Origin of the sequence: Amycolatopsis sp. NPDC101161 (assembly GCF_044768185.1) — a bacterium.
Lineage (GTDB): Bacteria > Actinomycetota > Actinomycetes > Mycobacteriales > Pseudonocardiaceae > Amycolatopsis.
This window is the reverse complement of record NZ_JBIWPI010000002.1, coordinates 473,252-585,948: the sequence shown is the minus strand read 5'-3', so window position 1 is coordinate 585,948 and position 112,697 is coordinate 473,252. Positions and strand designations below refer to the sequence as shown.

Annotated in this window: 109 protein-coding genes and 1 tRNA gene; 55 read left to right on the top strand and 55 right to left on the bottom strand. The window is 69.6% G+C overall.

Translation table 11 applies throughout. The annotated features are described in order from the left end of the window. Positions 1-154: 154 nt before the first annotated feature. The 3 genes from ACIRSS_RS13890 to ACIRSS_RS13880 all read left to right on the top strand — a co-directional run bounded on the left by ACIRSS_RS13890 (position 155) and on the right by ACIRSS_RS13880 (position 3,310). A complete protein-coding gene (locus tag ACIRSS_RS13890) occupies positions 155-1,465 on the top strand; it encodes a bifunctional o-acetylhomoserine/o-acetylserine sulfhydrylase (RefSeq protein ID WP_400894449.1) in 1,311 nt (436 codons plus the stop codon). Then, positions 1,462-2,568, top strand: coding sequence for a homoserine O-acetyltransferase (locus ACIRSS_RS13885; RefSeq protein WP_400894447.1), 1,107 nt, complete (start codon positions 1,462-1,464; stop codon positions 2,566-2,568). The genes ACIRSS_RS13890 and ACIRSS_RS13885 overlap by 4 nt, the downstream gene beginning before the upstream one ends. A gap of 76 nt (positions 2,569-2,644) precedes the next feature. Continuing rightward, a complete protein-coding gene (locus tag ACIRSS_RS13880) occupies positions 2,645-3,310 on the top strand; it encodes a DUF2306 domain-containing protein (RefSeq protein ID WP_400894445.1) in 666 nt (221 codons plus the stop codon). On the opposite strand, the gene ACIRSS_RS13875 is transcribed toward ACIRSS_RS13880, so the two are convergent. Further along, positions 3,238-3,456 carry a hypothetical protein gene (locus tag ACIRSS_RS13875; RefSeq protein WP_400894443.1) on the bottom strand — a complete coding sequence of 73 codons (219 nt, stop codon included), beginning with the start codon at positions 3,454-3,456 and terminating at the stop codon, positions 3,238-3,240. The two genes, ACIRSS_RS13880 and ACIRSS_RS13875, sit on opposite strands and share 73 nt — an antisense overlap. Positions 3,457-3,469: 13 nt before the next feature. Beyond that, positions 3,470-4,348: a diiron oxygenase gene (locus ACIRSS_RS13870; RefSeq protein WP_400894441.1), complete on the bottom strand. Its 879-nt coding sequence runs from the start codon at positions 4,346-4,348 to the stop codon at positions 3,470-3,472. 69 nt (positions 4,349-4,417) lie between these two features. On the opposite strand from ACIRSS_RS13870, the gene ACIRSS_RS13865 reads away from it, so the two are divergent. After that, the gene (locus tag ACIRSS_RS13865; protein ID WP_400894439.1) at positions 4,418-5,044 is read left to right on the top strand and encodes a TetR/AcrR family transcriptional regulator; all 627 of its coding nucleotides are present in this window, start codon (positions 4,418-4,420) and stop codon (positions 5,042-5,044) included. 1 nt (position 5,045) lies between these two features. Here the strand turns inward: ACIRSS_RS13865 and ACIRSS_RS13860 are convergent, their stop codons facing one another. After that, positions 5,046-5,786 carry an SDR family oxidoreductase gene (locus ACIRSS_RS13860; RefSeq protein ID WP_400894437.1) on the bottom strand — a complete coding sequence of 247 codons (741 nt, stop codon included), beginning with the start codon at positions 5,784-5,786 and terminating at the stop codon, positions 5,046-5,048. A gap of 74 nt (positions 5,787-5,860) precedes the next feature. On the opposite strand from ACIRSS_RS13860, the gene ACIRSS_RS13855 reads away from it, so the two are divergent. Continuing rightward, a complete protein-coding gene (locus ACIRSS_RS13855) occupies positions 5,861-6,418 on the top strand; it encodes a TetR/AcrR family transcriptional regulator (RefSeq protein ID WP_400894435.1) in 558 nt (185 codons plus the stop codon). Here the strand turns inward: ACIRSS_RS13855 and ACIRSS_RS13850 are convergent. Then, positions 6,415-6,915 (bottom strand): hypothetical protein, encoded by a 501-nt coding sequence (locus ACIRSS_RS13850; protein WP_086670478.1) that lies wholly within the window; start codon positions 6,913-6,915, stop codon positions 6,415-6,417. The genes ACIRSS_RS13855 and ACIRSS_RS13850 overlap by 4 nt on opposite strands. A gap of 46 nt (positions 6,916-6,961) precedes the next feature. Then, a complete protein-coding gene (locus tag ACIRSS_RS13845) occupies positions 6,962-7,552 on the bottom strand; it encodes a TetR/AcrR family transcriptional regulator (RefSeq protein ID WP_400894433.1) in 591 nt (196 codons plus the stop codon). Positions 7,553-7,895: 343 nt separating this feature from the next. Here ACIRSS_RS13845 and ACIRSS_RS13840 point away from each other — a divergent pair, with 343 nt between their 5' ends. From ACIRSS_RS13840 to ACIRSS_RS13825, 4 genes are all read left to right on the top strand, one after another. Continuing rightward, a complete protein-coding gene (locus tag ACIRSS_RS13840; protein WP_400894431.1) occupies positions 7,896-8,666 on the top strand; it encodes an SGNH/GDSL hydrolase family protein in 771 nt (256 codons plus the stop codon). 148 nt (positions 8,667-8,814) lie between these two features. Next, positions 8,815-10,428: a carboxyl transferase domain-containing protein gene (locus ACIRSS_RS13835; protein ID WP_400894429.1), complete on the top strand. Its 1,614-nt coding sequence runs from the start codon at positions 8,815-8,817 to the stop codon at positions 10,426-10,428. Between the two features lie 2 nt (positions 10,429-10,430). Then, positions 10,431-12,416, top strand: coding sequence for an acetyl-CoA carboxylase biotin carboxylase subunit (locus tag ACIRSS_RS13830; protein WP_400894427.1), 1,986 nt, complete (start codon positions 10,431-10,433; stop codon positions 12,414-12,416). Further along, positions 12,413-13,567, top strand: coding sequence for an acyl-CoA dehydrogenase family protein (locus tag ACIRSS_RS13825; RefSeq protein WP_400894425.1), 1,155 nt, complete (start codon positions 12,413-12,415; stop codon positions 13,565-13,567). The genes ACIRSS_RS13830 and ACIRSS_RS13825 overlap by 4 nt, the downstream gene beginning before the upstream one ends. 42 nt (positions 13,568-13,609) lie before the next feature. Here the strand turns inward: ACIRSS_RS13825 and ACIRSS_RS13820 are convergent, their stop codons facing one another. The 3 genes from ACIRSS_RS13820 to ACIRSS_RS13810 are packed head-to-tail and all read right to left on the bottom strand — an operon-like array spanning position 13,610 to position 15,897. Beyond that, positions 13,610-15,001 carry a hypothetical protein gene (locus tag ACIRSS_RS13820; RefSeq protein WP_400894423.1) on the bottom strand — a complete coding sequence of 464 codons (1,392 nt, stop codon included), beginning with the start codon at positions 14,999-15,001 and terminating at the stop codon, positions 13,610-13,612. Further along, positions 14,998-15,333 carry a hypothetical protein gene (locus tag ACIRSS_RS13815; RefSeq protein ID WP_400894421.1) on the bottom strand — a complete coding sequence of 112 codons (336 nt, stop codon included), beginning with the start codon at positions 15,331-15,333 and terminating at the stop codon, positions 14,998-15,000. Before ACIRSS_RS13815 ends, ACIRSS_RS13820 begins: the two co-directional genes overlap by 4 nt. A gap of 15 nt (positions 15,334-15,348) precedes the next feature. Continuing rightward, a complete protein-coding gene (locus ACIRSS_RS13810; RefSeq protein ID WP_400894419.1) occupies positions 15,349-15,897 on the bottom strand; it encodes a YbaB/EbfC family nucleoid-associated protein in 549 nt (182 codons plus the stop codon). A gap of 159 nt (positions 15,898-16,056) precedes the next feature. On the opposite strand from ACIRSS_RS13810, the gene ACIRSS_RS13805 reads away from it, so the two are divergent. From ACIRSS_RS13805 to ACIRSS_RS13795, 3 genes are all read left to right on the top strand, one after another. Next, on the top strand, positions 16,057-16,569 hold the full coding sequence (locus tag ACIRSS_RS13805; protein ID WP_400894417.1) for a GNAT family N-acetyltransferase: 513 nt from the start codon (positions 16,057-16,059) through the stop codon (positions 16,567-16,569). Between the two features lie 59 nt (positions 16,570-16,628). Beyond that, positions 16,629-17,474 carry an SDR family oxidoreductase gene (locus ACIRSS_RS13800; protein ID WP_400894415.1) on the top strand — a complete coding sequence of 282 codons (846 nt, stop codon included), beginning with the start codon at positions 16,629-16,631 and terminating at the stop codon, positions 17,472-17,474. Positions 17,475-17,586: 112 nt separating this feature from the next. Further along, entirely contained in the window at positions 17,587-18,648 is a 1,062-nt protein-coding gene (locus ACIRSS_RS13795; protein ID WP_400894413.1) for an alpha/beta fold hydrolase, read from the top strand. Here ACIRSS_RS13795 and ACIRSS_RS13790 read toward each other — a convergent pair. Both ACIRSS_RS13790 and ACIRSS_RS13785 read right to left on the bottom strand, forming a co-directional pair. After that, positions 18,637-19,506 (bottom strand): N-acetylmuramoyl-L-alanine amidase, encoded by an 870-nt coding sequence (locus tag ACIRSS_RS13790; RefSeq protein ID WP_400894411.1) that lies wholly within the window; start codon positions 19,504-19,506, stop codon positions 18,637-18,639. The two genes, ACIRSS_RS13795 and ACIRSS_RS13790, sit on opposite strands and share 12 nt — an antisense overlap. A 2-nt stretch (positions 19,507-19,508) precedes the next feature. Next, positions 19,509-19,712, bottom strand: a complete 204-nt coding sequence (locus tag ACIRSS_RS13785) for a hypothetical protein (protein ID WP_400894409.1) — start codon at positions 19,710-19,712, stop codon at positions 19,509-19,511. A gap of 711 nt (positions 19,713-20,423) precedes the next feature. On the opposite strand from ACIRSS_RS13785, the gene ACIRSS_RS13780 reads away from it, so the two are divergent. Beyond that, a complete protein-coding gene (locus ACIRSS_RS13780) occupies positions 20,424-22,316 on the top strand; it encodes a hypothetical protein (protein WP_400894407.1) in 1,893 nt (630 codons plus the stop codon). Between the two features lie 132 nt (positions 22,317-22,448). Next, a complete protein-coding gene (locus ACIRSS_RS13775) occupies positions 22,449-23,060 on the top strand; it encodes a hypothetical protein (protein ID WP_400894405.1) in 612 nt (203 codons plus the stop codon). Here ACIRSS_RS13775 and ACIRSS_RS13770 read toward each other — a convergent pair. After that, positions 23,037-23,507 carry an NUDIX hydrolase gene (locus ACIRSS_RS13770; RefSeq protein ID WP_400894403.1) on the bottom strand — a complete coding sequence of 157 codons (471 nt, stop codon included), beginning with the start codon at positions 23,505-23,507 and terminating at the stop codon, positions 23,037-23,039. The two genes, ACIRSS_RS13775 and ACIRSS_RS13770, sit on opposite strands and share 24 nt — an antisense overlap. 8 nt (positions 23,508-23,515) lie before the next feature. Continuing rightward, positions 23,516-24,259, bottom strand: a complete 744-nt coding sequence (locus ACIRSS_RS13765; RefSeq protein WP_400894401.1) for a DUF5919 domain-containing protein — start codon at positions 24,257-24,259, stop codon at positions 23,516-23,518. Positions 24,260-24,495: 236 nt separating this feature from the next. Here ACIRSS_RS13765 and ACIRSS_RS13760 point away from each other — a divergent pair, with 236 nt between their 5' ends. The 9 genes from ACIRSS_RS13760 to ACIRSS_RS13720 all read left to right on the top strand — a co-directional run bounded on the left by ACIRSS_RS13760 (position 24,496) and on the right by ACIRSS_RS13720 (position 31,254). Beyond that, a complete protein-coding gene (locus tag ACIRSS_RS13760; RefSeq protein ID WP_103342138.1) occupies positions 24,496-24,720 on the top strand; it encodes a hypothetical protein in 225 nt (74 codons plus the stop codon). A 22-nt stretch (positions 24,721-24,742) separates the two neighbouring features. Beyond that, positions 24,743-25,189, top strand: a complete 447-nt coding sequence (locus ACIRSS_RS13755; protein ID WP_400894399.1) for a hypothetical protein — start codon at positions 24,743-24,745, stop codon at positions 25,187-25,189. A gap of 246 nt (positions 25,190-25,435) precedes the next feature. Then, positions 25,436-25,702 carry a hypothetical protein gene (locus ACIRSS_RS13750; RefSeq protein WP_400894397.1) on the top strand — a complete coding sequence of 89 codons (267 nt, stop codon included), beginning with the start codon at positions 25,436-25,438 and terminating at the stop codon, positions 25,700-25,702. Further along, positions 25,689-25,934, top strand: coding sequence for an AMED_5909 family protein (locus ACIRSS_RS13745; RefSeq protein ID WP_400894395.1), 246 nt, complete (start codon positions 25,689-25,691; stop codon positions 25,932-25,934). Before ACIRSS_RS13750 ends, ACIRSS_RS13745 begins: the two co-directional genes overlap by 14 nt. Before the next feature lie 335 nt (positions 25,935-26,269). Then, entirely contained in the window at positions 26,270-27,823 is a 1,554-nt protein-coding gene (locus ACIRSS_RS13740) for an FtsK/SpoIIIE domain-containing protein (protein WP_400894393.1), read from the top strand. Then, complete coding sequence (locus ACIRSS_RS13735; RefSeq protein WP_400894391.1) at positions 27,820-28,206, top strand: hypothetical protein; 387 nt, start codon at positions 27,820-27,822, stop codon at positions 28,204-28,206. The genes ACIRSS_RS13740 and ACIRSS_RS13735 overlap by 4 nt, the downstream gene beginning before the upstream one ends. Then, positions 28,206-29,801, top strand: coding sequence for a replication initiator (locus ACIRSS_RS13730; protein WP_400894389.1), 1,596 nt, complete (start codon positions 28,206-28,208; stop codon positions 29,799-29,801). The genes ACIRSS_RS13735 and ACIRSS_RS13730 overlap by 1 nt, the downstream gene beginning before the upstream one ends. Positions 29,802-29,815: 14 nt before the next feature. Further along, positions 29,816-30,004 (top strand): helix-turn-helix transcriptional regulator, encoded by a 189-nt coding sequence (locus tag ACIRSS_RS13725; protein ID WP_400894387.1) that lies wholly within the window; start codon positions 29,816-29,818, stop codon positions 30,002-30,004. Beyond that, positions 30,004-31,254 (top strand): tyrosine-type recombinase/integrase, encoded by a 1,251-nt coding sequence (locus tag ACIRSS_RS13720; RefSeq protein WP_400894385.1) that lies wholly within the window; start codon positions 30,004-30,006, stop codon positions 31,252-31,254. Before ACIRSS_RS13725 ends, ACIRSS_RS13720 begins: the two co-directional genes overlap by 1 nt. Before the next feature lie 92 nt (positions 31,255-31,346). Here ACIRSS_RS13720 and ACIRSS_RS13715 read toward each other — a convergent pair whose 3' ends face one another. The 3 genes from ACIRSS_RS13715 to ACIRSS_RS13705 all read right to left on the bottom strand — a co-directional run bounded on the left by ACIRSS_RS13715 (position 31,347) and on the right by ACIRSS_RS13705 (position 35,168). Continuing rightward, positions 31,347-32,552 carry an acyl-CoA dehydrogenase family protein gene (locus ACIRSS_RS13715; protein WP_400894383.1) on the bottom strand — a complete coding sequence of 402 codons (1,206 nt, stop codon included), beginning with the start codon at positions 32,550-32,552 and terminating at the stop codon, positions 31,347-31,349. A gap of 15 nt (positions 32,553-32,567) precedes the next feature. Next, on the bottom strand, positions 32,568-33,863 hold the full coding sequence (locus tag ACIRSS_RS13710; protein WP_400897452.1) for an acyl-CoA dehydrogenase family protein: 1,296 nt from the start codon (positions 33,861-33,863) through the stop codon (positions 32,568-32,570). A 99-nt stretch (positions 33,864-33,962) separates the two neighbouring features. Next, positions 33,963-35,168, bottom strand: a complete 1,206-nt coding sequence (locus ACIRSS_RS13705) for a low temperature requirement protein A (protein ID WP_400894381.1) — start codon at positions 35,166-35,168, stop codon at positions 33,963-33,965. Between the two features lie 154 nt (positions 35,169-35,322). On the opposite strand from ACIRSS_RS13705, the gene ACIRSS_RS13700 reads away from it, so the two are divergent. The 4 genes from ACIRSS_RS13700 (at position 35,323) to fxsT (ending at position 43,066) form a co-directional block, all read left to right on the top strand. Continuing rightward, positions 35,323-36,189 (top strand): hypothetical protein, encoded by an 867-nt coding sequence (locus ACIRSS_RS13700; protein WP_400894379.1) that lies wholly within the window; start codon positions 35,323-35,325, stop codon positions 36,187-36,189. Positions 36,190-36,287: 98 nt separating this feature from the next. Next, the gene (locus ACIRSS_RS13695) at positions 36,288-37,814 is read left to right on the top strand and encodes a hypothetical protein (RefSeq protein ID WP_400894377.1); all 1,527 of its coding nucleotides are present in this window, start codon (positions 36,288-36,290) and stop codon (positions 37,812-37,814) included. After that, positions 37,792-38,856, top strand: a complete 1,065-nt coding sequence (locus ACIRSS_RS13690) for an AAA family ATPase (RefSeq protein ID WP_400894375.1) — start codon at positions 37,792-37,794, stop codon at positions 38,854-38,856. Before ACIRSS_RS13695 ends, ACIRSS_RS13690 begins: the two co-directional genes overlap by 23 nt. 1 nt (position 38,857) lies before the next feature. After that, positions 38,858-43,066: an FxSxx-COOH system tetratricopeptide repeat protein gene (gene fxsT / locus ACIRSS_RS13685; RefSeq protein ID WP_400894373.1), complete on the top strand. Its 4,209-nt coding sequence runs from the start codon at positions 38,858-38,860 to the stop codon at positions 43,064-43,066. A 4-nt stretch (positions 43,067-43,070) separates the two neighbouring features. Here the strand turns inward: fxsT and ACIRSS_RS13680 are convergent, their stop codons facing one another. Both ACIRSS_RS13680 and ACIRSS_RS13675 read right to left on the bottom strand, forming a co-directional pair. Beyond that, a complete protein-coding gene (locus tag ACIRSS_RS13680) occupies positions 43,071-44,885 on the bottom strand; it encodes an HEXXH motif domain-containing protein (RefSeq protein ID WP_400894371.1) in 1,815 nt (604 codons plus the stop codon). A 466-nt stretch (positions 44,886-45,351) separates the two neighbouring features. Then, on the bottom strand, positions 45,352-46,554 hold the full coding sequence (locus ACIRSS_RS13675) for a TetR/AcrR family transcriptional regulator (RefSeq protein WP_400894369.1): 1,203 nt from the start codon (positions 46,552-46,554) through the stop codon (positions 45,352-45,354). A 149-nt stretch (positions 46,555-46,703) separates the two neighbouring features. On the opposite strand from ACIRSS_RS13675, the gene ACIRSS_RS13670 reads away from it, so the two are divergent. Together ACIRSS_RS13670 and ACIRSS_RS13665 are read left to right on the top strand one after the other, a co-directional pair. Continuing rightward, positions 46,704-47,915, top strand: a complete 1,212-nt coding sequence (locus tag ACIRSS_RS13670) for an acetyl-CoA C-acetyltransferase (protein WP_400894367.1) — start codon at positions 46,704-46,706, stop codon at positions 47,913-47,915. Positions 47,916-47,923: 8 nt separating this feature from the next. Beyond that, positions 47,924-50,095, top strand: a complete 2,172-nt coding sequence (locus ACIRSS_RS13665; RefSeq protein ID WP_400894365.1) for a 3-hydroxyacyl-CoA dehydrogenase NAD-binding domain-containing protein — start codon at positions 47,924-47,926, stop codon at positions 50,093-50,095. A 53-nt stretch (positions 50,096-50,148) separates the two neighbouring features. On the opposite strand, the gene ACIRSS_RS13660 is transcribed toward ACIRSS_RS13665, so the two are convergent. Beyond that, positions 50,149-50,454, bottom strand: a complete 306-nt coding sequence (locus ACIRSS_RS13660) for an antibiotic biosynthesis monooxygenase family protein (protein WP_400894363.1) — start codon at positions 50,452-50,454, stop codon at positions 50,149-50,151. Continuing rightward, a complete protein-coding gene (locus ACIRSS_RS13655; protein WP_400894361.1) occupies positions 50,451-50,951 on the bottom strand; it encodes a flavin reductase family protein in 501 nt (166 codons plus the stop codon). Before ACIRSS_RS13655 ends, ACIRSS_RS13660 begins: the two co-directional genes overlap by 4 nt. 143 nt (positions 50,952-51,094) lie before the next feature. Between ACIRSS_RS13655 and ACIRSS_RS13650 the strand changes: the two genes are divergently transcribed. Then, positions 51,095-53,428: a GH92 family glycosyl hydrolase gene (locus ACIRSS_RS13650; protein WP_400894359.1), complete on the top strand. Its 2,334-nt coding sequence runs from the start codon at positions 51,095-51,097 to the stop codon at positions 53,426-53,428. Here the strand turns inward: ACIRSS_RS13650 and ACIRSS_RS13645 are convergent. The 3 genes from ACIRSS_RS13645 to ACIRSS_RS13635 form a co-directional block, all read right to left on the bottom strand. Beyond that, positions 53,425-55,476 (bottom strand): MMPL family transporter, encoded by a 2,052-nt coding sequence (locus ACIRSS_RS13645; RefSeq protein WP_400894357.1) that lies wholly within the window; start codon positions 55,474-55,476, stop codon positions 53,425-53,427. The genes ACIRSS_RS13650 and ACIRSS_RS13645 overlap by 4 nt on opposite strands. A gap of 113 nt (positions 55,477-55,589) precedes the next feature. Further along, positions 55,590-56,255: a response regulator gene (locus ACIRSS_RS13640; protein ID WP_400894355.1), complete on the bottom strand. Its 666-nt coding sequence runs from the start codon at positions 56,253-56,255 to the stop codon at positions 55,590-55,592. Between the two features lie 7 nt (positions 56,256-56,262). Beyond that, positions 56,263-57,330, bottom strand: a complete 1,068-nt coding sequence (locus ACIRSS_RS13635; RefSeq protein ID WP_400894353.1) for a sensor histidine kinase — start codon at positions 57,328-57,330, stop codon at positions 56,263-56,265. Between the two features lie 79 nt (positions 57,331-57,409). On the opposite strand from ACIRSS_RS13635, the gene ACIRSS_RS13630 reads away from it, so the two are divergent. Both ACIRSS_RS13630 and ACIRSS_RS13625 read left to right on the top strand, forming a co-directional pair. After that, positions 57,410-57,868, top strand: coding sequence for a DUF3761 domain-containing protein (locus ACIRSS_RS13630; protein WP_400894351.1), 459 nt, complete (start codon positions 57,410-57,412; stop codon positions 57,866-57,868). 85 nt (positions 57,869-57,953) lie between these two features. Beyond that, positions 57,954-59,369: an MFS transporter gene (locus tag ACIRSS_RS13625; RefSeq protein ID WP_400894349.1), complete on the top strand. Its 1,416-nt coding sequence runs from the start codon at positions 57,954-57,956 to the stop codon at positions 59,367-59,369. 11 nt (positions 59,370-59,380) lie between these two features. Here ACIRSS_RS13625 and ACIRSS_RS13620 read toward each other — a convergent pair whose 3' ends face one another. From ACIRSS_RS13620 to ACIRSS_RS13595, 6 genes are all read right to left on the bottom strand, one after another. Next, on the bottom strand, positions 59,381-60,187 hold the full coding sequence (locus ACIRSS_RS13620; protein WP_400894347.1) for an SAM-dependent methyltransferase: 807 nt from the start codon (positions 60,185-60,187) through the stop codon (positions 59,381-59,383). A gap of 78 nt (positions 60,188-60,265) precedes the next feature. Further along, a complete protein-coding gene (locus tag ACIRSS_RS13615) occupies positions 60,266-61,069 on the bottom strand; it encodes an SAM-dependent methyltransferase (protein WP_400894345.1) in 804 nt (267 codons plus the stop codon). A gap of 43 nt (positions 61,070-61,112) precedes the next feature. Further along, positions 61,113-61,913, bottom strand: a complete 801-nt coding sequence (locus ACIRSS_RS13610) for an SAM-dependent methyltransferase (protein WP_400894343.1) — start codon at positions 61,911-61,913, stop codon at positions 61,113-61,115. A gap of 43 nt (positions 61,914-61,956) precedes the next feature. Beyond that, positions 61,957-63,510, bottom strand: coding sequence for an acetolactate synthase large subunit (locus ACIRSS_RS13605; RefSeq protein ID WP_400897450.1), 1,554 nt, complete (start codon positions 63,508-63,510; stop codon positions 61,957-61,959). Positions 63,511-63,515: 5 nt separating this feature from the next. Beyond that, entirely contained in the window at positions 63,516-64,901 is a 1,386-nt protein-coding gene (locus ACIRSS_RS13600) for an FAD-binding oxidoreductase (protein WP_400894341.1), read from the bottom strand. Positions 64,902-65,041: 140 nt separating this feature from the next. Next, complete coding sequence (locus tag ACIRSS_RS13595) at positions 65,042-65,800, bottom strand: PE-PPE domain-containing protein (RefSeq protein ID WP_400894339.1); 759 nt, start codon at positions 65,798-65,800, stop codon at positions 65,042-65,044. A 155-nt stretch (positions 65,801-65,955) separates the two neighbouring features. Here ACIRSS_RS13595 and ACIRSS_RS13590 point away from each other — a divergent pair, with 155 nt between their 5' ends. Next, complete coding sequence (locus tag ACIRSS_RS13590) at positions 65,956-66,777, top strand: aldo/keto reductase (RefSeq protein WP_400894337.1); 822 nt, start codon at positions 65,956-65,958, stop codon at positions 66,775-66,777. Positions 66,778-67,315: 538 nt separating this feature from the next. On the opposite strand, the gene ACIRSS_RS13585 is transcribed toward ACIRSS_RS13590, so the two are convergent. Beyond that, complete coding sequence (locus ACIRSS_RS13585) at positions 67,316-67,813, bottom strand: DUF3830 family protein (RefSeq protein ID WP_400894335.1); 498 nt, start codon at positions 67,811-67,813, stop codon at positions 67,316-67,318. Positions 67,814-67,815: 2 nt separating this feature from the next. Beyond that, entirely contained in the window at positions 67,816-69,072 is a 1,257-nt protein-coding gene (locus tag ACIRSS_RS13580) for an aspartate aminotransferase family protein (RefSeq protein WP_400894333.1), read from the bottom strand. Positions 69,073-69,164: 92 nt separating this feature from the next. On the opposite strand from ACIRSS_RS13580, the gene ACIRSS_RS13575 reads away from it, so the two are divergent. From ACIRSS_RS13575 to ACIRSS_RS13565, 3 genes are read left to right on the top strand one after another with little or no spacing between them, the layout of a single operon-like run. Then, entirely contained in the window at positions 69,165-70,628 is a 1,464-nt protein-coding gene (locus ACIRSS_RS13575) for an NAD-dependent succinate-semialdehyde dehydrogenase (protein ID WP_400894331.1), read from the top strand. Beyond that, positions 70,625-71,683, top strand: a complete 1,059-nt coding sequence (locus ACIRSS_RS13570; RefSeq protein WP_400894329.1) for a tartrate dehydrogenase — start codon at positions 70,625-70,627, stop codon at positions 71,681-71,683. Before ACIRSS_RS13575 ends, ACIRSS_RS13570 begins: the two co-directional genes overlap by 4 nt. A 60-nt stretch (positions 71,684-71,743) precedes the next feature. Continuing rightward, positions 71,744-72,208: a DUF4262 domain-containing protein gene (locus tag ACIRSS_RS13565; protein ID WP_400894327.1), complete on the top strand. Its 465-nt coding sequence runs from the start codon at positions 71,744-71,746 to the stop codon at positions 72,206-72,208. A 181-nt stretch (positions 72,209-72,389) separates the two neighbouring features. Here the strand turns inward: ACIRSS_RS13565 and ACIRSS_RS13560 are convergent, their stop codons facing one another. Genes ACIRSS_RS13560 through ACIRSS_RS13550 form a run of 3 tightly spaced genes read right to left on the bottom strand, consistent with a single transcriptional unit; the run spans position 72,390 to position 74,657 of the window. Beyond that, entirely contained in the window at positions 72,390-73,109 is a 720-nt protein-coding gene (locus tag ACIRSS_RS13560) for a GntR family transcriptional regulator (protein WP_400894325.1), read from the bottom strand. A 1-nt stretch (position 73,110) separates the two neighbouring features. Beyond that, positions 73,111-73,857 carry a maleate cis-trans isomerase gene (locus ACIRSS_RS13555; RefSeq protein ID WP_400894323.1) on the bottom strand — a complete coding sequence of 249 codons (747 nt, stop codon included), beginning with the start codon at positions 73,855-73,857 and terminating at the stop codon, positions 73,111-73,113. A 59-nt stretch (positions 73,858-73,916) separates the two neighbouring features. Next, positions 73,917-74,657, bottom strand: a complete 741-nt coding sequence (locus ACIRSS_RS13550) for an Asp/Glu/hydantoin racemase (RefSeq protein WP_400894321.1) — start codon at positions 74,655-74,657, stop codon at positions 73,917-73,919. Between the two features lie 104 nt (positions 74,658-74,761). On the opposite strand from ACIRSS_RS13550, the gene ACIRSS_RS13545 reads away from it, so the two are divergent. The 3 genes from ACIRSS_RS13545 to ACIRSS_RS13535 are packed head-to-tail and all read left to right on the top strand — an operon-like array spanning position 74,762 to position 77,479. After that, positions 74,762-75,760, top strand: a complete 999-nt coding sequence (locus ACIRSS_RS13545; RefSeq protein WP_400894319.1) for a D-2-hydroxyacid dehydrogenase — start codon at positions 74,762-74,764, stop codon at positions 75,758-75,760. Next, the gene (locus ACIRSS_RS13540) at positions 75,757-77,139 is read left to right on the top strand and encodes an amidase (protein ID WP_400894317.1); all 1,383 of its coding nucleotides are present in this window, start codon (positions 75,757-75,759) and stop codon (positions 77,137-77,139) included. The genes ACIRSS_RS13545 and ACIRSS_RS13540 overlap by 4 nt, the downstream gene beginning before the upstream one ends. A 58-nt stretch (positions 77,140-77,197) precedes the next feature. Further along, a complete protein-coding gene (locus tag ACIRSS_RS13535) occupies positions 77,198-77,479 on the top strand; it encodes a hypothetical protein (RefSeq protein WP_400894315.1) in 282 nt (93 codons plus the stop codon). Here the strand turns inward: ACIRSS_RS13535 and ACIRSS_RS13530 are convergent. Both ACIRSS_RS13530 and ACIRSS_RS13525 read right to left on the bottom strand, forming a co-directional pair. Continuing rightward, the gene (locus tag ACIRSS_RS13530) at positions 77,466-78,689 is read right to left on the bottom strand and encodes an MFS transporter (protein ID WP_400894313.1); all 1,224 of its coding nucleotides are present in this window, start codon (positions 78,687-78,689) and stop codon (positions 77,466-77,468) included. The genes ACIRSS_RS13535 and ACIRSS_RS13530 overlap by 14 nt on opposite strands. Before the next feature lie 63 nt (positions 78,690-78,752). After that, complete coding sequence (locus ACIRSS_RS13525) at positions 78,753-79,277, bottom strand: helix-turn-helix domain-containing protein (RefSeq protein WP_400894311.1); 525 nt, start codon at positions 79,275-79,277, stop codon at positions 78,753-78,755. A 102-nt stretch (positions 79,278-79,379) separates the two neighbouring features. On the opposite strand from ACIRSS_RS13525, the gene ACIRSS_RS13520 reads away from it, so the two are divergent. Next, complete coding sequence (locus ACIRSS_RS13520) at positions 79,380-80,324, top strand: aldo/keto reductase (RefSeq protein WP_400894309.1); 945 nt, start codon at positions 79,380-79,382, stop codon at positions 80,322-80,324. Here the strand turns inward: ACIRSS_RS13520 and pqqB are convergent. The 6 genes from pqqB to ACIRSS_RS13490 form a co-directional block, all read right to left on the bottom strand. Then, the gene (gene pqqB / locus ACIRSS_RS13515) at positions 80,321-81,139 is read right to left on the bottom strand and encodes a pyrroloquinoline quinone biosynthesis protein PqqB (RefSeq protein ID WP_400894307.1); all 819 of its coding nucleotides are present in this window, start codon (positions 81,137-81,139) and stop codon (positions 80,321-80,323) included. The genes ACIRSS_RS13520 and pqqB overlap by 4 nt on opposite strands. Continuing rightward, entirely contained in the window at positions 81,136-82,200 is a 1,065-nt protein-coding gene (gene pqqE, locus ACIRSS_RS13510; protein WP_400894305.1) for a pyrroloquinoline quinone biosynthesis protein PqqE, read from the bottom strand. The genes pqqB and pqqE overlap by 4 nt, the downstream gene beginning before the upstream one ends. Beyond that, a complete protein-coding gene (gene pqqD, locus ACIRSS_RS13505) occupies positions 82,191-82,457 on the bottom strand; it encodes a pyrroloquinoline quinone biosynthesis peptide chaperone PqqD (RefSeq protein WP_400894303.1) in 267 nt (88 codons plus the stop codon). The genes pqqE and pqqD overlap by 10 nt, the downstream gene beginning before the upstream one ends. Further along, positions 82,454-83,143 (bottom strand): pyrroloquinoline-quinone synthase PqqC, encoded by a 690-nt coding sequence (gene pqqC / locus ACIRSS_RS13500; RefSeq protein WP_400894301.1) that lies wholly within the window; start codon positions 83,141-83,143, stop codon positions 82,454-82,456. Before pqqC ends, pqqD begins: the two co-directional genes overlap by 4 nt. Before the next feature lie 3 nt (positions 83,144-83,146). Next, positions 83,147-83,269 (bottom strand): pyrroloquinoline quinone precursor peptide PqqA, encoded by a 123-nt coding sequence (gene pqqA / locus ACIRSS_RS13495; protein WP_400894299.1) that lies wholly within the window; start codon positions 83,267-83,269, stop codon positions 83,147-83,149. Between the two features lie 82 nt (positions 83,270-83,351). Further along, complete coding sequence (locus ACIRSS_RS13490) at positions 83,352-84,716, bottom strand: wax ester/triacylglycerol synthase family O-acyltransferase (RefSeq protein ID WP_400894297.1); 1,365 nt, start codon at positions 84,714-84,716, stop codon at positions 83,352-83,354. A gap of 80 nt (positions 84,717-84,796) precedes the next feature. On the opposite strand from ACIRSS_RS13490, the gene ACIRSS_RS13485 reads away from it, so the two are divergent. The 8 genes from ACIRSS_RS13485 (at position 84,797) to ACIRSS_RS13450 (ending at position 95,673) form a co-directional block, all read left to right on the top strand. Further along, entirely contained in the window at positions 84,797-85,975 is a 1,179-nt protein-coding gene (locus ACIRSS_RS13485; protein WP_400894295.1) for an NAD(P)/FAD-dependent oxidoreductase, read from the top strand. 44 nt (positions 85,976-86,019) lie between these two features. Then, positions 86,020-87,642: a thiamine pyrophosphate-binding protein gene (locus ACIRSS_RS13480; protein ID WP_400894293.1), complete on the top strand. Its 1,623-nt coding sequence runs from the start codon at positions 86,020-86,022 to the stop codon at positions 87,640-87,642. Beyond that, positions 87,639-89,660, top strand: coding sequence for a hydantoinase/oxoprolinase family protein (locus ACIRSS_RS13475; protein WP_400894291.1), 2,022 nt, complete (start codon positions 87,639-87,641; stop codon positions 89,658-89,660). Before ACIRSS_RS13480 ends, ACIRSS_RS13475 begins: the two co-directional genes overlap by 4 nt. After that, a complete protein-coding gene (locus ACIRSS_RS13470; RefSeq protein ID WP_400894289.1) occupies positions 89,657-91,357 on the top strand; it encodes a hydantoinase B/oxoprolinase family protein in 1,701 nt (566 codons plus the stop codon). The genes ACIRSS_RS13475 and ACIRSS_RS13470 overlap by 4 nt, the downstream gene beginning before the upstream one ends. A gap of 1 nt (position 91,358) precedes the next feature. After that, positions 91,359-92,144 carry an SDR family NAD(P)-dependent oxidoreductase gene (locus tag ACIRSS_RS13465; RefSeq protein WP_400894287.1) on the top strand — a complete coding sequence of 262 codons (786 nt, stop codon included), beginning with the start codon at positions 91,359-91,361 and terminating at the stop codon, positions 92,142-92,144. A gap of 4 nt (positions 92,145-92,148) precedes the next feature. After that, positions 92,149-92,835, top strand: a complete 687-nt coding sequence (locus tag ACIRSS_RS13460; RefSeq protein ID WP_400894285.1) for a GntR family transcriptional regulator — start codon at positions 92,149-92,151, stop codon at positions 92,833-92,835. A gap of 45 nt (positions 92,836-92,880) precedes the next feature. Further along, complete coding sequence (locus tag ACIRSS_RS13455; RefSeq protein ID WP_400894283.1) at positions 92,881-94,083, top strand: CaiB/BaiF CoA transferase family protein; 1,203 nt, start codon at positions 92,881-92,883, stop codon at positions 94,081-94,083. A 321-nt stretch (positions 94,084-94,404) separates the two neighbouring features. Then, positions 94,405-95,673, top strand: coding sequence for an aspartate aminotransferase family protein (locus tag ACIRSS_RS13450; protein ID WP_400894281.1), 1,269 nt, complete (start codon positions 94,405-94,407; stop codon positions 95,671-95,673). Between the two features lie 60 nt (positions 95,674-95,733). Here the strand turns inward: ACIRSS_RS13450 and ACIRSS_RS13445 are convergent, their stop codons facing one another. From ACIRSS_RS13445 to ACIRSS_RS13415, 7 genes are all read right to left on the bottom strand, one after another. Then, a complete protein-coding gene (locus tag ACIRSS_RS13445; RefSeq protein ID WP_400894280.1) occupies positions 95,734-96,171 on the bottom strand; it encodes a VOC family protein in 438 nt (145 codons plus the stop codon). Next, positions 96,150-96,347 carry a hypothetical protein gene (locus tag ACIRSS_RS13440; protein ID WP_004561810.1) on the bottom strand — a complete coding sequence of 66 codons (198 nt, stop codon included), beginning with the start codon at positions 96,345-96,347 and terminating at the stop codon, positions 96,150-96,152. The genes ACIRSS_RS13445 and ACIRSS_RS13440 overlap by 22 nt, the downstream gene beginning before the upstream one ends. Before the next feature lie 119 nt (positions 96,348-96,466). Next, positions 96,467-96,970: a GNAT family N-acetyltransferase gene (locus ACIRSS_RS13435; protein ID WP_400894278.1), complete on the bottom strand. Its 504-nt coding sequence runs from the start codon at positions 96,968-96,970 to the stop codon at positions 96,467-96,469. Positions 96,971-97,001: 31 nt separating this feature from the next. Continuing rightward, a complete protein-coding gene (locus ACIRSS_RS13430; protein ID WP_400897448.1) occupies positions 97,002-97,790 on the bottom strand; it encodes an IclR family transcriptional regulator in 789 nt (262 codons plus the stop codon). A 120-nt stretch (positions 97,791-97,910) separates the two neighbouring features. Next, the gene (locus ACIRSS_RS13425) at positions 97,911-98,603 is read right to left on the bottom strand and encodes a family 16 glycoside hydrolase (RefSeq protein ID WP_400894276.1); all 693 of its coding nucleotides are present in this window, start codon (positions 98,601-98,603) and stop codon (positions 97,911-97,913) included. Between the two features lie 74 nt (positions 98,604-98,677). After that, positions 98,678-100,138: a PH domain-containing protein gene (locus ACIRSS_RS13420; protein ID WP_400897446.1), complete on the bottom strand. Its 1,461-nt coding sequence runs from the start codon at positions 100,136-100,138 to the stop codon at positions 98,678-98,680. A 98-nt stretch (positions 100,139-100,236) separates the two neighbouring features. After that, a complete protein-coding gene (locus tag ACIRSS_RS13415) occupies positions 100,237-100,749 on the bottom strand; it encodes a PH domain-containing protein (RefSeq protein WP_400894274.1) in 513 nt (170 codons plus the stop codon). Positions 100,750-100,922: 173 nt separating this feature from the next. Here ACIRSS_RS13415 and ACIRSS_RS13410 point away from each other — a divergent pair, with 173 nt between their 5' ends. From ACIRSS_RS13410 to ACIRSS_RS13400, 3 genes are all read left to right on the top strand, one after another. Then, complete coding sequence (locus tag ACIRSS_RS13410) at positions 100,923-101,840, top strand: proteasome assembly chaperone family protein (protein ID WP_400894272.1); 918 nt, start codon at positions 100,923-100,925, stop codon at positions 101,838-101,840. Next, positions 101,840-102,577 (top strand): class I SAM-dependent methyltransferase, encoded by a 738-nt coding sequence (locus ACIRSS_RS13405; protein WP_400894270.1) that lies wholly within the window; start codon positions 101,840-101,842, stop codon positions 102,575-102,577. The genes ACIRSS_RS13410 and ACIRSS_RS13405 overlap by 1 nt, the downstream gene beginning before the upstream one ends. A 171-nt stretch (positions 102,578-102,748) precedes the next feature. Continuing rightward, complete coding sequence (locus ACIRSS_RS13400; RefSeq protein ID WP_400897444.1) at positions 102,749-103,462, top strand: class I SAM-dependent methyltransferase; 714 nt, start codon at positions 102,749-102,751, stop codon at positions 103,460-103,462. On the opposite strand, the gene ACIRSS_RS13395 is transcribed toward ACIRSS_RS13400, so the two are convergent. The 3 genes from ACIRSS_RS13395 to ACIRSS_RS13385 form a co-directional block, all read right to left on the bottom strand. Continuing rightward, a complete protein-coding gene (locus ACIRSS_RS13395) occupies positions 103,449-103,799 on the bottom strand; it encodes a YciI family protein (protein WP_400894269.1) in 351 nt (116 codons plus the stop codon). The genes ACIRSS_RS13400 and ACIRSS_RS13395 overlap by 14 nt on opposite strands. Positions 103,800-103,821: 22 nt before the next feature. Next, the gene (locus ACIRSS_RS13390; protein ID WP_400894267.1) at positions 103,822-104,808 is read right to left on the bottom strand and encodes an MCE family protein; all 987 of its coding nucleotides are present in this window, start codon (positions 104,806-104,808) and stop codon (positions 103,822-103,824) included. Positions 104,809-104,878: 70 nt separating this feature from the next. Beyond that, on the bottom strand, positions 104,879-106,069 hold the full coding sequence (locus ACIRSS_RS13385; RefSeq protein ID WP_400894265.1) for an FAD-dependent monooxygenase: 1,191 nt from the start codon (positions 106,067-106,069) through the stop codon (positions 104,879-104,881). A 114-nt stretch (positions 106,070-106,183) separates the two neighbouring features. Between ACIRSS_RS13385 and ACIRSS_RS13380 the strand changes: the two genes are divergently transcribed. Continuing rightward, positions 106,184-106,846 carry a TetR/AcrR family transcriptional regulator gene (locus ACIRSS_RS13380; protein ID WP_400894263.1) on the top strand — a complete coding sequence of 221 codons (663 nt, stop codon included), beginning with the start codon at positions 106,184-106,186 and terminating at the stop codon, positions 106,844-106,846. Here ACIRSS_RS13380 and ACIRSS_RS13375 read toward each other — a convergent pair. Continuing rightward, entirely contained in the window at positions 106,843-107,118 is a 276-nt protein-coding gene (locus ACIRSS_RS13375) for a YggT family protein (protein WP_400894261.1), read from the bottom strand. The genes ACIRSS_RS13380 and ACIRSS_RS13375 overlap by 4 nt on opposite strands. 62 nt (positions 107,119-107,180) lie before the next feature. Next, the gene (locus ACIRSS_RS13370) at positions 107,181-108,080 is read right to left on the bottom strand and encodes an MBL fold metallo-hydrolase (protein WP_400894259.1); all 900 of its coding nucleotides are present in this window, start codon (positions 108,078-108,080) and stop codon (positions 107,181-107,183) included. An 86-nt stretch (positions 108,081-108,166) separates the two neighbouring features. On the opposite strand from ACIRSS_RS13370, the gene ACIRSS_RS13365 reads away from it, so the two are divergent. Together ACIRSS_RS13365 and ACIRSS_RS13360 are read left to right on the top strand one after the other, a co-directional pair. Further along, on the top strand, positions 108,167-109,036 hold the full coding sequence (locus tag ACIRSS_RS13365) for an AraC family transcriptional regulator (RefSeq protein ID WP_400894257.1): 870 nt from the start codon (positions 108,167-108,169) through the stop codon (positions 109,034-109,036). A 106-nt stretch (positions 109,037-109,142) separates the two neighbouring features. Beyond that, the gene (locus ACIRSS_RS13360) at positions 109,143-110,342 is read left to right on the top strand and encodes an Ig-like domain-containing protein (RefSeq protein WP_400897442.1); all 1,200 of its coding nucleotides are present in this window, start codon (positions 109,143-109,145) and stop codon (positions 110,340-110,342) included. A 117-nt stretch (positions 110,343-110,459) separates the two neighbouring features. On the opposite strand, the gene ACIRSS_RS13355 is transcribed toward ACIRSS_RS13360, so the two are convergent. Then, positions 110,460-110,532 (bottom strand) — tRNA-Arg (locus ACIRSS_RS13355). 149 nt (positions 110,533-110,681) lie between these two features. Between ACIRSS_RS13355 and ACIRSS_RS13350 the strand changes: the two genes are divergently transcribed. Beyond that, the gene (locus tag ACIRSS_RS13350; RefSeq protein WP_400894255.1) at positions 110,682-111,782 is read left to right on the top strand and encodes an epoxide hydrolase family protein; all 1,101 of its coding nucleotides are present in this window, start codon (positions 110,682-110,684) and stop codon (positions 111,780-111,782) included. Here ACIRSS_RS13350 and ACIRSS_RS13345 read toward each other — a convergent pair. Further along, complete coding sequence (locus ACIRSS_RS13345) at positions 111,779-112,603, bottom strand: SDR family oxidoreductase (protein ID WP_400894253.1); 825 nt, start codon at positions 112,601-112,603, stop codon at positions 111,779-111,781. The genes ACIRSS_RS13350 and ACIRSS_RS13345 overlap by 4 nt on opposite strands. Between the last annotated feature and the right edge of the window lie 94 nt (positions 112,604-112,697).

Below are 112,697 nucleotides of genomic sequence, written 5' to 3'. Positions count from 1 at the left end.
CCCTGTCTGTGAATCTCCCTGTGCAAATATCTTAGACACAAAGAGATTGGCTTGACAAGGAGACCGTTCTCCCAGGACGTGGGAACGGTTGGGTACTCCGTTCGGCCGAAGTAGCTTCGAACCACCAGACCCCTTGACCCGCAAGGAGAAACCGATGAGCGCGGACGACACCTCGGCGTGGTCCTTCGAGACCAGGCAGATCCACGCGGGCGCCGCGCCGGATCCGGCCACGGGCGCGCGGGCGACGCCGATCTACCAGACGACGTCGTACGTCTTCCGCGACAGCCAGCACGGCGCCGACCTGTTCAGCCTCGCCGAGCCCGGCAACATCTACACGCGGATCATGAACCCGACGCAGGACGTGCTGGAGCAGCGCGTCGCCTCGCTCGAAGGCGGTGTCGCGGCGCTGGCGTTCGCCTCCGGCTCGGCCGCGACCACCGCGGCGATCCTCAACCTCGCGGGCGCGGGTGACCACTTCGTCTCGAGCCAGTCGCTCTACGGCGGCACCTACAACCTCTTCCACTACACGCTGCCGAAGCTCGGCATCGAGGTCACGTTCATCGACGACCAGGACGACCTCGAGCAGTGGCGGGCCGCCGTCCGGCCGAACACGAAGTTCTTCTTCGCCGAGACGCTCGCCAACCCGGGCAGCAACGTCCTCGACATCCGCGGCGTCGCCGACACCGCGCACGAGGCCGGCGTCCCGCTCCTGGTCGACAACACCATCCCGACGCCTTACCTCGTAAGGCCGATCGAGCACGGCGCCGACGTCGTCATCCACTCGGCCACCAAGTACCTCGGCGGACACGGCACGACGATCGCCGGCGTCCTGGTCGACGGCGGCACGTTCGACTTCGGCAAGGCCCCGGGGCGCTTCCCGGGCTTCAATGAGCCCGACCCCAGCTACCACGGCCTGAAGTACTGGGAAGCGCTCGGCCCGGGCGCGTTCGCGGCGAAGGCGCGCGTGCAGCTCCTGCGTGACACGGGTGCGGCGATCGCGCCGCTCAACAGCTTCCTGATCCTGCAGGGCATCGAAACGCTGTCGCTGCGCATCGAGCGGCACGTGCAGAACGCGCAGGCGCTCGCGGAGTGGCTCGAACAGCGTGACGAGGTCGATACGGTGTATTACGCGGGACTGCCGTCCAGCCCGTACCACGCGGCGGCGCAGAAGTACCTGCCGCGCGGCGCGGGCGCGGTCCTGGCGTTCGACCTGCGCGGCGGCGTCGAGGCGGGGCGCAAGTTCGTCGACGGCACCGAGCTGCACAGCCAGCTGGTGAACCTCGGCGACGTCCGCAGCCTGATCGTGCACCCGGCGTCGACCACGCACAGCCAGCTCGCGCCGCAGGAACAGCTCGCCAGCGGCGTCACGCCGGGCCTGGTCCGGATCGCCGTCGGACTGGAAGGGATCGAGGACCTCAAGGCCGACCTGGAGGCCGGATTCCGGGCGGCCAAGGCGGAACTGTGACCGTTACCGGTGCCTGGCGGGTCGGGGACCCGCCGGGCCGCCGGCGGTTCGTCACCGGCTCCGGCGCGCTCGCGCTGGAGGCCGGTGGTGTGCTGCCCGAGTTAACGATCGCTTACGAGACCTGGGGGACGCTGAACTCGGACGCGTCCAACGCGGTTCTCGTCGAACACGCGCTGACCGGCGACAGTCACGCGGCCGGGCCCCGGGAACCGGGACACCCGAGCGCGGGCTGGTGGGACGGGCTGATCGGACCCGGGAAGGCCTTGGACACCGGCGAGTTCTTCGTCGTGGTCCCGAACGTGCTCGGCGGGTGCCAGGGCTCGACCGGGCCCTCGTCGGACTTCGACGGCAAGCCGTGGGGCAGCCGGTTCCCGGTCGTGACCGTCCGGGACCAAGTGGCTTCCGAAGCCGTGCTGGCGGACGCGCTGGGCATCGAGCGCTGGGCGGCCGTCGTCGGCGGGTCGATGGGCGGGATGCGCGCGCTGGAGTGGGCGGTGACGCTGCCCGCGCGCGTGGCGTCGGTGTTGGTGCTGGCGTCGACGGCGCGGGCGTCGGCCGAGCAGATCGCGTGGGCGGCTCCGCAGCTGCACGCGATCCGGTCGGACCCGCACTTCCACGGCGGCGACTACTACTCGTCGCCCGAGGGACCGCACGCCGGGCTGGGTATCGCGCGGCGGATCGCGCACGTCACCTACCGCAGCGAGCCGGAGCTGGCCCGGCGGTTCGGCCGGGCGTACCAGGGCGACGAGGACCCGTTGCGGGGCGGGCGGTTCGCCGTCGAGTCCTATTTGGACCACCACGCGGACAAGCTGGCCGCGCGGTTCGACGCGAACAGCTACCTGGTGCTGACGGAGTCGATGAACACCCACGACGTCGGCCGCGGCCGCGGCGGCGTGGCGGCGGCGCTGGGCCGGGTGACGGCCCGGACGGTGATCGGGGGAGTGGACAGCGACCGGCTCTACCCGCTGTACCAGTCGGCGGAGATCGCCGCGGGCATCCCCGGCGCGCCGGAACCGTCGGTGGTGTCGTCGCCGTACGGCCACGACTCGTTCCTCATCGAGACGGGCCAGATCTCGGCGCTGGTGAAGGCGTTGCTGGGTTAGTACGTTCCCCGACGTACGGCGACAAGCCGTTCCCGGACGGACGACCGGGCCCGCGTCGCCGCGGGATCGTGGCGCCATGCGGAAAACCTGGCTGGTGTTCGCCGTCGCGACCGGGTTCGGCGCGGTGCTCGTATACCCGTACCTGAGTCTCGACATCGCCGACAGCCGGCTCGACGTGCGCGACGGCGTCCAGTATTCGGTCCTGGTGGTGCACATCTTCACGGCCACCGTGGCGCTCGTGCTCGGTCCGCTGCAGTTCGTGCCGAAGGTGCGGGCACGCAAGCGGCTGCACCGGACGTTCGGCCGGGTCTACCTCCTGGCCGGGGTAGTGCCGTCGGCGCTGGCCGCGATCCCGGTCGCCGTCTGGTCCGGACGCCCGCTCACGCAGGTCAGCCTGACCGCCGCGGCGGTCCTGTGGCTGGTCACCGGCGGCCTCGCGTACCGCGCGGCGAGGCGGCGCGACTTCGCCGCCCACCGGACGTGGATGCTGCGGAACTACGCGCTGACGTTCCTCGCCGTCACCTCACGCGTGCTCGTGCCGGTACTGCTGCTGGCCCAGGCCCCGCTCGGCGGCGTCGACCCGGCGAGCGCGACCGCGCTGATCCCCGTCGGGCAGACGCTGGGCTGGGTCGTCAACCTGGTCGTCGTCGAGGTCCTGCTCCGGCGCGGTCAGCGCCCGGCGACGCGTTCGCCCAGGCGCACCAAGCGGTTCGCCACTCGCCGCGACGCGCCCGCCGCGTAGTCGCCGAGGCGTTCGGCGGCGCGGTCGGACAGTTTCTCGACCCGCCACGCGACGTCGTCCGCGCGGTCGCCCGCTTCGTCGCCGGCGGTGGTGATCCGGTCGGCGAGCCGGCCGGTGCCCGCGGCGAGCAGATCCTTGAGTGCCATGGCTTCCCCTCCGCTAGAGCATTCCGGCGCGGCGCCACAGCACCGCGCTCGGGCCGCCGATCAGGTCGTTCTCCCGCAGGAACCGGACGAGCTTGCGGGCCCCGAAAGCGAGGGTCTCCCGCCGGTGCGGGCTGGTCCGCGCGGCGGCCACCGCGACGCCGGGGTCGATCCCCGCGCGCAGGTACTGCCGCGGCCGGGAAAGCAGGCGGGACATCAGCAGCGCGCCGACGGCGACGACGATCCGCGCGAACTCCTTGCGCCACCAGGGCGCGTCCGCGAGTTCCCGGACCAGGTCGTCACGCGCGTACCGGACGTGCCGGGCCTCTTCGGTGACGTGGATGCGCATCACCGCGCGGACCACCGGCTGCACGGACTCGTCGTCGAGGTGCTCGCGCTGCAGCGCGTCGAAGATCTCTTCGCCGATCAGCGTCGCCACCCACATCGCCGGGCCGTGCAGGATCACCGGGAGCGCCTGCGCGGACAGCTGCAGCCAGCGGTTGTTGCGGTACGGCCGGCCGCCGACGCGCTCGATCAGCGTCGCGAACATCGTGGAGTGCCGGCACTCGTCGGCGACCTCGGTCAGCGCGTAGTGCACGTGCCGGGTCGTCGGGTCCTGGCGGTAGGACGCGCGCAGCAGCATCTGCATGAGGATCAGCTCGAACCAGATCCCGACGCTGACGGTGTTCACCAGCTCCTGGCGCGACAGCTCGATCCGCTGCGCGCGGCTCAGCGTGTCCCACACCGGCGTGCCGTACAGGGAGACGAGCTTTTCGGGGATGAAGAACTGGTCGTCGTTCAGCGGCGCGGCCCAGTGGACGTCGACGCCGGGGTCGTAGGAGAGCCGGGCGCTCGAGCGGAGCAGCCGTTCCGCGGTGGCTTCGCGATCACCCATCCGTGCCTCCCTGTGTCGTTTAACACTAGAACGCATGAAACAATCTCCGTCAAGATGTAAAGTCCGCTCATGCGCGATCTCCTGAAGCACGCGCTCGAAGCCGAACTGCCCGGCGACGAGACCGCGGAACGGATCATGGGCGCGGCGCTCACCCAGGCCGAGGACTTCGGGCTGCGCCGGTTCACCGTGGACGACGTCGCGCGCCGCGTCGGCCTTTCGCGGGTGACGATCTACCGCTACTTCCCGAAGAAGGACCAGCTGCTGGGCGCGCTGATCCAGCGGGAGATGAAACGGTTCCTGACGAAGGTCGACGCCGTCGTCGAGGCGCAGGCGACCCCGGAGGAGAAGCTCATCGAGGGGTTGAGCTTCTCCCTGGGGTACCTGCGCGGGCACCGGCTGCTCAACCGCCTGCTGCGCACCGAGCCGGAGCTGATCCTCCCGCACCTGACGGTCCAGGCGGGCGGCCTGTTCGCGGCGGCCCGGTCGCGGATCGCGGCGCACTTCCACGCGGAGATCGCGGCGGGCCGGCTCAGCCTGCCCGCCGGCGACGTCGACGGGATGGCCGAGCTGCTGATCCGGATCGTCGTGTCGCTGGTGCTGACGCCGGAGACGGTCCTGCCGGTCGACGACGACGCCCAGCGCCGCCGGCTGGCCGAGCTGTACCTGGCGCCGATCGTCCGTTCGCTGCGTCCTTGACTCAGCCCTGCCGGGTCGGCCGGATCGTGAGGTCGCCGATCTCGACGTCGTCGGGCTGCTCGATGGCGAACGCGATGGCCCGCGCGACGGCGTCGGGGCTGATGCCGAGCGTCGCCATCGCCTGCTGGGCCTGCTCGCGCTGCGCGGGGTCCTCGACGTAGTCGACGAGCTCGGTGCGCACGTACCCCGGCGAGATCGACGTCGTGCGCAGGACACCGTCGGTGGACTCCTGGCGCAGCGCCTCCAGCAGCGTCCGCACGGCGTTCTTGGTCCCCGCGTAGACGGCCTGGGTGGGGACGATCTTCAGCCCCGACGTCGAGACGGTCGTGACGAAGTGCCCGCGGCCCTGCTTTTGGAACACCGGGAGCGCGGCGGCGATGCCGTGCAGGACGCCGCGGAGGTTGACGTCGATCATCGCGTCCCAGGCGTCGACGTCGAGGTCCGCGATCGGCGCGATCCGGGCGACGCCGGCGTTGCCCACCAGGACGTCGAGGCGTCCGAACCGGTCGACGGCTCGCGCGACGAGCCGCTCGAGATCGGCGCGCCGGGTGACGTCGACGTCCAGCACCTCGACGCGGCCGCCGTCGTCGCGGATCTTTTCCGCGAGCGCTTCCAGCCGGTCGGTGCGCCGGGCGCCGAGCATCACCGCCGCCCCGCGGCCGGCGAGTTCCCGCGCGGTCGCTTCGCCGATCCCGCTGCTCGCGCCGGTGATCGCGACGACCTTGTCCAGTCCGTTCGTCATGGGGTCCTCCGTTAAACTGACAACTGTCCGGTTAATCTTACCGGACACTTGTCCATTTATGCGAGGAGAGTGCTGTGGCCGGTCGTGAGCGCCGTTCGGACGCCGTCGCCAACCGCGACCGGATCGTCGAGGCCGCGCGGGCGGAGCTGAGCGAGTCCAACGGCGCGGCCGACGACCTGAAGCTGCACCGGGTCGCCAAGGCCGCGGGCGTCGGGCAGGGCACGCTCTACCGGCACTTCCCGACGCGCGAGCACCTGCTGGCGGAGGTGTACCGGGCCGAGCTGACCCAGCTCGTCGACACCGTCGCGCCCTTGCTGGCGAAGCACTCGCCGCTGGACGCGCTGTCCCGCTGGCTGGACCGGCTGGTCGAGTACGCGCGCGTCAAACGCGGCGTCATGGCGGCGATCGAGGTGCCGGCGTGGCAGGACCTCTACTCCGGCCAGCACCACCGGCTCGACGAAGCGCTCGAAACGCTGCTGGACCAGGGAAAGGCCGTCGGGGAGATCCGCGCCGGAGTCGACGCCGCCGACGTCATCCGGCTGCTCGGAGCGCTTTCGCGGATCCCGGAGGCCGAGTGGGACGAGCGGGCACCCCGGATCGTGGCGGTGATCGTCGACGGCATCCGCGCCTAGTCGGAGACGGCTTCCGAGATCCAGGGGGCCACCGGCAGGTCGCGGTCGAGGCATTCGACCGACAGCCGGATCGTCCAGCGCAAGGCCTGCAGCACCAGGCTGTCCACCTCGTCGGGCGCCGCGTTGGCGAGGGCGATCTCGACCTGCTCCTGCGCGGCCTCGGTGTTGCCGTGGACCTCCGCCAGCAGCGTCCGGACCGCGGTCCGCACCGGCGGGTCGGCCTGGTCGATCGAGACCTCTTCGCCGTCCTCGTCGAAGACCTGGACCTTCACCGGGGCGCTGCCACCGTCGCCGAGGGTGGAGACCATCGCGCTGCACTCGCCGAACAGCAGCAGCATCAACGCCTTCGTCTCGTCCGCGCGGGCCTGCGGTTCGACGGCCGTCGGCGCGACCTCGACGAGGGCTTCGGCGTCGTCTCCGAGACTCAACGCCGTCAGCGCGCGCTGAGCCTTCTCGACGAGCTCCTGCTCGTTCCAGTCCGCATCCACGTGCCCCATCAAACACCAGCGACGGCGGTCGTGGGGATACCTTGATCCGGGTCGGTCATCCGACCGCGCGGAGCGCACCCAGCGCGAGCCGGGCGAGCAGTTCGGCGAGCTCCGAGTCACCGAGATGGCGGTTGTACGGCGTCGAGTTGATCAGTCCGAACACGGCGTGTGCCGCCGACCGCGCCTGCCGTTCTCCCAGCTCCGGCACGGCTTCCCGGATCGCGCGGACCCACACCTCGACGTACTGGCGCTGCAGCGCGCGGACCTGCTTGCGGTCGGCGTCGGTGAGGTTTGCGAGGTTGCGCTCCTGAACGGTGATCAACGCCGGGTGGTTGAGCGCGAAGCCGACGTGGAACGCCACCAGGCCGGCCAGCGTGTCGTCCGGCGTGCCGGGCCGGGCCGCCCACGTGGTGCCGCCGTCGAGCAGGTAGCGGCTGATCGAGTTCAGCATCTCGCCGAGGATCGCGTCCTTGCTGCGGAAGTGCCGGTAGAGGGCGGGCCCGGAGATCCCGACGGCGGCGCCGATGTCGTCGATGCCCACGCCGTGGAACCCGTGGTGGGCGAACAGCTCGGCGGCCGCGGCCAGGATCTGTTCGCGCCTGTTGGCCTTCTCGCCGTTCACGAGAGGAGTGGGGTTGGCCGGCATCCGGTCATAGTAGAGCGGCAGGTTAGCGAGCGCTAACACCGAGTGGCGCCCGCCTCGCTTCGGGACGTCCGGGTGTGCGGCCGGACGGTGCGGTCACCGGCCCGGGTGAACCTCGCCGCGTGTCGCGGATGTCCGCCCTGTCCGTCCCGCTGTTCCGGCGAAACTCCCTGTTAGCGAGCGCTAACCGTGTTCCCGTCTTCCGGCGTGGGCCGAGTGGGTTACTTACAGGTAACTAGGGGTTCCTTGTGGGGCTTCCACCTGCTGTGATTTTCAGGTCGGTTCTGTCACAAAGGAGTGGCCCATGGGGGTTCCGATCCGTCTTTCGCGACGGTTTGTCCAGAGGTTGAGCACGGCTCTCGGGGCCGTCGTCCTGTCCACTCTCGGCGTCACGGGCCTCGCCCACGCCGCCGGGACCGTCTACGCCGCGCTCGGCGACTCCTACTCCTCGGGAGTCGGGGCCGGCAGCTACGGCAGTTCCGGGAGTTGCTACCGCAGCTCCAACGCCTACGGTCAGCTCTGGGCGAACGCCCACAGCGGCACGTCGTTCACCTTCCTCGCCTGCTCGGGTGCGAAGACCGGCGACGTCATCAACCAGGCCAACTCCATCCCCTCCAACGCGACCCTGGTCACGGTCACCGTGGGCGGCAACGACGCCGGCTTCAGCGACGTGATCCAGACCTGCACCCTCGGCAGCGACTCGGACTGCGTCAACCGCGTCAACACCGCGAAGACCTACGTCAACAACACCCTGCCGCCGTTGCTGACGAACACCTACAACGCGATCAAGGCCAAGGCGCCGGGCGCTCGCCTCGTCGTCCTGTCCTACCCGCGCTTCTACACCGTGCCCGGCTCCTGCTGGGTCGGGCTCAGCGACACCAAGCGGACCGCGATCAACTCCGGCGCGGACACCCTCGCCTCGGTGATCCAGTCCCGCGCGGCGTCGGCGGGCGCGACGTTCGTGGACGTGCGGCCGTCGTTCGTCGGGCACAACATCTGCTCGTCGGCCGACGACTACCTGCACAGCCTCACCTGGCCGGTCATCGAGTCCTACCACCCGACGGTGGCCGGGCAGTCGGGCGGCTACTACGCCCCGCTGCGCGGCGCCATCGGCTGACGCACCTCCCGCGGTACGGAGGCCACCCCGGTTCGCCGGGGTGGCCTTTCCACATTCCGGCGCTGCCGCATTCCGGCGACTGGACACCCACGTTAGCGGTCGCTAACATCGAGGCGGAGGTTAACGACCGCTAACTTCGAGGGAGCCCATGGACACGCCGGCACTGGGGACTTCGGCTGCCCCGGACAGCGAGGCCTACGCCCGCAACGCCACATCCCACGCGGAGCTGGTCGAAGACCTCCGCAAACGGTTATCCGCCGCCCGTCTCGGCGGACCGGAGAAGTCGCGCGCGCGGCACCTCGAACGCGGCAAGCTGCTGCCGCGCGACCGCGTCGACACGCTGCTGGACCCGGGTTCGCCGTTCCTGGAGCTCTCGCCGCTGGCCGCGAACGGGCTGTACGACGACGAGGCGCCGTCCGCGGGCATCATCACCGGGATCGGGCGCGTGTCCGGGCGCGAGTGCGTGATCGTCGCCAACGACGCCACCGTCAAGGGCGGCACGTACTACCCGATGACGGTGAAGAAGCACCTGCGCGCCCAGGAGGTCGCGCTGCACAACAACCTGCCGTGCGTCTACCTGGTGGACTCCGGCGGCGCGTTCCTGCCCAGGCAGGACGAAGTCTTCCCGGATCGTGAACACTTCGGCCGGATCTTCTACAACCAGGCGACGATGTCCGCGCGCGGCATCCCGCAGATCGCCGCGGTGCTCGGGTCGTGCACCGCCGGCGGCGCGTACGTCCCGGCGATGAGCGACGAAGCCGTGATCGTCCGGAACCAGGGCACGATCTTCCTCGGCGGCCCCCCGCTGGTGAAGGCCGCGACGGGCGAGGTCGTCACGGCGGAGGAGCTCGGCGGCGGCGACGTCCACTCCCGCCAGTCCGGCGTCACCGACCACCTGGCCGACGACGACGCGCACGCGCTGCGGATCGTCCGGCAGATCGTCTCGACGCTCGGACCGCGCACGCCGCGCCCGTGGGACGTGCTGCCGACCGAAGCGCCGGCGGTCGACCCCGCGGAGCTGTACGGCGTGGTGCCGACCGACCCGCGCACCCCTTACGACGTAAGGGAGGTGATCGCGCGGATCGTCGACGGCAGCCGGTTCGGCGAGTTCAAGAAGGAGTACGGCGCCACGCTGGTCACCGGCTTCGCGCGGATCCACGGCCACCCGGTGGGGATCGTCGCGAACAACGGCGTGCTGTTCGCCGAGTCCGCGATGAAGGGCGCGCACTTCATCGAGCTGTGCGACAAGCGCTCGATCCCGCTGCTGTTCCTGCAGAACATCACCGGCTTCATGGTCGGGCGCGCGTACGAGGCCGGCGGCATCGCGAAGCACGGCGCGAAGATGGTCACCGCGGTGGCCTGCGCGCGAGTGCCGAAGTTAACGGTCGTTATCGGCGGCTCGTTCGGTGCCGGCAACTACTCGATGTGCGGCCGGGCGTACTCGCCGCGGTTCCTGTGGATGTGGCCGAACGCGCGGATCTCGGTGATGGGTGGTGAACAGGCGGCGTCGGTGCTCTCGACCGTCCGCCGCGACTCGATCGAAGCCCGCGGCGGCGAGTGGTCCGCCGAGGATGAAGAGGCGTTCAAGGACCCGATCCGCGAGCAGTACGAGGCGCAGGGCAGCCCGTACTACTCGACGGCGCGGCTGTGGGACGACGGCGTGATCGACCCGGCGGACACCCGCACGGTGCTCGGCCTCGCGCTCTCGACCGCGGCCAACGCGCCCCTGTCCGATGTCAACTACGGCGTCTTCCGGATGTGATGATGTTCGACTCAGTACTGGTCGCGAACCGCGGCGAGATCGCGGTCCGGGTCATCCGCACGCTGCGGGCGCTCGGCATCCGCGCGGTCGCGGTGTACAGCGACGCGGACGCCGAAGCCCGGCACGTCCGCGAGGCGGACACCGCCGTCCGCATCGGTCCCGCCGAAGCCGTTCGCAGCTACCTTTCGATCCCGGCCATCGTGGATGCCGCCGTGTCGTCGGGGGCGCAGGCCGTGCACCCGGGTTACGGCTTCCTGGCGGAGAACGCCGAGTTCGCGCGCGCCTGCGAGGCCGCCGGGCTCGTGTTCATCGGCCCGCCGGTCGCCGCGATCGACGCGATGGGCGACAAGATCCGCGCCAAGGCGACGGTGTCGAAGGCCGGCGTCCCGGTCGTGCCCGGTGCGTCCGATGTGGACATTCCCGAAGGCGGGTTCGCCGAAGCCGCCGCGAAGGTCGGCTACCCGTTGCTGCTCAAGCCGTCCGCCGGCGGTGGGGGCAAGGGCATGCGGCTCGTGCACGCGCCCGAGGAGCTGGACGCCGCGATCGAGTCGGCCCGGCGCGAGGCCAAGGGGTCGTTCGGGGACGACACGCTGCTGATGGAGCGGTTCGTCACGACGCCGCGGCACATCGAGATCCAGGTCATGGCCGACAAGCACGGCAACGTGATCCACCTCGGCGAGCGCGAGTGCAGCCTGCAGCGGCGGCACCAGAAGATCATCGAGGAAGCGCCGTCGGTCCTGCTGGACGAGGCGACTCGCGAAAAGATGGGCTCGGCCGCGGCCGAAGCCGCGCGCTCGGTCGGGTACGTCGGCGCCGGCACCGTCGAGTTCATCATGTCCGCGAAGAACCCCGACGAGTTCTTCTTCATGGAGATGAACACGCGCCTGCAGGTCGAGCACCCGGTCACCGAGCTGGTCACCGGCCTCGACCTCGTCGAGTGGCAGGTCCGGGTCGCCGCGGGGGAACACCTTTCCGTCGCGCAGGAAGACGTCGTCCTCAATGGACACGCGGTCGAGGCGCGCGTGTACGCCGAGGACCCGGCGCGCGGGTTCATCCCGACGGGCGGAACTGTGCTGGCGGTGCACGAGCCGGCCGGCGACGGCGTCCGCGTCGACTCGTGGATGACGCGCGGCGCGGTCATCGGCTCGAACTACGACCCGATGCTGGCCAAGGTCATCGCGTGGGGCCCGGACCGCGCGGCCGCGCTGCACCGGCTCGACCGCGCGCTGGCCGACACGGCGCTGCTGGGCGTCGGCACCAACACGGCGTTCCTGCGCGGGCTGCTGGCCGACGACGACGTCCGCGCGGGCCGGCTCGACACCGAGCTGGTCGACCGGCGGCTGTCCGAACTGGTCTCGTCGGACGTGCCCGCGGAGTTCTTCGTCGCGGCCGCGCTGGACCGGTTCCTGGAACTGCAGCCTTCGGGGTCCATTGTGGACCCGTGGGACGTGCCGGACGGCTGGCGGATGGGCGGCTCCGGCGGCGTCGTGTTCCGGCTGAAGTCCGGCGCCGCGCACGCCGTGGTCCGCGTGCAGGGCACGCCGGCGGCCGCTGTTGTCCAGGTCGACGACGCCGAGCCAGCCGAGGTCTCGGCGCGGCGTGACGGCGACGTCCTGGAGATCCGGCACGCCGGCGGGTTCGACCGGTACCGCCAGGCCTGCGGTCCCGATCGGACGGTCTGGCTCGCCCGTGACGGACTGAGCTTTCCCTTCGGGGAGCAGGAATTCGTGCTCTCGTCCCGCGGCGAGGCCGCCGGGGCCGGGCCGGTCACCAGCCCGATGCCGGGCACGGTGCTCGTCGTGAAGGTCGCGGCCGGTGACGTCGTGAAGGCCGGCACGCCGTTGCTGGTCGTCGAAGCGATGAAGATGGAGCACACGGTCACCGCGCCGATCGACGGCGTCGTCAGCGAACTCCCAGTCCGGGCAGGCCAACAGGTCGCGCTGGACGAAACCCTTGCCGTAGTGACGCCCCAAGAGGAGCAGCAGTGATCGACTTCCGCCTGGACGAGGAGTACGAGGCCCTCCGCAAGACCGTCGAGGACTTCGCGCACGCCGAAGTCGCGCCGGTGATCGGTGAGCTGTACGAGAAGGAAGAGTTCCCGTACGCCATCGTCGCGAAGATGGCGGAGATGGGCCTGTTCGGCCTGCCGTTCCCCGAGGAGTTCGGCGGCATGGGCGGCGACTACTTCGCGCTGTGCCTGGCGCTGGAGGAGCTCGCGCGGGTCGACTCGTCGGTCGCGATCACCCTCGAAGCCGGCGTTTCGCTCGGCGCGATGCCGATCTTCCGCTTCGGATCCCAGGAGCAGAAGGAAAAGTGGCTGCCTTCGCTGTGCGAGGGCACGGCGCTGGGCGGCTTCGGGTTGACCGAGCCGGGTGGCGGTTCGGACGCGGGCGCGACCCGCACGCGCGCCACTTTGGACGGTGACGAGTGGGTGATCAACGGCAGCAAGGCGTTCATCACGAACTCGGGCACGGACATCACGCGCCTGGTCACGGTCACGGCGGTGACGGACGTGATGGAGAACGGCCGCAAGGAGATCTCGGCGATCATCGTCCCGTCCGGAACGCCGGGCTTCGAGGTGGCGCCCAAGTACTCCAAGGTCGGCTGGAACTGCTCGGACACGCACGAGCTGTCCTTTTCGGACGTTCGCGTGCCGGCGGAGAACCTGGTCGGCGTCCGGGGTCGCGGGTACGCCCAGTTCCTGTCCATCCTGGACGAAGGCCGCGTCGCGATCGCCGCGCTGTCGGTGGGTCTGGCGCAGGGCTGCGTCGACGAATGCCTGCAGTACGTGAAGGACCGCGTCGCGTTCGGCAAGCGGATCGGTGAGTACCAGGCGATCCAGTTCAAGATCGCCGACATGGAGGTCCGTACGCACACCGCGCGCCTGGCGTACTACCAGGCGGCGTCGAAGATGCTGCGCGGCGAGCCGTTCAAGAAGGAAGCGTCGATCGCGAAGCTGGTGGCGTCCAACGCGGCGATGGACAACGCTCGCGACGCGACGCAGATCTTCGGCGGGTACGGGTTCATGAACGAGTTCCCGGTGAGCCGCTTCTACCGCGACGCGAAGATCCTGGAGATCGGCGAGGGCACGAGCGAGGTCCAGAAGATGCTGATCTCGCGTCACCTCGGCGTCGCCTGACGCAGTAAGGGGGCACCTCCCGCGGGAGGCGCCCCCTTACCGCTACTTCGGCTGCTGTTCCTTCTTGTCTTCCTCGGCCCAGGCGGCTTCCGCCTGCATCTGGATGTCGGTCAGGCCGCGGTCGACCTGGACGATGTCCTTGCCGCCCCAGCCCACGAAGTTCTTCGAACTCTTGGCGTCGGACAGCGCCTTCAGCATCGGGTAGTAGTCCGGGTGCTTGGCCTTCAGCCAGTCGTCGACGAACTTCATCTTCTTGTAGCTGTCGCCGAACTTGGTCTTCAGCCAGTCCTCGTGCTTCTTGATCGTCGAGACGTCGTGGTCGCTCAGGTGCGACTTCGGCGGCGTCGGCTTGGGCGGCTCCGGCGGCTTCGGCAGCGGCCGCGAGAAGTTCGGCGTGGTGCCGTCGCCCGGCGGCCGGGTGCTGGGAGTGCCGCCCGCAGGCGCGGGCGGCCCGTCGTGCGTGACCGCCGTGCCCGGCGGGGGCAGCGGCCGCGAGAAGTTGGGTGTCGTGCCGTCGCCCGGGGGACGGGTGCTGGGCGTCGCGCCGCCGGTGGTGGGCGGGCCGTCGTGCGTGACGGCGGTGCCCGGCGGCTTCGGCAGCGGCCGCGAGAAGTTCGGCACCCCGCCACCGTGCGGCGGCAGGTTGCTCAGCTCGTGGCCCGCGCTCGACGAGGAGCCCGGCTTGCCCTTGACCAGCTTCGACAGGCCGGTGAGCCGGGCCAGGGTGCGACCGGCGTAGGCGACGACCTTGGCGAGCTTCGCCATCATCGCCGCGACCTGCACCGAGACGGTCGCGACGCACTTGGTCACCCCGACGGCGATCGACGCGCCGAAGGTGGGGATGGCGAGCGCGAGCGCGATCAGCATCGTGGAGATGATGTCGCCGAGGATCGTCGTGATGATGTCGCGCAGCAGCGAGCGGACCGCGCCGATCAGCGCGCCGGTGGTCTCGACCATGTAGCCGGCGACGTCGGCCGCCTTGGCGTTCGCGTCGATCCAGCCCTTCCGGTCGTTGATCGACTTGAGGAAGCTGTCGTAGCCCTTGCCCTGCCACTGGGTGATCGTCGACTTGAGGGTGTCGTCCAGCGAGGTGCCGGTGTTGCGCAGCGATTCGCCGATCTTGTGCAGCTCGTTGGCGACCTTCGTGACTTCCGCGGGGTTGCCCGCCACCTGGTCGAGCGGCCACTTCAGGAACGAGACGTGCTCGATCAGCCAGCCCAGCCCCGCCGCGATCAGCTTCGCCAGCGGGTCCATGGCGAACGCGACGGTGTCGAGCACGGCGCTGATGACGTTGACGCCCAGCTCCACGCTGACGGCCGCGAGGTCGCCGCCGTGCTCGGTCTGGACCTTGCCGATCGAGTCGCCGACCTGCTTCCAGCTGTCGAAGACGCCGGCGCCGGTCGTGGAGTTCGATGCCGTGATGGGAACGGTCACTTGCCCAGCTCCGTCTCGAAGGTGCTCAAACCCTTGGCGGTGTTCGAGTCGTGGGTCGCGTACGTTTCGGCGGCCTTCTTGACGTCGTCGGCCGACTTGCCGATGTCCCCGACCAGCTTGTTGATCTCCCCGGTGATCACGCCCATCGTGATCCGCGAGGGCACGGCGAGGACCTGGGCGAGCAGGATGCCGAACGCGGCGTTGTCGAACCCGTTGGCGGCCTGCATCCGGTTCGCGGCTTCCTGCACCGCCGGTTGCGTGGTGCCCGACAGGAACTGGCTGAACTTCTGCAGCTCGGCCGGGTCGACCGAGAAACCTTCTCCGGAAACCACTGGTTTCTCCTCCTGCTACCAGGGATTGCTCTCGCCGTCGTCCTCGTCCGGCGCGGGCCGGGGACGACGGCGCGGCTGGTCACGCTGCGGCTGGGGCGGCGCCGGCGGCGGGTGGTGCGGTGGCGGGTGGTGCGGTGGCGCGGGCGGCCGCGGCGGGCGGTCGTCGGCCTCCTGCTCCGGCATGAACACGTCGCTCTTGCCCGGGGGCGGCCCTTCGTCCTGCTCGGGGGCCGGCAGGAACTCGTCGAGCAGTTCACGGGCGGCCGAGTTCTCACCGACCATGCCGCCGAACGCGTCGGCGACCTGGGCCGAGACCTTCTGCTGCGCGCGTCCGATCAGCTGCATCACCAAGCCGGACAAGGCCTGCGGCGGGCGTTCGTACGCGCGGGGGCCGAACCGGAGGTCCTGCAGCACGCCGCTGGGACCGACGGTCACCGAGACCGCCCCGTCCGGCGACTGCACGCTGGCGGTGGCGGATCGGAGCGCTTCCTCGGCGGCTGCGGCTTTTGCCCGGATTTCTTCGAGTTCGACGGTGAACGCGGCCAACGGATCGCCCGGGGGCACTGACTGAGTCAATTCGTCCTCGTCGCGAGAGAGGTGGGGAACGGAGAAAGTCAATCAGCGCTCTTTGAAGCTCGGATGACGCAAAGCGAGCCACCGGTTGAACGCGACGTGGCTCGCCGAAGTCAGCCCGCGCGTACGCGTGGTGCGGTAAACAAGGGCATGGACAACACCGTCATCCGATCGGGTGACTCTGGGGACGTCGACACGTTGCTGCGCTTCTTCGACGAAGCCGTCGAATGGCTCGTCGCGCGCGGCAGCTCGAAGCAGTGGGGGACCGAGCCGTGGAGCGGTGTGCCGAAGCGCGTCGAACGCGTCAAGGGCATGGCCGCGGACCCGGGTCTGCGCATCGCGGTGGTCGACGGCGAGGCCGCCGGCGCGCTGATCGTCTCCGAGGAGCACGACCCGCATGTCCCACCGGTTAACGAGCGTGAACTCTACGTCCGGCTGCTGATCACGTCCCGGCGGTTCACCGGGCGGCGCGTCGGCGGTCGGCTCATCGAGTACGCGCTCGACGAGGCGCGGAGGCGCGGCATCGACCTCGTGCGCGTCGACTGCTGGGCCGGCGGCGACGGCGCCTTACAACGTTATTACGAGAGTCAGGGCTTCAGGCCGACTGTGCAGTTCCACGTCGGCGAGTGGGTCGGACAGGTCCTCGAGCAACGCGTGGGGTAGCGCGATCGCGAGCCAGGGGTGACACTGTTGACGCGTTGCCAACAGACGAAGGAGTCGCCATGGCCGAGGAGCTCGCGGGCAAGGTCGTCGTCATCACCGGCGGCGGGCAGGGGATCGGCGCGGCGACCGCGTCGGCGCTGTCCCGGCTGGGCGCGAAGGTGGTGATCGGCGACCTCGACCAGGTCCGGGCCGAGAAGACCGCAGGCGAGCTGGACGCCGAAGCGCTCCCGCTGGACGTCACCGACATCGCCGGTTTCACCGAGTTCCTCGACGAGGTCGAACGCCGGCACGGCCGCATCGACGTGCTGATCAACAACGCCGGGATCATGCCGCTGGCCCACCTCGAAGAAGAGAGCGACGCGACGACCCGGCGTCAGCTGGAGATCAACCTGCACGCCGTCATCCACGGGACGCGCGAAGCGATGAAGCGGATGCGGCCGCGGCGGTCCGGGCACATCGTCAACGTCGCTTCGTTCGCGGGCAAAGCGGGTTTCCCCGGCGCGGCGACGTACTGCGCGACCAAGCACGCGGTCGTCGGGTTGTCCGAAGCGGTGCACCTGGAGTTGCACGGTTCCGGCGTGCACGTTTCGTGCGTCATGCCGGCGATCGTGCGGACGGAGCTCGCGAGCGGCCTCGGCGAGGCGAAGCTGTTCAAGTCTTCGCGGCCGGAAGATGTGGCCGACGCCATCGTATCCACGCTGCGCAAGCCTCGTTTCGACGTCTACGTGCCCCGGTCCGTGGGAACTATGGGCAAGCTCACCCGCCTGCTCCCGCGGCGGTTCGGCGAAGGGCTCGCCCGCGCGTTGAAGGCGGACCAGCTTTTGGCTTCAGCGGCCCATTCCCCGGCCCGCGCGGAGTACGAGGCGCGCGCGGCGGAAAGCGCGCCAGGAGCCGGTGCGGAGTAACTCGGACGGCCTAGCGACTGTCCGATTTGGACGTGGACGGTGTTGAGTCCACCGGCCTGACCGGGCAAGATTGACCGGAAGTGCCCGGGGACGTCGCAGGAGGCTCGAGGAAATGGTTTCACCGCCCGCACGGCTGGCCGCCGCGGCGTCGAACGTGGTCGGCAAGGTGCTGCACGGCGGCGTCGCCGACCTGCGGCCGATGCCGCGGGTGCTGATCGACCAGGGGCCCAACCGCTCGGTGTACCGGATGACGCACAGCAGCCGTCCGGTGTCCGGGCCGCCGATCCTGCTGGTGCCGCCGCTGGCCGCGCCGGCGATCTGCTTCGACCTGCGCCGCGGCTGCAGCCTGATCGAGCACCTGGTCGAGCGCGGCCGCAACGCCTACCTCGTCGACTACGGCATGGTGGCGTTCTCCGACCGCCGCCTGGGCATCGAGCACTGGATCGACGAGGTGCTGCCGCGGGCGATCCGGCGCGTGAGCGCGGACGCCGGCGGCCAGGACGTGCACCTGGTGTCGTGGTCGCTGGGCGGGATCTTCTCGTTGCTGGTGAACGCCGACCAGCCGGACCTGCCGATCGCGTCGATCACGGCGATCGGCTCCCCGGTGGACTTCACGGCGATCCCGATCGTGGCGCCGTTCCGGCCGCTGGTGGACCTGACGAACGGTCACCTGCTGACGCCGATCTACCGCGCGTTCGGCGGGGCACCGTCCTATTTGGTCAGCCGCGTGTTCCGCGCGACGGGCATCAGCAAGGAGATCACGAAGCCGATCGCGATCCTGTCGCACCTCGACGACCGCGACTACCTCGCGCAGATCGAGGCCGTCGACCACTTCATGAGCAACATGTACGCCTACCCCGGGCGGACGTTCGGCCAGCTGTACCACCGGTTGTTCCGCACGAACGACCTGGCGGAGGGCAAGGTCGACCTGAACGGGCGGATCATTTCGCTGTCGTCGGTCCGCGTCCCGACGCTGGTGGTGGCGGGCGAGAACGACACGATCGCGCCGCGGCCGTCGGTGGAGCGGGTGGTGGAGCTGCTGGACAAGGCACCGGAGGTCCGCTTCAAGACGGCGCCGGGCGGGCATCTCGGCGTGCTGACTGGGCGGAAGGCCCGCGGGACTACGTGGCGCTACCTCGACGAGTTCTTGGACGACCAGATCTCAGCCGACTAGGTCGATCTCGAACGGTTCGGCCGCGCTGTAGCGGACGTCGGCCCACACCGCGCCGGGCACGTCGTAACGCCGGTGCGACGTCAGCTTCGGGTCGTGGCCCGGGAGTTGCGCGGGGTTGTGGCCGACGCCCGTGCGGTCGGAGCCCCACGCGTAGATGTTCGACACCCACATCGGCCGCGCGAAGCCGTCCCCGCCCAGCCGCGGCCGGACCACGATCGCGCCACCGGGACTGCCGGACAGGAAGACGCGGACGATGTTCTCCCCGGCGTCCGGCGGCGTGACGGTGATGCGTTCGAGGATTTCGACGTCCGGCTGGGGTTCGGAGGCGGTGGGGTTGGCGGCGCGTTCGCGCAGCCAGGCGGTGTCGATGCCGACGGGGTCGATCTTGCGGCCGGGCGGAACGCAGACGTCCTTGTGGCCGGCGTAGCGCTCGACCCCGCGGGACATGTACCGCAACAGGGCGGCGACGAGCTTCGGGTAGGCGTCGCGCTGCGCGTCCGTCCACCCGCCGGCGCCCGCGGACTCGGCTTCGATGCCGAGGAACTCGTCGTTGAGGTCGAGGAACCCGAGCCACCGCGAAGCCCCGGCGTGGTAAGCGCATCCAGCGGCGACAATGTATACGGTGCCGCTGCGCCCGAGCCCGAGGTTGCACAGCGGCCCGGCGAGATCCGGCCGGCCGTTGGTGACGATGTCGAGCGAGGGGTAGTCCCCGGGCGCGGAGTCGGCGGTGGCGGTGTGGTGCCCGACAACGCCTTCGACAACGCGCATGCCACCCTGCCCGCGGCTCTGCCACCCGGGCACTTCGACAACGGGATACCCGGTGCTGCGGGCGGCGTCGACGAGCCACAGGACGTACACGGTCAGCCCTCCAGACCGTCGTAGGCCCCGGCGTCCGCTTCGGTATCGGGAGCATCGTGAGCGGCGATCCGGGTGGCGAGGGCTTCGCGTGCTTCGTCGAGGGTCTTGGGGTTTCGCCGACCGGCATCCCAGCCTTCGGCGTCCCATTCCTCGGGTGACTTGATGGGGGTGGAGTCGTCGGGCTGGTGAACGATGAAGTCGGTCACGATCGGCCTCCCTGACCCGCGAGGGTACCGGAGGCCGACCGCGAGTGACCTACTTCAGTTCGGCGGAGGTCTTCCCGAGAATCCGCCTCGCGACGATCAACTGCTGAATCTGCTGCGTTCCCTCGAAAATGTCCAGAATTTCTCAGCCGGTTCTCGTCGACCTCGTTCACTTCGCCGCAAACGGCCTCTGACCTGCGCTGATGCGTCTCGTTAGTTCTCGTCGTCTGTCGCTGCTCCCCGGCCCCTGACGGCCTGGAGACGGCCTGGTGGACCAGCCACACCTACCCCTGCATCCCGATACGAAGCCAGCACGCGGCCGGTGGTGCCGGGTCAAGACACGCTTCATCGTCTTGACGCGGTGCTACCGGCCGTTGTCACGATCAGGCGTCGGGATGGAGGTCCCTCACGACGGTGCGTAACGGAGATCGAGTCACGAACGACCCGTATGGCACAGCCGCTCGCAGAGGAGGCCAACGTTGGCTCTGGGGACCCGTGTGCCGCCGCTGCGCGGTGCTGCGCCAGGTGACCCGCTGGCGGCCGCACCGCCCGGCCGGCGGGCGGAGCGGAGCGGCAGCCCGCCGTGTCGGAAGCGGATGCGGCCGCCAAGGCGAGGGGCTACGTAGGCGACAGGCGCGCCGCCAGCGGCGGCGCGCCCTTGATCCCATAGAGCTAAGTTCGGCAAGTTCTGGCAGAAGGTGTGAAAGGCTTCTCGTGAGTTCAATCGACAGTGAAGACGGCCTCGCGGCACACTTCAAGAACCTCCTTTCCGTCGACGTTGACGTTAGCGTTCGACAGATTGGGCTGGAGCGAATCTACTTTATCTCTGTTCCGGATGAGTACTTGAAGCGTGCAAACGAGATAGCTGCTGATGTAGAGGCCTTGCTGTCCGAAGAAAGTGGTTCGATACTGCTTTCGGTTCGACCATTGAAGCGCAAATCTGAGCAACCGCGGGGGCCGGTTCGAAGTTTGGATGACCCTCGCGTCGACGAGCTTGTTAAACTACTGACGGCGCGGTCTCGAACCTCGGAAGCTCAACCTAGCTTGGCTTATATTCCAAATAATACAGCAAATCTCGCTCAGGTCATTAGCGCAAGGCATAACCTCATTTTTGGTCGGCGGGGTGCGGGGAAGACCGCCTTGCTGATCGAAGCGCGTCGGCAGTTGCTTGAAGACGGATTCGTGGCAGCGTGGTCCAACGCTCACCCGCTGCGTTCGGAAGGGCCGGACAGGATTTTCCTTGGCCTGGTAAAGATCTTGATGCAAGAACTTGTTGGAGAAGCGCATCGAAACCGGCTAGACCGGTCGATGTTTTTTGCCGAACTTGTCGAAACAAGCGGAAAAATCGAAGATCTGCTCGAACAGTCAGAGGTCACCCCGGAACAGGTTCGTCGCCTTATTCCAAGTCTGCAAGTGTGCATCAAAAGGGCCACTTCAAGCATGGGGAGTAGGATCTACTTCTTCGTTGACGACTTCTATTATGTTCCTCGGCCGCAGCAGCCTGACGTTTTGGACCTTTTGCATGCCTCGACAAGGGATGCCGACGTGTGGCTCAAGATTGCTTCTATTCGCCACTTGTCGAGATGGTATCGACCAAGTCCTCCGGTTGGATTGCAGACAGGTCAGGATGTCAACGTCATTGATCTGGATTTGAGTCTCCAAGATCCGAGTGCGGCAGTAGAGTTCCTGGGAAAAGTTCTCGACTCTTACTGTAGGCACGCGGCGATCTCCACCACGGGGAACGTTATCGCTCGAAATGCTGTGGATAGGCTTGTGTTCGCTAGCGGTGGCGTTCCAAGGGACTTTCTAACTCTTACTTCCTCCGCTATCAATAAGGCTCGATCGAGGAGTTCGGCTAGAACGGTTGGCCTTAGCGATGTGAATCAAGCGGCAGGCGATGCGGCGAAGAGTAAGATTGGGGAACTCGAAGATGATCTCGCCTCTAATACCGGGTTTTCCTCGCAGACCTTGCAGGCTCTGAGTCGAGTTCGTGAGTTCTGTTTGGATGTTAAAGGATTTACTTACTTTAGGGTTGATTTCCGCGATAAAGAGCGAAATCCCGACGAGTACGGCATCTTGAGTCGGTTGCTAGACGTGCGATTGGTTCACTTGATTGATGCAAGTGTCTCGGACGGAGATCGTGCCGGAGAGCGCAGTGAGTGTTACGCTCTTGATCTTAGTCAGTATTCCGGCTATAGGTTGAAGCAGAATATTCGTGTTCTTGACCTAAACGACGGAAAGTTGGTCTCGAAGAAGACTCGCCCGCGTCCTACTGGTGGTCACGAAGAGGTTGCTTCTGAGCAGGCGGCTTCAGTGAAGGCCACCAAAATTGTGGGTACAACTGCGAGGCAGGTAGTTGGTATTCTGCGCGGCGCGCCCCAGTTCTCTTTGGCGCAACTGAGTGATTTGGTTCGTAGATTTGAGCCGCTAATTGAGGATATCGAGAATTTTCTTCGTGGAAGGGGTTCAACAACTGTCGGTGAGATCGTCCTGCAACTGCGGCGTCCATATGAGGAGATCATTGATTCATTGGCCGCGTTGGTCACGCAGAAGCGTGTGACCGAGATGGATGCGGATGGTGTCGTTGCATACCGCTTGGTGGGATAACTTATGGCACCAGGGGCTTTCTTCGCTGCGTTTGCATCGTGTGCATTTATTACGACGGTCGAGCTTGCGTATCGAAATCATCGCCACCCTCTTAACGATAAACGGTTCAAGGCTACGGCTTGGTGGCTTGCGGTGGTCTTGGTCGACTACATCGCGGCTTCTTTGTTGATGCTGGGCTATGCCAAAGTGGCGGCAGTAGACAATGTTACAAAAGGTAACGTGTCGGAGATTGTTGCAGGCTTGGCGGTGGGATTGCTTGGACCTTTAGCGTTGCGAAGCCCAGTTAAAAGATCTGAGGTGAAGGGAAAGTCTGTAAGTGTAGGATTCACTTACTTATACGATGTGGCTCGCCTCAATGCTGTCTTTGCACTTGATGAACGCATGGTGCGTCTTCGTAGGCAAGACTTGAATGTGATTCGTGGCAGGTGGATGGCCGCAGGATTGTTGCCCGCTGGTATAGCTGAAGAGGTTGTAAGGCATGCAAAGGAAATGCCATCGATCGACGAAGCTGATAAGAAGAGGATCGGGAAAGAGGTAGCAAGTGTTTTGACGCTTCCGGATGAAGAAGAAAAGTTCAATATGTTGATAACTATTCTTCGTAATGAAAGGTTCAGGTCTATTATCGATCATTATAATGATCTTGCTAAGTCTTCAGTCGTCTCTGTGTCGGTCGCGGATCAGGCGCCGGAAAGTAGGTTGACAGGGGAAGCTGCGATCAATCTAGGTGAAAAAAATGTCACCTGAGCCATTGATTGCATGATCAATACGCATACGAATGGCGGGATGTATTGCGATTCCGGCCATTTCTTGCTGTGTGATCCATTTGACTTCTTTGCTTTCGTTGCTTGTGCGAAGTGTGCCTGACAGGGGACGCGCGCGAAAGCATATTGAGAACTCTTGTCGAACCTCGCCGTCGTCGTAAGCGATGACATGTTTGGGATCCGAGTACAAGCCAATCACCTTCGTGACCTCGCACTCAATGCCTGTCTCCTCGCGCACCTCTCGGACTGCCGCCTCCGCAAGCGTTTCGCCGAGTTCGAGTTGGCCACCAGGTATCGAGTACAAGTCGTTGTCGGTGCGCCTGATCATCAGGATTCGGCCTTCGTCGTCCTGGATGAAGGCAGACACCGCGACTGCGATGCTGTTGGCCTTTGGGGCGTTCGGGTCGTTGTAGTAGTCGACTCGGGTCATGCTGCCTCCTAGAAGGTGGCCGGCTTGGCGAGGTTCCAGACTGACTCGAAGCTCTCCGAGTAGGTCTCGAAGAGGTCCCCCGCGGACAGTCTTCGCAGGTGGAGGGACGGGGCGTGGGCTCCTTGGAACCCGTACACGTGCGTGTTGATGATCATCTCGTCGTCGAACCGGAAGATCGAGTTGTAGAGCGTCGTGTTGTGGAACCGCATCTCCACGCCGTCGACTCCGACCAGAGGCCGGTAGGACGCCAGCGCGTTGCGGATGCGTGCCGCGAGCGTCCCGTCGCCGAGCTGTTCTTCCTCGCCACGCAGCGCGACGCTGTCCCCTTCGGGGTCGCCGAACACGAGTCGGATTCGGGCGCCGGCCGCTGCCTTGGCTGTCAGGTCCTTGATGAACCGCGGGCGTTCGACCAGGAACAACGCCGCGTGGACCAGGATCTCGACGGTCTCCGATGCGTCCTTGATCAGCCGATCCCACAGCTCAACGGGGACGGCGTTCCGGTGCGGGAAGACCTGCACAAGCTCGGCGGCGGCCGTCTCCGCCTTGCGCTCCGGGGCCACGGAGTCCGGCCACAGGTAGGTCTCCGACTCGCGCGCCATGGCGGCGATCTTGTGCCGGTGCTTGGGGTAGGGCGTCCGGTTCTTGGTGATCCAGCGCTCGACGGTCTTCTGATCGACCCCGACAGCCTTGGCGACCTGCTCCAGCGTCAGGCCGTTGCGCAGCAGCGCGTCACGCAGGCGTTCGTTCGGCATCGTCACCCCTTGGGACGTGTAGGGACGTCTTCGACTGTACCAGGGACGTCCCGAGATGTCCCGCCACGTGGTGATCACGTCCCGCGTTTTGGCGGAGTCTGGGTGTCAGGTTGCCGGGGCAGGCCCGGTGCCAGGACACCGAGGAGGTAGGCGTGACCACTGAAACCGCCGTTCGGCCGGCTGGCTTAGACAAGCGGGCGGTCCCTCGCCGACGTGCGGCGTAGGCGCGGCGTGGCATGCGCGACACGGTTCAGATCCACGTCACGGCTGATCTGCCGATTCGTGTCAGGGCGCTGACGTACGCAAACCGCGCGGAAGTCCGGTTCGGCAAGGCGTTCCCGGTGGTCCTGCTCGTGGACTCCGACGCCATCGCCGTACTGCGGAGGGAACTGGACGAGGTGAGCGCGGCACTGGACGCCGCAGCGGCACGAGGCGGAGAACCGCCAGAAGCTACCGACTAACAGACGACACAAGGGATTCAGCATGGCTATCGACAAGGGACACCGGTTCGGCATCGACTTCGACGACGCGTTTCCGCAAGGCTTGGTGATGGTGGGCGAGGTGTCGCCGGACAACGAGTACCAGTCGCGGGAGGACCGGGCCGCCAATCGCCCGGTGCGGCAGCGGGTCGACGAGGTGACCGGTAAGCGGCAGTGGAAGGTGATGGTCACCGACCCGGCCGAGACACGCGCGAAGCGTGCCTCGTTCGAGATCACCCTTCTCGCCGACGTGCAGCCCGTGCCGACCACCTCCGAGGCGCTGCCCGGCATGCGGCCGATCGAGCTGGACGGCCTCACGGCGGAACCGCGCGTGGCTGGGCAGGGCGAGTTCAAGTACCAGTCCTACGTGTTCCGCGCGACCGGCTTCAAGCAGGCCGCAAGCAAGCCGTCTCGGTCCGGCGGGACCAGTGAGACGGCGAAGGCCGCGTGACAGCGATGGGCTTCCGCGAGCGGGTCGAGGCGTGGGAGCAGGCGTACCGGGACTACATGGCCGCGTGGGAACACGGCCGCACTGTCCTGTCGCCGGTGAGTGCGACGAACACGGCGAACGCTGCGCGGCGGGTGTCGCGGGCGTGGCACGAGCTGGCGCAGGCGCGCGGGTTGCCGTGGTGGTGTGTGGCGGCGCTGGAGTCGGCGGCCGAGGGGTTCGCCGACTTGGCCCGGGAGTGGGAAGCACATGACGGCAACGTGGGACGGGCTGGGGCTGCGCTGGACGGTCGGGGCGGGTACCGAGGTGACGGTGGAGGAGACCGGGACGGGCGCGTCGCATCCGCCGGTCCTGGTGCTGGCTGGTGGGTTGTGCGTGGTGACGCTGGTGCCGCCGGAGGACCAGACCGCCTGGAGGGGATGCGCGGTGTTCCTTCGCCGGCTCCGCGACCACGCCGAGGACCTGGCGGCGCTGCTGGAAGCCCGCGCAGGGAGGACTGACCGTGCGCAAGGGTGAGCCGAAGACGCTGCGGGACGCTCACGAGGTCGTGATGGACCGCCGGCCCCCGAGCGACGCGAACCCCTCGGTGTGGCTGGCGTTCCGTCTCGGCAACGCGCGGCTCTATAAGGCGGTCGCGGACGTCGACCGGGGTCATCACCACGAGGCGCTGTACTGGGCCGGTTACGAGGAGCGGAAGGCGGGTGAGATCTCGGCGAACCTTCAGGCGAAAGGGGCGCCCGCTGATTAGTCCCATGTAGACGACCGAAAAGTCAACAGTATCAGTGAAAAACGCACGCTATGACGTGCGGTGATGAAGCACGTCCTGTTTCGGGTGCGTGTGATCCGTTAAGGCGCAGAAGCGGAACCTGGCTACCAACCTTGCCGCTCCTGCGCTGTCCACAACCAGCGGAAGTGAACAATGACAACGCTAAACGACGACAACCGGCGAGCGTCAACGGGGGTCACCCGAACGCGCTGCGCCTCCTGCAAACGATTCGCCAAACTCCTGCCCGGCGAAACCAAGTGCGCCCCCTGCTTGGGAATGCTGCCCTTGGACCTCGACGTGAAGCGGGGTGGTCGGTGATGTCTCCCGGCTTCGCGGTAGTGGCCCTGGCCGGGCTGGGGCTCGGCGTGTGGGTGCTGCACAAGATCGGCCGCGCCCTGGCCTCGATCCTGGAAGCTCTGGCTGCGGCGGCCGTGGTGTTCGTGGCCCTGTGGTGGCTGTGCAAGGCGGTCGTGTGGATGCTCGCGCAGGTCGTGACCCGGTGGCGGACCAGCCTCACCGTTGTCGCGGTCTACGGCTGGTGTGAGCTGATCGGCTGGCTGTCGCTGGCGATCACCCTCGGCAGCGTCGCGGCGGTCCTGGTGATGTGGTGGATGATCGACGCGGTCTCGTTTGACCAGTGGTGCTGGCGGTTCCTGCGCTCCTGGTGGGCGCGCTGGGCCGTGTACGGGCGGAAGCTGCCGGAGTGGCTGCATGCCTGTGGTCTGTCGGTGCGGGATGAGGCGCTGCCGGTGGTGGTGAACGTGAACCTCGTCGGCCGTCGACGCGCGCTCTCCCGCTCGACCTCAACTCGCGCCGGGACGCGGCTGCCCAAGGTCCTCGGTGTCCGGTCGGGTGCGTCGTGGGATGAGGTGTGGGTGGAACTGGTGGCCGGGCAGAAGCCGGAGGACTTCGACGACGCTGCCCGGGCGCTGGCTGTCGCGCGGAAGGTCGCTCGTTGCCAGGTTCGCGAGCTGGCTCCCAACGTCGTGTCCATCGACTTTCAACGTCGTGACCTGCTCAGCGGAGGCGTGGCCGGCCCTCAGGTCCCGGACGGAGTCGACTCGTCCGGCGTCGACCTGCGCAATGTCTGGGCGGGGCGGACCGAGTACGGGCGTGACTGGCGCGTTCCGCTGCTCAGCTCGGGTGCGCACTGCCTGACTGCCGGTGCCTCGGGTGCGGGCAAGAACAGCGTCATGTGGTGCCCGCTGGTGGCCGCTGCTCCGGCGATTCGGGCCGGGGTGGTGCGCATGTCCGGGATCGACCCCAAGGGCATGGAACTGGCCTACGGGCGCGGCATCTTCACCCGGTACGCGGTCGGCGGCAAGGACGCGGTCGAGCTGCTCGACGGCCTGGTGGAGGAGATGGAATCCCGCAAGCGCGCGTTCGCCGGTCGGCTGCGGACCATCCCGGTGTCGACGGAGTATCCGTTGGAGCTGCTGGAGTTCGACGAGATCGGCGCGCTCACGAAGTACACCGACCGCAAGACCCGTGAGGCCATTGTGGAACGCGTCGCACTGCTGACCACTCAAGGCCGGGCACTCGGGATCTCGGTCCGCGGCTATGTCCAGGAACCCACCAAGGACACCGTTCCCGTGCGGGAGCTGTTCACCCGTCGCGTGTGCCTGCGGGTCACCTCAAAGACGCACGTCGGGATGGTGCTGGGTGACGGCGCGTATGAACGCGGGGCCTGGGCGAACCGGATCGGCGACTCGGAGGCCGGCGTGGGCTACGTCTGGGGTGAAGGCATCCGTGAGCCGCTGCGCATCCGTGCTGGGTGGGTCTCTGACAGCACGGTGAAGGCGCTGGAGGCGTACGTGACCAATGGTGGTGTCGCGGATCTGCGACACGGCGGTGAGGGGGTGGCCGCGTGAACCGACTGATGATCTTCCTCGACGCGATCCGCGACCACCTCGACTCACACCAACTGCCGCCGGTCGCCACGGTCGACGTCAACGCCTGGTCCAGCCCGATCACGGTCCAGCTCGACGTCGACGGGCTGCCGGAGGTCGCGCGGGCGTTGGTGGTGTGGACACAGACGCTCGAGGACGTCTCGGCGCGGCTGTGGCGGCTGGTCGACGGCAAGTGGGTGCACATCTCGGTCACCGGCCGGACTCCGTGCGGCATCCCGGTCCAGGTCTACGGCGTGGTCCGGTTCGAGCCGAGCACCTTCCCCGACCTCCCGGCCGGAGCGAAACAGGACATGCCCGTGTACGTGTTGCGCGGCTGGTCTTCGCCCGAGGGGGTGGCGGCCTGATGAGCGAGACACGCGCTGAACGGATGCGAACCCCGCTCGCGGCAGATGTCATTCGGGCGACGGCGGAGAAGCACGGGGTCTGCGTCCGGCCCTTCACGATGGAGGTTGGCGACACCGCCACCGGTGAACTGCGCTACGTGCCGGTGCCGTGCGGGTCCACCGTCGAGTCGGTGTGCCTGCCGTGTGCGCGGAAGGCGAAGGCGCTGCGGCAGGCCCAGTGCCGTGAAGGCTGGCACTTGACCGAGGAACCCATCCTCGCCGCCGAGCCGCCCTCGGAGGACCAGAAAGAGTTGTTGACCTACCGGGCGGACCTGGTGGCCGCCTACCGGGAGGTGGTCGAGCACGACCAGGCGGAGGCGGAGGAGCTGCGGGAGGAGGTCGCCGGGGTTGATGCGGAACTTCGGCAACTCGGGATGCGGGGCCGGCTGCCCGCCCTCGACGTCCCGACCAAGCGAGCTGTGAAGCGCTCGACCAAGCGGCGGCAGGACGCTCCGAACCTGCCTCGACGGAAGGTCGCGAAGACGACGGTCGGCCGGGAGTTCGCGGGGAAGTTCCGGCCCTCGATGTTCGTCACCCTGACCTGCGACACCTACGGCCCGGTCCGTGGCGACGGCACCCCGGTCGACCCAAGTCGATATGACTACCGGCGGGCGGCCCGGGACGCAGTGCACTTCTCCGCGCTGGTGGACCGGTGGTGGCAGAACCTGCGCCGGGTCGTCGGCTGGGACACCCAGTACTTCGCCACGGTCGAGCCCCAACGGCGGGCCGCTCCGCACCTGCACGCGGCCATCCGGGGCTCGGTACCGCACGACGTGATCCGCCAGGTCACCGAAGCCACCTACCACCAGGTCTGGTGGCCGTCCCATGAAGAGATCGTCTACACCGACCGGCGCCCGGTTTGGGACGGTCCCGAACACGGGTTCGTCGACCCGGAGACGCGTCAGCCGCTGACCCGGTGGGACGACGCGGTGGAGGCCGTGGAGCGTCCGGCTCACGTCGTGCGGTTCGGGCGACAAGTCCACTCGAAGGGCATTCTCGGCGGCACCGAAGAGGCCGGCCGTCACATCGGCTACCTGACCAAGTACCTCACCAAGTCCACGGGTGAGGTGGTCGAGGCGGATAGCGCGGCCCAGGCTGATCACCACGACCGGCTTCATGCCGAGTTGTCGGTCACGCCGTGTTCGCCGCGCTGCGCGGTCTGGCTGCTCTACGGCGTCCAGCCCAAGGGCGTCACGGGCAAGACCACGCCGGGGCACTGCAAAGGCCGGGCTCACCGGCGGACCACGCTCGGGCTGCCCGGCCGCCGGGTCCTCGTGTCGCGGAAGTGGTCGGGCAAGACGCTGGTGGACCACAAGGCCGACCGGCGGGCCTTCGTGCTCCAGGCGCTCGCGGCAGTCGGGATCGAGAAGCCGGAGGCCGACCGGTCACAGCAGGTCTGGCGGAAGGTCGAGTCTGGCGATCCGCAGGTTCCACCCCGGCCGCACCTGGTCATGCGGGCCATCGCGGAACGGATCACGTGGAAGGCCGAGTACGACCGGGCGCTACTGGCTGCGGAGAGACCTCCAGAAACTTCGGCAACTGGACTGGCGGCCTGATCAAAGGGGGAGCAATGAACAACGTCAGCAACATCGACCGGCTCTGGTCCGTCGAGGACGTCTCAAACTACCTCGGCGTCCCGGTGAAGACGCTCTACCAGTGGAAATGGCGCGGCGAGGGCCCGCCGGTCAAGAAGATCGGCCGGCACCTGCGCTATGACCCGGCCAAGCTGCGCGCCTGGGTCGACGCGGAGGCGGCCTGATGGGGCACATCCAAGACCGTTGGTTTCGTCCCGCGCGGGATGCGGTGACCGGCAAGGTCATCCTCAACGCGCGGGGCAAGCCCGTCATGGAACGGTCCGAGCTGTACGGCATCGGGCTGCGGTACAAGGTTCGGTACCTCGACCCCGACAACAACGAACGCTCGAAGTCGTTCGCGGACAAGCAGAAGAAGCGCGCTGAGGACTTCCTCATCGGCGTCGAGTCCGACAAGCGCGAAGACAAGTACATCGATCCGCGGGCCTCGATGACGACGTTTCGCCAGCAGGCGGAGAGCTGGGTGAAGAGCCAGTCGCCGGACCCGGGCACGCGGTCGACCATCCTCAGTCGGCTCGAAAGCCAGATCTACCCCGTCTTCGAGACTAAGAAGGTCGGGCAGATCAAGCCGTCGACCATTCGTGACTGGGTCGGGTCGATGGAAGAGCGGAAGCTCTCGGACAACTATCAGGCGGTCTTGTTCAACACCGTCTCCGGCGTGATGGACTCGGCCGTGGACGACCGCCGGATTCGTGAGAACCCGTGCCACGCGAAGACCGTGCGGCGACCGGTCGCGAGTAGCCCGCCGATCGTCGTATGGCCGGAGGAACGTGTTCAGGCTGTGCGGTCGGGGCTGGCGGATCGGTTCAAGATCGCCGTGCCGCTCGGTGCCGGCTTCGGCCTGCGGCAGGGAGAGATTTTGGGCTTCTCGCCCGATGACGTCGACCGAACGGCGATGACCGTTCGAATTCGTCGGCAGATCAAGACGGTCAGGGGCGTGATGATGTTCGCGCTCCCCAAGCGGGGCAAGGAGCGAACCATCCCGCTGTCGGCCGCCATGCTGGCCGAGATCGACGACCACGAGGACAGGTTCCCGTCCGTGGCCGTCACGCTGCCCTGGCAGAGTGCTGACGGTGACCCGGTGACGGCGCGGCTGCTGGTGACCGGGGAAGGTGGCCGGCTGTACTCCGGAGATCTGTTCACGAAGGTTGTCTGGCACGGAGCGTTCCGGGCGGCCGGGATCAAGTACCGAGGTCGCGGGGACGGGATGCATGCGCTCCGTCACTTCTACGCGTCGACGCTCCTGGCCCGTGCGGTGTCGATTACCGAGCTGGCCGACTACCTTGGGCACGCGGACCCGGGCTTCACGCTCCGGACGTACACGCACCTCGTGCCATCGAGCCACCAGCGGGCACGGGAGGCCGTAGACGCGGTCTTCGGACGGCCTGCCCTCGATGACGGCCTGGAGGCGGCCTGATCATGAAACCGGTCCGCTCCGGCGCGAAAGCCGCCCGGTCGCAAAGCCTCAAGGAGAGGCAAGCGATCGGGCGGCTTTCCGTTACGTCACAACTACTTCAGTTCAGCCGAAGTCTTCCCGAGGATCCGCCTCGCGACGATCAACTGCTGAATCTGTTGCGTACCCTCGAAGATGTCCAGGATCTTGGCGTCCCGAGCCCACTTTTCGAGCAAAGACTCCTCGCCGTAAGCCCCGGTGAGTTCGACGCACTTGAGCGCGATCTCCACCACCGACCGCCCCGCCTTGGCTTTCGCCATCGACGCCTGCAGCGAGTTCGGCTTGCGGTTGTCCGCCATCCACGCGGATTCCAACGTCAGCAGGTACGCCGACTCGTAGTCCGCTTCCAGACGCAGAAACTCCGCCGCAGCCGCGTGCTGGGAGTTCGCCGGACGGTCGTAGTCGATCGAAACGCCGGCTTCGGTGAGAATGCGACGCGTCTCCTCCAGCGCCGCCCGCGCGACGCCGATCGCCATCGCCGCCACCAGCGGACGGGTGTTGTCGAACGTCTGCATGACGCCCGCGAAACCCTTGGCCGTATCGATCTCCGGCGTGCCGAGGAGGTTCTCCTTGGGCACCCGGCAGTTCTCGAACCGCAGCACCGCCGTGTCCGAAGCGCGGATGCCGAGCTTGTGCTCGACGCGCACTACCTCGAAACCCGGCGTGCCCTTCTCCACCACGAACGACTTGATCGCCGCGCGGCCCTTGGACTTGTCCAGCGTCGCCCACACGACCACCGCGTCCGCGCGCTCGCCCGACGTCACGAAGATCTTCTCGCCGTTCAGCACGTAGTGGTCGCCGTCGAGGCGCGCCGTCGTGCTGACCGCCGCGGAGTCCGAGCCGAAGGACGGCTCGGTGATCGCCATCGCCGCCCACATGCCGGAGAAGCGCTCGAGCTGCTCGTCCGTCGCGACCGAGCCGATCGCCGCGTTGCCGAGGCCCTGGCGCGGCATCGACAGCAGCAGGCCGACGTCGCCCCAGCACATCTCGATCGTGCCGAGGACGACGTTCAGGTTGGCGCCGTTGCGGTTGCCCTTCTCCTTGTCGTCGGAGCCGGAGCGCCGCACGCCCGCCGCGCCGGCGCCGCCCTCGCCGGAGGAGTTGAGCCCGTCCAGCAGCGCCGCGAACATGTCCAGCTCGCTCGGGTAGGTGTGCTCCGCGCGGTCGTACTTGCGCGAGATCGGCCGGAACACCTCGGCCGCGGCCTGGTACGCCTGGTTGATCAGGGCGCCGGCCTTCTTGGGAGCTTCCAGGTTGATCATGAGTCAAAGCCCTTTCTAAAGAAGGACGGCGCCTTCCATGACGCCGATGGCGCGCAGGTCGCGGTACCAGCGTTCGACCGGGTGCTCCTTGACGAAGCCGTGCCCGCCGAGCAGCTGCACGCCCGCGCTGCCGATCTGCATGCCCTTGTCCGTGGCCAGCTTCCGGGCCAGCGCGACCTCCCGCGCGTAGGACTTGCCCTGCTCGGCGCGCGCCGCCGCGCGCAGCGTCACCAGGCGCAGGCCCTCCAGCTCGATCGCGATGTCCGCGACGGAGAACGCCACGGCCTGCCGGTGGCTGATCGGCTCGCCGAACGCCACCCGCTCGTTGACGTAGGGGACGACGTAGTCGAGGACGGCCTTCGCGGTGCCGGCGGCCAGTGCCGCCCAGCCCAGCCGCGAAAGGCGGACGAGGTCGGTGAAGACGTCGAGCTTGCCGCCGCCGAGAAGTGCGCCCGCGGGCAGGTTCACGTGCTCCAGGTGCAGCTTGCCGGTCGCGGCGCCGCGCAGGCCCATGGCCGGTTCGGCCTCGATGGTCACGCCGGCGGTCGACGACTCGACGAGGAACAGCGCCGGGCCGCGGCCTTCGAGGTCGGCCGAGACGATGAACAGCTCGGCCTGCGCCGCACGCGGGACCAGCGACTTCACGCCGTCGAGCTGGTAGCCCTTCGGCGTGCGGCGGGCCTTCGTCGCGGGCTTGAACGGGTCGTAGAGCGCCTTCTGCTCCTGCAGCGCCAGCGCCGCGGCGGGGACGTTCTCGCCGACGAACGCGGGCAGGTAGTCGGCCTGCTGCTGCTCGTCGCCCCAGCTGACCAGCGCGGTGCTGACCGCCGACGGCGCGAGGACGGCCACGGCCAGGCCGAGGTCGCCGTGCGCAAGCGCTTCCGCGACGAGCGCGTTGGTGACGACCGAGCGTTCGGTGCCGACGCCGCCGAGCTCCTCGGGGATGCCGACCAGGCTGATGCCCAGCTCGGCGGCCCTGGTCAGCAGTCCTTCGGGCGCCTCGAGCTTGGCGTCGGCGTCCGCGGCGGCCGGGCGCAGCTGCTCGGCGGCGAACTCGGTGACCGTCTCGACGATGAGCTGCTGGTCCTCGCTCGGCGTGAGGTCGAACAGCCCCGTGTCGGCGGACGGCGCGAGCCGGGCGGGCTTGCCCAGCTTCTGCACCGACTTGAACGACCGGGTCGCCGCGCCGGCGACGCGGAAGCCATTGCGCGTTCCCGCCGTGACCAGGCCTTCGATGGGCTTGCGCAGCCCCGCCCGATCGACGACCTTGCTCCCGGCCAGCCGGGTCAGCGCGGAAAGGCCCCAGCCCATCGCGTCCCGTTTCCTTGGCGCAGCCATGTGGCCCTCCATCCGTTACCTACTCGCCAGTAGGTTAACCGGTGGGCGGGGATCGCGCCAGTGTGGGCTCACTTACGGGTGGGCGGCGTGCACCTTTCTGCGCCAGTCCGCGAGCCGAAGTCGCTCGAAAGTGATGAGCCCGAGCACGACCGCGGCGGCGATCAGCAGCAACGCCGCGGCGGGCACGTGCTCCAGCAGCGGCGTCGCGGCGACCAGCAGCACGCCGACGACCAGCCGCTGGACGTTCCAGCTGCCGAGGTTGCGCTTGCGCAGGGCGCTCAGCGCGATCAGGTAGACCGCGAGCCCGCCGGTCAGCGCCCAGATCGGGACGCCGTGCAGCGCCTCGTCGGGCGAATGGTGTCCAGTGTCGGCAATGTATACAAAGGCCTTCTTCAGGCCGAGCGCGACGAGCACGATGCCGGCGATCAGCGGCAGGTGCAGGAAGGTGTAGGTGTCGGTGGCGAGCTTCGTGCGCTCGGTGCCGGTGGCCTGGGTCAGCCGGTGTTCGGAGACGCGCGCGACGACGTCGAAGTACGTCCACCACATCCCGGCGGCCAGCGCGAGCCCGCAGACGGCCGCCCCGGTGACCAGCCACGACATCGGCAGCGGCCCGATCCCGATGCCGATCGCGACGATCGACTCGCCGAGCGCGATGATCACGATGAGCCCGAACCGCTCGGCGAAGTGCGCGGGCGAGTTGAGCCGCCAGCCGTCGGGTCCGGCGAGGTAGACGTTGAGGTAATCGGCCAGCAGCGCGACGACCCACAGCCCCAGCTGCCACGGCCCGCTCAGCGCGGTGCTCACGGCGAGCAGCCCGACGGACGGCAGCAGCCCGACGAACATCCGCAGCAGGACGTGCTTGAGGGCTGGATCGTGTTTCGCCGCGCCGAGATAGGCGACGAGGTGCAGCAGCCGCACGAGCGCGTAGCAGACGACGAAGAGAACGGGCGCGAACAAACCGCCGGGACGGTCGACGAAGGCCTCAGGGATGGTGAGCGACACGAGGAACATGACGGCCATGGCCCCGAACATGGCCAGCCGGGCCACCCCGTGGTCGACGTGGATGGTGGTCCCGAGCCAGGCATAGGAGCACCAGCACCACCACAGGACGGCGAGCATGACGAGCCCCTGCCCGACCCCGGCGGGGCTCAGGTGATCGGCCATCAGCTGGGTGGTCTGGGTGATGGCGTAGACGAAGACCAGGTCGAAGAAGAGCTCGATGGTGGAGACGCGGTGGTCCTCATCCGCGGTCACCAGGTGCAGTCGTCTCGTGGGCACGCCGAATTATGGACGAAACAAGGACAAGGAGGACCGGTTTCCCGGTAACGCCCTGCGCGAACATGGCCGAGTGTGCATGGGTCTGGGACAATGAGCGACGGACGTGGGGAGGTGGGTCGTGCATTCCTATGCGGCCGCGCACCACAAGACGATCATGGCCGTCGACATCGCCGGCTACAACGACCCCAAGCGCACGACAGCCCACCGGCTGGTCGTCCACGACGGGTTCTGGAAGCTCATGCGCACGGCGTTCGCCGAGGTGGGCATCCCGTGGGACGTGCTGTTCATGGAGAACACCGGCGACGGCGCGTTGATCCAGCTGCCTCCGGAGGTGGCGAAGGCCGACCTGGTGGCCCAGCTGCCCGACCGGATGTTGGCCGAGCTGCGCCGGCACAACGAGGTGCACGCCGACGGGGCCAAGATGCAGTTGCGGGTCTCGCTCCACGCGGGTGAGGTGTACCAGGGCAGCCACGGAACGGTCAGCGATGCGAACAGTTTCGCGTGCCGCCTGTTGGAGGAGCCGGCGGCGAAGAAGGCGCTCAAGGACTCGGGCGCAGCGATCGTGTTGATCGTTTCGGATGGTTTCTACCGGGACGTGGTCCGCGCGGACCCGGCCGCGGACCCGGGCTCGTACTTCCGGATTCCGGTATCGGTGAAGGAAACGAAGAGCGAAGCGTGGCTACGCTTGCTCGGCGTGGTCACCAACGGTTTCCCGGTGCGGGCTACCCGGCCGTCGACGCCGGCGGAGCTGTCCACCCTGGTGGATGCGCTGCTCGCGGTTCCGTGCGTGCGCAAGGCCGACAGTCGCCGACTGCTGCTTGATCTTTTCTCTCGCCGGGAAATCGCCGACGTCGTGCCGTACCACGCCGAAGATCGGTTGCACGTGATCGCATTGGCCAAGACCTGCCAGCGGTTCACCGGGGGGCTGGGCGACCTCCTCGACGCGATCAGGACGATCGAGCCGGAATCCCCGCAGGTCGCCGCGCTCGCCACGATCATCGGCCAGTGGCCGGACCGATGAAGATCTGATTCTTTGTCCAGCTTTTGGCCCTTTTCCGGCCGGAGCCGCTGGGTAAACTCTCCATTCCCGGGCTCGCACGACGGAAGGTGGTTCGTCACGTGTCGGCCGGCGAAAAGCTGTATGGACCGGGGCGGGAGTACCGGGCCTGGCCAGGCACCAGAGTGGCGGTCCGCGAAGCGATCGTGAACGTCCTCGCCTCCGCCGGGCTCGCCGTCGATCCGGCGGGACGAGCGTTGCTCCTGGACCTCGTTCACGACAATCTGGGCTTTCCGCTTACCGTTCCGGAGCAGGCTACCGGCCGGGACCACTTGATCGAAGTCGTCAATGCCTGCGCGAAGGCGGACGGCGGGATGAGCGCGCTCGCCGCCGCCGTACGGATGATGCGCCCGGATTCCCCGGAATCCGAAGCGGTTCGACGGCTCGTGCACCAGCCGCGGATGCACGACCTGTTGCCCGAAACGGAATCGGTGTGGCTGCGCACGGCGTTGTCCGGTGTCGTGCAGCCCCGGCTGGCCGCGCTGGTCCGCCGCGCCGCCGGGCAGGCCGGTCCGCTGCCCGAAGTGCGGGACGCGTGGGAAGCCTTCTGCGTACTTTCCGATTTCAACACTCCGGCGACTGGTCTGCCGCCGTCTTTGACGTTCGTCGAACTGCTCGCCGCGAAATGCTCTGCGGAACTCGGGAATCGGCTGCGCGAGTGGAACACCGTCCAAGCCCGGCGGTTGCAGGCCGAGGCCCGCCTGCTCGAACTGCGTGCGGAACGGGAGCAGACGGTGCCCGAAGGCGCCCGGCTGCACCTGGTGATCGTCGTGCAGCCGGACGGGATCGACCCCGATCGGCACCTCGTTTCCCATTGGCGGCAGGAGGATCCGGCCGAATGGCCGCCCGCGCGCGGCGGTCTCGTCGCGGTCGCCGTCGAACAGCTTGAGTACCACGTCGACGCGCTCGTCGTGGACGCCGAAAGGGCCTGGGCGGAGTACCGCGGCGAAGTCGCACTCGAGTTCGTGCTGCCACGCTCCTTGTTGAACCTGCCGGTGCACCTGTGGAGCAAGGAGCACGAAACCGGCGATCCACGACCGCTCTTCCTCGATTACCCGATCGTCGTCCGTTCACTGGAACGGATGCGATCCCGCCAGTGGCATCGCGCCTGGCGGATACGGTGGGAAGCGATGATGGCCGATCCGTCGGCTGACCGGGTGTATTACTGCAATGGCGAAGATACCGGGGAACGTCACCGGCTCGACGCGATCCTGAGCGACGAGAACTGGGTCGTCATGATGCTCGACTGCGCTCCACCGCCGCGTCCGCGGCCGGGCGCGGACGCACTTGCAGCGGGATTGCGTTCGGGCCTGCCGGCTCTGCTGTGGCACCCGGACGCGTCCCTGGATCTCCTGCGGAAGGTGGTCACGTGGCTCGTCGAAAGCGGAGGGCTCGACGACCTCCCGGCGCGCGTCCAGGCTTCGCGAAGGGCGGCTTTCCGGGACGTCACCATTCCGGTGGACCTGACGGTGGCGCGCAATCTGGTGATCCTCTGGGACGACCCGGACCGCCAGGTTCTCCTCGACGGACCGCCGTTCCCGGCAGGCACGCGGAAGGGGAGTCCGGATGAGCGAGACCGTGCGTCCTGATGGGCGGCACAGCTGGTGGATCTACCAAGGCACTGGCCGTCCTCTGGGCGACATAGACCTGATGGAGCTGTTGCCGCCGGCGCCGCCGTGGCGGGTCTTCGACGGGGAACCCCCTCGCGAAGCCGGCCCGGTGCCCGAGGACGACCGGGAGACCGATCGCCGGCTCGGTGCCGCACGTCACCTCGCCGCCCGCCTCGTCGACCCGCACGAGGTCGAGATGGTCAACGCGGCGCTGTACCTCCGGCGCCCGCTGCTGGTGACCGGGCAACCGGGCAGCGGGAAGTCCAGTCTTGCCTACCGGATCGCGCGAGAGCTTCGGCTCGGCCGGGTGCTGCGCTGGCCGATCGGCTCCCGAACGACGGTGAAGGACGGACTGTACGGGTACGACGCCATCGGCCGCGCGCAGGCTGCCGGCGCGCGCCTCTCCGCCGCAGGCGACCGGACCGGCGCAGCGGACGAGCCGCCGATCGGCGAGTTCGTCCGGCTGGGACCGCTGGGCACCGCGTTCCTGCCGCGGCGGCTGCCGCGGGTGTTGCTCATCGACGAGCTGGACAAGTCGGAAGCGGACCTGCCCAACGATCTGCTGAGCCTGTTCGAGGACGGCGAATTCGACATCTTCGAGTTGGTGCGGGTGCGCAGCCGAACGCCTTCGGTCGAAGTGTTCACGGCGGACCCGGACGGCACAGCGCGGATCGCCAAGGGCCGCGTGCGGTGCTGCGCGTTCCCGATCGTGGTGATCACCAGCAATGGGGAGCGTGACTTCCCGCCGGCTTTCCTGCGCCGATGCCTCCGGTACGAAACCAAGGAGCCCGACGCCGAGCAGCTAGCCGCCATCGTGGCCGCCCACGCCCTCACGAGTCCGGAAACCTCCCGGCTCATCGACGAGTTCCTCAACCGCCGCCGCGCCGTGGGCGGCCTCCCGTCGGACAAGCTGCTCGACACGATCTACCTGGCCACTTCCGGCGCGTACCGGCCGGACGACGAATCGTGGCCACGGGTGGTCGATGCGTTGTGGCGGCAGCTCAACTCCCCGGCCCGCTGACGTGGAAGTACCGGCGGGCGGACCACCGGGCTCCGGACTCACCTGGAGCGAGCTCGGCGACGCGCTGTGGCTGGCCGCGGCGATCAAGGACACCGACACCGACGCCGGCTCTCGGCGCGAGATCCCACCGGGCGACGAACCCGAAGCGGTGCCGGAGCCACCAGTGCCGGCGCCCGCCCCGGCACCCGAGCCACTCGAATCCGTGGCCGCGGAGGCACGGGCTCCGCACCGGATGGTCGCCGGTCTCACGCGCGAGGCCGTCGCGGCGCTCTCGGGCAGCTCTCCGGCCGGCAGCACGCCGACGGTACCCGCTCTGCCCGGAGCGGCGGACATCCTCCGCGCGCTTCGGACACTCAAGCTGACCCGCCCGTCACCACGAGAGGACGACGCCGTCCTCGACGAAGACCTCACTGCGGAGACCTGCGTCCAGAACGCGATCTGGCTGCCCGTCACGGTCCCGGGCCGGATCCGGGCGCTCGACCTCACCCTCGTGATCGACTCGGGACCTTCGATGGCCCTGTGGCAGCCGACGATCGACGCGTTCCTCGCGGTGCTCGGTCAGCTCGGCGCGTTCGGCTCCATCCGGATCCGGCACCTGACCGCGGAACGCGGTCCGGACGGTGGCCCCCCGCGGCCCGTTCTCCGGGGAAGCTCGGCGGACGCGCCGGCGCGCAGCCCGGCCGAGCTGCTCGACCCGAGCGGTCACCGTGTGCTGCTGGTGCTCACCGACGGAGCGAGCGAGCTTTGGCGCGACGACCTCGCTGCACCGATGCTCGCGCAGTGGGGACGCGTGATGCCGGTGGCCGTCGTGCACCTGCTGCCGCAGTGGTTGTGGAGCCACGGCGGGCTCAACCCGCAGCAGGTCCTGCTCGTCACGCCCGGACCGCTGCGGCCCAACCAGAGCTACGGCGTGGAGCTTCCTGACGCCTGGCTCACGGCCGACGAGCCCGCCGGTCCGGACCTGCGCACGGTGCCGATCCCGCTGGTCGAACTGGACGCGCGCTGGCTGGGTTGGTGGGCGCGGCTGGTCACGCGGGCGCACCGGGACCCTGTCACCGCCACCGTGCTCCTGGCGTCCGACGAGCCCGATCCGATGCCCGGCTCGGGGGACGAGCAGGCCACCGCGGTGACCCCGCAGGAACGCGTGCGGCGGTTCCACGGTGTCGCGTCGGAGCCGGCGTTCCGGCTCGCCAAGCTGCTGGCCGCGGTTCCGGTCAGCCTGCCGATCGCCCGGTTCGTCCAGGCCGAGCTGGTGCCCGAGGCGAGCACGGCGCACCTCGCCGAGGTCTTCACGAGCGGCCTGGTGGAACTCCCGGCCGGTGCCGGCCCGGAACGGACCTGGGACGACGTCGTCTTCGAGATCCCGGCTCCGGTCCGGGCCGCGCTGCTGGCCGCCGGACGCCGGTCGGAGACCGCGGAGGTCGTGGTCGCGGCCACCGACCGGTTCGGGGCCGAGCACCCGGTGCTGGTGCGGCTGCGGGACGCCCTGGCCGATCCGGACCTGGCCCGGTTGCCGGACCGGTCCGCGGAGCTGGTGCCCGAGCTACGGCTGGAGGAGGCGGTCATGCGGGCGTTGTCCGGGCCGTACCTGGCCCGCGCCGACCGGCTGCGGGTGCTGGAGCTCGAGCTGGCCACGGCCGAGGCGATGGCGGACGTCCCCACCCGACCGGACGACGAGGAACCGGAGCAGCAGCCATCGCGTCGCTCCGGGCCGGTGAGCACCGATTCGCCCGCAGTCGTCGGTGAGGTGCCCAGCCGCAACCCGGGCTTCGTCGGTAGGCACGGCCTGCTCGCCTCGGTGGCGCGCCGGATGGACCGCGAATCGCGGGCGGTGCTGACCGGGATGGGCGGCCTCGGCAAGACCCAGCTCGCGATCGAATACATCCACCGCCACCTCCAGGACTTCGATGTCGTCTGGTGGATCCGTGCCGCGCAGGAGATGCAGATCCGCGCGTCGCTGACGGAGCTGGCGCGACAGCTGCGGCTGCCGGGCGCGGACGAGTCCGTCACCGCTGTGCCCGCCGTGCTCGAAGCGCTGCGGACGGGCTCGCCCCAGTCCCGCTGGCTGCTCGTCTTCGACGCCGCCGTGGGGCCCGAGCAGCTCGCCCCGTACCTGCCCGACGGTCCCGGCCGGATCCTGGTCACGTCTCGCGAGACGAACTGGGCCGGTACCTTCGCCGAGCCGATCGAGGTCGGCCTGTTCGAGCGAGCGGAGAGCAAAGAGCTCCTGTGCCGGCGCGATCCGGTGATCACCGACGACCAGGCCGACGAGCTCGCGGGTAAGCTGGGCGATCTCCCGTTGGCGCTCGCCCAGGCCGCGGCTTGGCGCGCGGAGACGAGCATGCCGATCGAGGAGTACCTGCGGCTGTTCGACGAGAAAGTCGCGGAGATCCTCGAAGCCTCGATCCCCGCCGAGTACGAGGTGCCGATCGCGGCCGCGTGGAGCGTGTCGTTCGACCAGCTGCGGACCCTGGACCCGGCCGCGCACGAGCTGTTGCAGGTGTGCGCGTTCTTCGCACCCGAACCCATCTCCCGGAACCTGTTCACCGGCGTGCACGGCGTCTCGATCGCTCCGGAGCTCGACCTCGCCCTGCGGGACCCCATGCGGCTCGGCCGGGTGCTGCGCGACATCAACCGGTGCGGGCTGGCGCGGCTCGACCACCGCAGCGACACCCTGCTCCTACACCGGCTCGTGCAGCTGGTGCTGCGCAACCGGATGTCACCCGAGCAGCGAGCCGTCATGCGGCACGGCGCGCACATGCTGCTGGCCAAGACCGACCCGAACGCGCCGGCGTCGACCACGGAATGGCCGCGCTACCAGGAGATCGTGCCGCACATGTACGCGGCCGAGCTGATCGAAAGCGACGAACACTGGGTCCGCCAGCTCGTCATCAACCTGATGAAGTTCCTCTACCACTGGGGTGACCACCGCGGGGCCGTCACGCTCGCCGGGCACGCTGTCCGCCACTGGTCCGAGCGCTCGCGAGAGCGGAACGCCGAGCTCCCGGACCCGCAGACGCTCGAAGCTTCGGAGCGGCTCGGGTTCTTCCTCTGCATGCTCGGCCGCTACGCCGAGGCGGCCGAGATCAACCAGCGGACGCTGCAGCTGTACCGCGAGATCGCCGACGAGGATTCCGAAGAGTTGCTCAACGCGCAGCTTTCGGTGGCAGTGGACAAGAAGGCTGCAGGCGACTTCTTCGAAGCCAGGGACCTGAACCTGCGGATCTACGCGAAGGCCAGCAAGCTGTTCGGTGTCGACGACCCGGTCACCCTGGACGCGGCTTCCGACCTGGTCGTCTCGTGGCTGCTCACGGGCGAGTACGAAAAGGCGCACCGGCTCTGCGCGGAGACCTACCGCCTTCGCCACGACGTGCTGGGCCAGGACAACGCGGCGACGATCACGACGTTGACCCTGCTGGTGATCAGCCGCCGCGAGCTGGGCGACTTCGCCTGGGCGCGTGCCGAGCAGGAGAAAGTGGTCAAGCGCGTGCGCGAATTGTTCGGCGAGGGCACGGTCGGGGTGTTGCGGCGCAACCACTTCCTCGCTGTAGCCCGGCGCAAGGACGGTGATTACCCCGCCGCGCTCACGCTGTCGGGCCGGGCACTCGGGCAATTCCGGCTCAGCTACGGCGAAGGACACCCCAACGCGGTGGCGTGCGCGCTCGCGCACTCCATCGATCTGCGCCACGCGGGCCGGCTGGACGAGGCGCTCGAGCTGGGTCTGCGGGCCCTGGAGCTCTACCGCCGCAGTCTCGGCGAGCACCACCCGCACACCCTGGCCGCCGAGGTGGACCTGGCCGTCACGTTGCGGCAGCGGGGAAGCGCCGAAGCGGCCGCCCGGCAGGATGAACGGTCACTCGACCGGCTTCGCGACCGGCTCGGCGACGACCACCCGCACGCCATCGCGTGCGCGACGAATCTGGCGAACGGCTGGTTTGCGCTGGGCGAGGTCGAGCGTGCGCTCTGGCTGGACACCGAAGTGCTGCTCCGAGCCCGTCGCACACTCGGCGACCACCACCCCGGCACGCTGGCGACCCGGCTCAACCGCGCGCTCGACCTGCAGCGGCTGGGCCGGACCCTGGAAGGCCGGGCCGAGCAGTCGGCGGTGGTGGCGCGGCTCCGGCGCGCGTTGCAGGACAGTCATCCCATGCTGGCCGTAGCCGAGCGTGGCAGCCGGGCGGAGTGCGACATCGACCCGATGCCGCTGTAGGCGTTCAGGCCGGGGCCTGGCCGAGCCACGCGGCGAGGTCCTCGACCGCCGGGGGCGCCGATGTGCTGGTGCGGAGGTCGCGGTGCACCGCACGGACGAGTTCCGGGCAGCGCAACAGGGTTTCCGACGCTACATTGTCCTTTTCGGACAGTGTAAGGCCGAGTCCCGCCAGTGCGGATGGGTGGTCGGGGTCGGTCTCGAGTACGGTCCGGTAACCGGCCACAGCGTCGTCGATCCGTCCGGCGATGTACGCGTAGTCGGCTTCCAGCGCGCCGCGCACCTGCGGCCAGAGTTCCGCCAGCCGGGCGTCACCGTTCTCGCCGAGCAGCAGCCGGATGAGGTCCGCGCGGGCGTTGTGCCATTCGCCGTCCGAGACGGTGTCCAGCACCACGGACTCGGTCAGGTCGACCGCGGGCGGCCGCGTATCGCCCGCCAGCCACGCGCTCACGAGCTCCTTCACCGTTTCCAGCGCGGGGCGGAAGTGGCGCAGCCGCCAGCCGGCGTAGTGGTCTGTGGTCAAGATGTCGGCCCAGCGCGCCGCTTCGGCCTGGACGGGCTCGTCCTGCCACGGTCTCAGCCGTTCCGCGATGCCGTCGAGGAATCGCCGGCCGACTTCGTTCAGTGCCGGGTCGTCGCGGATCGCCTGCAGTGTCCGCCAGGTCTGTCCTCGCCAGTGTGCGAACTCGAACGCGGCGAGCCGATCGTCCGGTGCGGCCGCCAAGAACACCTTCCAGCACCACGTCACGCCGAAGAACGCGTAGATACCGTGCACGACTCCGCCGAGCGGGCGGGGGTCTTCGCGCCAAGGCGCGTAGATGCGTTCGGTGCGGTCGTCGTCGTGAAGCCGGATCAGGTGCAACAGCCCGCCGAGCCGGATGTGGTGGAACTCGTGGACCAGGGCGGCGGCCAGCTCTGCCGGGTTATCGGGCTCGGCGATCACCACGCTGCCGAAGGCTTCCCCGGTCGACGCGCTGGGCAGACGGAAGGGGACCGCGGGCTCCGGGACGACCGAGTCGAGACCGGCGGCCAGCGCCTCGGTGAATTCCGGCAGGTGGTCGGAGATCATCCGCCAAGCGCGGCCGAGCATGTCCCGCCAAACTTCGAAGGCCTCGGTGCTCAGCCGGTCCGGGGCGACCGGTGTGAACAGACCGCGATACGGATCGAGGTCGTCGATCCGCAGTTTCAGCGTGGCTCCCCCAGCGTCCGTAGCGATGGTGCGGACGCCGCACCATCCAGCGGAGTCGGTGGCCGGATCGGCCGGCAGCCTCACCGACGACGCGTGATCGTTGGTCACCTCGACGACGCCGTGCTCGCTGCGCACGCGGGCGACGGAAAACGCTTCCGGGTGCGAGAGATGGGCCAGTCCGAGGGTGGGCAGTGCGACCCTGCCGTGCCAAGCCGGGACCTCGAGCGTGAAGTCGAGTCTCGCGAGGATGGCCGCGGCCGCGGCGAGCGCGTGGAAGTGACCGATGATCATCCACGGCGGCTGCTCCGGCGTAAGCCGGTCGTCGAGCATCCGGGTCGCGTAACCGGCCCAGAACCCGGTGTAGGGATGAGCCAGCACCGTGTTCAAGGCGTCCGGGTCCGCCGTCTCCACCCGGGTCAGCAGATTCCAGGCCGCTTCCAGGGAGGGGAGCGGTGTGGTGTCTTCCGCTTCGTCGATCAGCCAGCGAAGGAGGAGAAGCCGCCGGCTGCGTTCGGCGGCGCGCAGAGCTCGGACGCCGTCGGCGCCCCCTTCACCGCGGGACAGCTGGTCGAACAGGGACCACGGCAAAGTGTGCGCGGACAGTTCGGGAACTGAGGTGCTCGGAGTCGGCACGGGAAGACCTTTTCCTGAATCAGTCGACCCGCTTGGCGCCGCCGCTTGAACTGGCGGTGACGGGAATGTGCGCTGTTCGCTCGACGGCGTGCCGCAATGAGCGGTGAAGCGCCGCTGAGTTGAGTGCCCGCAGCGCGGACAGTGGCATGGAACCGAGATCGACGAGTTCGGCCGCGACACCCGGGTCTCCGTTGCCACCCGGCGATCGCATAGCGTCCCCTCTCGGTCTGGAGGGCTGAAAAGCTAGCAGCACGGTGTAAGCATGTTGTCGTCGGGCCGGTCGTAGTGCACGCGCAGACTACCGCTGCGAACGCCCGTGCAGCGTGTCTGTGCAGCCTACCTCGGAAAACGCTCCCCGGACCACCCTTCGCGGCCCCTGTCGTCACCCCACGGGAATCCCCGGCGAGTGAATTATTGGGTCACGTGCTCGTTCTGTAACGCTTCCGAGGCGGATGTCAGCAATTTGTCACCCGTGTGGTTCGAAAAATGCCCCCGATACCCCGAGCACGGTGTGCAGCAACGCCGTCAGCTTCGCCTCGAAGTGCGGCCGCGCCGCCAAGCGGCGCGTCCGGGCGAGGTCGTTAGCGATCGTTAACGCCGCGTGGACCGTGATCTTCGCTTCGCGCGCCGGCAACTCGGGACGCACCGCTGACAGCAGCGTCACCCACTGGGCCACGTAGTCCCGCTGGACACGCAGCAGGTCCGCCTTGTCGCGGTCCGGCATCGTCACGCGGTCCGCCGAGAACGACACCAGCAGCTCCGGCGTGTGCAGGATCGTGTGCACGTACGACGCCGCCAGGCGGCGCAGCGCGGACACTTCGTCCGGTGCCTGCAGCGCGCGCTCCGCGGCCAACGCCAGCCTGTCTGCCGCGCGGTGTCCGATTGCGACCATCAGGGCCGCCTTGCTCGGGAAGTGGCGGTACACGCTCGGGCCCGCTATGCCCGCCGCCGCTCCGATGTCCTCCATGCTCACGTCGTGGAAGCCTCGCTGGGCGAACAGTGTCGTCGCCTCCGCCAGGACCTGCTCACGGCGGGACGGCGTGCCGAGGCCCGCGATCGGCGATGAAGGCGGTGACGAAGGCGCTGGGAGTGTGGCGTTGAGCACACCGAGAGCCAGTTCGACCAGTAGTGCGGCGAAGCGTCGGCGCGCCACCGACGTGTGGTGGACAGACACGCTCCCGAACACCGACAGGGCGGCCCAGCAGAGCAGCTCCGCGTCCTCAGCCGGTAAGTCCGGACGCTGAGCCAACAGCGCCTTCGACCACGTCGCCAGCGCCAGCGTCGACCGGCGGGCGATCTCGCGCTGGTCCTCCTTCGGGAGGTGACGTCCCTCCCAGCGCCACAACGCCGCGATCTCGCGTCGCTCGACGGCCTGCGTCGCGAGCCGTCCGAGGAGGGATTGGAGCTGGTCAGAAGCGGGATCCGAGTCCGACAGCGCCTCCGCCGTGGCCGCCTCGAGGTCCTCGAAGCCGTTTAGTACAACGTAAGAAAGGATTGCCTGCTTGTCCGCGAAGTGTCGGTACAGCGCCGGCCCGGTGACGCCCGCCGCGTCCGCAATGTCCTTGATGCCGACGCCGGGGAAGCCGCGGGCGCGGAACAGTTCCGCCGCCACCGCGGCCAGCTGGGCCTTGCGGTCGCGTGGTCGCGTGCTGCGCTCAACGTCGGTCATGGTGAGTGAACGATAGCGGCTAACGGCACACCTGCAACCCATTGACACCATGGGGTTATCCGGCGATATGTTAATGGCCATTAGCCCTACTGGCCGGTATCATCGGCCAAGGTACGAAGACGTCCCACACGCTCGCGAGGAGTTGTTCTGTGAGTAGCGAGGCCTACATCTACGAGGCGATCCGCACGCCTCGCGGCAAGAACAAGGGCGGTGCCCTGCACGGCACCAAGCCGGTCGACCTGGTGGTCGGCCTGATCGAAGAGCTCAAGGTCCGCCACCCGAACCTCGACCCGAAGGCGATCGACGACATCGTGCTCGGCGTCGTCTCCCCGGTCGGCGAGCAGGGCGCCGTCATCGCGCGCACCGCCGCGCTGAACGCCGGCCTGCCCGAGACCGTCGCGGGCGTGCAGCTCAACCGCTTCTGCGCCTCCGGCCTGGAAGCCACCAACACCGCCGCGCAGAAGGTCCGCTCCGGCTGGGACAACCTGATCATCGCCGGCGGCGTCGAGTCGATGTCGCGCGTGCCGATGGGCTCCGACGGCGGCGCGCTGTTCATGGACCCGACCACGGCGTACGACAACTACATCGTCCCGCAGGGCACCGGCGCCGACCTGATCGCGACGATCGAGGGCTTCTCCCGCGAGGACGTCGACCGCTGGGCCGTCCGCTCGCAGGATCGCGCCGAGGCGGCCTGGTCCGGCGGCTACTTCGCCAAGTCCGTCGTCCCGGTCAAGGACATCAACGGCGTGACGGTCCTCGACCACGACGAGCACCGCCGTCCCGGCTCCACCGTCGAGGGCCTCGGCAAGCTCAAGCCCGCCTTCGCCGGCATCGGCGAGCTGGGCGGCTTCGACGCCGTGGCGCTGCAGAAGTACCACTCGGTCGAGAAGATCAACCACGTCCACACCGGCGGCAACTCCTCCGGCATCGTCGACGGCGCCGCGCTGGTGCTGGTCGGCTCCGAGCAGATCGGCAAGACCTTCGGGCTGACCCCGCGCGCCCGGATCGTGGCGACGGCGTCGATCGGCTCCGAGCCGACGATCATGCTCACCGGCCCCACCCCGGCCACCGAGAAGGTCCTGAAGACCGCGGGCCTCAAGCCCGAGGACATCGACCTGTGGGAGCTCAACGAGGCGTTCGCGTCCGTCGTGCTCAAGTGGATAAAGGACCTGCACCTCGACGAGGACAAGGTCAACGTCAACGGCGGCGCGATCGCCATGGGCCACCCGCTCGGCGCCACCGGCGCGATGCTGGTCGGCACCGTGGTCGACGAGCTGGAACGCCGCCAGGCGCGCCGCGCCCTGGTGACCCTGTGCATCGGCGGCGGCATGGGCGTCGCGACCATCATCGAGCGGGTGTGAGGAAAGAAATGGCCGAGAGCAAGACCATCCGCTGGGAACAGGACGAAGACGGCATCGTCACGCTGACCCTGGACGACCCGAACCAGTCGGCGAACACGATGAACGCCGCGTTCCGGGAGTCGCTCGGCGTCACGGTCGACCGCCTGGAGGCAGAGAAGGACTCCATCACCGGCGTTGTCATCACGTCCGCCAAGAAGACGTTCTTCGCCGGCGGCGACCTGAACGACCTCATCCAGGCCAAGCCGGAGAACGCGGTCGAGCTGACCGAGGGCAGCACCTTGATGAAGGGGCAGATGCGCCGCATCGAGCAGCTCGGCAAGCCGGTCGTCGCGGCGATCAACGGCGCCGCGCTCGGCGGCGGCCTGGAGATCGCGCTGGCGACGCACCACCGCATCGCCGCCGACGTCAAGGGCAGCCAGATCGGTCTGCCCGAGGTGACGCTGGGCCTGCTGCCCGGCGGCGGTGGCGTCGTGCGCACTGTCCGTTTGCTGGGTATCCAGAGCGCGTTGCTGAACGTCCTGCTGCAGGGCCAGCGGCACCGTCCCGCCAAGGCGCTCGAGCTCGGCCTCGTGCACGAGCTCGTCGGCACGGTCGAGGAGCTCGTCCCCGCCGCGAAGGCGTGGATCAAGGCGAACCCCGAAGGCGGCGTCCAGCCCTGGGACGTCAAGGGCTACAAGATCCCCGGCGGCACCCCGTCGAACCCGAGCTTCGCGGCCAACCTCCCGGCGTTCCCGGCCAACCTGCGCAAGCAGATCAAGGGCGCGAACATGCCGGCGCCGCGGGCGATCCTGGCCGCCGCGATCGAGGGCGCGCAGGTCGACTTCGACACCGCGATCACGATCGAGACGCGCTACTTCATCCACCTCGCCACCGGCCAGGTCTCGAAGAACATGACGAAGGCGTTCTTCTTCGACCTGCAGACGATCAACTCCGGCGGCTCGCGGCCGGACGGCTTCGAGAAGTACACGGCCAAGAAGGTCGGCGTGCTCGGCGCGGGCATGATGGGCGCCGCGATCGCGTACGTGTCGGCGAAGGCCGGCATCGACGTCGTCCTCAAGGACGTATCGCTCGAGGCGGCCGAGAAGGGCAAGGGCTACGCGGAGAAGCTCGAGCAGAAGGCCCTTTCGCGCGGCAAGACCACGCAGGAGAAGTCGGACGCGCTGCTGGCGAAGATCAAGCCGACCGGTGACCCGGCCGACTTCGCGGGCGTCGACTTCGTCATCGAGGCCGTCTTCGAGAGCGTCGAGCTGAAGCACAAGGTCTTCGGCGAGATCGAGAGCGTCGTCAACGCCGACGCGGTCCTGGGCTCCAACACCTCGACGCTGCCGATCACCACCCTCGCCGAGGGCGTGCAGCGGACCGAGGACTTCATCGGGATCCACTTCTTCTCGCCGGTGGACAAGATGCCGCTGGTCGAGATCATCTGCGGCGAGAAGACGTCGCCGGCGACGCTGGCCAAGGTCTTCGACTACACGCTGCAGATCAAGAAGACTCCGATCGTCGTCAACGACAGCCGCGGCTTCTTCACCTCGCGCGTGATCGGCACGTTCATCAACGAGGCCGTCGCCGCGCTGGGCGAGGGTGTCGAGCCGGCGTCGATCGAGCAGGCGGGTTCGCAGGCCGGCTACCCGGCGCCGCCGCTGCAGCTGATGGACGAGCTGACGCTGACCTTACCGCGTAAGATCCGCAAGGAGACCCGTGAAGCGGTCGAGGCCGCGGGCGGCACGTGGAAGGCGCACGCGTCGGAAGGCGTCATCGACCGGATGGTCGAGGAGTTCGACCGCAAGGGCCGCTCGACGGGCGCGGGCTTCTACGAGTACGGCGAGGACGGCAAGCGGACCGGGCTGTGGCCGGGGCTGCGCGACGCGTTCAAGTCCGGCTCGGCGGAGGTGCCGTTCGAGGACCTCAAGGAGCGGATGCTGTTCGCCGAGGCGCTCGAGACGGTGAAGTGCTTCGACGAAGGCGTGCTGACGTCGGTGGCGGACGCCAACATCGGCTCGATCTTCGGCATCGGCTTCCCGGCGTGGACCGGTGGCGTCATCCAGTACATCAACCAGTACGACGGTGGCCTGCAGGGCTTCGTCGACCGGGCGCGTGAGCTCGCGGCCCGGTACGGCGACCACTTCGAGCCGCCGCAGTCGCTGGTGGACAAGGCCGCCAAGGGCGAGATCTACGAATAGGCAGTAACTCCGTGAAGGCCACCTCGAGTTTCGCGAGGTGGCCTTCACGGCGTTCAGAGCGTGACCGCCACCTCGGCGTGGCTGACGTGGTCGTCCCAGCGGTTCAGCGTCCGCCGCGCGTCTTCCTCGAGGACGGCTTCTTCGTAGCTGTCGCCGGCGAAGCCACGTACGGCGTCGAGGTCGGTGAAGAACGTGATCGAGGTGAACTCGACGTCGTCACCGTCCGGGCGGCGCAGCAATCGGGCGCCCTGGAAGCCGGGCACGTCACGCAGGTGCTCCGCCACTTCGGTCTCGTAGTGCCGCTGGTAGTCGTCGGCCGTCGCGGCGGGCGCCCAGCCGCGCCAGGTTCGTGCGATCATCTTCGGTTCCCCAATCCGTCGAGGCGCTCGACGGTACCCGCGGTTTCCGAGCGGAAGCTCCACACCGCCGGGTCGACGTGCTCGGTGTCCGGAACCACCACGCGCGGGTCCGCGTGCACGGCGAGCACTGCGGCCTCGACGATCAGGAACTGTCCAGAGGTGTCCGATTGCACTGTCAGCGATCGAGCCTCCAGTTGCAGCGGGCACTCCGCGACGCGCGGCGGGCGCACGAGCCGCGACGGTTCCGGTGTCAGACCTGCGGCTTCGAACTTGGCGCGCTCGTGGCGGAACCCCGGCTTGCTTTCCGGAACCGGGGTGCGGCCGGTCAGCGGCGCCAGGCGCTCCACCGCTTCCCAGTGGCCCGGACCCGGCAGGTTGTGCGCGGTCTGGCGGTCGGCGGCGATGCCGAGCCCGACCGTCCACCCGAGCGCCCACGCCGACGACATCGGGGCCAGGTTCGGGCTGCCGTCGTCGTTCTCGGTGCTCAGCAGCATCACGGGTGTGCCGAACTACAGGATCCGGGGCTTGATCTCCATGGCGCGAACGTAAGCGCCGCAGCGTTCGCCGGGAGCCGAAGTGTCCGGCAGTTTGTCCGTTTGCGTTCGCCCAAAAGCCACTGAACGCGGGTTAACCTCCGCCCATGCGCCGTCCAGTCACGGTGGCTTTCGCCGCCGCCCTGCTCGCCTCGACGTTGACAACGATGTCAGCAGCCGCCGACCTGAGTCCCGCCGACTTCGTCGATCCGCTGATCGGCTCCGCCGGGGACGGCAACACCTATCCCGGCGCCACCGCGCCCTTCGGGATGCTCGCCTGGAGCCCCACCAGCACCCGCGGCGACCAGACGTCGACCGGAGCCGCCAACGGCTACCAGTACGACACCACCCGGCTTCGCGGCTTCAGCCTCACCCACGTCAACGGCGCCGGCTGCAACCCCGGCGCCGCCGGCGACGTGCCGATCCTGCCCTTCGCCGGCGACGTCACCTCGTCGCCGACCGCCGACACCACCGACGCCGTCTACGCGAGCAACTTCAGCCACGCCGACGAAGCCGCGACGCCCGGCCGCTACCGGCTCGGTCTGCAGAACGGCGTCACGACCGACGTCGCCGCCACCGAACGGACCGCGATCGGCACGCTGTCCTACCCGCGGGACAAGCCGGCCAGTCTGCTCTTCCGGACGTCGAACTCCCTGAACGGCAGCGAAGACGCCGAGACTCACATCGACGCGGCGAACCGGCGGGTGACCGGTTCCGTGCTCACCGGCGCGTTCTGCGGCCGCCGCGCGAACGGCGGCGTAAACAACCGCAAGTCCTACTACCGCCTGTACTTCACCGCGCAGTTCGACCAGCCCGTCACCGGCACGGGGACGTGGAAGGACGCGACGCTCCAGCCCGGCGGCACCGACCAGACCGGCGGCGAGGGCTACGCGACCGGAAAGGACCGCGCCGGACGCGGTTCCGGCGGCTACGTCACCTTCGCGCCCGGCAGCAAGGTCACCATGCGGATCGCGATCTCCTACGTCTCCCTCGACGGCGCGGAACGCAATCTTCAGGCCGAACAGCCGAAGAAGTCCACAGTGGACAGCATCGCCGGCAGGACGAAGAAGGCCTGGAACACCGAACTCGATCGGGTGCAGGTCAATGGTGGCACCGCCAACCAGCGGATCACCTTCACCACCGCGATCTACCACAGCCTGCAGCAGCCCAACCTGGTCAGCGACGTCGACGGCCAGTACCTCGGCATGGACCGGAAGCCGCACCGCGTCGAGCGCGGGCAGGACGCGCAGTACTCCAACTTCTCCGGCTGGGACCAGTACCGCGCGCAGGTGCAGCTGCTGGCGCTGGTGGAGCCGCGCGTCGCGGGGAACTTCGCCCAATCGCTGTTCAACTACGCGAAGCAGAACGACGGCGTCTGGGACCGCTGGGTGCACGTCAACGGCGCGACGCACGTGATGACCGGCGACCCGTCCGCGGCGACGATCGCGACCTTCTACGCGATGGGCGTCCGCAACTTCGACTACCGCGGCGCGTTCGACTCGCTGTACAAGCAGGCGACGGTCCCGCGGCCCGAGGGTCTGCAGGACGGCGGCTGTCCCGGACAGTGCGTCGGCCAGCGCCCCAACCTTACGCAGTACGTCATCTCGCACTACGCGCCCAACGACGTCTGCCACTGCTGGGGCGGTGCCGCCGAGACGCTGGAAGACTCCGTCGCCGACTCCGCAATCGGACATTTCGCAGACATGCTGGGCCGCACGCGCGAAGCCGCGGAACTGCACGCGCGCGGCGCGTACTGGCGCAATGTCTTCAACCCGGACACCGGCTACATGCAGGCCCGCAACGTCGACGGCACCTGGGTGACGCCGTTCGACCCGGCGAGCGACCGCGGCTTCGCGCAGGGCAGCGCGGCGGCCTACACCTGGATGGTCCCGCAAGACGTCTCCGGCCTCGCCGACGCGATGGGCGGCAAGCCGACGGCCGTCACCCGGCTCGACGGCTTCTTCCACGACGCGAGCGGCAACTGGCAGCTGAAGGGCGGCGGCCCGCTCAAGTACGACCCGACGAACGAGCCCGACATCCACGCGCCCTGGCTGTACAACGAACTCGGACAGCCGTGGAAGACCCAGGAGACCGTTCGCCAGCTGGTGTACTCCGTATACGGAACCGGACCGTCCGGGCTGCCCGGCAACGACGACCTCGGCACGATGTCCGCGTGGTACGTCTTCGCCGCGCTCGGCATCTACCCGCGCACGCCTGGCACGGGCGAGCTGCTGCTGTCGAGCCCGCTGTTCCCCGGCGCCGTGATCCGGCCGGCGGGTGGGGCACCGATCCGGATCACGACGTCGGGCAGCGGGAAGTACGTCCAGGACGTCCGCCGGGACGGCAGGCCGCAGCGCGACTGGAAGGTCGACGGGTCCTTCCTGCGCGGCGGAAGCCTGGACTTCCGCTTGTCCGAGACGCCGACGACCTGGGGGAGTTAGGGCTCCAGTGCGACGTGCGGCAGGCGGCGGTCCAGCCACCGGGGCAGCCACCACGCCCGGGCGCCGAGCAGGCGCATGATCGCCGGGACGACCAGGCAGCGGATCACCAGCGCGTCGAGCAGGACCGCGGTCGCCAGGCCGAGGCCGAACTGCGCCAGCATCCGCGACGGGTCCAGCAGGAACGCGCCGAACACCAGCACCATGATCGCGCCCGCCGCGGTGATCACCGCGCCGGTCGACGCGAGGCCTTCGCGCACCGCGAGCCGCGCGTCGCCGGTGCGGCGCCACTCCTCGTGCATGCGCGACACGAGGAACACCTCGTAGTCCATCGACAGCCCGAACACGATCGCGAAGATCATCACCGGCACGAACGCCTCGATCGGTCCGGACTGCGCGCCGAACCAGCCGTCGCCGAACACCAGCGTCATGACGCCGAGCGACGCGCCGATGCTCAGCAGGTTCAGCAGTGCCGCCTTGAGTGGGATGAGGATCGACCGGAACACGACCATCAGCAGCAGCGCGGACAGTCCGACGACGACCAGCACGAACAGCGGCAGCCGGTCGGCCACGGCATCCGCGAAGTCCGTCGCGGCCGCCACCGAACCGCCGACCAGGTAATGGCCCGGCAACGTCGGGAGGACGTCGGTCCGCAGGCGCGTCACAAGTTCGGCGGTCGCGGCGTCCTGCGGTGACGTCGTCGGGAACGCCAGGACGGTCCGGCCCATCGGCGGCAGCACACGCGCGATCCCGGGCGTCGAGGCGAGCTTCTGCTGCAGTGCGGCAGTGTTGCCGTCTTCGCTCAGGATCGCGAGCGGACCGCTGAAGCCCGGTCCGAAGCCCTCGGCCAGCAGGTCGTACGCCTTCCGCGTCGTCGATCCGGCGGGGTCGGTGCCGGCGTCGGCGAACCCGAGCCGCATGCCCGCGGCCGGAATGGCCAGTCCGATGAGGACGATCAGGCCGATCGCGAGCGGGGCCAGCGGGCGTTTCTGGACGCCGTCGGCGAGCCGTCGCCACGTCTTGCCGTGCTCACGCCGGGCGGCATGCTTGCGGATGCCGCGTTCGAGCCGTTTGCCGAACAGCGACAGCAGCGCGGGCAGGAGCGTCACCGATGCGAGCATGGTCATCAGCACGGTGAGCGCGACGGCCAGCGCCACCCCGCGCAGTCCGCCGAGGCCGAGCGCGAGCAGGCCGAGCAGCGCGATGATCACCGTCGTCCCGGCGAACAGCACCGAACGCCCGGCGGTGTCGAGCGCGCGCCGCGCGGCGGTGTCCCGGTCGTGGCCGGCGAGGATCTCGCCGCGGTAGCGGGAGAAGATCAGCAGCGCGTAGTCCACGCCGACGCCGAACCCGACCAGCATCATCAACGGCGACGTGTAGCTCGCGATGTCGACGAAGTGCGAGACGACCGTGATCACGCCCAGCGTGCTGCCGACGGCGAACACCGCGGTGATCACCGGCAGCCCGGCGGCGAGCAGTGAACGGAACAGGAACACGAGGATGACCAGCGCGGCGAGCAGCCCGACGCCTTCCGCCGGGCCGCCGCCTCCGGAGAGTCGCTTGATCGGGTCGCCGGCCAGCGCCACTTCGACCGGTCCGGCCTGCTTCGCCGTGTCGGCGAACTTGACGATGTCGTCGTACGCGAGGTCGGTCGAAGCCGCGTCGAAGGTGACGGTGGCGTAGCCGATCCGGCCGTCCGGGGAGAGCGTGTCGAACGGCCCGGCCACCGACCGCACGTGCGGCTGCAATCGGACATTTCCCAGACTGTTTTCGATCGTTGCGCGGTGCGTGCTGAGCCCGTTGTCCGCCTTGTAGACGATCTGCGCCGACGCGCCGGACTGCGCGGTGTTCCGCAGAAGGTCGACGACCTGCTGCGACTCGGTGCCGGGCAGCGAGTTGTCGTCGTGGAACGCGCTGCCGGTGAGCCGGGAGGTGAACGTGACGCCGATGAGGACCAGCGCCCAGAGTGCGACGGCGAGCCACCGGTGGCGCTGCGCCCAGCCGGCCAGTTTCGCCAGGCTTCCCCCGGTGGGGCGAGTGATGGTGTCCATGGGGGACAAGGATTCGCCGCGAGGGCACTACTCCGCGTCGCGCGGCGGAGGACACTTGACGTGCTCCCGTCGGTGTCCCTTAAGGCGTTTCCCGTACCCCCGCGGGAGTACGGCTAAGGGGTGAGCCACCTCGGCGTCACCGCGCCGGACTCGTAGGCGAGGACGACGAGCTGCGCGCGGTCGCGCATGCAGGTCTTCGTCATGATGCGGCTGACGTGCGTCTTCGCCGTCGCCGGGCTGAGCGTCAGTTCGCGCGCGATCTCGTCGTTCGACATGCCGGCCGCCACCAGCGAGAGCACCTCGCGTTCGCGGTCGGTGAGCCGGTCGAGCGCCGGGGCCGGGGTCGGACGCGTGACGCGCGCGGCGAACTCCGAGATCAACCGCCGGGTTATCGACGGTGCCAGCAGCGCGTCGCCGCGCGCGACGACACGTACGGCGTGGATCAGCTCTTCGGGCTCGGTGTCCTTGACCAGGAACCCGCTCGCGCCCGCGCGCAGGGCGCCGTAGACGTCCTCGTCGAGGTCGAACGTTGTAAGGATGACGACCTTACTGTGTACGGCGGGGTCTTCGAGGAGGTGCCGTGTCGCGGCGAGACCGTCGAGCACCGGCATGCGGATGTCCATCAGCACGACGTCCGGGCGGTGGTCGTGCGCGGCCTGCAGGGCTTCGCGGCCGTCCGCGGCTTCGGCGACGACGTCGATGTCGTCCTCACCGTCCAAAATGGACCGGAAACCGGCGCGGACCAGCCGCTGGTCGTCGACGAGCAGGACCCGGATCATCGGCCCATCATCGCACCGGCAACCGGGCGCGCACCCGGTAACCGCCGCCTTCGCGCGGTGCCGCGGTCAGCTCGCCGCCGAGCGCCCGCGCGCGTTCGGCCATGCCGCGGATCCCGGTGCCGGGTGGGGCGTCGCCGCCGCGGCCGTCGTCGTCGACCTGCACGGACAGCGCGTCGGCGCCGTACCCGAGCCGGACGACGACGGTCTTCGCGCCGGCGTGCCTCGCGACGTTCGTCAGCGCTTCCTGTACCACGCGGAACGCGGCGTGCTCGACGTCCGGCGGCAGGTCGCGGGCGACGCCGTCGATCTCGGTCCGCACTGTCAGCCCGGACGCGCCGACCGACTCGGCCAACTCGGCGACGCGGGACAGGCTCGGCTGGTCGACCTGACGGAGCATGCCAAGCGTCGCGCGCAACTCCTGGAGTGCGGTCTTGCTGGCGTCCTTGATGGTGCCGAGCGCGTCCTCGGCCTGCGCGGGATCACGCCGGTGCAGTGCGGCGCCGGCCTGGACATTGATCAGGGATAGATGGTGACCGAGGACGTCGTGCAGTTCGCGCGCGATGCGCAGCCGCTCGTCGGTGGCGCGGGCGCGGGCTTCGGCCTCCTTGGTGCGCTCGGCTTCGGCGCGGTAGTGCGCGACGGCACCACCGGCGACGAGCGCGACGAACCAGCCGGTCATCAGGAAGAACGCGAAGTTGTCGACGTGCCGCCCGGTCCGAGAGCTGACCTCGCCGATGACGACTCCGGCCATCGCGGCGACGACGAGGAACGCGGCCCCGCGGATCCGCCCTGCCGCGGCAGCGTTGTAGAGCGTGTACGCGAAGGCGAGCAGGACGAGACCGTCCGGATCGGTGAGCGGGTAGTAGAGGGCACAGCAAACGAGCGTGAACCCGGCGACGCTCAGCGGGTACTTACGCCGTAAGAAGACGGCGGCGCAGCTCAAGACGGTGAGCACCCAGCCGATGGCGGCGTGGTGCGCGGGCTTGGCGTCGTCGTTCAGGACGGCGAACAGCGAACCGACGAGCACCGCGACGGTGACCGCGAGTTCGGGAGCCCAACGCCGCAACCAGGCCATGCGGCGAGTCTAGGCGTCGTAACAAACGCTCCCGGGCCAGCGACTAGGCGGCATTGGTTCGTGTTGCTAAGGAGTCGTCGTGGGAAAGAAACTGGGGTGGATCCTGGCCGCAGGCCTGCTGGTCGCGGGTTGTGGCGTCGGTTCGGTGCCGGCGAAGGATCCGGGCGGTGTCGGAGTTCTGGATGCGCCGTCGACTTCGTATACAACGCCTGTGTACGCCGCTCCGAGCACGACGGATACGCCCACCGCCACGTCCGAAGCCCCGGTGGCCACGACCGCGCCTACGCAGGCGCAAGCCGTCGCGCCGAAGACGACCGTGGCCAAGCCCAAAGCGGCGCCGAAGACCACCACGCAGGCCGAGCCGAAGCCGGCCGAGTGCGGTGCCGACTACTACCGGAACTCGGACGGCAACTGCGTCCACCGGCCCAGCGACAACCCGTCCGGCGCCACGGCCCTCTGCAAGGACGGCACCTACAGCTACAGCCAGCACCGCTCCGGCACCTGCTCCGGCCACGGTGGTGTCCGCACCTGGCTGTGACGAATCACCAATCGGACCGAAACCGGCCACCCGGTAGGTACAGTGCATCAAGTTGCATGATGCGTACTAACTACACACCGGGGGTGTGCTGGTGTCCCGTCCCGGGCGGTCCGATCGCGCGATCGTCGTGGTGCTCGCCTCGTGCGGGCTGGTCGCGTCGTTCATGCAGACGCTGGTCGTGCCCCTCATCCCGGTGTTCCCGCGGCTGCTGAACGCTTCGGCGGCCGACGCGTCGTGGGTCGTCACCGTGACGCTGCTGGCCGCGTCCGTCATCACGCCGGTCAGCGGACGGCTCGGCGATCTCTACGGCAAGCGCCGGATGATCCTCGTCAGCCTCGCGCTGCTCATCGCCGGCTCGGTGGTGTCCGCGACGACGAGCGCGCTCGCGTTCCAGATCCTCGGGCGCGGGCTGCAGGGCTGCGCGATGGGCGTCATCCCGCTCGGCATCAGCATCATGCGCGACGAGCTCCCGGCCGAACGCGTCGGCGGCGCGATCTCGCTGATGAGCGCGACGCTCGGCGTGGGCGGCGCGATCGGGCTGCCGGTCGCGGCGATCGTCGCCGAGAACGCCGACTGGCACGTGCTGTTCTGGATGGCCGCCGGTCTCGGACTCTTCTTCGCGCTGCTGATCATGCGGTTCGTGCCGGAGTCGCCGCTGCGCACCCCCGCGCCGTTCGACTACTTCGGCGCGTTCGGGCTGGCCGCCGGCCTGGTCTGCCTGCTGCTGCCCGTGGTCAAGGGCGCGACGTGGGGCTGGACCAGCAAGCCGACGCTGGGGTTCGCCGCGGCGGCCGTCGTCATCCTGCTCACCTGGGGCGCCTACCAGCTACGCCGGCGCGACCCGCTCGTCGACCTGCGCGTGTCCGCGCGCCGGCCGGTGCTGTTCACGAACCTGGCCTCGATCATGGTCGGGTTCTCGATGTACGCGATGGCGCTGTCCTTCCCACAGTTGCTGCAGGCGTCCGCGTCGACCGGCTACGGGCTGGGCCAGACGATGGTCGAGTCCGGCTTGGCTCTCGCCCCGAACGGCTTGGTGATGATGCTGCTCTCGCCGGTGTCGGCCCGGCTCATCGCGCGGTTCGGCCCGCGTCCGACGCTGATGTGCGGCGCGCTGGTGATCGCCCTCGGGTACGTGTTCGCGATCGCGCTGATGGACAACACAGCCGAGCTGATCACGGCGTCGGTACTCATCGGCGCCGGTGTCGGCATTGCATACGCAGCGATGCCCGCGCTGATCATGGGCTCGGTTCCGGTCACCGAAACGGCGTCCGCGAACGGCCTGAACTCCCTGATGCGCTCCGTCGGCACGGCGGTTTCGAGCGCGGTGATGGCGGCGATGCTCGCCCAGCTGACGATCACCGTCGGCGGGCTGACGGTGCCGTCGCTGTCCGGCTTCCGGGCGACGTTCGCCGTGGCCGCGTGCGCCGCGCTCGCCGGCGTGCTGCTCGCCGGGCTGGTCCCGAAGACGCGGGTGGCGCCGGAACTCGTCGGTGTCGGCTAGTTCGGCTTCGCCTAGTTCTTGCGCGCCACCAGGGCGAGCCCGCCGCACTCGGCCGGGTTCTCCGGCACGTCCGCCGGGTCTTCCGGCCGCCACTGCGGGATGAAGACGACACCCGGGTCGAGGATCTCGAAGCCGTCCACGAGTGCGCGCAGCTGGTCGGCCGAGCGGGGCGTCACCGGGTTGGCGCTCTTCTGGTACATCGCGACCGCGCGGGCGGTGCCGTCGCTCTGCTGCTCGGGCGTCGCCGACGACATGGCCAGGTAGCTGCCGGGCGCGAGCGCGTCGCGGTAGGCGGCGATCAGCCGGGCCGGGTCGCGCTCGTCCGGGATGAAGTGCACGAACAGGGCCATCACGACCATCACCGGCTGGTCCAGGTCCAGCATCATCTCGGTGATCTCGTGCTCGAGGACGTCGTCCGGGAACTCGGCGTCGGCGTGCACCATGGCGGCGTTCTCGTTGTCCTCGAGCACGATCTCGCTGTGCGCGACGGCGACCGGTTCGTTGTCGACGTAGACCACGCGGGCGGTCGGGTCGACGGCGTGCGCGATCTCGTGGACGTGCCCGACGGTCGGCATGCCGGAGCCGATGTCGAGGAACTGCCGGATCCCGTTGTCCAGGCCGAACCGGATGGCCCGGCGCAGCCACTGCCGGTTCAGCTGCGCGCGCTCCCGCGCGTTCGGCTGCGCGGCGAGCACCTGGTCGGCGAACATCCGGTCGACGGCGTAGTTGAGCTGGCCGCCGAGGATGTAGTCGTACACGCGCGCGGGGTTCGGCTTGTCGAGGTCGATGCCACGCCGCGCGTACTCGTCTTCACTCATTCGCCGCTCCACGGTCCGGTGTGACGGCGAGAATAGCGGGTCGTTCCTGTCCGGCGAATGTCCGATTGCGGAGGGCGGCTAGCCCTTGCGCGCCACCAGGGCGAGCTGGCTCGCCTTCTCCGGGTGCTCGCCCACCTCCGCGGGGTCGTCCGGACGCCACTCCGGCGTGAACACGATCCCCGGCGGCACCAGCTCGAAGCCGTCCAGCAGGGCCTGCAGCTCCGCGCGCGACCGGGCGACGACGTTCGTGCCGCTCTTCTGGTACATCTCCGCCGCGCGGCGGACCTCCTCGCCCTGACCCTCGAACGTGCCCGACGACAACGCGAGGTAGCTGCCCGGCGCGAGCGCGTCGCGGTAGGCCGCGATCAGTCCCGTCGGGTTGCGCGAGTCCGGGATGAAGTGCACGAACGCCGCCATGATCAGCATCACCGGCTCGTCGAAGTCCAGCAGCCGCTCGGTCGTGGGGTGTTCGAGGACGTCCGCCGGGTACTCGGCGTCGGCTTGGACCATCTCCGCGTAGTCGTTGTCCTTCAGCACGATCTCGCTGTGCGCGACGGCGACCGGTTCGTTGTCTACGTATACAACGTGTGCAGTGGGGTCGATGGCTTGGACGACTTCGTGCACATGTCCGACCGTGGGCATGCCGGATCCGATGTCCAGGAACTGGCGGATGCCCTGCTCGGCGCCGAACCGCACCGCCCGGCGCAGCCAGCGCCGGTTCAGCAACGCCAGCTCCCGGGCCTCCGGGCGCACCTGGAGGATCTGCTCGGCGAACACCCGGTCGATGGCGTAGTTGAGCTTGCCGCCGATCAGGTAGTCGTACACGCGCGCCGCGTTCGGCTTGTCGAAGTCGATCCCGCGCTTCGCGTGGTCGTCGGTCATCGCCGTCCCCTCACCGTCGGTGCGACAGCGAGGATAGCGCCGGCTACTCCTTGCGAGCGACCAGAGCCAGCCCGCCCGACTGCTCCGGCGGGTCTTCGAGCGGCGCGTCCGGGCGCCACTCCGGTGTGAACACGACTCCCGGCGGCAGGATTTCGAAGCCCTTCACCAGCGCGCGCAGCTCGTCGGGCGAACGCAGCGTAAGCGGCGTGCCGCTCTTCTCGTACAGCGCCACCGAGCGTTGCGACTCCTCGCCTTGCCCTTCCCACGTGCCCGACGACAACGCGAGGTAGCTGCCCGGCGCGAGCACGTCGCGGTAAGCCGCGATCAGCCCGGCCGGGTCCCGGGAGTCCGGGATGAAGTGCACGAACGCCGCCATGATGACCATCACCGGCTGGCTGAAGTCCAGCAGCGCCTCGGTGGTCGGGTGCTCGAGTACCTCGTCCGGGTACTCGGCGTCGGCCTGGACCATCGCCGCGTTGTCGTTGCCCTCCAGCACGATCTCGCTGTGCGCGACCGCGATCGGCTCGTTGTCGACGTATACAACGTGTGCAGTGGCGTCGATCGCCTGGACGACCTCGTGCACGTGCCCGACCGTCGGCATGCCGGAGCCGATGTCCAGGAACTGCCGGACGCCCTGCTCCGCCGCGAACCGCGCCGCGCGGCGCAGCCACGCCCGGTTGGTCAGCGCCATGTGCTGCGCGTTCGGCAGCACGCTCAGGACCCGGTCGGCGAACATCCGGTCGACGGCGTAGTTCAGCTTGCCGCCGATCATGTAGTCGTACACGCGCGCCGCGTTCGGCCGTTCGAGGTCGATGCCCCGCTTCGCGTGTTCGTCTTCGCTCATCCGCCGCTCCCGGACTCGAGGTGTGACGGGAGAATAGTCCGGTTCAGAGCAGCGGCGGCACCACGGCGTCGATGAGGTGCGGGCCTGGTTCGGCGAAGGCCCGCTGCAACTGCTCGGCCAGCTCCTCGGCCGTGGTCGCCCGCGTCGCCGGGACGCCCATGCCCTCCGCGATCTTGACGAAGTCCATGTCCGGCCGCGAAAGGTCGAGCAGGTCGTTCGCCTTCGGACCGCCCGACGCCGCGCCGACGCGCTGCAGCTCCATCCGCAGGATCGCGTACGCGCGGTTGTTGAGCAGCACCGTCGTGACGTTCAGGTTCTCCCGAGCCTGCGTCCACAGCGCCGAGATCGTGTACAGCGCGCTGCCGTCGGACTGCAGGTTCAGCACCGGCCGGTCCGGCGCGGCGACGGCCGCCCCGGTCGCGACCGGCATGCCGTAGCCGATCGCGCCGCCGGTCAGCGTGAGGACGTCGTGCCGCGGCGCGCCGGCCGTCGCCGTCGGCAGCAGCAGGCCGGACGTGTTGGCCTCGTCGGCGATGATCGCGTTGTCCGGCAGCAGCGCGCCGATGACGTCGACCCAGTTCTGCGGGGTCAGCGGACCACTCGGCAGGGCGGGCCGCGACGCGGGCGACAGCACCGGTTCGGTGTCCGCGGCGACGAGGTCGGCGACCTCGTTCAGCGCGCGCGTGACGTCCTGGCCGACCGACGCAAGCGTGTGCACCTGCGCGCCTTCGGGTACCAGGTCGCTCGGCTTGCCCGGGTAGGCGAAGAACGACACCGGCGCCTTCGTGCCCGCGACGACGACGTGCTTGATGCCGTCGAGCTGGTAAGTCACCTGCTCGGCGAGGTAGCCGAGCCGCTCTATCGCCGGTAGGCCGGCGCCGCGCTCCAGACGCGCGGGGAACGTCTCGACGAACACCTTCGCGCCGGTCGCGGTGGCGATCCGGCTGGCCGCGCGCAGGCCTTCCTCGCGGCACGCGCCGCCACCGATGAGCAGCGCCACCGGCTCGCCGGCGCCGAACACGGCCGCGACGTCCTTGACGGTGGTGGCGTCGACAGCCTGCGGAACGCGCGGCGGGACGGGCGCGCACGTCTCGCCACCGTCACCCCACGAAGCGTCCGCGGGCAGGATCAGCGTGGCGACGCGGCCGGGCGCGTCCTGCGACGCGGCGACCGCGGCGGCGGCGTCCGCGCCGACGTCCTTCGTGTGCTCGGAGCGGCGCACCCAGCCTTCCAGCGAGCCCGCGATGGCCTCGATGTCCGACTCCAGCGGCGCGTCGTACTGCTTGTGGTAGATCGCGTGGTCGCCGACGACGTTCACGATCGGCGTGTGCGCGCGGCGCGCGTTGTGCAGGTTCGCCAGGCCGTTGCCCAGGCCGGGGCCGAGGTGCAGCAGGGTCGCGGCGGGCTTGTCCGCGATGCGCGCGTAGCCGTCGGCGGCACCGGTGACGACGCCTTCGAACAGCGCGAGCACGCCCCGCATCTCCGGGACGGTGTCGAGCGCGGCGACGAAGTGCATCTCGGACGTGCCGGGGTTCGCGAAGCACACTTCGACGCCGGCGTCGACCAGCGTGCGGATCAGGGACTGGGCGCCGTTCATCTCACTCATGCGGTTCCTTCGGGGAAGAGAACGCCGGGGTTGAGGATCCCGGCGGGGTCGAAGCTCTGCTTGATCCGGCGCATCAGCTCGATCTTCGCCGGGTCTTCGAGTTCCTGGTGGTAGTGCGCTTTGGTGCGGCCGAGACCGTGCTCGCCGGAGATCGCGCCGCCCAGTTCCATGGCGTAGGCGAAGATGTCGGTGAGCAGCTGCTTGCGCTTGTCCGCGTCCTTGCAGAAGATCCCGAGGTGGACGTTGCCGTCGCCGGCGTGTCCGCAGCCGAGCGCGCCGCCGCCCGCGGCCATCGCGAGCTCGCGCGCCTTGGTGATGAACTGCGGCATGGCGGTCCGCGGCACGACGACGTCGATCACGTCGTCGGCGCCGGCCGCCTTCGCGGTCCAGAAAGCCTTCTCGCGGGCTTCGATCAGCTTGCGCGCCGCGCCGCCTTCGAGGACGTAGACGTCGGTCGCGCCGAGTTCGCCGAGCTGCTCGCCGACCGTCTCGACGTCCTCCTGCAGACGTCCGCCGTCGCGGTTCTCCAGAGCGACTACAAGGTAAGCCTCGCTGGTCTCGCGGATCTTGTCCGGGACGCCGAGCTCGAGCTTCTCGTTGTAGACGATGGCCGCCATCGTCAGGTTGTCGATGTACTCGAGGATGTGCGGCCCGAGCCCGCTCGACAGGATCGCCGGCACAGCCGCCATCACCTGGCCGAAGTCGCCGAACGGGGCGAGCACGGTGGCGCCGTGCGTCAGCCGCGGGTGCAGCTTGACGGTGATCTCGGTGGCCAGCGCGAGGGTGCCTTCGGAGCCGATGATCAGCTGCGTGAGGTCGTAGCCGGTGGAGATCTTCGACGTCTTGCCGCCGGTGCGGAGGATCTCGCCGGTCGGCAGGACGGCCTGCAGGCCGAGCACGTTGTTCCGGGTGACGCCGTACTTGACGGCGCGCATACCGCCGGCGTTGGTGCCGACGTTCCCGCCGACGCTCGCGCTCAGCTCGCCGGGGTAGACGGTGTAGCTGAGCCCGGCTTCGGCCGTCTTCGCGTCGAGTTCGGCGAGCGTGACGCCGGGCTGTACGACGGCTACGTGGTTTCCGGTGTCGACTTCGAGGATGGCATTCATTCGCTCGAAGGAGATCAGCAGCCCGTCTTCGCGTGGCCGCGCGGCGCCGGAGAGCCCGCTGCCGGAACCGCGCGCGGTTACGGGCACGTTGTGCTCTGTCGCAACCTTCAGCAGCTCCGCGACTTCTTCCGCGGTTGCCGGCTTCGCGACGTACGCAGGCTTCTGAGGCTCCGCAGTCAACGCCTCATCGTGCGCGTAGTCCTCGGAGATCGCCTCGCCGGTCAGCAGGTTCTTGTCTCCGACGATCTCGGCCAGCCGTGCCGCCACGTCGCCCATCGACAGTCTCTCCTCCGCGCCGTTGCTGTGGTTACCGCAGCGTAGTACGTACCGCCGGTACGTCGCCATGAAGGTTTTTCACATTTGCGCGGACGAGTCCGGGCGGGCGCGCTCGCGGCGCCCGCCCGGCAGTGATCGGCTCAGCCGATCGGCCACGGCGGACGACAGTTCTGCCGCGGCAGCTCGATCGACGAGTTCGTGTACACGCCGTCGGCCAAGGTGTCCGCCATGATCGGGCGCTCGACGTAGCACCAGTGCTGGGCGAAGTAGCCGCCCGGTGCCTCGAGCGTGTCGAAGTGGCAGACACCGTCGGTCTGAATGCAGTAGCGGATGTACGGAATGCCGCCGAAGTCCGTCCGTCCGGGGCCGAACGAGACGTAACCGCCGAACGGCGACGGCGCGCCCGCGCCCGCCGGGATCACCGCGCTGATCCCGCGTCCCGGCGGTCCGACCGGCTGCATCGGGTCCGCGTAGAGCTTCGCGGTGAAGTGGCTCCGGTCGACGTCGACGACGCCGTCCGCGATGTCGTTCAACAGGAAGTTGGCGACGATCGCGCCCTGCGAGTACCCGACGACCGTGAATTCGCCGCCGGGATCTTCGCGGTACGCGTCCTGCGCGACGCGCTTCGCTTCTTCGCGGCCGATCGCGACGCTCTGGTCCATCGGCGTCTGGCCGCAGGGGCCGGGCAGCCCGGACGCGCCGGCCGGGTAGTTCACCACCTTCCGGATCCCGCCGCGCAGCCACGCTTCCTGGTACTGGTCGGCGTTCCCGTTGCAGGTGCCGCCGATGAGGATGTAGTAGTGCGCGCCTTCGGCGTGCGCGGCCGGCGTGGTGACGAACCCGGTGACGAGCGCGGCCACCGCCGCCCCGATCAGTGATAGGCGTTTCAGACTTTTCACTTCGCAGTCCCCTCCGTCAGTTGATCACTGCGCCGCGGACGTTAGGGAGGGGTGATGAAATCCGGATGAAATGCGTGACCACCCGGTTACTGAGCAGGATTTAGCTCAGACTAAATCTCTGGTGGGTGACTCCGTGCCGGGCGAAGCTTTCCGGCATGACATCGACGTACACCTTCGACGACGGCGTTTCCGTGCGGCGGCTGGGTTTCGGCGCCATGCGGCTCACCGAGTGGGACCACGTCCGGGACGGCGCCGCCGCGGTGGCGCGCCGCGCGGCCGAGCTCGGCGTGACGTTCTTCGACACCGCCGACGCCTATGACCTGGGACTGAACGAAGAGCTGCTGGCTGACGCGCTGCACCCGTACGAGGGACTGTTCATCGCGACGAAGTGCGGACACGCGCGTCCGAGCCGGGGCGAGTGGGTACCGCTCGGCCGGCCGGAGTACCTGCGGCAGCAGGCGGAACTCTCGCTGCGACGCCTGCGTGTCGAACGCCTCGACCTGCTGCAGTTGCACCGGCTCGACCCGCAGGTCCCGCTCGCCGACCAGATCGGCGCGCTCGCCCGGCTGCGAGACGAAGGCAAAGTCGCCCGGATCGGCTTGTCCGAGGTCACCGTCGCGCAACTGGCCGAAGCCCGGGCGATCGCGCCCATCGCGAGCGTGCAGAACCGCTACAACCTGACCGACCGCGCGTCCGAGGACGTCCTCGGCTACTGCGAGCGCGAAGGGATCGCGTTCGTCCCCTGGCTGCCGATCGCGCGCGGTGACCACGCGACGGCGGGTGGGGTGCTCGGAAAGGTCGCGGCCAGCCTCGGAGCGACCCCCGCTCAGGTGTCCCTCGCCTGGTTGCTGCGACGCTCGCCGGTCGTGATTCCCATTCCCGGCACGTCGTCGCTCGCGCACCTCGAGGAAAACTGCGGCGCGGCCGGAATCACGCTTTCCGACGACGATTTCGCGCGCCTGTCCGAGCTGGCGTGAAAACGGCCCGGCCGCGGTTTCCCGCGGCCGGGCGTCGTGTTCCGGTCAGTCTCAGACGAGCCAGCCGAGAACGTGCGCCAGGTGCGCCAGCGCGCCGGTGATGATGTCGTGGCAGTAGAGGGCGTGCTGGGCGAACGTCTGCATGGAACGGCTCCTTGTTGATTAGAAATGGTTTCCCTGGAGATGCTCTCGCGAGAGCGGAGTCAGGTTTTCACCGTGCTGGCGAGCTGTCAAAGAGCCGTTTTCGGGAGATTGTGCCGCCGCGGAATCTTCCCATTCTAAACACGTAATCCCTTCGTGTTTGACGCCGGGGTCCCCGTTTCGGCGGTCAGCCACTCTGGGTAGTAAGCGGACAGAACATCACTGTCGGTAATTCTGTCCTTGATCCGGCATCACGGGCACGTGAGTAGCTCGATCCGGTGATAACCGGCCACGAAAGGTGATCTCCCGATGATCACCCTTTCGGGTGGCCGCGGACAGCGAAAAGGGACGCCGGGTGCGGTCACCGCACCCGGCGTCCCCTTGGGAGGAAAGGAAATCAGGCTCGCGCGAACGAGAGCGTCTCGCCCTCGACACCCCGCAACCAGAGGTCCTGCGCGGCCGCCGCCATCTCGGCGAGGCCCTCCTCGATCGTGGCGAACACGTTGCCGGGCACCCAGCCCGCGTCGCCGTTGATCAGCAGGTTGTTGCGCCCGTAGAAGATCGCGAGGTCGGTCGCACCCTGGTCGCTGTGCGCCTCGCTCTCGTCGTCGTAGCCGTACGCGGGGTTGCCGATCTCCCAGGCCTCGAAGCCGAAGTACACGACGTCGCCGGGGATCGGCGTGATCGTCGGGTTCTCGCGGCCGGGCTTCGGCTCCGCGAAGGGTGGCACGAGCGTGTAGACCTCGTTGCGCGCGTACTTCGCGTGGTAGGCCGAGCCGCTCTGCGGCAACGCGTCCCACACCGCCTTGCACGTCCGCGGCGCTTCGTCGTCGAGCAGGCGGGCGCGGCAGGACACCCCGCGCTTGTCGAGGGTGATCGTGATGTACTGCGCCATGCTCAGCTCCCCGTCACGGACGCGACGACGTCGCCCCAGATGCGCAGCGCGTCGTCGACCTGCTCGGCGTTGACGACCAGCGGCGGCACCATGCGCACGACGTTCATGTACGGCCCGCAGGTGAGCAGCAGCAGGCCGTTCTTCGCCGCTGTCTGCTGCGCGGCCGCGGCCGTCGCGGCGTCCGGCTCGCCGTCCGCGGTCGTGAACTCCGAGCCGACCAGCAGCCCGAGCCCGCGCACCTCGCCGATCGCTGGCGTCTTGTCCGCGATGACGCGCGCGCCTTCGAGCAGCTGCCGTCCGCGCTCGGCGGCGTTCTCGACGAGGTTCTCCTGCTGGATGACCTCGAGCGTCGCGATCGCCGCCGCGCACGAGACGGCGTTGCCGCCGTACGTGCCGCCCTGCGAGCCCGGGTACGCCTTGGCCATCAGCTCCTGCGAAGCGGCGATGCCGGACAGCGGGAAGCCGCTGGCCAGGCCCTTCGCGATGAGCACGATGTCGGGGCGGACGTCGAAGTGGTCGTGTCCCCAGAACTTGCCGGTGCGACCGAAGCCGGTCTGGATCTCGTCGACGACGAGCAGGATGCCGTGCCGGTCCGCGCGCTCGCGCAGGCCCGCCATGAACTCCGTGTTCGCCGGGACGTACCCGCCCTCGCCGAGCACCGGCTCGACGAAGATCGCGGCGGTCTCGTTCGGGGCGCTGACCGTCTGGAACAGGAAGTCCAGCTCGCGCAGCGCGAACTTCGTCGCGGTCTGCTCGTCCCAGCCGTAGTGGTAGGCGTACGGGAACGGCGCGACGTGCACGCCGGCCATCAGCGGGCCGATGCCGGCGCTGAACCGCGTCCCGGACGTCGTCATCGACGCCGCCGCGACGGTCCGGCCGTGGAAGCCGCCCTGCATGACGATGACGTTCGGGCGCTTCGTCGCCTGCCGCGAAAGCCGCAACGCCGCTTCGACGGCTTCGCTGCCCGAGTTCGCGTAGAAGAGCGAGTCGAGCCCGCTCGGCAGGACGTCGCCGAGCCGCTTCGTCAGCTCGAGCAGCGGCTTGTGCATCACCGTCGTGTACTGCCCGTGGACGAGCTTGCCGATCTGCTCCTGCGCCGCGCGCACGACGTGCGGGTGGCAGTGCCCGGTGCTCGTGACGCCGATGCCGGCGGTGAAGTCGAGGTGGCGTTTGCCGTCGACGTCGTAGAGGTAAACCCCTTCACCGTGGTCGACCACGACGGGCGTTGCCTGCTTGAGCAGCGGAGATAGCTGGGCCATGGCAGCGTGCTCCTTGGTCGGTTGAGCGGGTTGTCGATTGTTGACAATATCCATAGCATGGCCCTCGGGACAACACGTGAGGAGCAGTCGGGATGAGCGCGAGCACCGAGTCCGGCGTCGTCGACGCGGTCGGCAAGGAACTGTTCATCGGCGGCAAGTGGGTCGCCGCCCAGTCCGGGAAGACGTTCCCCGTGGTCGACCCGGCCACGGGCAAGGAACTGTGCCAGGTCGCGGACGCGTCGCCGGCCGACGGCGTCGCCGCGCTGGACGCTGCCGTCGCCGCGCAGGTCGACTTCGCGAAGATGGCGCCCCGCGAGCGCGGCGAGATCCTGCGCCGGGCGTACGAGCTGTTGATGAAGCGCCAGGAGGAGCTCGCGCTGCTCATGACGCTCGAGATGGGCAAGCCGCTCGCCGAGTCGAAGGGCGAGATCGCCTACGCCGCCGAGTTCTTCCGCTGGTTCGCCGAGGAAGCTGTCCGCATCGACGGCGGTTACGCGACCGCCCCGAACGGTGTGGGCCGGTTCCTCATCACCAAGCAGCCGGTCGGCCCGACGCTGCTGATCACGCCGTGGAACTTCCCGATGGCGATGGGCACCCGCAAGATCGGCCCGGCGATCGCCGCGGGCTGCACGTCGGTGATCAAGCCCGCCGCGCAGACGCCGCTGTCGATGCTCGCGCTGGCCGGCATCCTCGCCGAGGCCGGACTGCCTGAGGGCGTGCTGAACGTGATCACGACCAGCGACTCCGGCGGCGTGATGGAACCGCTGATCCGCGACGGCCGCGCCCGCAAGCTTTCTTTCACCGGCTCCACCGGCGTCGGCCGGAAGCTCCTCGAACAGTGCGCGGACAAGATCCTGCGGACGTCGATGGAGCTGGGCGGCAACGCGCCGTTCCTGGTCTTCGACGACGCGGACATGGACGCGGCCATCGACGGCGCGATGCAGGCCAAGATGCGCAACATCGGCGAGGCGTGCACGGCGGCGAACCGGTTCTACGTGCAGCGCGGCGTCGTCGAGGAGTTCTCGCGGCGGCTGACCGAGCGCATGCAGGCGCTGCCGATGGGCCGCGGCACCGAGAAGGACGTCGTGGTCGGCCCGCTGATCGACGACAAGGCTGTCGACAAGGTGAAGGAGCTGGTCAAGGACGCCACCGATCGCGGCGCGAAGGTGCTCACCGGCGGCTCCGCGGTCGATGGGCCCGGTCACTTCTACCAGGCCACCGTGCTCACCGACGTCCCGCAGGAGGCGCGGCTGACGCACGAGGAGATCTTCGGACCGGTCGCCCCGATCACGCCGTTCGACACCGAGGAGGAAGCGATCGCGGAGGCCAACGACACGGAGTTCGGCCTCGTTTCCTACGTCTTCACCAGCGACCTCAAGCGCGCGCTGCGCGTGTCCGAAGCGCTGGAGGCCGGCATGATCGGGCTCAACCAGGGCATCGTGTCGAACCCGGCGGCGCCGTTCGGCGGGATCAAGCAGTCCGGGCTCGGCCGCGAGGGCGGCTCGGTCGGCATCGAGGAGTTCCTGGAGATCAAGTACATCGCGGTGGCCCTGTGACGGCCTACCGCATCGCGAGCATCCCCGGCGACGGCATCGGCGTGGACGTCACGGTCGAGGCCCGCAAGGTCCTCGACCGGGCTTCCGCTTTGTTCGATTTCTCGTTGGAGTGGACGGAGTTCGACTGGAGCTGCGAGCGGTACGCCCAGCTCGGGTCGATGATGCCGGACGACGGTGTCGCGCAGCTCTCGGAGTTCGACGGGATCCTGCTCGGCGCGGTCGGCTTCCCCGGCGTTCCGGACCACGTTTCGTTGTGGGGCTTGCTGATCCCGCTCCGGCGCGCGTTCCAGCAGTACGTCAACCTGCGCCCGGTGCGGCTGCTGCCGGGCACGACGTCGGTGCTGGCCGGGCGGAAGGCCGAGGAGCTGGAGCTGGTCATCGTCCGTGAGAACTCCGAAGGGGAGTACTCCGCGATCGGCGGCCGGCACAACGCCGGGCGGCCGGACGAGTTCGTGCTGCAGGAATCGGTGTTCACACGCGTCGGCGTCGAACGGATCATCCGGTACGCCTTCGAGCTGGCGCGGACGCGGTCTTCGCGCGTCTGCTCGGCGACGAAGTCCAACGGGCTCATCCACTCCATGCCGTTCTGGGACGAGATATTCGCCGAGGTCGCGGCGGAGTACCCGGATGTCCACAGTGAACAGATGCACGTGGATGCGTTGGCGGCGCGGATGGTCCAGGCGCCGGACCGGCTCGACGTCGTCGTGGCCTCGAACCTCTTCGGCGACATCCTGAGCGACCTCGCGGCCGCGATCACCGGCGGCCTCGGTATGGCGCCGTCCGGCAACATCAACCCATCGGGTGAATATCCGTCGATGTTCGAGGCGGTCCACGGGAGCGCTCCGGACATCGCCGGACAGGGGATCGCGAACCCCGTGGCGCAGATCCTGGCGACCGCGATGCTGGTCGAGCACCTGGGTGAAACCGTTGCTGCACAAGCGATCCGTGCTGCGGTGGACCGGGTGCTCGACGAGGGCCGGGTGCGCACCCCCGACCTCGGAGGCACGGATACCACAGAACGCCTCGGCACGGCGGTGGCCGAAGCGCTGGGCTGAGTTTTTGTCGGTGCCCTCCGGCACGGTGGTCGCACACCCACCGAGGGGGAGGAGCCACCGATGTGCTTTGCCTGCGAGAACCCGGACAGACCCGGTTACCTGCAACGGATTCGCGACGGCGTCGCCGAGCGCGGCTGGATGGTGCAGGGGATCGAGAGCAGTGGGTCGTACCCGCCATGGGCCTACACGATCGGCCTGAGCGGGTACGACCTGCCCGAGCTGGTCGTGACGGGCCTGCCGGTCAAGGCGGCCGGCAGGCTGCTCAACGACTCGGCCGCGCGTGTCCTGGACAGCTCGCCACCGGCCGCGGGTGAACGCGTCTCGCTGCCGGGCGGCACGCTGATCGAGGTGGTCGCGCTGGCGGAGCCGTCGGCGCACCTGGTGTTCGCGGCCGACTTGTACGGCCCGGAAATCCGGGCGCTGCAACTGGTCTACACGGATGCGTGCGGCCGCTGGCCGTGGTCCCCGGACTACCGTGACGGCCGCGGCGGCCAGCCGGTCTTGGGGGTGCGCCGTGCCCGCTAAGTGCCCGTGCGCCCCACCCCGGGGCTGTTTCCCGGAACCCGTGCCTGCCGTCCACGCGCGCGTGGACTCCGTCCGGGTACCCGAGCCGCCCATCCGGCTGCGCGTGTCGAAACTGCGGACACGCGCGGCGACTCTTCGATCACGCCTGTCCGCTGTCGGAGCCCGGCTGCCGGCGCTCCGGTCACGCGTTTCCCGGCACCGGCGGGGCGTGCCCGTCCCGCAGGCTCGTCCCCGGAGCCAGCCGCTGGACGGCGTCCTCCATGTGCGCCTCGAGGAGAGTCAGGGCCGTTTCTTCGTCCCCGTCGCGAAGCGCCTGGATGAGCTTCGTGTGCTCCTCCACGCGTTCCTCGACCCGCTGGTAGGTGCTCTGCAGCGCGGTGAGGCACATCCGCGTCTCGATGAGGAGCGTCCGGGCCATCCGGACGAGCCGCTTGCTGCCGGAGGCGTTGATGAGGGCCTCGTGGAACCTGAGGTCCGCGGTGGAGAGCGCGTTCGGGTCGTCTTCGCTCGCGGCGGTCGCCATCTCCGTGACGGTTTGCTCCAGGATATCGGCGATCCGGTCGCGTTCGCCGCCGCGCAGGGCGCGAAGCATGGCGGCGCGTTCGATCGCCGAGCGAGCTGCGTAGATGTCGTAGACGTCCCCGGGCTCGAGGTCGATCACGAACAGCCCGCGGTGCCGCTCGCTGCGCAGGAGCCCTTCCGAGACCAGGTGCTGCATTGCTTCCCGGAGTGGCCCCCGTGACACCTGGAACCGGGAGGCCAGCTCGGTTTCGCCGAGCTGGGTCCCGGGCGGGAGGGCGCCGGTCATGATCGCGTCGCGCAGCTGACGCGCGATCACCGCGGCCGTCGACTCGCGGCTGACCGGTTCGATCTCGGGCAGCATGCCCGGTGGCAGGGCCATGTCAGGCGCTCCCGTCCGGCAGGTGCCGGAAGAGCGCGCCGAGCGAGCGGACGAGCCGGTGCTGCCCGGTCAGGCGCAGGCCCTCCCACACCGTGACCTGGTTGGCGGTCAGCACGGGCTTCTTCAGCGCGGCTTCGATGGCGTTGATCTCGCCGAGGGTGCGCATGGCGGTGTCCGGCACGAGGACGGCGTCGGCGTCCGGGTGGTCGTGGCGCACGGCGAGCTCGACGACGGCTTCCGGTGGCATGGCGCCGACTTCGGCGGCGGTGAAGATGTCGGCGCTGGCCATCGCGACGACCTCGACACCGCCGGCCTTGAGGAAGTCCACGAACAGCCGGGCGATGTCGTCCGGGTAGCTGGCGGCGACGGCGACCCGCTTGACGTCCAGGGCGCGCGCGGCGTGCACGAACGCGAAGGAGGTGCTGGAGGCCGGAACCCCGGCGACGGCGGCGAGGCGGTCGGCCTGGTCGCGCGCGCCGTCCCAGCCGTAGACGAAGCTGCCGCTCGTGCAGGCCCAGATGACCGCGTCCGGCTCGTGCTTCTTGAGCTGAGCGGCACCGTCGGCGAGACGGCTCTCGCTGCCGAGGTCGAGCAGTTCGGCCACCGCGTGCTTGTCGGTGCCGTAGATGTGCTCGACCGCGAGCCGGATGTCGCCCTCGTCGGCGGCCGCGCCGCCGAGCAGCTGCTCGGCCAGCGGGTAGTCGTCTTCGGCCGCGTGGTCGGGGTAGATGAAACCGATGGTGGTCACGGAACCTCCGGAGGGACGCAAATTGTCGACAATCCTAGAGGGGTGGTCAAGGAACACCTTCACGACACGTCACGAAGCCACTTCCCGGGTCCGACGATGGGCAGGTTCATCCGGCGCAGGCACGCCCACATGGTCAGCTGGTTGGCCGTCAGGACCGGCTTGCCGAGCGCGGTCTCGAGCGGCTCGATCAGGTCGTACGTGGGGAGGTTCGTGCAGCTGATGAAGATCGCTTCGGCGTCGCCGTGGTCGGCGGCGAGGATGCGCTCGGCGATGGTGCGGTAGCTGACCTTCCAGATGCCGCCGCCCAGTCCGAGGTGGTCGCTGGCGACCGTCTCGACGTTCAGCTCGGCGAGGAAGTCGTGCAGCGCGCGGGTCAGGTCGGCGTCGTACGGCGTCAGCACCGAGACGCGGTGCAGGTCGAGCTGGTGCAGCACCTCGGCCAGCGCGCCCGAGGTGGTGACGGCGTCCGGCGCGCCGGCGTCGCAGATCGCCTTGGTCAGCGAGCGCTCGTAGTCGACGCCGTTGACGAAGCTGCCCGACGTGCAGAGGTAAGCGACGACCTCCGGCTCGACGTGCAGCACATCGCGGGTCGCGCTGGCGAGGTGGTGGCTGTCGCTGACCAGGCGGGCCATCTCCATGCTGACCGGCACCGGCTCGTACGGCGTCCGGGCGAGGTGGAGGGACACCTCCATCGGCACCCAGCGCCAGAGCTCGCGCTCCAGCGCCAAGTCGAAGGGCGCGATGACCCCGATGCCGCGTTGCGCCAGCGGGCCGTCGAACGCCAGGAAGTCGAAATCCAAGGCTCAGCCTCCGGAATACGTCTGCACTTGATGACACGTCCGGTGCTCCGGGGGTCGTTCCTCGGATTGTTGACAATCATACGAGCCGCTTTTACCGTGTCAACGTGATCGCCTCGGAAAACCAGGAAGCTCCGGTCCTGGCAGTGCTCTGTGGCGAGCACCGCCCACCGGACATGCGTGCTGTCGAATCCAGGGCGGTCGTGCGTTACACGGACGCGGCGGGCCTGCCCGAAGCGCTGTCCGGAGCCGACGCGCTCTTCGTCTACGACTTCCTCTCCACGGCTGTGCCGGGCGCGTGGTACGCGGCCGGCAGTCTGCGCTGGCTGCACATCGCGAGCGCGGGCGTCGACCCCGTGCTGTTCCCCGGACTGGTGGAGGGCGACGTCGTCCTGACCAACTCGCGCGGCGTCTTCGACGACGCCATCGCGGAGTATGTGCTGGGCGTCGTCTTGGCGTTCGCGAAGGACTTCGCGCGGTCGCACGACCTGCAGCGCGAGGGTCGCTGGCTGCACCGCGAGAGCGAGCGGATCGCCGGGCGCGAGGTGGTGGTCGTCGGCACCGGGCCGATCGGCCGGGCCATCGCGCGGCTGCTGCGCGCTGTCGGCATGCGGGTGCGCGGCGCCGGGCGTAGCGAACGGACGGGTGATCCGGACTTCGGCGTCGTGCACGAGTCCTCGCGGCTCGCGGAGTTCCTGCCGCATGCCGACTACGTCGTCGCCGTCGCGCCGCTGACCGAGCACACCAAGGGCATGTTCGACGCGCGCGCGTTCGCCGCGATGAAGCCGTCGGCGCGGTTCGTGAACGTGGGCCGGGGCGAGCTGGTCGTCACGTCCGACCTGGTCGCGGCGCTCGAAAGCAAGGCCATCGCCGGCGCCGCGCTCGACGTGTTCGACACCGAGCCGCTGCCGCCGGACAGTCCGCTGTGGAGCATGCCGGACGTGCTCGTCTCGCCGCACATGTCCGGCGACTTCATCGGCTGGCGGAACACGCTCGTCGAGGTCTTCACCGAGAACTTCCGCCGCTGGCTGGCTGGGGAGCCGCTGCGCAATGTCGTCGACAAGACGCTCGGCTACGTGCCGTCGGGGAACCAGGGAGCCGGATGAACGACAGGATGCTGACCGCCAGCGAGCTCGTCGCCGCCTACGCGACCGGTGAGCTGTCACCGGTGGAGGCGACGCAGAACGCGCTGCAGGCCATCGAAGCACGCGACGGCGAGTGCAACGCGTACTGCCTCGTCGACGCCGACCGCGCGCTGGAGCAGGCCAAGGCGTCGGAGGTCCGCTGGCGGGACGGCAACCCGATCGGCTGGCTCGACGGTGTGCCGTCCTCGATCAAGGACATGTTCCTCACGCAGGGGTGGCCGACCGTCCGGGGCTCGAAGAGCATCGACCCGGACCAGCCGTGGGACGTCGACAGTCCCGTCGCCGCGCGGATGCGCGAGGCTGGGCTCGTCTTACTCGGTAAGACGACCACGCCCGAGATCGCGTGGAAGGGCGTCACCGACAGCCCACTGTGCGGCATCACGCGCAACCCCGCCGACCCGTCCAAGACGTCGGGCGGGTCGAGCGGCGGCAGCGCCGCGGCCGTCGCGGCGGGGATGGGCGAACTGTCCGTCGGCACCGACGGCGGTGGCTCGGTGCGGATCCCGGCGTCGTTCTGCGGGATCGTCGGCCTGAAGCCGACGCACGGCCGCATCCCGCTCTTCCCGGCGAGCCCGTTCGGCCCGCTCTCGCACGCCGGCCCGATGGCGCGCTCGGTGGACGACACCGCGCTGCTGCTGGACGTCCTGTCGCTGCCCGACCATCGCGACCCGGCCGCGCTGGCGCCGCCCGTGGCGTCGTTCCGCGAGGCCGTCCGGCGGGACGTGCGCGGCCTGATCGCGGCGTTCTCGCCGACGCTCGGGTACGTCGACGTCGACCCGGAGGTGGCCGAGGTCGTCGCGGCGGCGGTGCGCGCGCTGGGCGACGCGGGCCTGCACATCGAGGAGACCGACCCGGGGTTCGCCGACCCGAAGCCGGCGTTCGACATCCTGTGGTCGTCGGGCGCGGCGAAGCTGCTCGGCACGTTCCCGCCGGGTTCGGAGGAGCGGACGGACCCGGGCCTGCGCAAGGTCTGGGAGCTCGGCGAGAAGTGGAGCGCGAGCGACTACCTCGACGCGACCGCCGAGCGCGCCGCGTTGGGCATCCTGATGGGCGAGTTCCACACGCGCTACGACGTGCTGATCACGCCGACCGTCCCGATCCCGGCGTTCGAAGCGGGGCACGACGTGCCGCCGGGCAGCGGGTTGAGCGAGTGGCCGGAGTGGACGCCGTTCACGTACCCGTTCAACATGACCCAGCAGCCGGCGATCAGCGTCCCGGCCGGCACCACGTCTTCGGGCCTGCCGGTGGGGCTGCAGATCATCGGGCCGCGGCATTCGGACGACCTCGTGCTCGCGGTGGCGAAGCTCCTGGAGGAAGTCCGGCCCTGGGCACCGGCCTGACCACACGTGAGGGTGAAACCCGCGCCGGGGCGGCGAAGGCTGTGCCACTGTCGGCCGGGTGAACGCTGAAGGCTGGCGGTACGAGCGCGCCATTCCGACCGTCGACCCCGCGGGTGAGCCGACCCGGGTGGTGGTCGGCCTGATCGAGCAGGGCGGCCGGCTGACGGCGGCCCTTCGGGTGGACGACGGCAAACCGGCGCTGGTCCCCCTGGAGATGGGCGGCGAGCTGCTGAAGGTGCTGCGGGAGACGCTGGAGAACTGGTGGCGCCTGGACGGCCACCGCGACCGGACGCCGGAACCCCGCTCGGGCCGTCAGACCGGCTCGGTCACGCCGGGCTGACCGGTGCGCGGCGGACCAGCCCGCGGATCTGCGGGTTGACCAGGACGATCGCCGTCGTGATGACAATCAGGGCCGCGGCGCCCAGCAGTGTCGCCGAACGTCCGGCGTGCTCGACCAGGGGACCCGCGGTGATCTGGCCGAGCGGCATCGCGATGAACGAGCCCAGCATGTCGTAGGAGTAGACGCGGGCGAGCTTCTCCGGCGGCACGTTTTCCTGCAGCGAGACGTCCCACGCGACCGCGAACTGCTCGATCGCGACGCCCGCGAGGAACATCGCGAACAGCAGCGGCAGCAGGTACGGCGTCTGGCCGAGCGCGAGCATCGGCAGGGCGTCGACCATCACCAGCGCGACGCCGATCAGCAGCATCCGCCGGGGTTGCCAGCGCGCCGCGACGACGCCGCCGAGGAGCGACCCGGCTGTCTGCACCGCCAGCGCGAGACCCCAGCCGGTGCGGCCGAACGTGTCGTCGGCGACCAGCGGGCCGACCACCCGCAGCGCGCCCGCGTTGACCGCGTTGACGATCATGAACTGCAACACCACCATCCACACCCAGGACCGGGCGCGGAACTCCCGCCAGCCCTCGGCGAGCTCGGCGAGCGGGCGGCTGCCCGGGATCCGTTCGCCGCTCGGCAGGCGGATGCGCCGGTAGGCGACGGCGGCCGCGAGGAACAGGACCGCGTTCCCGGCGAGCGCCCACCCCGAACCGGCGAACGCGACGAGGACCCCGGCCAGACCCGCGCCGGCGATGCGGCCGGTGTTGGACAGCAGCCGGACCAGCGCGTTCGCCTGGGCGAGCAGCGGCGCGGGCACCGTCAACGGCGTGAGCGACGCGGCCGCGGGCAGCGAGATCGCCGAGACGGCTCCGTTGACCAGGCTGAGCCCGACCAGCAGCGGGATCGAAGCGAATCCACAGAGGACGCTCGCTGCGATGGCAGCCTGCGTGAGCGCGGCGGCGGTCTCGGTGCCCTGCAGGATCACCGACCGCGGCAACCGGTCGGCAAGCATCCCGCCGAAGAGCACGAGCAGTACGTTGGCGATCGACCGCGCCCCGACGACGATCCCGAGGTCCACGGCCGATCCGGTCAGGTCGACGACGGCGAAGGCCAGCGCGAAGGGTGCGACGGCGTTGGCGAAGTCGGCGAACGTCCGTCCTGTGACGAGCGCGCGGAACCGAGGTTCGCGAAGCGGGGCGAAGAGCGGGGAAGTCATGGCAGCGGCTCCGGCGAGGTGGGGACGATCGAGACGTGAGCTAGGCGGGCGGCACCCGCGCGGTCATGGAGACTCGGACTGGTCCGGCTCGGCCAGTTCGAACAGCGCCACGCTCGCGCTGACCCGGACCGTTCCCGGGGTCCGTGGTGGCTGGGCCGCCGCGTGGAGTTCCTGGCTCAGCTCCGATGCCCGTTTCAGCAGGCGCGCCCAGACGGCCGGGTCCACCCACAGCTCCGCGTCCGTCAACGATGCTCGCCGGTCGGGTGCCCGTGACTCGGCCCGGCGCAGCAGCTCGGACGCGACAGCCTTGGTCAGCAGCTGCTGCTCGGCCGGTGAGCGGGTGGTCAAGCGGCGGCCCGACGCCGGGTCGTGGCGGTAGCGCTTCGCACGGCCGCCGCGGATGGTCACCTCTTCCGCGACGTCCAGCAGGCCCGCGTCGTGCAGGCGGCGCATGTGGTAGCTGATGTTCGCCTGCGTGTCGCCCAGCTCGCGCGCCGCTTCGGCCGCGCTCAGGGCCGTTCCCGTCAGGAGCGACAGGATCCGCATGCGCATCGGGTGCGCCAGCACGCGCAGGTTGTCGTGGGGCATGACGCCAGTCTGGCACGACTGTCAAAGAGTTATTTGGGGGTCTCGTTGGCCGGGAAGATTGCCCCAGTCGTCCGACGTCTGTGCTGTGCTGGACGTATGCGCATGACGATCTTGGGCCGCAGCGGCCTGGAAGTGTCGAAGATCGCCTTCGGCACCTGGCAGCTCGGCGGCGACTGGGGCGCGTTCGACGAGGACACCGCGATCGCGGCCATCCACCACGCCCGCGACCTCGGCGTGAACTTCTTCGACACCGCGCAGGCCTACGGCCGCGGCCGGTCCGAGGTGCTGCTCGGACGTGCGCTCAAGAACCAGCGGGACGTCGTCATCGCCACCAAGGGCGGTATCAACCCGCGCGCGGAACGGCCGCGCGACTCCCGCCGCGTGTGGCTCACCCAGGGGCTCGACCAGAGCCTGCGCAACCTGGACGTCGACCACATCGACCTCTACCAGGTGCACTGGCCCGACCCGGACACGCCGGCCGCGGACGTCGCCGGACTGCTGCAGGAGTTCGTCGACGCCGGGAAGGTCCGGCACATCGGTGTCTCGAACTACAGCGCGGAACAGCTGGCGGACCTCGGCGTGGCCGAGACGCTGCAGCCGCCGTACCACCTGTTCCGCCGCGGCATCGAGACCGATCCGCTGCCTTACGCCCGCGCGGAAAACATTGGCGTCTTCGTATACAGCCCGCTCGGCAGCGGCCTGCTCACCGGCGCGCTCACACCGGACACGACGTTCGAACCCGCCGACTGGCGCTCGAAGTCCAGCGCGTTCCAGGGCGACAACCTGCGCCGCAATCTCAAGATCGTCGACAACCTTACGGCGTACGCCGCGCAGAGGGGTCTCGAAGTCGGCCAACTCGCCATCGCCTGGACGCTCGCCCGGCCCGGCGTGCACGCGGCCATCGTCGGCGCGCGGCAGCCGAAGCACATCGAAGCGAGTATCGCCGCCGCCGACGTCGAGCTGACGTCGGATGACTTGGCCGAGATCGACCGGATCACCGCCGACGCCGTCCAGGTCGCCGGCGCCGCACCCGAGGGCATCGCCTAGAGCACGTAGGTGGTGCCGTCCGGCGGGAGCAGAGCGCCGGCGGCCCGGACGGTGGCATGCTCGGGCGACGCCGGGTCCAACACCGGGTTCGTGTTGTTGAGGTGCGTGAACGCCCAGCGCCGCCCGGCGATCCGGGGCAGGCTCGCGGTGATCGGCAGGTGTCCCATCGCGAGCTGGTCCGGTCCGCCGACTCCCGCCATCTCGTCCGGCGCGTAGAAGGTTCCGTCGAGCAGGACCAGCGACGCACCGTCCACAAAGGAATCGAACCCGGCAGGCCAGCTCTTCAGGCACGGCGCGTAGACCAGCACGCCGCCGGTCGCGAGGTCCGAGATCCGGTACGCGACCACCCACGGGCCCTCGCCGGCAGCCGCGTACTTCGGTTTCTTGTCGCTCACCGGCAGCACGTCGACGCGCAGGCCGGGGACGTCCCTGAGAGACGTCCAGCCGCCATAGCCGTCGACGATCTCGCGGAACGGAGACAGCGCGCGCAGCACGGCGTCGGGTGCCCACACCGGAAGTCCGCCGGACTCGCGCAGCATCAGCAACCCCAGCGTGTGGTCGAGTTCGGCGTCGGTGAGCAGCAACCCACGCAGCGGGATCTCCCGCGGTCCCGGCCCGGCCCGCAGCTCCGGCGTTCCGAGGATCTGGGCGCGAATGTCCGGCGAACAGTTGAGCAGGTACCAGCCGGCGCCGTCCGCGCTGATCGCGACGCAGTCCTGCGAGCGCGGAGGCAGTCCGGACGTGCAGAGGCGGCACGCGCAGTTCCACTGTGGACAGCCGCCACCCGCCGCCGTGCCGAGCAGGATCACCTTCACCGGCGCATGACCAGGTCGGAGGCCGGAGGCCGGGACAGCGCGAGGTCGACCAGCGAACGCTGCGGAGACCGTGAGCAGACCGGGTCGGTCGCCGCCGCGTCGCCGGTGAGCAGGAACGCTTGGCAGCGGCAGCCGCCGAAGTCCAGTTCGCGACGGTCGCACGTCCGGCACGGTTCGGACATCCAGTCCTCGCCGCGGTAGGCGTTGAACGACTCGGACCGGTACCAGATCTCGGCCAACGGCGTGTCCCGCACGGAGGAGAGCCGCAGCGTCGAGATCGCCGACGCCGCCGGGCACGGCAGCACCGTCCCGTCCGGCGCGATCGTCAGCTGCCGCGCGCCCCACCCGTACATGCACGGCTTCGGGTACGGCTCGTAGTAGTCGGCGACGACGTAGACGATCTCCATCGTGCCCCGCAAACGCGAAACCGCCTCGCGCACGATCGGTTCCGCTTCGGCGAGCTGCTCGGGCGTCGGCATCAGCGCCGCGCGGTTGCGCAGCGCCCAGCCGTAGTACTGCGTGTTCGCCAGTTCGAGACGGTCCGCGCCCATCCGCTCGGCCAGTTCGATGATCCCGGCCAGCTGGTCGTGGTTGCGCCGGTGCAGCACCACGTTCAGCGACAGCGGTAGCCCGGCCTCCTTCACCAAGGCGGCCGCGTTGAGTTTGTGGTCGAACGCCCGCGCGCCGGCCAGCTGGTCGGACCGCTCCCGCGTCGCGCCCTGCGCTGACAGCTGGACGTGCGCCAGTCCGCGCGAGACGAGGTCGTCGAGCCGGGCGGCGGTGAGCCCGAGCCCGGAGGTGACGAGGTTGACGTAGCACCCGAGCGAACTCGCGTGTGCCACCAGCTCGGGCAGGTCCGGCCGGGCCAGTGGCTCGCCGCCGGACATGTGGACTTGCAGCACGCCCAGTTCACGCGCTTGCGAGAGCACCGAAATCCAGTCTGCGGTGGACAGTTCGGCGTCGCGCGAAACGAGCTCCAGCGGGTTCGAGCAATAAGGACAGTGCAGCGGGCAGCGGTGGGTCAGCTCGGCCAGCAGCCCGAGCGGCGGTTTCACGTCCACGCGACGACCCGCCGTTCGCCCAGCCGGGTCAGCACGTCGAGGACGTCCTGCTCCCGGACGCCGGTGAAGCGGGCGCCCAACGCGGAGGCGATTTCCGTGACGGTCCGGGCGCCGTCGCAGAGTTCGAGCACAGCCGCCGCGGTCGTGTTCGGGACCAGCACGCCTTCCGGGAACAGCAGCACGTGCGTCTCCCGGACGTGGTCGAACGACAATCGGACACCGCGCCGGAGCTGCGGGACCGAACCCACGGTGATCACCGGGCCGCCCGCTCGATCGCGTCGAGCATCGACCACAGGACGTCGCACTTGAACGACAGCGCGGCGATCGCGCGGTCCTGCTGCTCGCGCGTGACGCAGTGGCGGACCACGATGTCGAGCGTGTCCTTGCCCTCGCCGGAGACCTTGTCGATGCGGTTGGTGAAGTACGCGAGGTCCTCGCGCGCGATCCACGAGTAGTGCGCGAGCATGTCCGCGACGCGCTGCTGCATCAGGTGCCCGGCGAACATCTCGGTGAGTCCGGACGCGACGGCCTCCCACCACGGCTTGGTCCGCGCGAAGGTCACGTAGGCGTCGACGGCGAACCGGACCCCGGGAGCGACGTGCCGCTCGTCGAGGACTTCGTCCCGGTCCAGGCCGACGGCCTCGCACAGCCGCAGCCAACGCTCGATCCCGCCGGCACCGGCGTGCGGGCCGTCGTGGTAGACGATCCGGTCGAGCCACTGGCGCCGGATCTCCGGCAGCGGGCAGTTGCTGATGATCGCCGCGTCCTTCTGCGGCAGCTGGCACTGGTAGTACCAGCGGTTCGCCGCCCAGATCCGCAGCCCGTGCGCGTCGAGCTCGCCCGCGTGCAGCCGGTGGTGGAACGGGTGCGCGCCCCAGTAGCGGTCGGAAAGGCCGCGCAGGGCCGCGATGAATGCGCTTTCCGCGAGCGGCTCGACGGGCATCGTTCAGTCCGCCAGGCGAGCCGCGTAGGCGGTCACCTCCATGGGTGTTTCGTATTCGACGAAGTCGGGGGTCGTCCACACCTCGGTCATGTCGTGCTCCTCTCCCGGGGGTCCGGTCGCCGTCACGGTAAGAGCGCGACGAGCCGGCTGGCCAGAGGAGTTCGGAAAGTTTCCTTCCGATGGCGCAGTGGGGTGCCGATCAGCGGTGCTAGCGGACCGCGGCTTCCAGCTCCACCAACGCGGTGTCGAGGTGCGTCAGGATCCGCTGCAGGTGCGGCACGCTCCGGCGGCAGCCCGTGACGCCGAAGTCGAGGTGGTCGCCGTTGCTCGTCAGCGTGATGTTCACGGCCTGGCCGTCGAGCAGGACCGACGCCGGGTAGATGCCGTCGAGCTGCGCGCCGTTCCAGTACATCTGCTTGCGCGGCCCCGGCACGTTCGAGATCACCAGGTTGAACGGCGGCCGCGTGTTGTTGACGACGCCCGGGATCGGCGAGACGCCCAGCTGCGCGACGTTAACGGCCGATAACAACAGCGTCTGCAACGGTGTCAGCTCCGAGAACAGCCGCTTGCCGTTGCGCATCGACTGGTGGATCGTGACGAGCCGCTTGCCCGCGTCCGGCAGGTCGGTGGCCAGGTTGCACAGCAGCGCGCCGATGTTGTTGCCCGCCGCTTCGCCCGGGTCGTTCTGCCGGCGCAGCGACACCGGCACCATCGCGATCAGCGGCGCGTCCGGCAGCGCGCGCTGCTCGATGAGGTAGTCGCGCAGCGCGCCCGAGCACATCGCGAGCACGACGTCGTTGCGCGACACCCCGGCCGCCGTCGCCACCTGCCGGACGCGGTCGAGCGACCACGACTGCGCCGCGAACCGCCGCGCGCCGCCGATCGGCACGTTGAGCATCGTGCGCGGCGCCTGTCCGGGCAGGGTTAACGTGTGTTCACCGAATGCTTCGCGCGCGACTTTCATCGCGGCCGGCGCCAGGCTCGCGAGCTGGTTGGCGGTCTTGCTCGCGGTCTGCAGGAACGACCGGGGACGCTTGACCCGGCCTTCGCTGGGCTTGCGCCGGCTGCCCCACCACGGCGGGCAGTCGAGGTCCGCGGGGTCGTCCGAGAGCGAGCCCTGCAGCTGGCGCAGCGCCGAGACGCCGTCCATCAGCGCGTGGTGGACCTTGGTGTAGACCGCGAACCGGCCGTCGGCGAGCCCCTCGACGAGGTGCGTCTCCCACAGCGGCCGGTGCCGGTCGAGCAGGGTGCTGTGCCAGCGGGACGTCAGCTCCAGCAGCTCGCGGATGCGGCCCGGCTGCGGCAGCGCCGAGTGCCGGAAGTGGTAGTCGAGCTCGAGGTCGGTTTCCGCGCGCCAGGCCACGTGTCCCATCGTGTTGACGGGCCGCGCCGGGCGACGCCGGAACACCGAGCGCATGTTGTCCGATTCGAGCAGGTTCTTGCGGATGTCGCGCAGGTAGTCCGGTCCGGCGCCGTCCGGCTTCTTGAACAGCTGCAGACCGCCCACGTGCATCGGATGCTCGCGCGTTTCGACGAGGAGGAACATCGAGTCGGTCACGGGCATCATCGCCATGGGACATCACCTTCCGCACTCGGCACGCCGACTCTACGCGCTCGGCGGCCGCCGGTGGATCACGTTCTACATTGGCGAGTATGACCGTCTCCAGCGCCGGGGAAACGTCGTTGCCACCGATGGCCGAGTGCGTCGTGATCGGCGGCGGTGTGATCGGCGTGAGCTGCGCGTTCCACTTGGTGGAAGCCGGTGTCGACGTGCTGCTCGTGGAGCGCGGCGGGCTCGGCGAGGGCTCGACGGCGAAGGCCGCGGGCGGCATCCGGTCGTCGTTCACCAGCCGCGTGAACGTCGAGCTGGGACTGCGCGGGCTCGCGGCGTACAGCGCTTTCTCGGAGCGCTTCGGCGTCGAGATCGACTTCCGCCGCGACGGCTACCTGTACTTGCTCGCCGACCCCGCGGAGGAGACTGCAATCGGACATTGCGCGGAGCTGCAGCGGGAGTACGGAGTGCGCAGCCACCTGCTGACTCCCGCGGAAGCGAAGGGTGTCCTCCCCCTGCTCGAGACGGACGGGGTCGTGTCCGCGCTGTGGTCTCCGGACGACGCGAAGGCGACGCCGGACGCGGTTGTCCAGGGCTACGCGCGTGCGGCGCGGACATGCGGCGCGACGCTCCGGACCGGCGTCGAGGTCACCGGGATCGAGCGTGACGGCGACACGTTAACCGGCGTTAACACAGCGGCGGGGTTCGTCCGGACCGGCGCGGTCGTGTGCGCGGCAGGAGCGTGGTCCGGACGGATCGGGGCGCTGGCCGGACTGGACCTCCCCGTGCGGCCGTTCCGGCGGCAGGTCGTGTTCACCGGCCCGGTGCCCGGACTGCCGGAGCACGTCCCGCTGACCATCGAGCTGCCGTCGGCGTTCTACTTCCACCGCGAAGGCGCAGGCCTGGCCATGTCGTTCAGCGAGGACGACGGCTTCCCCGGCTTCGGCACGCACTACGAAGCGGGCGAGTGGCTGCCGCGGCTGGCCGAGCTGGCGGGTCGCCGGATCCCGGCCGTGCTCGACGCCGGCATCCGGACCGCCTGGGCCGGCTTGTACGAAATGACGCCGGACCGCAACCAGATCATCGGGGAAAGCGTCCTGCTGTCGCGGTTCTTCTACGCGACCGGCTTCTCCGGCCACGGCTTCCAGATGGGGCCGGCCACCGGCGAGCTGATCCGGGACCTCTACCTGGGGCGCGAGCCGGCGGTGGACGTCACCGAGCTGGACGTCCGGCGCTTCGAAAGCGCCGATACCGCACCCGCGGAGCACAACATCGTCTAGGGGCCGATTGCCAGATCGTTCAACGATCTGGCAGTATCCGCGCCGTGGCTGTGAGTGGTGCTCGGGAGCTGGTGGACGCGCTTCAAGCGCTGGGGACGGAGATCGTCTTCGGCCTCCCGGGGGTGCACAACCTGCCGTTGTGGGAGGCGCTCGCCGAGACGAGCATCAAGCTCGTCGGCGTCCGCCACGAACAGACCGCGGGCTACGCGGCCGACGGCTACGCGCGCGCGACCGGCAAGCTCGGCGTCGCCCTCGTCACCACCGGTCCGGGCGCCGCGAACACCCTCGGCGCGGTCGGCGAGGCCATGGCGTCGGCGGCTCCGGTGCTGGTCATCGCCACCGACATCCCCTCGACGCTGCGGCGGCCCGGCGTCGTGCGCGGCGTGCTGCACGAGACGTCCGACCAGCAGGCGATGTTCGCGCCGGTGACCAAGGGCGGCTTCACCGTGCGGGCCGCCGACCAGATCGGCACTACGGTGCACCGCGCGGCCCGGCTCGCGCTGCAGCCGCAGAGCGGTCCCGTCTACCTCGGCGTGCCGACCGACTACCTGCGCGAGACGGTGCCGCACCGGCGTCCGCCCGCGCCGCACCGCAAGCCCGACGGCGACGTGCCCGACCTCGCGCGCGCCGAGGCTCTGCTGTCCGACGCGGAGCACCCGCTGATCTGGGCGGGCGGCGGCGCGTTGCGGTCCGGGGCGGGCGACGCCATCGGCGCGCTCGCCGAGAAGATCGCCGCGCCGGTCATCACCACCTTCGGCGCCCGCGGCCTGCTCCCGCTCGACCACCCGTGCCTCGCCCCCAATCCGGTGCACACGCCGGAGGTCGGCGAGCTGTGGGACGAGGCCGACGTCGTGCTCGCGATCGGCACCGACTTCGACGGCCTGATGACGCAGAACTGGCGGATGCCCAAGCCGCGCAAGCTGGTCGCGATCAACGTCGACGCCGACGACGCCGCCAAGAACTACCAGCCCGACCTGACGCTGGTCGGGGACGCGCGCGGGATCGTCGAGCGGTTGCTGCCCAAGGAGCGGCCCGGCCTGGACGACATCACCCTGCGGCTGGCAGGTATCGGCCGCCGCGTGCGCCAGCGGATCCGCGACGAAGAACCGCAGGCCTACGACTTCCTGTCCACTTTGGACGAAGTGCTGCCGACGGACGCGGTGCTGGTGTCCGACATGTGCGTCGCCGGCTACTGGGTCGGCGGTTTCCACCGGGTGCGCGCGCCGCGCAAGCTCGCCTATCCGATGGGCTGGGGCACCCTGGGCTACGGCTTTCCGGCGTCGCTCGGCGCTGCCGCGGCGGGTGTCGGGCGAGCCATCTGCATCACCGGCGACGGCGGATTCCTCTACGGCTGCGGCGATCTCGCGACGCTCGCGCAGGAGCAGCTGCCGGTCACGGTGGTCCTGGTCGACGACGGCGGCTACGGCATGCTGCGCTACGACCAGGAACGCGCCGGTCTCCCGCGTCGCGGAGTCGACTGGGACAGCCCGGACTTCGTCGGTCTCGCGCGGTCCTTCGGCGTGCACGCGGATCGCGTCTCCGGGTTCGGGCGCGCGTTCCGGCGGCTGCTCGGCGAGTTCGTCGAGTCGGACGAGCCGAACGTCCTGGTCGTGAAGGCCCGGCTGAAGCCGCCCCTGAACACGTCCCCGCGGTGGTACCGCACATGAGGATCGGCGTCGACATCGGTGGCACGTTCACCGACCTCTGCGCGGTCGACGAGTCCGGGATCGTCGCGGTCGGCAAGGTCCTGACCACGCACGACGAGCCGGCCCGGGCGGTAGAAGAGGGCCTGGCCGCGCTGCTCAGCGACGCCGGGGCGGTCGAGCAGGTCGTGCACGGGACGACGCTGGTGACGAACGCGCTGATCGAGCGCAAGGGTTCGCGGACCGCGTTGCTCGCGACGGCGGGCTTCCGTGACGTCCTGGAGATGCGCCGTGAGCACCGCTACGAGCTGTACGACCTGCGCCTCGAACTGCCCGCGCCGCTGGTTCCGCGGCACCTGCGGTTCGACGTCCCGGAGCGGATCCTCGCCGACGGGTCCGTCCACACCGCACTCGACGAGCAGTACGTTGTAAGGCTGGGGCGCGAGCTGGCCGACCGCGGGATCGAGGCGGTCGCCGTCTGCTTCCTGCACGCGTTCACGAACCCGGCGCACGAACGGCGCGTTGCGGAGATCCTTGCGGAGGTGGCGCCCTCGCTGAGGGTGGCGCTGTCGTCGGACGTCGTCCCCGAGATCCGCGAGTTCGAGCGCGCGTCGACCACTGTCGCCAATGTATACGTTCAGGACCTCACCGAGCGCTACCTGCGCGACCTCGAACACCGCTTGCGCCGGCTCGGGATTCCCGGAGCGCCGCACATCATGCTGTCCAACGGCGGTCTGGCCACCGTGGACACCGCGGCCCGGCACCCGATCCGCATCCTCGAGTCCGGACCGGCGGGCGGGGCACTGGCGGCGGCCGCGATCGGGCCGGACGACCTGCTCGCGTTCGACATGGGCGGCACGACGGCGAAGCTCTGCCTGATCGCCGGCGGCGCGCCGCTCGTGACGCACCAGTTCGAAGTGGACCGCAAGTACCGGCTGCTGCCCGGCTCCGGCCTGCCGGTGCAGGTGCCGGTCACGGACATGATCGAGATCGGCGTCGGCGGCGGGTCGATCGCCCGGATCGACGCGCTGGGCCTGCTGACCGTCGGTCCCGACTCGGCCGGGTCCGAGCCCGGTCCGGCGTGCTACGGCCGCGGCGGCACCGAGCCGACGGTCACCGACGCCGACCTGGTGCTCGGCTACCTCGACCCGGCCTACTTCCTCGGCGGCGGAATGCGCCTGGACGCCGAAGCCGCCCGGACGGTGCTGGGGGAAAAGATCGCCGGCCCGCTCGGGGTGAGCGTCGAAGAGGCCGCGTGGGGCATCCACACGAGCGTCAACGAAGACATGGCCAACGCCGCCCGGGTGCACGCCGTCGAGCGCGGTCAGGATCCCGCGAAGCTGCCGATGTACACGTTCGGCGGTGCGGGGCCGGTGCACGGCGTCGGCGTCGCGCGGGCGCTCGGGGCGCCGTCGGTCGTCGCGCCGCCGGCCGCGGGCGTGCTCAGCGCGGCCGGGTTCCTGACCGCGCCGCTCGCGTTCGACTTCGTCCGCTCGGCCCGCGCGGCCGTGCACGACCTCGAGTGGGAGCAGGTCGACGCGCTGTTCGCCGAGATGGAGGCCGAAGGCGAAGCGCTGCTCGCGAAGTCCGGCGCGTCCGAAGTCACGCACCGGCGGATCGCCGAGATGCGCTACGCCGGGCAGGGCTACGAGATCCGAGTTCCGGTCCGCGGTGGCGACTGGCCACAGACACTGATCGAGGAGTTCACCCGCACCTATCGCGCGCTCTACCAGCGATCGGGGCCGGAGGTCGGCGTCGAGGTACTGAACTGGCGGGTGGTTTCGAGCGGCCCCGCGCCGGACGTCACCTTACGGCTTAAGGTGCCGGCGAAGAGCGGCAACGCGCGCAAGGGAACCCGCAAGGCCTACTTCCCGGCGGCGGGCGGATTTGTCGACACGGCGGTCTTCGATCGGTACCTCCTGACGCCGGGCGAGCGCGTTGACGGACCGGCCATCGTCGAGGAACGCGAGTCCACCGTGGTCGTCCCGCCGGGCGCGCACTGCGTCGTCCGGGAGGACGCGGCGCTGGAGGTGACGGTGTGAGCGTCGACCCGATCCTGGTCGGGCTGTTCGGCAACCGCCTGCACTCGATCCTCGCCGAGCAGCAGAACGCGCTGGTCAACACGGCCTTCTCCGCCGTCGTCCGCGAATCGCTCGACCTGGCCTGCGCGGTGTTCGACTCGCGCGGCGAGATGATCGGCCAGTCCGTCGGCGGCACGCCCGGACACATCAACGCGATGGCCACCGGCATGCACCACTTCGTCGCCGCGTACCCGCCGGAGTCCCTCGAGCCCGGCGACGTCCTGCTCACCAACGACCCGTGGCAGACGGCCGGGCAGATCAACGACATCACCGTCGCGACGCCGGTGTTCCGGCACGGGAGGCTGGTCGCGTGGTTCGCGTCCTGCTGCCACGCGCCCGACATCGGCGGCCGGCTCGTGTCCGCCGAAGCCCACGAGGTCTTCGAAGAGGGACTGCGGCTGCCGATCCTCAAGTTCCTGCGCGCGGGCGAGGTCGACACCGACCTGGAACGGCTGATCCGCGCCAACGTGCGGACGCCGGAGGAGACGATCGGCGACCTGTACGCGCAGGTCACCGGCAACGAGGTCGGCGCGGCCAGCCTGCTGCGGCTCCTCGAGGAATTCGGTCTCGACGATCTCGACGACGTCGCCGCCGAGATCATGAACCGGTCCGAGAAAGCTCTGCGCGACGCACTGCGGAAGCTGCCGGACGGCGTCTACACCAACGAAATCGTCACCGATGGCTTCGACGACGAAGAGATCGTCCTGCGCGTGACGGCCACTGTGGACGGTGACGAGATCCACCTGGACTTCGCCGGTTCGTCGCCGCAGAGCCGGCGCGGGATCAACGTCGTGCTGAACTACACGCGCGCGTACGCGTCGTTCGCGGTCAAGGCCGCGATTTCGCCGGAGGTGCCGCACAACGCGGGGTCGTTCCGGCCCGTGCACGTCTCCGCGCCGGAGGGTTCGGTGCTGAACTGCCTGCCGCCCGCGCCGGTCGCGTCCCGGCACCTGATCGGGCACTTCCTGCCGTCGCTGCTGATCGGCGCGCTGCCCGGTGCCGCGATCGCGCCGAGCGCGGACGCGCTGTGGATGACCATCTGGCGTGGCCCCGGGTTCATGCTGAATGTCTTCCAGACCGGCGGCATGGGCGCGCGCGTGGACAAGGACGGCCTCAACACCACCGGGTTCCCGAGCGGACTGCGGTCGACGCCGACCGAGGTCATCGAGACGATGGCGCCATTGGTCCAGCACACGCGCGAGCTGCGCGCGGACTCCGGCGGCGCCGGACGGTGGCGTGGCGGCCTCGGCCAGGTGACGACGATGGCGCTGCGCGAGGGCGGCGCGTGGAGCGTCAACGGGAACGTCGATCGCGTGCGCGCGGCGGCATCCGGGGTGGACGGTGGGTCGCCCGGTGCGGCCGGGCGGTTCGGTCTGCACGACGGTTCCGACCTGCCCGCGAAGAGCCGCGTCACCCTGGCACCGGAGTCTGTCGTGGACGTCACGCTGCCGGGCGGCGGTGGGTACGGGTCGCCGTTCGAGCGTCCCGTGGCAGCGGTGCTCGCCGACGTCGTCGACGGTTACGTCTCCGTCGACGCCGCACGCAATGTATACGGAGTATCCATCAGGTACCACGGATACCCGGACGCGCTCGTCCGGCTGCCGGAGGACTACGCGGTCGACGAAGAGCAGACAGCACGACTGAGAACGGGGAAGTGACATGAGTCGGTTGGCCGGCAAGGTGGCGGTCGTCTTCGGCGGCGCGCGGGGCATCGGCCTCGCCACGGTGAAGGAGTTCCTCGCCGAGGGCGCGACGGTGTTCGCTTCCGACATCCGCGAGCCCGCGGAGCCCGTCGAGGGTTACCGGCACTCCATAGTGGACGCCACGGACGAAGACGCCGTGGCGGCGTTCGTCGACGGCGTGCTCGCCGAGGCCGGCCGCATCGACGTGCTGTTCAACAACGTCGGCATCCACCTCGGCAAGCCGCTCGCCGACACGACACTGGCCGAGTTCGACAACATCTTCGCGCTCAACGTCCGCGCCGCCTTCCTCGGCACCCGCGCCGTGCTGCCGCACATGATCGAGCAAAAGGCGGGCAGCATCATCACGACGTCGTCGAACGGCGGCGTGATGGGCCGCCCCGGCGACCCGGTCTACAACGCCACGAAGCACGCGCTGGTCGGGCTGACGAAGTCGATCGCCGTCGCGCACGCGCACCAGGGCATCCGCGCCAACACGGTGAACCCCGGCGCGATCGACACCGACATGCTGCGCAGCACCCTGAACTCGCCGGAGGAGTTCGAAACCAAGCAGCACCAGCTGGTCGCGAGCACGCCCGCGGCGCGCGTCGGCGAAGCGTGGGAGGTCGCGAAAGCCGTCGTGTTCCTGGCCAGCGACGAGTCGCGGTTCATCAACGGCGTCGTGCTGCCGATCGACGGCGCGAAGGCCGCGGGCGCGATGCCGGGCAACCGCTACAGCCTCGACTTCGACCTCGGCGTCAGGTAGTGCCGTGTCGATCGACGCCTCGGGGCTGGAGAGCGAGCGGCACCTGCTCGAACGCAGCGGCACGGCCGAGCGGGTCGCCGCGATCCTGCGCCAGTACATCACCGACGGCGTCTTCGCCCCCGGTGAACGGCTGTCCGAGCCGGTGATCAGCTCGGCGCTCGGCGTCTCGCGCAACACGCTGCGCGAGTCGTTCCAGCTGCTGGCCCACGAGCGGCTGGCGGTGCACGAGCTGAACCGCGGCGTGTTCGTCCGCGAGCTGACGACGGAGGACATCGAGGACCTGTACGTCGTCCGCCGCGCCACCGAATGCGGCGCCCTCCGGCGGGCGGCCGAGTTGTCCACCGTGGACTTGGCGCCGGTCGAGCTGGCCCTGCGGGACGGCCGGACGGCGGCCGCCGCCGAGGACTGGCCGGCCGTCGGCACCGCGAGCATCCACTTCCACCAGGCGCTCGCCGATCTCGCCGGCAGCGAGCGCATCTCCGCGACCATGCGCCAGGTGCTCGCCGAAACGCGGCTGTTCTTCGTCCTCAACGAGAACACGCGCGAGTTCTACGAGCCGTTCCTCGGCTGCCACGAGCAGATCCTGCGCGACCTGCGGGACGGCCGGTTCGCGGCGGCGGAAGCCGCGCTGGACCGCTACCTCCGCGACGCCGAAGCGCTGCTGCTCGCGCTCAGCGCACGTACAACGTAAGGCTGCGATCGCCGCGCGTGAGCCGCCGACCGGAAGGAAAGGGTCATGACCTCGATGCCTGCCGACCACGCCGGATTCCGCCCGCTGGACGGGATCAAGGTCGTCGACCTGTCCCGCATCCTCGCCGGGCCGTACTGCACGCAGTACCTCGGCGAAATGGGCGCGGACGTGGTGAAGGTCGAGCCGCCCGGGCACGGCGACGACACCCGCGGCTGGGGACCGCCGTTCGTCGGCGAGAGCGACGAGGCCGTGTACTACCTCGCGGCGAACCGGAACAAGCGCGGCATCGTGCTCGACCTCAAGAGCGACCGCGGCCGTGAAGCCCTCCGGCGGCTGGTCGCCGACGCGGACGTGCTCGTCGAGAACTTCCGGCCGGGGACGCTGGAGAAGTGGGGCCTCGGGTACGCGACCCTGGCGGAGCTGAACCCGCGGCTGATCCACGTGTCGATCACCGGTTTCGGCCAGACGGGTCCGTACCGCGACCGCGCGGGCTACGACCTCGTCGCGCAGGCTCTCGGCGGCGTCATGTCGCTGACCGGCGAGCCGGACGGCGCGCCGGCGAAGGTCGGGCTGCCGGTCGCGGACCTGAACGCGGGGACGTGGGCGATCATCGCGGTGCTGATGGCGCTGCAGGCCCGCCACACGACCGGCCGCGGCCAGTACCTCGACGTGTCCCTTTTGGACAGTCAGCTCGCCTGGCACGTCTACGCCGCGGGCGCGCACTTCTACGACGCTCCCCGGCCGCGCCGGATGGGCTCGGCGCACCCGAGCATCGTCCCGTACCAGGCGTACCACGTCTCGGACGGCTGGCTGATCATCGCGGTGGGCAGCGAAAAGCTGTGGCACGCGTTCTGCGGGGTGCTGAGCCTGGACGTCGCGTCGGACCCGCGGTTCTCGTCGAACGCTCTTCGGGCCGCTCACCGCGACGAGCTGAACGCGCTGCTGGAACCGGTCCTGCTGACGCGTACGGCGGCGGACTGGCTGAAGGCGTTCGACGCGGCAGGCATCCCGGCGGCGCCGATCAACGAGATCGACGACGTGTACGCGGACCCGTGGACGGCCGCGCGCGACCAGGTGGTCCGGCTGCCGCACCCGACGGTGGGGACGTACCTGGGGACGGGCTTCCCGGTGAAGGCGTCGGACACCCCGGCGCGGCCGACGTCCGCGCCGCCGACGCTGGGCCAGCACACGGCGGAGGTGCTGGCGGAGCTGGGGTACTCGGCGGAGGAGATCGCGGAGTTCGGCTGAGGCTCGGCTTCCCGGCGGGTCGCCAGTGGAGGTAGTCCGCGGCGAGCCGGATCAGCCGCGGGCTGCGGCCGGTCAGCAGGACGCCGATTGCCCACGCGGCGAGGCCGGGCACCAGTGCGGGGTCGGACCACGCGTGGCCGGAGAGCGGGAACCGCCAGGGGCGAGGACCGCGAGCGCGAGGATCGTCGGGCTGGTCTGCGCGTCGCCGTTGCGGGTTGCGCTGCCGTTCCGGCCAGTGCGGTGGTGCGAACTGTGCACGATGGAGTGTTCGCGCTCCCCGCTTCGCCCTGGTAGGGATGGGGGAAGGACTGAGGAGGACCGATGTCAGCACAGCACGCCCTTTGGCACCCGTTCGCCGACATGGGCGCGGTCGCGAACGACCGGATGGTCATCACCCGCGGTGAGGGCTCCTACGTCTGGGACGACGCCGGACGACGGTACTTCGACGCCACCGCGTCGCTCTGGTACGCGAACTTCGGCCACGGCCGGCCGGAGATCACCGAGGCCGTCACCAAGCAGTTGCAGACGCTCGACTCGTACAACCTGTTCGGCTACAACGCCAACGAGCCGGCGATCGAGCTGGCCGATCGCGTCGCCGCACTGGCGCCGACACCGGGGTCGAAAGTCTTCTTCGGCTCGGGCGGCGGGGACGTCATCGACACCGCCGTGAAGCTCGCGCGCGCGTACTTCGCGCAGACCGGGCGTCCGGAGAAGGCGCACGTCATCGGCCGGACGCAGGGCTACCACGGCACGCACGGCTTCGGCACGGCCGTCGGTGGCATCCCGGCCAACGCGGCCGGCGTCGGGCCGCAGCCGCCGGAGTTCTCGCACGTCCCGTTCGACGACGCCGCGGCCCTGGAAGCCGAGATCGAGCGAGTGGGCGCGTCGCGCGTGGCGGCGTTCTTCTGCGAGCCGGTGATCGGCGCGGGCGGCGTGCTGCTGCCGCCGGACGGCTACCTCGAGGAGGTGGCGGCGATCTGCCGCCGGCACGACGTGCTGTTCGTCGCGGACTGCGTGATCGCCGCGTGGGGCCGGCTTGGGACGTGGTTCGGCATCGACCGCTGGGCGGTCCGGCCGGACATGATCACGACGGCGAAGGGCATCACCGGCGGCACGATCCCGCTGGGCGCGCTGGTGGTGGCGCCGCGGGTGGCGGAACCGTTCTTCACGGGAGCGCCGGGCGCACCGATCTTCCGCCACGGCGCGACGTACGCGGGCCACCCGGTGGCGTGCGCGGCGGGCCTGGCGACGCTGGACATCTACGAGCGCGACAACCTGATCCCGCGCGGCCGCGAGCTGGAGAAACCCCTGGCCGACGCGGTATCGGCAGCGAACGGGCACCCGCTGGTGGCGGAGACCCGCGCCGGGCTCGGCTTCCTGGCGGCGGTCGAGCTGACGGCGGAGGTCATGGACGCCGACCCGGGAGCCCCGGTGAAGCTGCAGCGCGCGTGCCGCGACGAGGGCGTGATCGTGCGCAACCTCGGCCGCGGCGTCGCGGTGTCGCCGCCGCTGGTGGCGGGGGAGCCGGAGCTGGACCTGCTGGCTTCCGCGCTGCCCAAGGCGTTGGACCGCTTGGCCGCGCAGAGCTGAACGACGCCGCGAACGGCTCTTTCCCGTCCTGGAGACGGCGGGAAAGAGCCGTTCACGACGTCACGAGATGCAGAACTCGTTCCCCTCCGGATCGGCCACGGTCACCCAGCTGTGCGGCCCCTGCCGCCCGCGCCACAGGAACTTCGCCCCGCGGGTCGTCAGCTTCTCCAGCGTCGCCTCGACGTTGTCCGCGCCCACCCACACGTCGATGTGCAGCCGGTTCTTCACCGTCTTCGGCTCCGGGACCTCCTGGAACAGGATCCGCCGGGGTGGACCGTCCGGTGGCGAGTCCGGGTGGCGGATCGCCGCGCCCGTTCTCCACACCAGAGACCCGTTGTACGTCCGGGTCTCCTCCTCCTTCGCGTACCCCTTCGCGATCATCTCGCGGATGAAGTCCTCGTCCGTCGGTTCGACCGGCCAGCCGAGCGTCTCGGCCCACCAGTCGGCGAGCACGTGCGGGTCGGCCGTATCCACCACTACCTGGAAGTCATGCGCCATACGGGCACGTTAACGACCGAGTCCGACATTTTCCGGAGCATCGGGTCCTCGGGCACGACCGTGAAGCGCCACTTGTCGACGCCGCCGCCCATGATCTCGGCGTAGCGTCGGGCGCCGTCGGCGTTGGCGAACCGCACCTGCTGGCCGTTCGTCAGGTGGGTGATCTTGACCGCCATGACAACCTCCCGAAGTCTGTGGGCCGGCCCAGGAGCTTCCCCCTCCGAGGCCGGCGAGCACAGTAGAACACATGTTCGACTGTCCGCGCCACCGCATCCCCCGCGCAGGTGAGAACCGTTCAGAGGGGCCGGATCATCGCCACGCGCGGCCACGCGTCGAGGCCGCGGGCCGCCTCCGCGCGGCGGATCGCCCGCAGCTCGTCGCCGATCTCGGCGTCCACCAGGACCCGGAACCCCAGCCGCTCGTAGTACGGCGCGTTCCACGGCACGGCTTCGTACGTTGTAAGGGACAACGCCGGCAGTCCGCGGGCGGCGGCCCACTCGGCGAGCGTCTCCACCAGTGCCCGGCCGAGCCCGCGCCGCGTGTGCGAGGTCCGCACCGAGACCTGCTCGATGTGCGCGCACCCGTCGACGACCTCCGCGACGAGGTACGCGACCGGCCGGTCGCCGTCGTCCACGGCCACCCACGCGCGGCCGGCGGACTGGTACACCGCCAGTTCCGCCACCGAACCCGGGTCGTCGTCGGCGATCGCCGCCATGTCGACGGCGCGGAACAGGCTGCCGGCGTCGCGTTCGACGTCGATCAGCGCGGGCAGGTCGTCGGGACGCGCGAGCCGGATCACGCAGGCATTCGTACGCGTCCCGCCGGGATTTTCACAGCGAATAAGACGAGATCGTGCGCTCGATGCGGGTCGCGTACCCGCGCAGGGCGGTGATGGCGTTGTGCCGGGCTTCCTCGGTGATCCGCGCGGCCGGGCCGGCCATGGTCAGCACCGTCGGCCGCCGTCCGTAGGCGGTCACCGGCACCGAACACGCCCAGACGCCCTCGTCGATTTCCCCGGAGCTGACCGAATACCGGTTCTCCAGCGCGTGCTTGAGCTCGTCGCGCACGTAGGTGCCGCGCTGCTCGACGACCGGCGCCAGCCGCCGGTCGCGTTCGATCTCCGGCAGCAGGGCGAGCAGCATCTTGCCGGACGCGCCGACGCCGAGCGGCAGCGAATGCCCCGGCTCGAAGGTGAACCGCATGGCGCGGTCGCACTCGACGCGGTCCGCGCACACGGCGGCGTCGCCGAACTGCTGGAAGAGCATCACGGTCTCGCCGAGCTCCCGCGAGGCTTCCTCCATGGCCGGCTTCGCCAGCCGCACGAGGTCGTTCGCCAGCTGCGCGGCCCGCGCGAGCGGCATCACCTGGCTGGTGAGGTGGTAGTGCCCGGCGCGGCCCTCTTCGAGCAGCTGCAGCTCCTTGAGCAGCGCGACGTAGCGGTAGGTCGTCGCGACCGGGGTGCCGATCGTCGCGGCGAGCTCGGCGACGCTGGCTTCCCAGCGCCGTTCGGAAAAGGCGAGGAGCAGCTGGAGGACCTTGCGGGAACTGCTGGCGCCGGGAGTCCGGCGCGGGGCGGTGGTGGTGGCGGAACCGTCGACGGCACTGACGGCAGGCGTCATCATGACCTCTCGGTGAGACAAAAACGACCTTCGCTATCACACGGGGTGAATAAATTAGCACGTTGTGTTAAACGAAAGCCAGTAATCCGCCGACGGCCCGCCATTCGGGAAAAAACCGGGTCAGAGCGTGAGGAACTCGCCCGGTTTCGTCACCACCGGTGACTCGACGTAGAGCCCGCGGTACTCGTCCTGGATCCCGGAGTTGTGCACTTGCAGCGCGAGCGGGCCGACGCGCCCGGCCGTCTTGTCGGTGAACCGCAGGACCTCGGTGCCCTTGCAGGTCACGGCCGTCCCGGTGAGCGGGCAGCACGCCATCCGGGCCACGCCGGTCGTCATGTCGCCGATCAGCTCGCACTGCGCCCACTTCTTGATGTCGATCGACGTGTGCGGCAGCTGCGTGAACAGTTTGCCGCCGCCGTCGTTGTGGCCCGGCCGGTAGTCCCAGTGCCCGCCGTTCGGCGGCTGGAACTGGATGGCGCTCAGCGCGTCGCGGATCGGGTCGGTGGTGCCCCAGATCAGCACGGTCGGTTTGTGGTTGCCCTTGACCTGGCGGACATTGAATATCCACCGAAACGTGCCGACCTGCTGTTTGTTGTAGTACAACCAGCCGCGGGCCGTGCCATTGCCGTGGATGACGCCGTTCTTCGCCGACCAAAGGCCGGTTTTCGACGAAGTCCAGCCGCTGAGGCTGGTGCCGTCGAACATCGGGACGAGGTTCGGGTCGCCGTACGGGTTGTCGGCCGCCGCGGCCGGTACCGGAACCGAGGCCGCGAGGATCCCCGCGGCCACCACACCAAGGAGCTTCCGGAACATTCCTGCCGTCCTCTCTAGCGCGGTTAGCGGGTTCGGACGGCGAAATTCACGTTAGAAGCCGCGCGGGTGGAGCGTCAACCGCGGTCCCGCTCATCGGTCAGGAACGGCGTCAGCAGGCCGGGAACGGCGCGGTCGGCGAGCGCGAGCCCGTCGGACTCGCCGACGTCGAGCACCCGGTAGTGGCCCTTGCCGGCGGCGACCGGCGCGATGATCGTGACCAGCCCGGCGCGCCGCTGGAAGTACGAGCGTTCGACGACGACGCCGGTCATCCCGTCGCAACGGACCGCCGCGGTGCCGCGGTCCAGCGACCCCGAGCGCGTCACGAGGTAGCGGCCGGTGAGCGCGTGCCCGAGGCCGCGGTAGCGGTCCCAGCCGACGAGCGCGGCGAACGGCACCAGCACGAGCGCCGCCTGCCACGGCCAGTCCGGCAGCGCGCCGAGCCACGCCAGGCCGTAGAGCGCCGCCGCGAGCAGCAGCACGCCGGTGACGGCCCGGGTGAGCCGCCGGTACAGCGCACGGCGCGGATGACGCACCAGCGGCGTCGCCGCGGGGTCCTCGCCGAGCACGTCCGCGACGACTTCGTGCGCCTTCGCGAGCGGCGCGGGCGGGAGCAGCAGGCCGCCGCTCTTGTCCGCGCCCTTGCCTTCGCGCAGACCGCCGGCGATGGCGACGCAGCGCGCACCGCCGGCCAGCCGCAGCGGCAGCGGCTCGCGGATCTCGACGCCGCGCAGGCGGTCCTCCTCGATCGACACCGAGCGCGTCGTGATCAGCCCGCGCCGGATGTGCAGCGTGCCCGCGGGTTCGCGGGTGAGCCGGAAGTTCCAGAACGACAGGACGTACCCGCCGATCGACAGCAGCGAGACGAGCACCAGCAGCCCGACGGCCGCGAGCACCAGGCTCACCCACGTCGGCGTGTCCGCGAAGTGCCCGACGACCGTCTGGACCAGCGAGAACCGGATCGGGTCGAAGTGCAGCTCGTGCGCGAAGTGGTAGACGGTACCGACGGCGGCGCCGACCACGGCCAGCCCGGACAGCGTGAACGGCGCGTAGCGCAGCCACTTCTTGTCGACGGCGGCGACCAACTGCTCCGGCGGCGCGGGGGTCTCGTCGGTGACAACCACAGCCTTACGGTGTAAGAGCAGGGTCCGCAGGCGCTGTGCTTCCGCGATCGTGACGGCGTCGAGGACGAGCTCGTCCTTGCCCGGCCCCTTCCCGTGGGAGTGGCGCCCGGTGCCGATCCGGGCGGCGGCCAGCGAGAACAGCCGGTGCTTCGGCTCGGACGTGACGTCGACCGTGCGGATCCGGTCGCGCGGGATCGCGCGCTGCTTGCGCAGCAGCAGTCCGGTGTGCCACTCGACCTGCGTCTCGGTGATCCGGTAGCGCGAGGTCAGCACGTGCGAGACACCGGTGAAGACGGCGATCGCGGTGAAGACGAGGCCGATCCACTGCCACGGTTCGCCGTGGCCGAACAGCAGCGCGCCCAGCAGCACCGGCAGCGACCGCACCAGGTCCAGCACCGGCCGGATGAGCAGCATGCGCCGGTCGAGGCGGTGCCACGGCGCTTCCGGCGTCCCCTCCGCGGGGCGCGTCACGACGGCTGCCGCGCCGTCTGCCAGTGCGTCGGCGCCGCTGCTCACGTCGCGTCCCCGCGGACGGCCTGGGTCGTCTTGGTCAGCTCGTCCGCCAGCTCGAGGGCGCGGTCGTGCGCCAGGCCCGAGATGCGCAGCGGGCCGGCCGCGGACGCCGTCGTCACGGTGATCTTCGCCAGCCGGAACAGCTGCTCGCCGGGGTCGCGCTCGATGTCGACGGTCTGGATCCGGGAGATCGGCGCGATCCGCCACTCCTGCTTCAGCCAGCCGGACTGCGTGTAGACGGCCTCGCCGGTGACCTCCCAGCGGTGCACGCGGTAGCGCCACTGCGGCATGACGACGAGGTGCAGCGGACCCACCACGCAGGCGACCACGAGCGCCACCGTGAGGAACGCCGGCGGATCGTCGCTGGTCACCACGATGGCCGTGAGGATCCCGATGACGACGATCCAGGAGATCGACGCCATCGCCGTCCAGTAGCCGATGGCCCGGCGGCTGACCCGGTGCGCCGGTGGCCGCAGCCGCAGCGCCGCTGTGTTCGTGGTGTGTTCGCTCACGGGTCAAGCGTGCCCGATCGGCGCCTTGCGTGCCCACGACAAGTGTCACGATGCCGATTTGGTCCGGGCTCGATCGCGTGCCGTTACGATCGGCAACACCGTCGGAGGAATGGAAACGCCGTCGGGGTGTGTTGTGCTTGAAGGATTGAAGTATCAGCGAGCAGGAGGATCCGGTGGGACTCGATCCCGACGACCTGTACGAGGTGGACTCGGACGTTCCCGACCTGACGGGGGCGGTGCTGCTGCACCACTTCGAAGGGTTCATGGACGCCGGTTCGGCGGGCCGTCTGCTGGCCGAGCACCTGCTCGGCGGTGAGCACCGCGTGATCGCGCGCTTCGACGTCGACCGGCTCATCGACTACCGCTCGCGCCGGCCGACGATGACTTACGCCGTGGACCACTGGGAGGACTACGACGCTCCGGAACTGGTCGTCCACCTGCTGCACGACGCGGACGGGACGCCGTTCCTGATGCTGTCGGGCCCGGAGCCCGACCACGACTGGGAGCGGCTCTGCCTCGCGGTGCGCAACCTCGTCGAACGCTGGGGCGTCCGGCTCACCGCCGGCTTCCACGGCATCCCGATGGGCGCGCCGCACACCCGTCCGCTCGGCGTCACCGCGCACGCCACCCGCAAGGACCTGGTCGGCGAGCACCAGCCGCTGCCCAACCGGCTGCAGGTGCCGGGCAGCCTGGCCGCGCTGCTGGAGTACCGGCTCGGCGAGTGGGGCCACGACGCGGTGGGCTTCGCCGCGCACGTGCCGCACTACCTCGCGCAGTCGACGTACCCGGCCGCGTCGCTGATCGTGCTCGACGCGCTGAGCCGCGCGACCGGCCTGAGCCTGGCCGAAGGCGAGCTGCGCGCCGCGGCCGAGCTCGCCGACGCCGAGATCAACCGCCAGGTCGCGGAGTCCGACGAGATCGCCGACGTCGTCCGCGCGCTCGAGCGGCAGTACGACACGTTCATCGAGGCTTCGGAGCGCGGTTCGCTCTTGGCGGAATCGGTCGAGCACATGCCGACCGCGGAGGAGCTGGGTTCGCAGTTCGAGCGGTTCCTCGCGGAGCAGAACGGCGGCGACGGCCCCGATCGCTGATGGCGCCGGCGCGCTACGACGAGATCGGCGTCGGCTACGCGCTGGGGAGGCGGACCGACCCGCGCTGGCTCGCGCCGGTGCTCGACGCGCTGGGTGACGCGGCTTCGGTGCTCGACGTCGGATCCGGGACGGGCTCCTACGAGCCGCCGGACCGGCGGGTCGTCGCGGTCGAGCCGTCGGCGGAGATGATCCGGCAGCGTCCGCCCGGCGCCGCACCGGTCGTGCGCGCGGTCGCGGAGGCGCTGCCGTTCCCGCCAGCGGCGTTCGAGGCCGCGCTGGCGGTGCTGACCGTGCACCACTGGGGTGACTGGCGCCGCGGTCTCGACGAGCTGCGCCGTGTCTCGCGCCGGCAGGTCGTCCTGGCTTACGACACCGCGTGGCACAACGACTTCTGGCTCGTCCGGGAGTACGTGCCGGAGGTCGCCGCTCTGGAGCTTTCGCGCCCGTCGGCGCCGGAGATCGCGGAGTACCTCGGCGCGGCTTCGGTGCTGGAGCTGCCGGTGCCGTGGGACTTCACGGACGGCGTCTTCCCGGCGCACTGGCGGCGGCCGGAGGCGTACCTCGACCCGGCGGTGCGGCGCGCGTGTTCGGCCCTCGCGCAGACTTCGCCGGCGGCCGTCGAGCGGGGGATCGCCCGGCTGCGCGCGGACCTGGCGTCCGGGCGCTGGCACGAGGAGCACGCGGATCTGCTGGACCGGACGGAGTGGGACGCGGGCTTCCGGCTCATCGTGGCCTGACGTACACAGTGGACGGTCGAGGGGGCCCGGGCACCGCGGCGGGCCGTCAGGTACCGTCCCGGGATGAACGACACGAAAAACCGTTCACCCGTAACCAAAACCCTGCGACGCACTCTGGGTAGGCTGCTGAACCAGGCCGCCGCGAAAGTGCACGACCCGTACACTGATCAGCTGAACCGGATGGCCGCCGAGCTCCGCGAGGAGATCATCCGCCAGGGTGACCGGGTCCTCGATCGGGTGGTGGAGTTCGAGATCCGCAGCCGCCGGGACATCGTCTACGCCGGCGACCAGGACGCCGCCCTCGAGAGCAACGTCTTCGCCCGCGAGAACCTCGTCGGCGCCCGGCACTTCGGCAGGCCCAAGGAAACGCTCGAGTACGCGCTTTCCCTGGCGCCACAAGGCGGAATGGCGCTGGAGTTCGGCGTCGCGTCCGGCAACACGCTGCGGACGATCGCCGGCGCGCGCGGTGGCCGCGAGGTCTACGGCTTCGACTCCTTCGACGGGCTGCCCGAGGCGTGGCTCAACGGCATGCCCGCCGGCGCCTTCGCCCGCGACGACCTGCCGGACGTCCCCGGTGCCGAGCTGGTCGTCGGCCTGTTCGCCGACAGCCTGCCGGGCTTCCTCGAGAACCACGCCGGACACGTCGACTTCCTGCACGTCGACGGCGACCTCTACAGCTCCGCCAAGACCGTGCTCGACCTGTGCGGGCCGCGGTTGCGCGCGGGCAGCATCGTGCACTTCGACGAGTTCTTCAACTTCCCCGGCTGGAAGCGGCACGAGTACCGCGCTTGGACGGAGTACGTCGAGCGCACCGGCGTCGAGTTCGAGTACGTCGCCTACACCTACAGCGACAACCAGGTGACGGTGAAGATCACGAAGCCGTAGGCGGCCCGTCGGGGATTTCGCGCAGCTCCAGCGTGCCGACCTCGGCCCACGGATGCCGTGAAGCCACCTCGACGGCTGTCGAGCGGTCCGCGCACTCGAGGATGTTGTAGCCGCCGACCTGCTCCTTCGTCTCGGCGAACGGGCCGTCGGTCAGCAGGACTTCGCCGTCGCGCACCCGGATCGTCTTGGCCTCGGCGGGCGGCCGCAGGCCCGTGCCGGCCTGCCGGACGCCCCGGCGTTCGGCCTCGGCGGCCCATTCGTGGCAGCGCCGCGCCATCTCCGGGCCGGCCGCCGCGGCCGTGGACTCGTCACCGCGGAGCAGGAGCAGGTATCGCACGGCGCCAGCATGCCACGCGGGCTCAGCCGTGGCAGCCCTCCTCGTTGAGCGGCCCGAACGACGGCAGGATCAGCCCGCACAGGTAGCCGTCGATGAACCGGCCGTTGCCGGCGAGGTTGGTGCCGAGCCGGACCAGCGGCGCGAACGCGCGGATGCCGGCGGCGAGCGCGTCCTGGTTGCGCTGCAGCATCGACGTCAGCTGGTCGAGCTGGGTGAGCAGCGGGTCCAGCCGGCCGTCGTTGTCCTCGATCAGCCCGGACAGCTCGGTGGCGAGCCGCCGCGAGCCGTCGAGCAGGGAAGTGATCGCCTGCTCGCGGTCGCTGACTTCGGACAGCAGCTGGTTGCCGTCGTTCAGGAGCCGCTGCACGGCGGCGTCGCGGTCGACGAGCGTCTGGGAGACGACCCGCGTGTTGCCCAGCAGGGAGGCGAGCTGGTGGTCGCGCGTGGCGAGCGTGTCCGAGAGCCGGGACAGCCCGGTGAGCGCGGCGCGCACGCTCTGCGGCGTGTCCGCCAACGTCGTCGACAGCGTGTCGAAGCTCTTCGCCAGCTGGCCGGTGTCGATCCGGTCCACAGTGGACGATAGTTTGCCGAAGGCGGTCAGTACGTCGTAAGGCACGGTCGTGCGCGAGCGCGGGATGGGTTTGCCGGGGTCGAGGGTGCCCTCGCCCTGCGGGTCGAGCGCGAGGTACTTCTGGCCGAGGACGGTCTTCAGCCGGATCGCCGCGCCGGTCGCGTCGCCGAGCCACGCGCCCTTGACCCGGAACGAAATCAGCACGCGGTCGCCGCGCAGCTTCACGTCCGAGACCCGGCCGACCTCGACGCCGGCGATGCGGACGTCGTTGCCCTGGAACAGCCCGGCCGCTTCGCTGAACTCGGCGGAGTAGGTCGTGCCGTCGCCGATCACCGGCAGGGAACGCGCGTTGAGCGCCGTCAGCACACCCAGGGCCAGCACGGTCAGGCCGGCGAGCGCCGTCCTGACCGGAACGTCGGCGGCCCGGCGTGGTGACATGGCGTGAAGAGTGACCCACACCACGCCGGGCCGCCAGCCGAGTCCCCCGATGAGACGAAGATCGCCGGGATCACGCGGACGTCAACGCGGGGTACTCACGGTATTCCAGCGCGTTGGCCGCCCGATCGGTCATCCAGGTGAACACCTTGCCGAACAGCCGCGTGCTCAGCATCCGGTAGGCGCGGTTGCGGCTGCGGATCTTCGCGGCGGTGCGCGGCGCGAGGAAGTTGCCGGAGCCCTTGCCGTTTTTCTGCCCGACCGTCGCCGGCTTGCGGAGGCGCTCCTCGTACTTCGCGAACGCCGTCACGTGGTCGCCGCCGGCCGCCGCGAGCTCGCCGGCCAGCACCTGCGCGCCCATCATGGCGAGCCCGGTGCCGGACCCGCCGGGGCCGGCGCACCACGCGGCGTCGCCGAGCAGCACGACGCGGCCCTTCGACCAGCGATCGAGGTGGATCTGGCTGATCGAGTCGACGTACAGGTCGTCCGCCGCGGGCAACGCCCGCAGCAGGGCGGGCGTCTCCCAGCCGGTGTCCGCGAACAACTGCGAGACGAGGGCGCGCTGCTCGTCGGGGGTGCGGCGGCGGAATTCGACGCCGTCGGCGGCGAAGACCAGGTTGACGTGCAGCTTGTCCGGCAGCCGGTGGCTGCCCACGGTCAGGCCTCGACCCGGTTCGTTGTACATCACGCTGGTGTGGTCGAGGCCGAGGTGGTTGGGCGCGGTGAAGCCGGCGATGCCGAAGCCGAGGTCGTGCCGGAAGTCCGCTTCGGGCCCGAACGCGGCGGCCCGCACCCCGGAGTGCACGCCGTCGGCGCCGACGACGAGGTCGAACTTGCGCGGCGCGCCCCGGCGGAAGGTGACGTCGACGCCGTCGGCGGTCTCGGTGAGGCTCGTGACGCGGTCGCCGAAGACGTATTCGGTGTAGTCCTTCGTGTGGTCGTAGAGGACGCGGGCGAGGTCGCCGCGCAGGATCTCGACCTCCCCGCTCCAGGCGGCGCCGGGCACGGTCAGCACGGGCCGGGCGTCGGGGCCGAGCAGCGTCTGGTCGCCCATCGCGGTCTCGAGGCGGCGGATGTCGTCGAGGACGCCCATGGCGCGCAGCAGCTTCACCTGCTCACCGCGGAAGTCGACGGCCTGGCCGCCGGGCCGCAGCGCGGGCGCGGTCTCGACGACGGTCACGCGGTAGCCGTAGCGGTGCAGCCAGTAGGCCGCGGACGGGCCCGCGATGCTGGCCCCGGACACGAGCACGGTCTTGGCGTTCATCGGAGGTTCCTCTCGGGTCGGTGCTTGGTGACTCCGAGACTGCGCGGACGCGCTGACGGTCCGCGCACGATCCGCTGACCGTCCGGCCGGTGGTGTCCGGTTCGAGTGGCTAGCATGGCGCGCGTGGACCGTTCCGCCGAAGACCGGATCCCGCAGGACGGCGAAGACGCCGCCGTCGAGGCGCGCATCCTGAACGCCGCCGCGCACCTCGTCGCCGACGAGGGTTTCGGCAGGCTGAAGCTCGGGGCCGTCTGCGCCCGGTCCGGCTACGCGCGGTCCGTCATCTTCCAGCACTTCGGCGACAAGGACGGCCTCGGCAAGCGGCTGGTCGAGTACGCCGTCGAGGAGTTCACCGCCGCCTACAGCGAGGCCGTCGCGGCGCGGACCGGCTCGGCCACCGCGACGCCGATGGACATGCTCCGCGCGCTGCTGGACATCATCTTCGAGCTGATCCGCACGATGCCGACGCTCAACCAGGCCTTCCTGGTGCTCTGGGGCGACGCGGCGGCGGAGTACTCGGCGCTGCGCGGCGCGCTGACCGAGGCCGACCGCCGGTTCCGGTTCGCGATCGCGCAGACGCTGGCCAGCGGCGTCGCGGACGGCTCGATCACCGGCGTCCGCGACGCCGACGCGTACGCCTCGGCCATGCTGGCCCAGCTGCGCGGCATTTCGATGCAGGCGCTGATCGACCCGGACGGCGTCGACCTGCGCGGTGTCCGCACCGAGCTGGAACGCAGCATCGACCGCCTTTCGGCGGGCTTCCGCGGCAGCCTTTAGAGCGCGAAGACGATCCCTCGCAGCACGACTACGCCGATGAAGACGAGCGTGAAGGCGAGGTCGAGCGAGATCCCGCCGATCCGCACCGGTCGTACGACCCGCCGCACGGGCCCGATGACCGGCTCGGTGGCCGCGTAGGCCAGGCCCCGGGCCCGCCGCGCCCACGGCGGGCTGTCGGCGACCATCCCGACCCAGTCGAGCACCATCCGCGCGATGAGCACGAGCATGTAGACGGTCAGCGCAAGGCCGAGCAGCGTCCCGAGTGCACCCATGGTTCCTCCTCCGTCTCTCTGAGAACGCGCGGGTGCGGCGGGGAGTGCCAGGTCTGTCCGATTCACAGGCTTTCGACAGGATCGGCGGCGAACCGGCTGCCGGCGCGGCGGACTTCGACGGCGCCGGAACCGGCGAAGTGGGCGGGAACGACGAGTTCGCCGTTGTCCGCAGCGCGTTCGAGCACACCGCGCCGGGTCGTGGCGGCTTGTTCCGGGTCCTCGCAGAAGCAGCTGCTGTGCTGCGGTTCGAGGATCTGGACCGGGCTGTGCAGCAGGTCGCCGACGAACACCGCTTTGTGGTTTCCGGAGACCAGCCGCAGCACCGATGAACCGGGGGTGTGCCCGGGCGCGGGTTCGAGCGTGAGGTTGCGGTCGATGCGGTGGTTTCCTTCCCACAGCACGGCTTTGCCGAGCACGGGGGCGACGCTGTCGGCGTAGACGAGCAGGCTGCCTTCGCGGCGCAGTTGTTCGTGCTCGGTCCGCGGGGCGGGCCGGCGGTGGGCGTTGCGCGGATCGAAGTACACCTGGTCGGCGCGGGGGATCACGTAGGTGGCGTTGGGGAACGTGGGCACCCAATCGCCGTTGCGCCGCAAGGTGTTCCAGCCGACGTGGTCGTAGTGGATGTGGGTGTTGACGACGACGTCGACGTCCTCGGGGCGGACGCCGGCCTCGGCGAGCCGGTCGAGGAAGGGCGTCGTCAGGTGGTCGAAGAGCGGGATCTGCGGGCGGTCCCGGTCGTTGCCGACGCCGGTGTCGACGAGGATGACCCGTCCTTCGCTGCGCAGCACCCAGGTCTGGACCGCGCCGCGATAGTTGTCGGTCTCGGCGTTCCAGTGGTCGGGCGCGAGCCAGCCGGCGTTGTCCCGCCAGAGCGCGGCCGGGCTGGGCACGATGGTCCGGGCCGGAGCGATCTCGCCCTGCCATTCGACCACCTTCACGACTTCGACGTCTCCGATGTGCATATCTCCACTGTTCCTAGGCTGGTTGAGCTTTCCAATGCTCTGATTGCTCAATTTGATGCGCGATCGGCTCACGGTATGGTCGTAGGGTGGACCTGTTGAGCGACGCGATCGTGGCGGTGCGCATCGGCCGCCCGACGTCGAACCGCCTGCGCGCCGGCGACGAGTGGTGCTACCGCTTCGCACCGTACGAGGGCGCGGGCTTCCACGTGTTGCTGCGCGGAAGCGGCTGGCTGATCCCTCCGGAAGGCCCGCCGGTACAGCTGGGACCGGGCGACGCGGTCCTGGTCCCACACGGGAGTGCGCACACTCTGTCTTCCCGCCCGGACGGGTCCGGCGCGGTGCCGTTCGAAGCGGCGGTGGCCGACCCGGCCGGCCGCACGGAGTTCTTGTGCGGCAAGTACCGCCTGTCGCGGGCGCGTCGCCACCCGGTCCTGGCAACGCTGCCGGAGGTGGTCCACATCCCGGCCCGCATCGGCAGCCACCCGCAACTCCGGGCGGCGCTGGACCTGCTGGGCGCCGAGGTGGCCACGAACCGCCCGGGCGCGGCGACGGTGCTGGCGGGCCTGCTGGACTTGTTGCTGGTCTACCTGTTGCGAGCGTGGCTGGAGCAAAACCCGGGAAAGGGCTGGCCCGAGGCACTGAGCGACCCCCCGATCGCGGCGGCGTTGGAGGCCCTGCACGCGAACCCCGAGGCGCCGTGGCGAACCGAGGACCTGGCGAACCGGGTGGGTCTGTCCCGGGCCACGCTGACCCGCCGTTTCACGGCACTGACGGGGTACCCCCCGATGGGCTACTTGACGTGGTGGCGCTTGACGACCGCGGCGCGGTTGTTGCAGGACACGGAGCTGCCGCTGCCGTCGATAGCGGTGAAGGTGGGGTACAGCTCGCCTTTCGCGTTCTCGCACGCGTTCAAACGCCAGTTCGGCGTCGCGCCGGGCACCTACCGGCTGGAGTAGGTCCATCCGCAGTCCCGCGGCCGCCATTGAGCCATCCGAGCCGCCTCAAGAGATCGGATCGTGACACAACGCGGAGCACCGTTCGGACGTCTCAGACATCGTGAGAGTGATCCGTATGGCCGGACTCGGCTTGGCCGGCTTGTTGCTGGCCGCGTGCAGCGGACAGACCGAGACCGCAGGGACCGCGCAAGCCGTCGGAGCGGCCGGTACGGCGACCACGCCCGGGGTGCCGGCGGCGACGGTGGCGTTCGTGGGCGGCGACCAGCTGAGCCCGAAGGACCCGATCGTCGTCAAAGCCTCGGGTGGCACTTTGCAGGCGGTCACCGTCACCAACCCGCAAACCGGCAACGCCGTCAAGGGCGACCTCTCACCGGACAAGACCACCTGGACCAGCGAGGACCACCTCCGGTACGCGGCCACCTACCAGGTGGTCGCCACCGCGGTGAACCAGGCGGGCGCGGCGACCGAGCAGCGCGGGGAAGTGCACACGCTCAAACCGGCCGGTGTCGCCACGCCGACGCTGTTCCAGCCGGCGTCGGGTGATTTCGGCGTCGGCCTGATCATCGGCCTGAAGTTCGACCACGACATCACCGACAAGGCCTTGGTCGAGAAATCGCTCAAGGTGACTTCGTCGCCGTCGCAGGACGGTGGCTGGTACTGGGTGAGCAAGCGCGAGGTGCACTTCCGGCCGGAGAACTACTGGAAAGCCGGCTCGACGGTAAAGCTCGAAACCACGACCTTCGGCACGCCGATCGGCGGTGAGGTGTACGGCGGCCAGGACGTCACGGCCACGTACAAGGTGCACGACTCCTGGATCGCCAAGGCGGACGGCAATACGCACCAGATCAAGGCGTTCCACAACGGGCAGCTGGTGAAGACCGCGCCGATCAGCATGGGCAAGACCGTCGACACCCCGCCGCGCGGCCCGACGCCGACCTTCAACGGCACGCACACGGTGCTGTCGAAGGAGGAACACAAGATCATGGACTCCTGTACCTACGGGGTGTGTGAAGGCGAGCCGGGTTATTACAACGCACCGGAGAACTGGAACGTCCGGATCTCCAACGACGGCGAATACCTGCACGAGAACCTGAAGACGGTCGGCGTCCAGGGCAGCGCCAACGTCTCCAACGGCTGCCTCAACATGAACACCGAGAACGCCAAGTGGTTCTTCGACAACTTCAACACCGGGGACGTCGTCGAGATCACCAATTCGGGCGGCCCGCAGCTGTCCATCAACAACGGCCACGGCGACTGGGCCATCAGCTGGTCCGCGTGGCAGGCCGGGAGTGCTTTGCACGGCTAGACCGCGCGCTGTGCGAGTCCGGTACCGAACCGGGTGCTTGGTCGCCGGCGGGGTAAGACGCAAATCGGCCCCTACCGCGTTCACGCTGGTAGGGGCCGGTTCGGTGTGTTCAGAGAGTGCCCTCGGCAGGATTCGAACCTGCGACACCTGCCTCCGGAGGGCAGTGCTCTATCCCCTGAGCTACGAGGGCCCATCGCTGGGCGACTCGGAAAGCTTAGCGCATCGCGACACCCCCTTGCGCGCAGGTGGGCCGACTGGCGAACTCCCTGGTCAGCGGCCTGAAGTTGATCGGCTTGCCCGGGCGTCGCTAGCGTGGGAAGCCCACCTGAAGGAGCTGAGATGGTCAAGCCGTTCCAGGTGTCTCTCGATGAGGCCGATGTCGCTGATCTGCGTGAGCGGCTGCGGCGGACTCGGTGGCCCGAGGCCGAGACCGTGGGGGACTGGTCGCAGGGGGTTCCGCTCTCCTACGTGCAGGAGCTCTGCCGGGACTGGGGTGAGGAGTACGACTTCGGGTTCGCCTCGCGGCTCAACGCCTTCCCGCAGTTCCGGGCCGATGTCGACGGGGTCGGCCTGCACTTCGTGCACCTGCGGTCGCCTGAGGCTGATGCCTTGCCGCTCGTGCTGACCCATGGCTGGCCCGGGTCCGTCACCGAGTTCCTCGACGTCTTCGGGCCGCTCAGCGACCCCGTGCGGTACGGGGGTGACCCGCGCGATGCCTTCCACGTCGTCGCTCCGTCGCTGCCCGGGTTCGGGTGGAGCGACAAGCCCGCCCTGAAGATCGCGCGGGTCGCCGAGCTCTTCGACCTGCTCATGCAGGAGCTCGGCTACGACCGCTACGGCGCTCAAGGCGGCGACTGGGGTGCCGCCATCACGAACGCCCTCGCGCGGTCCGGGCGGGTGGCCGGCGTGCACGTCAACTTCGCTCCCGTGCGCATGACCCTGGACGATCCGACGCCGGCGGAACGCCGGGCGCTCGCCGATCTCGAGGAGTTCCGGCGGACCGGGAGCGGTTACTCCTCGCAGCAGGGCACGCGGCCGCAGACGCTCGGCTACGGCCTCACCGACTCGCCCGCCGGGCAGGCCGCCTGGATCGCCGAGAAGTTCTGGGCCTGGACCGACAACAAGGGGCACCCGGAGGACGCCGTCGACCGGCAGAAGATCCTCGACGACATCTCCGTCTACTGGTTCACCGCCACGGCGGCGTCGTCGGCGCGGATGTACTGGGAGAACAACGACCGGGATCTGTCCACTGTGGACGTGCCGGCCGGGGTTTCGGTGTTCCCGCGGGAGATCGTGCGGCCGTCGCGGCGGCAGGTCGAGCAGCGCTACACCGACCTGCGGTGGTTCGAGGAGCTGCCCGTCGGCGGGCACTTCGCCGCGCTCGAGCAGCCTCAGCTGTTCGTCGAGCAGGTCCGGGGCTTCTTCCGGCTGGTGCGCTAGGCGAGCCAGCCGGTCGTCATGCGCTGGACGGCCGAGCCGTCGCGGTCGGCGAACTTGAGTCCGACGAACTCCTCGGCGTGCTTCGACGTCTGGATGCGGAACGCGGGCGCCTCGGCCGTCATCGCGGCCAGGATGACCTCGGCGACCTCGTCGGCCGTCTGGGCGCCCTCGAACGACTGCGTGACGTTCGCGATGTACTTCTGCAGCGACTCCGCGTAGGGGCCGGCTTCGGCGAAGAGGCGCTCGTCGACGCCGATGTTGTTCACGAACTCCGTCGCGACCGCGCCCGGCTCGATGACGCACACCGTGACGCCCTGGGCCGCGGCGACCGGCGCGAGGGACTCCATCAGGCCCTCGACCGCGAACTTCGCCGCGCAGTAGGCCTCGTTGAACGGCTGGCCGACCGCGCCGCCGATGCTGGTCACCGTGAGCACGCGGCCGCCGCTCGCGCGCAACGCCGGCAGCGCGGCCTTCGTCGTCTCGGCGACGCCGAAGAAGTTGACCTCCATCGTCTCGCGCACCGCGGAGACCGGTTCCTGCTCGAGCGTGCCGACGTGGCCCGCGCCGGCGTTGTTGACCAGCACGTCGAGCCGGCCGTAGTCGGCGAGGACGCCCTCGACCGCCGCGCGGACGGACGCGGGGTCGGTCACGTCCAGGGGGCGGATGTCCAGGTCGGCGCCGGCTTCGCGCAGGCGGTCCGCGCGGGCGGGGTCGCGCAGGGTGGCGACGGTCCGGAAGCCCGCGCGGGCGGCCCGGACGGCGGTGGCGAGGCCGATTCCGGTGGACGTGCCGGTGATCAGGGCGACGCGGTCGTTGCTCATCTGGAGGACCTCGATGTGATTCAGGCGAATGATGGTTAATGAAGTGAACTAAAACGACTATAGGCATGGATGGTTCATGCAGTCAACTATCGGC

Coding starts and splice junctions, on each gene's coding strand:
- ACIRSS_RS13890 (WP_400894449.1), top strand. CDS start 155: ATGAGCGCGGACGACACCTCGGCGTGGTCCTTCGAGACCAGGCAGATC.
- ACIRSS_RS13880 (WP_400894445.1), top strand. CDS start 2,645: ATGCGGAAAACCTGGCTGGTGTTCGCCGTCGCGACCGGGTTCGGCGCG.
- ACIRSS_RS13875 (WP_400894443.1), bottom strand. CDS start 3,456: ATGGCACTCAAGGATCTGCTCGCCGCGGGCACCGGCCGGCTCGCCGAC.
- ACIRSS_RS13870 (WP_400894441.1), bottom strand. CDS start 4,348: ATGGGTGATCGCGAAGCCACCGCGGAACGGCTGCTCCGCTCGAGCGCC.
- ACIRSS_RS13865 (WP_400894439.1), top strand. CDS start 4,418: ATGCGCGATCTCCTGAAGCACGCGCTCGAAGCCGAACTGCCCGGCGAC.
- ACIRSS_RS13860 (WP_400894437.1), bottom strand. CDS start 5,786: ATGACGAACGGACTGGACAAGGTCGTCGCGATCACCGGCGCGAGCAGC.
- ACIRSS_RS13850 (WP_086670478.1), bottom strand. CDS start 6,915: ATGGGGCACGTGGATGCGGACTGGAACGAGCAGGAGCTCGTCGAGAAG.
- ACIRSS_RS13845 (WP_400894433.1), bottom strand. CDS start 7,552: ATGCCGGCCAACCCCACTCCTCTCGTGAACGGCGAGAAGGCCAACAGG.
- ACIRSS_RS13835 (WP_400894429.1), top strand. CDS start 8,815: ATGGACACGCCGGCACTGGGGACTTCGGCTGCCCCGGACAGCGAGGCC.
- ACIRSS_RS13830 (WP_400894427.1), top strand. CDS start 10,431: ATGTTCGACTCAGTACTGGTCGCGAACCGCGGCGAGATCGCGGTCCGG.
- ACIRSS_RS13805 (WP_400894417.1), top strand. CDS start 16,057: ATGGACAACACCGTCATCCGATCGGGTGACTCTGGGGACGTCGACACG.
- ACIRSS_RS13800 (WP_400894415.1), top strand. CDS start 16,629: ATGGCCGAGGAGCTCGCGGGCAAGGTCGTCGTCATCACCGGCGGCGGG.
- ACIRSS_RS13795 (WP_400894413.1), top strand. CDS start 17,587: ATGGTTTCACCGCCCGCACGGCTGGCCGCCGCGGCGTCGAACGTGGTC.
- ACIRSS_RS13770 (WP_400894403.1), bottom strand. CDS start 23,507: ATGACCCGAGTCGACTACTACAACGACCCGAACGCCCCAAAGGCCAAC.
- ACIRSS_RS13765 (WP_400894401.1), bottom strand. CDS start 24,259: ATGCCGAACGAACGCCTGCGTGACGCGCTGCTGCGCAACGGCCTGACG.
- ACIRSS_RS13760 (WP_103342138.1), top strand. CDS start 24,496: ATGCGCGACACGGTTCAGATCCACGTCACGGCTGATCTGCCGATTCGT.
- ACIRSS_RS13755 (WP_400894399.1), top strand. CDS start 24,743: ATGGCTATCGACAAGGGACACCGGTTCGGCATCGACTTCGACGACGCG.
- ACIRSS_RS13750 (WP_400894397.1), top strand. CDS start 25,436: ATGACGGCAACGTGGGACGGGCTGGGGCTGCGCTGGACGGTCGGGGCG.
- ACIRSS_RS13740 (WP_400894393.1), top strand. CDS start 26,270: ATGTCTCCCGGCTTCGCGGTAGTGGCCCTGGCCGGGCTGGGGCTCGGC.
- ACIRSS_RS13730 (WP_400894389.1), top strand. CDS start 28,206: ATGAGCGAGACACGCGCTGAACGGATGCGAACCCCGCTCGCGGCAGAT.
- ACIRSS_RS13725 (WP_400894387.1), top strand. CDS start 29,816: ATGAACAACGTCAGCAACATCGACCGGCTCTGGTCCGTCGAGGACGTC.
- ACIRSS_RS13720 (WP_400894385.1), top strand. CDS start 30,004: ATGGGGCACATCCAAGACCGTTGGTTTCGTCCCGCGCGGGATGCGGTG.
- ACIRSS_RS13715 (WP_400894383.1), bottom strand. CDS start 32,552: ATGATCAACCTGGAAGCTCCCAAGAAGGCCGGCGCCCTGATCAACCAG.
- ACIRSS_RS13710 (WP_400897452.1), bottom strand. CDS start 33,863: ATGGGCTGGGGCCTTTCCGCGCTGACCCGGCTGGCCGGGAGCAAGGTC.
- ACIRSS_RS13700 (WP_400894379.1), top strand. CDS start 35,323: ATGGCCGTCGACATCGCCGGCTACAACGACCCCAAGCGCACGACAGCC.
- ACIRSS_RS13690 (WP_400894375.1), top strand. CDS start 37,792: ATGAGCGAGACCGTGCGTCCTGATGGGCGGCACAGCTGGTGGATCTAC.
- ACIRSS_RS13675 (WP_400894369.1), bottom strand. CDS start 46,554: ATGACCGACGTTGAGCGCAGCACGCGACCACGCGACCGCAAGGCCCAG.
- ACIRSS_RS13665 (WP_400894365.1), top strand. CDS start 47,924: ATGGCCGAGAGCAAGACCATCCGCTGGGAACAGGACGAAGACGGCATC.
- ACIRSS_RS13660 (WP_400894363.1), bottom strand. CDS start 50,454: ATGATCGCACGAACCTGGCGCGGCTGGGCGCCCGCCGCGACGGCCGAC.
- ACIRSS_RS13650 (WP_400894359.1), top strand. CDS start 51,095: ATGCGCCGTCCAGTCACGGTGGCTTTCGCCGCCGCCCTGCTCGCCTCG.
- ACIRSS_RS13645 (WP_400894357.1), bottom strand. CDS start 55,476: ATGGACACCATCACTCGCCCCACCGGGGGAAGCCTGGCGAAACTGGCC.
- ACIRSS_RS13640 (WP_400894355.1), bottom strand. CDS start 56,255: ATGATCCGGGTCCTGCTCGTCGACGACCAGCGGCTGGTCCGCGCCGGT.
- ACIRSS_RS13635 (WP_400894353.1), bottom strand. CDS start 57,330: ATGGCCTGGTTGCGGCGTTGGGCTCCCGAACTCGCGGTCACCGTCGCG.
- ACIRSS_RS13620 (WP_400894347.1), bottom strand. CDS start 60,187: ATGAGTGAAGACGAGTACGCGCGGCGTGGCATCGACCTCGACAAGCCG.
- ACIRSS_RS13615 (WP_400894345.1), bottom strand. CDS start 61,069: ATGACCGACGACCACGCGAAGCGCGGGATCGACTTCGACAAGCCGAAC.
- ACIRSS_RS13610 (WP_400894343.1), bottom strand. CDS start 61,913: ATGAGCGAAGACGAACACGCGAAGCGGGGCATCGACCTCGAACGGCCG.
- ACIRSS_RS13605 (WP_400897450.1), bottom strand. CDS start 63,510: ATGAACGGCGCCCAGTCCCTGATCCGCACGCTGGTCGACGCCGGCGTC.
- ACIRSS_RS13600 (WP_400894341.1), bottom strand. CDS start 64,901: ATGGGCGACGTGGCGGCACGGCTGGCCGAGATCGTCGGAGACAAGAAC.
- ACIRSS_RS13590 (WP_400894337.1), top strand. CDS start 65,956: ATGACATCGACGTACACCTTCGACGACGGCGTTTCCGTGCGGCGGCTG.
- ACIRSS_RS13585 (WP_400894335.1), bottom strand. CDS start 67,813: ATGGCGCAGTACATCACGATCACCCTCGACAAGCGCGGGGTGTCCTGC.
- ACIRSS_RS13580 (WP_400894333.1), bottom strand. CDS start 69,072: ATGGCCCAGCTATCTCCGCTGCTCAAGCAGGCAACGCCCGTCGTGGTC.
- ACIRSS_RS13575 (WP_400894331.1), top strand. CDS start 69,165: ATGAGCGCGAGCACCGAGTCCGGCGTCGTCGACGCGGTCGGCAAGGAA.
- ACIRSS_RS13565 (WP_400894327.1), top strand. CDS start 71,744: ATGTGCTTTGCCTGCGAGAACCCGGACAGACCCGGTTACCTGCAACGG.
- ACIRSS_RS13560 (WP_400894325.1), bottom strand. CDS start 73,109: ATGGCCCTGCCACCGGGCATGCTGCCCGAGATCGAACCGGTCAGCCGC.
- ACIRSS_RS13540 (WP_400894317.1), top strand. CDS start 75,757: ATGAACGACAGGATGCTGACCGCCAGCGAGCTCGTCGCCGCCTACGCG.
- ACIRSS_RS13530 (WP_400894313.1), bottom strand. CDS start 78,689: ATGACTTCCCCGCTCTTCGCCCCGCTTCGCGAACCTCGGTTCCGCGCG.
- ACIRSS_RS13525 (WP_400894311.1), bottom strand. CDS start 79,277: ATGCCCCACGACAACCTGCGCGTGCTGGCGCACCCGATGCGCATGCGG.
- ACIRSS_RS13520 (WP_400894309.1), top strand. CDS start 79,380: ATGACGATCTTGGGCCGCAGCGGCCTGGAAGTGTCGAAGATCGCCTTC.
- pqqC (WP_400894301.1), bottom strand. CDS start 83,143: ATGCCCGTCGAGCCGCTCGCGGAAAGCGCATTCATCGCGGCCCTGCGC.
- ACIRSS_RS13490 (WP_400894297.1), bottom strand. CDS start 84,716: ATGGCGATGATGCCCGTGACCGACTCGATGTTCCTCCTCGTCGAAACG.
- ACIRSS_RS13485 (WP_400894295.1), top strand. CDS start 84,797: ATGACCGTCTCCAGCGCCGGGGAAACGTCGTTGCCACCGATGGCCGAG.
- ACIRSS_RS13475 (WP_400894291.1), top strand. CDS start 87,639: ATGAGGATCGGCGTCGACATCGGTGGCACGTTCACCGACCTCTGCGCG.
- ACIRSS_RS13465 (WP_400894287.1), top strand. CDS start 91,359: ATGAGTCGGTTGGCCGGCAAGGTGGCGGTCGTCTTCGGCGGCGCGCGG.
- ACIRSS_RS13455 (WP_400894283.1), top strand. CDS start 92,881: ATGACCTCGATGCCTGCCGACCACGCCGGATTCCGCCCGCTGGACGGG.
- ACIRSS_RS13450 (WP_400894281.1), top strand. CDS start 94,405: ATGTCAGCACAGCACGCCCTTTGGCACCCGTTCGCCGACATGGGCGCG.
- ACIRSS_RS13445 (WP_400894280.1), bottom strand. CDS start 96,171: ATGGCGCATGACTTCCAGGTAGTGGTGGATACGGCCGACCCGCACGTG.
- ACIRSS_RS13440 (WP_004561810.1), bottom strand. CDS start 96,347: ATGGCGGTCAAGATCACCCACCTGACGAACGGCCAGCAGGTGCGGTTC.
- ACIRSS_RS13430 (WP_400897448.1), bottom strand. CDS start 97,790: ATGACGCCTGCCGTCAGTGCCGTCGACGGTTCCGCCACCACCACCGCC.
- ACIRSS_RS13425 (WP_400894276.1), bottom strand. CDS start 98,603: ATGTTCCGGAAGCTCCTTGGTGTGGTGGCCGCGGGGATCCTCGCGGCC.
- ACIRSS_RS13420 (WP_400897446.1), bottom strand. CDS start 100,138: ATGCTGCTCATCCGGCCGGTGCTGGACCTGGTGCGGTCGCTGCCGGTG.
- ACIRSS_RS13405 (WP_400894270.1), top strand. CDS start 101,840: ATGGCGCCGGCGCGCTACGACGAGATCGGCGTCGGCTACGCGCTGGGG.
- ACIRSS_RS13390 (WP_400894267.1), bottom strand. CDS start 104,808: ATGTCACCACGCCGGGCCGCCGACGTTCCGGTCAGGACGGCGCTCGCC.
- ACIRSS_RS13385 (WP_400894265.1), bottom strand. CDS start 106,069: ATGAACGCCAAGACCGTGCTCGTGTCCGGGGCCAGCATCGCGGGCCCG.
- ACIRSS_RS13380 (WP_400894263.1), top strand. CDS start 106,184: ATGGCGCGCGTGGACCGTTCCGCCGAAGACCGGATCCCGCAGGACGGC.
- ACIRSS_RS13375 (WP_400894261.1), bottom strand. CDS start 107,118: ATGGGTGCACTCGGGACGCTGCTCGGCCTTGCGCTGACCGTCTACATG.
- ACIRSS_RS13370 (WP_400894259.1), bottom strand. CDS start 108,080: ATGCACATCGGAGACGTCGAAGTCGTGAAGGTGGTCGAATGGCAGGGC.
- ACIRSS_RS13350 (WP_400894255.1), top strand. CDS start 110,682: ATGGTCAAGCCGTTCCAGGTGTCTCTCGATGAGGCCGATGTCGCTGAT.
- ACIRSS_RS13345 (WP_400894253.1), bottom strand. CDS start 112,603: ATGAGCAACGACCGCGTCGCCCTGATCACCGGCACGTCCACCGGAATC.